Below are 115,343 nucleotides of genomic sequence, written 5' to 3' on the forward strand. Positions count from 1 at the left end.
CAGGTTTCTATCAGCCTTCGCCGCGGCGCCCGTCCCCGGTGGCAACACCCCCCGGGCCTTCGCGAGAGGCAGGGACGAAGGGCCATCCGGGGCGGGTCGGCCAGCAACCCCGCAGGGTCCGCCTCATCGTAATCCGCTTGCGGATCGAGCTGGAAAAGAAAAGACCCGGCAGAGCCAGGTCTAACTGTAATGGGGGCGCGTGCCTGGAACGCGCCCCGGGGCATGTGCGGAGCGCTTTCGAGGCGTGCCCCGAGGCATGCTTTCCCAAGCGTGCCCCGAGGCGTGCCTCCCCCCAAACGTGCCCCAAAATCGCGGCTCTGCGCTCCATGAAGGCTTCCGTGCGCGCATAATTTTGAGCACTTGCATCAAAAGAGCAGGTGGGAAAACTCTAGTGAACCAGTCTATTATTTAAGGTGCGTTTTAGAGAACGCAGGCCCGCGATTTCGTACCAAGTGGAGGCATGCCCGCTGCTAAATTGCCGTCGGCGCGTGGTCGAGGGTCGCGTCGGTCGTCCGCCAGTTGACGCAGGCCATGAACGGGCGGTTTTCCGGGGTGGGTCGGCCTGCGCTCGGATGCGCGGCGCCCCCGCACGAACCCGCTCCCCCGCACGAACCCGCTCCCCCGCACGGATCCGCTCCCTGTGCAAACCCGCGTCCCGCGCGAACCCGCTCCCATATCCGCTTCGCACGCCCGCCGCTTGCCTGCGTTCGGCGGAATCGGTTTTGCAGCGAAAGCTTCTCGCTTGGTCAAATGCTGTTTGCTAGAGGGCCTTGCGCTTGAGGAGCGCCAAATCGGAATCAAGCGACATCAAGTTGACCGGGTGCGATTTAGGCAGCTTTCTCGCAAGGCGCGCAAACCGGAATTCAGCTTGCGAAAACCCCACTCTGATATTCGACCAAGACGGCACGCGTTCTGGGCCAAACCTTCTCTCGGGTGCGGTCAAACGTATGCCAATGGGATCCAACGGCGAAGAGACGTGCTGCCAAAAAGAACAGGACCCTGGCAAGGGTCCTGTTTAAAGGCGGGGCTTCTTGGAGCGCGGATTGTCGCGGATCCGCTCAGGCTGGAATTTATGAAAACAGCCCATACAAGGAGGTGCCAACGGCAACGAATGGGTGTTTCCAACGTTCCCGCCTTACATATACTATAGTTCCTTGGCTACTGATTATCAATATATAAGAAATTGATACTTACTATATTGATAATTGATAGTATAGTTGCTTCAAGTTGATAGCAACCGGATGGAGGCGGCATGGGACGATGCGCGACTGAGGATATCGTAGAGCTTATGAACAACGAATGCTTCTATCGACTGCGCAGCGTTATCGACAGAGGGTTGCTGCTGTTCGAAGATCTCGATCAATACGAGCTCCCGGAGGGGTACACGAAAGACGAGATTTGGTTGATCTTGACTGCCATTCGCAAGCAGGTTGCCATATTCGTTCCCGACGATCCGTATCGCGAGGCCGATTGCTGGTTCATAACCACAAGCGCCATGGCCTTCGACTCGAAGATGTTGGAGATGCGGTGCATGGCGGGCTTTCCGCTGGACAAGGCGCTTGCGTCCTTGAAAGGATCTCCGTTTGTCACGCGCTACATCGAGCGCACGCTTGCTCGGGTTCTGGAAACGGAGGGCGCGCAGGTATCCGACGATCGGATACACGAGATATTCCTAGGCGGTCCGCTGCGCAGTGATCTTGACCGTGTGATCAGCAACTACTTTGAAGTGAGCAGCGACGCCGACCTGCTTGCCGAGCGCGATATCACGTACGGACTGGTCGAAACGCTGTACTATCGATTAACCGAAGGGGTCGACGTTCGCAACGTGCCGCGCAGGGGCGAAGTGTGCCCGCTCGACGAACGCATTGCGCCGCCCACCTCGGCAGCCGCGATCGACGCCGTATGCCGCCGCGCCCGGCTTGACGACGACGAGTTCCGGTTCGGTCCCGTGCTGCGCATAATCAACGTGTCCTGGTTCTTTTGGAACTTCGACGTGTTTCCCTGCCTGAACTCGCTGGTGGGCGTTTTGCTCAGGAACATCATGGCCATCAAGTGGGGCTATCCGGTGCTGAGCTGGCTTCCCGTGGGATACTACCCCTTCGGGGAGTTGAACACGCCGCGCATGAAAGCGCTGTTTACCAACTGGTCGGTCGATTACGGGTTCGGTTTCGATTTCACGTCCTATTTCTCCACGTACGTCAAGCTGTACTTAGCGGAGCTTGACAAACTGGAAGCGTCGGTCGAGCAGTTCCAGCGGCTTAGCGACCTGATCGGCCGCATGTTCGGCGCCGATTTGAATTACCGTCAGCGCTCCATTCTTGCGACCTTGTGCAAAGAACCCGACGCCCTGTTGCGCATCGGGCCTCATCAGCGTACGTTTCGTGTGGCGTATGCAACGGCTCGGGGCGATTTTCTGGAGCTTGAGCAGAAGCGGTACCTTGTACGGGAGCAGCGGGGACGAGCGTTCGTGTTCCAAGCATGCCCGGAGCTGCGTGAAAAGATCGTCAGCCTTGGCGAGGCGGCTTTCGAAGAGCCGGGGCAGCGCGGGTGATTGAGGGACGCGACTTGAGCCGAGCGCGTGCGAAGCTTTCGCTGAACAGCGCGCCTCCCAAGATGAGCGCACCGCCGACAACCTGGATGGGCGCGAGCGATTCGTGCAGCAAGGCGGCGGCTAGAATCACGGCAGAAAGCGGCTCGAGGTAGCCCAGCACCGCTACGGTTTGCGCGGAAACGCCGCCGAAAGAAGAAAAGTACAGGTAGCACCCGAGCCCTGTGTTGATCAAGCCCAACGTAAGAATCCAACCCCATTCATCGGGTGCTATGCGAAATCCCAGATCGCCTTTCCAAGCCATGAACAAAAGCACAAGAAAGAAGCTGGTCACCAGTTGAAGGGCGGAGCTTGCGACGCCGTCCACGCGGTCGGCTTTCTTGCTGAAGATCACCATGGCGGCGTGCATGATAGCCGACATCCATCCGCAGAACATGCCCCAAGCGGAACCGCCGCCGTCAAGCGTTTGCGCGTTCACCAAGACGGCTCCAACAAGCACGGTGCAGAATCCTACCACGTTGGAAAACGTAAGCCGTTCCTTGAAGAGAAACGGGGAAAGTATCATTACCATAATGGGAGCGCAGTAATAGGCGAGCGACGAGATTCCAACGCCTACCAGGCGATACGCCTCGTACAGAAAAATCCAGCTTGCACCCATGGCTGCGCCTGACGCTGCCAGGTACACAAGGTCGGCTCCTTTGGGCAAGCAGGCGGGCAAGCGTCGGGCGGCAATCAGGACGCACACCATCAAAGCGCTCCCTATAAGGGTGCGCAGCAAAACGATGGCATCGCTTGGTAGCGTGATGTGGGCGGCAATGATGCCGTTCGAGCCGAATAGGATCAGCGAGGCGATGAGTTTCACGTACGAAGATTTCATACGCGTTAGTGTGACACGACTTCATCGGATGCGAAAGCGCGCATCGCTCGCAAGCGCGTTTCGGATTGCCGCCGGAACGGTCGGACTTGTTTCAGGGCTGGTTTGGTTGCGGAAGCGAAAGCGGCGCTGTTGGAGGAAGGCTGCTTTTCGAGCGTGCGTGCAGTGCAGCCGGTTTGCACGTGAAGCTCCGCGCATCGATGACCTGCCGTTTGCGTGCGAAGACGCCTCGCGCGCATGACGTTGTGCTACTCTTGTCCGAAAACAATGCGAGACAAGGGAAGTGATGACGTCATGGTGAACGAGAGGATGTACGGGCTGGGGAACGAGCCGTCGGCGATTCGCGAGCTGTTCGCGTACGGGCTGGTGCGCAAGGCTGAAATCGGCGCCGACAACGTGTTCGACTTCAGCATTGGAAACCCGAGCGTCCCCGCGCCCGACGCGGTGAAGCAGGCTGCGCTCGAACTGCTCGATCAGCCAGCCGTGTCGCTTCATGGCTACTCGCCTGCCGCCGGCGTGCCCGAGGTGCGCGCCACCATCGCCGAGAGCATCCGCCGCCGCTTCGACGTGCCCGCTTCGGCTGAGCACATTTACATGACCGTGGGCGCGGCGGCCTCCATCGCCATATCCCTGTCGACCGTCACGCAGCCGGGTGACGAGGTTATCGTGATCAGCCCTTTCTTCCCGGAATACAAGGTGTGGATCGAAACGGCTGGCTGCACGTGCGTAGAGGTTCCCGCACACGTGCCCGATTTTCAGCTTGACATCGATGCCTTGGCGGCGGCCATCGGTCCCAAGACCAGCGCCGTTATTATCAACACGCCGAACAACCCCGTGGGCGCCGTGTACTCGCGCGCGAACCTGGAGGCGCTTGCGAAGCTCCTGACCGAAAAAGAGGCTGAACTGGGTCGCGAGCTGTTCCTGATCAGCGACGAGCCCTACCGCGAAATCGTCTACGAGGGGATCGAGGTCCCCTACGTGCCGTCTTTGTACGCGCGCACCATCGTGTGCTATTCGTACTCGAAGTCGCTTTCGCTTCCGGGCGAGCGCATCGGGTACGTGTTCGTGTCCGACGCCATGGACGACGCGGACCGCGTGTTCGCCGCCGTGGCCGGGGCGGGTCGCGCGCTCGGCTACATTTGCGCTCCGGTGCTGTTCCAGCGCGTGATTGCCGCATGCGTGGACCAGCCGAGCGACGTGGAGGCGTATGCCGAGAACCGCAAGCTTCTGACCGACGGCCTGAGCGCGCTGGGGTACGAATACGTGGAGCCGCAGGGCGCGTTCTACCTGTGGGTGCGCGCGCTGGAAGACGATGCGCAGGCGTTCAGCGACCGCGCCAAGGAGCACGAGCTGCTGATCGTGCCGTCCGACAGCTTCGGCGTGGGCGGCTGGGTGCGCATCAGCTACTGCATCGCGCGCGAAACCATCGTGAACAGCATGCCGGCGTTCAAGGCGCTCATGGAGTCGTATCGCGGCTAGGACCTGTCGTGCAGCTTGGCGAAGCTTCGGCTTGCCGGGTTTTTCGATGCTGGCGAATGCCGTCGTGTTCCGTTGGCATCGAAGCGCAGCGGCGCTTGTTTCGTCTTCCGATCTTCAGGGGGCGCTCCGGGGCGAGGATTCGTCTCGGAGCGCCCCCCTTCTTACAGCAGTTCCAGCAGCTGGTCTACGGCTTCGGGCCTGGTTGCCCAGCTGGTTGCGAAGCGAACGACGGTGCGACCGTCGGGCGTGCGCTCCCAGAATCCGAACGAGACGTCGCGTGCCAGGCGATCGCGCGTGGCGTCGTCGAGGATTACGAACTGCTGGTTCGTGGGTGAATCGATGGCTAGCTGGTAGCCCTTGCTGCGGAATCCTTGGGCGATGCGCTGCGCCAGATCGACGGCGTGGCGCCCCATCGCTTCGTAGCGAAGCTCGCCCTTGTCCTCCTCGAAGAGCGTGGCGAACTGAATGCCCAGCACGCGCCCCTTCGCCAGCAGGCCCCCGCGCTTCTTGACCAGCGTGAAGAAGCGTTCGTCCAGCGGATGCCCGAACGCGGCCAGGTTCTCCTGGGATGCCGGGCGCGAGAACACGACGGCTTCTCCAAACAGCGCTCCCACCTTGGTCCCGCCGATGTAGAACGCGTCGCACAGGCGCGCGATATCGCGCAGGGTGACGTCCGATCCAACGGCGGCCAGCCCGTAGCCCAGGCGCGCGCCGTCCAAGAACAGGCGCATGCCGAAGTCGTGGCACACGGCGGCAAGGTCTTCCAGCTCGGGCAAGGCGTACACCGTGCCGTACTCGGTGGGGTGCGATACGTACACCACGCCCGGCGCTACCATGTGCTCGTGGTTGGCGTCGTTCCAGTACGTCTCGCACAGGTTGCGCACGTCGTTGGCATGCAGCTTGCCGTTATGGTGCGGCAGCGCGAGCACCTTGTGGCCGCAGGCTTCCACGGCGCCTGCTTCATGCGTGTGGATGTGTCCGGTGTCGGCCGAGATCACGCCTTCCCAGGGGCGCAGCAGCTGGTCGAGCGCCACTGCGTTCGTCTGCGTGCCCCCAACCAGGAAGTGCACCGATGCTTCGGGTGCGTTGCAGGCGGTTCGCACCAGGTCGCGCGCCATTGCGCAGTAGTCGTCGGTGCCGTAGCCGGGCGTTTGGTCGAGGTTGGTGGCTGCAAGACGTTCGAGGATGGCCGGGTGAGCCCCCTCCATGTAATCGCTGTCGAAATGAAGCATGGCGTGCGTTCGGGTCCTTTCTTGCTGGGAGGGCGCACGGCTTTGCCCGTTCCGCGGTTCAGCGGCGGCTTGGCAGTACGCGTCTTTTCGGGACGATGATCCGATGCGGCTCGAGCGCGAACAGCTCGGTTGCCGTTAGGGTTTCCTCGCATGATAGCGCACCGTAGCGGCAAGTTTCGGCGCAGACCCCGCAATCGCGGCAAAGGGGAGCGTCGAATTCGAGCACCGTGCCGCCGCCCGCCGCCTTGCCGGCCTTGCGCAGCGCGCCGGTAGGGCAGAACTGGGCGCACAGCGTGCATCCCGAGCAGTGGTCGACGTCGATGCTCAAGCGCGGTGCAAGGCTGCGCGGTATAACGGGGTTGTTGGCGGGCAGCCCGAAGCCGTGCAGGTTGTCGAGCAACTGCCAACGTCGGCGATCGGGTTTGGGGTCCGTTGCGGTGCGGTGCGGGTTGACCAGAGATTTTACAGGGGTTGGCAGCGCTTCGGCTGCCGCATCTGCCAACGTCGAGCGCGCCTGCGAAAGCAGATCGCGCCGCGAAAGCTGCCCGGCGGGGCTCTGTGCGTCCGCCAGGCTTTCGGCTTCCTCGCATGCGCATGTTGTTAGATCGATGCCCCAGATATGGGCGATGCGCTGGGCTTCCAGGGCGGCCTGGGGAAGCCGCGCCACGGCCTGACGATGTTCGCAGGAGGCGCAAGGAGCGCTCAGAAGGAAAACGCGCTGTGCGCCAGCGCATGCGGCATGCAGAATGAGTGCAGCGTCCACCCAGGCCAAGCAAGGCAGAATCAGGGTGCGCTCGACGTCGAGCCCCAGGTTCTCTGCGCCGCGCACGCAGGCGAATCCCATCGTTGCGGGGTTTGGGGCGAACGGCGGATCGTCCGCTTCGCCGTATTCGCACGCTGCACGCTGCTCTGCTTGGGCTTGCTCGCGGGCGGCGGATCCCGCCGCTGCGCACGCTGCGAGCAGCGTGTCGTCATCGTGCGGGGAGATTGCGATCAGCGCATCAACGGGGCAGGCGGTCACGCACGCCCCGCAGTACGCACAGCTTTGCAGATCGATGCGCGGGCCGGAAGCGGCGTCTTTGCCGATGGATTCGTATTCCCTGGCACCGCAGGTTCTCGCTTCTACGCGTGCTGCTCCTGTGGGGCAAGCGTCAGCGCAGGTCGTGCAACTGGCGTGCAGGTCGCGCTCGGAAAGGCAGCGTCCGCTCGTCAGCACCGCCAGTGGCGGCCGGTCGACAATCCGCTGCGCAACATCTATAACGTTCGGCATGGCGCGTCCCCCTTGCTTGCGCGGTTTCGCAACGCCGTTGCACGGGCGCTACGACGTGTAGTGCTGCATGTAATCCAAAATCTCCTGACGAGAGTGCAGGCCCGTCTTCGCGTAGATGCGCTTGATATGCGCATGCGTTGTGCCGGGGCTGATGAAGAGCTCTTCGGCAACGCGCTTTTGCGTGAATCCTAGCGCGTACAGGGCCAGTACCTCCACCTCTCGTTCGGAGAGCATGAACTGTTTGCCTATCTCTTCGGCGTTGTGCTGCATGGACGCTTGGCGCATGTCGGCAAGCGTTTCGTGCTCGTCGAGGCCCATGATCTTCGACAGCACGCTTTGCTGCTTCTCTTTCCGCTTGTCTTCCTTCTCGTTTTCCAGTTGGGCAACGCTTAAGAACTGCGTGAGGACCACCTGGGTTGACAGCACGATGGCCGTTCCCATGACGGCGCACATGAGCATGTCGTTGGCGGACAGCTCGTAGAACTCGATCAGGGCCACGCGCGTGACGGCGCGGCACCCCCAGCACACCATCCAGCCTGCGATGGCGTAGTAGTACGGGTCGCGCCAGCCGCAGCTCATGAACGCGATGATGATGTACCAGCTGAATGCCACCATGAGCGCGTTGAGTGTGGTGGTGAAGATGGCGCCGATGTCCAGCGCATCCGGAAACGCCGCATAGCAGATCAGCGCCAGGCATGCCAGCAGTTCCATCAGCACGAAAATCCCCACGGTCATGATGCGCTGATGCCGCTTCGCAACCAGGAAAACGATAGTGCCGCTGATGCCTACGACTACCAGGAATTCGATGAACCGCGTAACGGGCGTAAACGATATGGGCTGGCCGTTGGGGTATCCGCGCAGCATGCCGTCGACTACGGCCAGGCACCCGACGCCGATAGCGGTAGCTATGAGGAATCGCTTGCTGGTCAGCATGCTCTTTGCAAATCCGAAGTAGTCGCTAGGAAGCGTAATGGAGCGGATGTCGTGAGCAAGCGCCTGCTTGCGTGCCCAGCGGATGCAGGGGTATTGCGCTAGAGCGAGGGCGCACGCCACCAGGTTTCCCAAGGCGATGGGCATGAGCGTGCACAGATAGATTTCAATTTCGCTGAGGATGAGCGCGGCGAACACGTACACGGCGGCCGTGATGGTTGCCGCCCCGCGCGCTCGCAGCAGCCAGTAGAAAATGGCCCCCGACGACGCAAGGGTGCACAAGGTGCTCATGGCGAAATGAGCTTCCCAGCTTTGCACGCCGAACATTTCGAACGCGCCCAGAGCTGCAAGGCCAACGGCTTCGAAGAAGATGCAGACGTGCACGAGCGCGTTGGTAAACGACTTCTTTACCCTTCGCTTCGTAATGGCGATGTACAAGAAGAACACGCCCAGGAAAGCGAGCGCCACCAGCATGGCTCCGTCGGTGAGCATGCCCGCATCGGTGCTGGTGTAGCTTCCGTAGCTTGCTACGATCAGGCCGGCGCGACCGAATGCCAAGCCCACGATCGAGGGCAGCAAAGGCGAGAATTTCCGAAATTCATTGCGAGCGCCGTCTTCCTGCTCGCCTTCGAGCGGTGCCGGGGCGAACAGCGACACCTCGTCATGCTGATCAGCTTCTCCTGCAGCATCGTGCAACCGATCGTCCAACCGTGCCCTCCCCCGAAGCGATCCGTTGATATTCCTGATAACAAGGCCTTTCTTGCAAATTATCCCCAAAGAGGGTACGGAAGCCTTGCGTCGAGGCTCATCATAGCACAGTGTTCTATTCAGGTTTGTAACGGGTGCTTGAGGCTAAGGAGGCGGGGTCGTGGGAGATACGAGAGACGTATACCTCGAGCCGAACGAGCGGGCGGTTATCCGCACCGCCGATGTGTACCAGACGATTATCGACGACGGGGTGTCGGGGTATTCCGATACCCTGCTTGCCGTGGTGGCGAACTTCAGCAACGGCGGCGCGCCCGAGGGTTTCAACGCGCAGAGCATGGTGGGGAAGTCCAAGCGCGGCGAGGTCGCGTTGAGGCTGTTCGCTGTGGTCGATCCGGCAACGGGAACGCTTGCGCGCGTAGGGTTCAAGACGCGCGGCTGCCTTGCCATGACGGCGTGCGCGAGCGTGGTTTGCTCTATGATCGAAGGGAAGACCTTTGACGAAGCGCTTGCCGTGTCCGCCGAGGACGTGAAGGAAGCGCTCGACGGCGTTCCGTGGGACAAGGCTCATACGCCGGTGTTCGCCGTGGAGGGCGTGCGCGCTTTGGTCGGCGACTGGCTCATCCGCCAGGGGGCGACGCTGGATCGGCTGAATCGCGAACTGCCATGCGACGAATATTCGGTCACATGCATGCTGTGCGAGCACTGCTCGCTGCGCGATTCGCGCATTGACTTGCAGGTGAGCGAGGCATTGGCGAAAGCGGGCGTGAGGGCATGAGCGAGGTGCAGGATACGCTGTCGGCGGGCGCCGATTTTCAGGATGCGCCCTGCGATTGTGAAGCGGCTGAAGAAGTTGTCGATCAAGAAGCGGTTGCGTTGGAACTTGCCGAGCGCAATGCGCTTGCGGCCGTGTTCGACGACGTGCGAGAGCAGTCGTCCGACAGCCAGTTGGTCGAACCGACGCGCTGGGTTGACCTGGAGTTGGTTCCTGCCCATATGACGGCGGACGAATTCGAGATGTTCGTGTACGAGTACCTTGAAGACCAGCAAGCTGCTGCTCAGGAGCAGGCGAGCGAGGACGAACCTGCCGTTGTGTATCGAAGCGCCACGCGCGCAGTGGGGGTTCCTCCCGCGATTGTGGCGCCCGCGCCTGTCGAGGAGCCGGACGGCGCCGCTTCCGTGGATTGCGCCTGTTCGCCGGCGTTGGATGACGCCGTGCTCGAGGTTGCCGATGCCGGCAATCTCGAGGTTGTTGATGCTGCTGTCGATCTGGACGAAGCGGCTGCTTCGGAGCCTTCTGTGCAAGACGATCGCAGCCCCTTCGCCAATTTGAACATTCCCGCAGGTTATCGGCTGGTCGAGCTTGAAGGGGAGTGGGTTTTGGTTCCGACCGACGAAGACCCGGAGCCCGTCGAGCGCGTGGTCGATTGTACCGGGATCGTGGCTTTGGTGGGAGCGCGCAGCTACTATCTGTACGACAGCGGCCGCATGACCGACACGTTTGCGCACTGGGCGTTTTTGGCGGCCGAGGACAACAACGTGGTGACGTTCGTGGATTGCGTTCGCGAGGAATCCCGCGTCTACCCGCGTCCGCTGCCTGCCTCGAGCTTGAAGAACCCGCCGTTTCGGTTGACTGACGAGGAGATTGACCGAGCATGGGACGAGGTGCGCGAATCGGGCCTCTATCCCGATGTTCAGCAGACGCGCGCATCGAACGGCGACGTGTACTACTTCTCGACCGAGTACCTTACGCCCACATACGCGGGCTCTCTTGCCGAGTGGGCTTCCGTCGAGCGCTACATGAACGTGTAGCTCGCTTTGCGGGCCGGGCCGGCGGCGATGCGCCGTTGCCCCCGCGTCTGCCGCCGACGTGAACCCGGCTGCGCGCGGCTCGGGGCGGGCCGCGGAGCCTTGCGCAGCCGGGCTCACGTCGGCCCCTTCTCATGGCCTTGCGCACGAAAAACCGCCATCGCTGGCAGGTTCTTGCGGTTTGGGGTCGTCGGAAGACTCCTTGCTTTTGGCGGTAATAGAGCGATCTCGCGTTACGCCAGGTCAAAAATCTATAGAAAATTGCTAGGTGTTCGGATGCCTCTCATCGCACTTCGACAACGACCTCAAACCGTCAAAACCTGCCAGCAAACGCGGTTTTTCGTGCGCAACGGGGCGAAGGGGGGCGCGGGGCTTGCGGATGCGTGCCCCATGCGGGATGCGGGCCCCGTGCGGGATGCGCATCCCCCCGCAGCAGCGTGGGCGCAAATCGGGGCCTGTGGCAAAAACGGAGAACCTCGAGGGCGCCCGCACGAACGGCGCGCCGGTAAAAGGCGTGGTCACATTTGAAGTGCGGATGAAAAGCGGCTTCATTCGGTTTTGCGGGCGTTCGGGATTGTCTCAGCCCCCCTCGCGCCCAACTTTTCCACCGCCCCTCATCTGCCATTCCCGCTACCCTGTTACACAGCGAGGCCCCGGAGCAATTCCGGGGCCTCGTGCTTGGAGGGAGGGGGAGAGGGGTACGGGCATCTGGCTTGCGCCAAGGTGCCCGCATGCGAAATGGCGTTACGGCAGCAAGTTCAAGCCGGCAAGTTCTTCCTTGACGTCGGCCATGCCGTAGTAGTCCAGGCAATCCTTCGTCGGGCAGCCCAGCTTTTCGTCCCAGCCGAACTTAGCGTACGTCATTTCGAGCGCCTTGTTCCAGTCGTCGCGATCCATTTTGTCGGTGCCTTCGGTGAAGGGCTGCTTGTCGGGATCCTTGGTGAACACCCACTCGGTGATGACGTCGTGGACGTTGCGCATGTCGTTGCAGCCTATCGTGCCGTCGGGGTCCATCATGCCGCGCACCGTTGCGGCACGCTGCAGCGTCATGATGCGCGCGCCCGCTTTGTACAGGTCATCCGTGGACACCTGCTCGCCGGTGACGGCGGTGAAGAACTTGGCTTCCAGATCCAGGTCGCCGCGGTAATCGCGCGTCTTCGAGGGGCTCATGGACATGGGCCACACCCAGTTGCACAGCGTAAGCGAGTCGTGCAGCACGTCGGTCACGATGCTCCACCAAGCGAAGTTCGCCTTGTGCTCGTTCATGGGGGTGTAGTTCTTGTCGGCGTCGATGGCGTCCTCGCCGCCCCAGATCTCGGCAGCTATCTGCTTCTTTAGGTCGAAGGGCAAGCCGCAGCCCTGGAAGTTGACGGCGGAGTGGATCATGTCGTCGCGGTTGAACATCATGTTGTACACGCCGCCCACCTGGCCGAAGCATTCGATGGCGTGGTGCACGGGCCAGCCGCGGTAGTTGATCAGCGCGGAAGCCGGCTTGTCGAACCATCCCATGTCGTCCCAGCGCTTGCACCACACGATGGGGCCGTGCGCGATGTAGGACATCTCGTTGTCGCCCTTGGCAATGTGCTGCAGCACCTTCACCATCAAGCTGGGATCGTTGCTCTTGAGGCCCTCCCAGTCGAACAACGCGTATTCCTCGGGCGGCAGCACGCGCTCGAAGATGCCGGTCGCGTAGCAGTGCGCGATGTCGCGGTACAGCTGCGCGTAGTTGCACCACAAGCCCAGGTCGTCGACCGTAGAGCCCATAGCCTGGTTCCAAATTACAAAATCCTCGGAGCCGTTTTCAACGGTGGTCTTGTCTCCCAAAATCTTGATCATGTACAGGAACGGGAAGTTCGGCACGCAGGTGTTGCCCGTGATCTCGAAGCCGCCGTTGTCCTTGCTGCCGGGTACGCGCAGGTCCGAGTAACAGTGGATGGGGCAGCTGTGGCAGCCGTTCATCTTGATGGTGTACTTCTCGGCTTCAGGGCCGTCGTCCTTTACGGACTTCATGCAGCGGTAGCCCACCGTGTTCAATTCGCCGGGCTTGGGCTCGCCGGTTTCGATGGGGCCGCCTTCGGCCTGCGCCCAGTACAGACCCTTGCGCGCCGTCCAGCGGGAGCCCTTGTCGTAGTACTCGGCCCATTCCTGCTGCGTGGAGGGAACCACGTGGTTGTTGTTCGATCCCACGATATCGCGCAGCATGTAGTCGGACAGCTCCGCTACCGTTTGCGGGTCGGCTACGTTCACGCTGCCGTTGCCTTCGACCACCAGAGCCTTGATCTTCTTCGATCCCATGATGGTGCCCACGCCGGCGCCTGCCGAGTGGTTGCGCGAGTTCATGAGGCATGCGTACGGAACCAGGTTCTCGCCGGCGGGGCCGATGGTGGCCACGCATGCGCTCATGCCCTCGATGCGGTTCAGCGTTTCGGTGGTGGCGCGGGTTCCCATGCCCCAGATGAAGCTGGCGTCCTTGATTTCCACCTGGTCGTCTTTGATGTGCAGGTACACGGGCTTGCTGGAAGCGCCCTCAAGCACGATGGCGTCGTAGCCGGCCAGCTTGATCTTCGCGCCGATCATGCCGCCGCAGTGCGCATCGACCGGAAGGTGGTCGGTGGTGAAGGTGGACAAGAAGCTGATGGTGGTGCGGCCGGCCAAGGGCACGCCCGATGCCGTCAGGGGGCCAACGGCGAAGACGATCTTGGACTCGGGCGCCAAAGGATCGGTTCCTGCGGGAACTTCGTCGTAGATGATCTTGTTGGCAAGGCCCATGCCGCCGATGTAAGCCTTGTAGGGGTCGGTCGGTTGCGTCGTGATCGCGCCCGTGCTGAGGTCGACGCGGAGGATCTTACCGGCCCATCCGTACGATTTTTCGTCAGCCATGTTTGCATCTCCAAATTCTTGATAGTCGGCTCTTTGTTGTGTGAGAACCCAGGGGATGCGTGCGGAACACGGTGACAGAATTCGTCGCCGCCCAGTATGCCTTGCTCTTCTGAAGTGCGCGTACCCTGTTTGAGGGTATTTCGCAAAAATGCCCGATTAAAGCCAAAAGCACCTCAAAGAGGGTAGGGACGTTTGCGTAGGGTAGGCATACTGCAATTGTTGTGTGAACCAGGAAACGCAGAAATGCAAGGATAGCGCGGGACGGGCCTCCCTGGGCGCAAAGGAAAGCGCTCGCAGGGCGGCGAAACCACTGAAACGAGACTCACCATATATGTGAGGGGGGAGTATCAGGCTATGTCAGATACCAATCTGAACAACAACACCTCCGAGGAACAGCGCGCTCAGGCCAAGGAGCCCGCAGCGGCTGGATCCGCTGCGACGCCCGCCGCGTCCGAGGAGACTCCGAAGAAGAAAAACATCACGCGCCGCGACGTGCTGGCCATGGCCGGTTGCGGTGTAGCCGGCTTGGTGGTCGGTGGCGTGCTGGCTTCGTGGGGCGTGACGTCCGCCTCGATCGCCTCGGGGCGCATCGACATTCGCACGACGCCCACCAAGATGATCGTGACCGACCGTGCCCGCTGTTCGGGCTGCCAGCGTTGCGAGATGATGTGCACGCTGAAGAACGACGGTCGCGTGTGCCAGCACATTGCTCGCGTGCGTGTGTGGGAAAACTACAACTGGGGGGCCGGCCCCGACACCGGCGACGGCGTGTTCGGCGACGGCAACGGAGCTTGCGAGTTCACGGTGGAGCATTGCAAGCAGTGCGCCGACCCGCAGTGCATGAACTACTGCCCGGTTCACGCCATCTACTGCGACGAAGAAAGCGGCGCGCGCACGGTAGACGTCAAGAAGTGCATCGGATGCGGCATGTGCCACATGGCGTGCCCGTGGAACATGCCCGTGGTGGACTCCGAAACGGGCGTCTCGACGAAGTGCATTTCGTGCGGCCGCTGCGCCGAGCAGTGCCCCAATGGCGCCATCAAGTTCATCGACTGGGAAGACATTGCTCAGAAGGTCATCGATCAGGGCGTCGTGAGGACGGCGACCCTCGTGCAGGGATAACCCCGGTTCATCTGTTGTTGATGCGCGACAAGCGCATGATTCAAGGAGAGGAGGAAAGGCGATGATGAAAGACGAGGCCATGCTTTCGGTGCTGTCGATGTGCTTTGCGCCGGTTGAGGAAGCCGAATGGAAGCAGGCGTCGACCGGTGCCGCGTGGTCGGATTTCCTTGACGCCGCGCGTTGCGCCATGCAGGACGATCGAGCCTTCGGGGAAACTCCCAGCCCTATCGCCAATGCGCGCAGGCGTTGCCCGTTGCAGGAATTTCTTTCCGTCGGCGAGGTGAACGCCTTGTTCCGTCCTCCTACGTACCAGGAAAAGCGGGCGTTCGCGGCTCGGCATTTCGTTGGCGGGCTTCCCGAGTCGGCTTTGCCCGTCGAGTCTTTGTACCGACCTTGGACCAGCGCGGCAGGATCTTCGCCGTTCTCGCGCAATACGGGTGGATTGTACTGGGGGGATTCGGCGCTGTACATGCGCGATCTCATCGAGCGCTTGGGCTTTCAGGTGCCGCCGGAGTTTTCGGCGTGTCCCGATCATCTAGCCCTTGAGCTTGATCTTGCGGCAACGCTGCTGCGTTTTGACATGCGCGACGAAGCGCGACTGTTCCTTGTGGAACGGCTTGGCTGGCTTACGGCGTATCGGTTGCGGTTGCTGTCGCTTGAAGACGATGCGAGTTTCTACATTGGCCTGATCGACGTGCTCATGGGGATATGGGCGCAGGTTTCGCCGACGGAGATGAGCGCATGACGGGTGTCGAGCACATCGAATGCACGTGCATGCATATAGAGAGGAAACAACTATGTCAGAACACGCTATAACCAGGCGAGGCTTTCTGGCTGGGAGTGCCGGGGCGGTCGCGCTTGCGACGGCGTCCGGGTTCGTGAGCTTCGACGCGTGGCAGCAGGCTCACGCTGACGAGCCGACGAACGGGGAGACGAAGACGGTCCACACGCTGTGCAATGCTTGCTCGAGCAAGTGCGGCTTCTCCGCCTACGTCGTGAACGGGCGTTTGACGAAGCTTATCGGCGACGCCGACCATCCCTACGCCAAGGGCAAGCTGTGCGCCCGCGGCTACGGCTATTCCCAGATTGCCTATTCGAAGGATCGTCTGACCGATCCGCTCAAGAAAAACGACAAGGGTGCGTTCGAGGCCATCACGTGGGATCAAGCATACAGCGAGATCGCCGAAAAGGTGAAGGGCATCATCGCCTCCGACGGCCCTCAGGCCCTGGCCATGGTCCAGGACCCGCGCCCGTCGGGCAAGTACTACACGAAGCGCTTCATGAACGCGCTGGGTTCGGCGAACGTGTACACGCACGGCGCCGCCTGCAACCTGTCGAAGGAAGCCGGCTTCACGCAGGCTATCGGCGCGGGCAATTACTCCAGCGATGTGGCGAACTCCAAGATGACCATGTTCATCGGCCGCAGCTACGCTGACGCCATTCGCCCCAGCTCGGTGGCTTCGTTGCAGAAGGCTCATGACAAGGGCGCGCATATCGTGCTGGTGGACCCGCGCTGCAACAACTCCATCAAGTTTGCCGACGAGTGGGTGCCCATCAATCCCGGCACCGACCTTGCCCTGGTGCTTGCTATGGCAAACGTGCTGGTCACGCGAGACCTGTACGACAAGAACTACGTTGCCGAGAACACCGTGGGCTTCGATCAGTGGGCGAAAGAGCTTGAAGCGTATCCGCCTTCGTGGGCCGAAAAGGTCACGGGCATCCGCGCCGAGACGATCGATCGCTTGGCGGTGGAATTCGCCCAGGCCGCTCCTGCGGCTTCCATCGAGCCCAGCTGGCGCGGCGCGTTCGGCTGCTCGTACGTGAACTCCGGTGAGACGGCGCGCGCCATTGCGCTGTTCAACACGCTATTGGGCTGCTGGAACCAGAAGGGCGGCGCGCTGTTCACTTCGAGCGTTTCCGCTGGCGACGTGGACAAGGCGCAGTTCCCCAGCGTTCCCAAGCCCGAAGGCAAGATTGCCGGCTCCGAAGAGTATCCGCTGGCGCTTTCGGGAATGGGCACGAACCTGTTTGCGGCGCAGCAGGCCAAAGAAGGCGTGTTGAAGGGCATGTTCTTCTACAACTCGAACATGGCTGCCGGGTACTCCAACACCGCGTACCTCAACGAAGCGCTGTCCAATTTGGACCTGATGGTGGTCGTGGACGTGCAGATGTCCGAAACCGCCATGCTGGCCGACTACGTGCTGCCCGACACCAGCTACCTGGAGCGCTTGGAGCTGCCCGAGTTCATCGGCGGCAAGGTTCCGGCGGTGTCGTTGCGCGATCAGGTGCTCGACAAGATTCATCCCAATACCAAGCCGGTCGATCAGATTTTCAGCGAGCTGGCCGACGCGTGCGGCGTGGGAGAGTACTTCCAGTTCAGCGTGGACGAACTGGCTGACGCGCAGCTGAAGACCGTGGGCCTTTCGCTCGACGCGCTCAAGCGAACGGGCACGGCATACTTCCCCGAAAAGGAGTTCTCGTACGGAAACGCTCCCAAGTGGAAGACCCCCTCGGGCAAGGTCCAGTTTGCCAGCGAGGCGTGCGAGAAGGCGGGGCTGTCCGCGGTTCCCGTGTGGGTGGAGCCGGCAATCATGCCGATCGGAAACGAACTGCGTCTGATTGGCGGCAAGCAGGCTATCCACAGCCACACGCAGACGGCGAACATCGAAGACCTCATGCAGATCACGAAGGACTACGATCTGACGCGCGTTTGGATCAACGCCGACGTGGCCGACAGCCTGGGCATTGCCGATGGCGACGAGGTGGAGGTTTCGAACGATCAGCACACGGGTCGCGTTCGTGCAAAGGTGACGCAGCGCATCAATCCTACGGCGCTGTACATGCCCAGCCACTACGGCTGCTCGGTGCCCGATCAGCATACGGCGTACAACGTGGGCTTGCGCCAAATGGATTTCGTGCCCTTCCACATGGAGCCCGGATATGGGTCGGCGATGACGCAGGAAGCGGTCGTCACGGTTAAGAAGGTGGGTGCGTAATGGCTCGCTACGGAATGCTCATCAACACGAAGAAGTGCATTGGCTGCTACGCCTGCCGCGTGGCCTGCCAGCGCCAGAACGATCTGTTGCCTACGCAGCACTTCATTCGCTACGAGGAACAGGAAACGGGAACGTATCCCAACGTGGGGGTGGAGACGGTGCCGTTGCAGTGCATGCACTGCGAGGACGCTCCCTGCGTGGCGGTGTGCCCGACGGGCGCTGCGTTCATCGGCGCCGACGGCGTGGTGGGCGTTGACCACGGTCGCTGCATCGGATGCAAGTACTGCATGGCGGCGTGCCCCTACCAGGTGCGTTCGTTCAACGAGGAAACGGGAACCGTTGACAAGTGCCGCTTCTGCACGGTGTCGGCCGAGGTGACGGGCACGAAGATGTGCTCGTGCGTGGAGGCGTGCCTGACGGATGCCCGCATCTTCGGCGACTTGGACGATCCCGAGTCCAAGATATCCAAGGCCATTGTCGCGGAGGGCGCTCAGCCTATTTCCGGCGACTTGACCAAAGTCAAAGTATTCTACGTGAGGTGATGAACGATGACGTTTGAACCGATTTGGGGCTCCATCATCGCATGGTACCTGTTTCTCGCCGGTCTCGGCGGCGGCGCGTTCGTCACCTCCGCCTTCTTGGGCTGGCGTCATCCCGAAGCGGTGAACATGCGCAAGATCGGCCATATCGTGGCTCCTGTTGCGGTGGTCATCGGCTTGGTCTTGCTGATGTTCGACGCCGAGGGCGGCCTGCACAATCCGCTGCGCTTCGCGCTGCTGCTTACGAACTTCGGGTCTGTTATGACCTGGGGCGTGGTGTTCCTGGCTGGCTTCACCGTGCTTGCTCTGGTGGCGCTTTTGCTGGACATCCTGAAGAAGAACGTGCCGGTGTGGCTTGACATTGCGGGAACGGTGTTCGGCGTGGCCGTAGCCATGTACACGGGTGCCCTGCTGGGCGTGTGCAAGACGTTCCCCTTGTGGAACAACGCGCTGCTGCCTGTTTTGTTCCTGGTATCGGCTTTGTCGGCCGGCGCAGCTTCCGTGCTGCTCATCAGCATTGTGAAGCATGCCGACGAGTTCAACCGCGTGGGCGTGCTGAAGAAGTTCCACTTCTGCCTGCCCATCATCGAGTTGGTTTTGGTGGCTGCGCTGCTGTTCATCACGTCGAGCAACTCGGTTGCAGGGTGGAACTCGGTGGTCAGCTTGGTGTCCGGAGGATATGCGGCGCTGTTCTGGTTCGGCTTGGTGCTGATTGGCTTGGTGATTCCTACCGCCCTGGAGACGTGGCTGCTGTTCTTCAGCCCGAAGGAGTTCGAGGAAAGCCGCAAGGCGCATTGGATCAGCTTCGGCTCCGATGCGGGCGTGCTCATAGGCGGCTTCCTGCTGCGCTACCTGGTGGTTGTTGCTGCGCTGCCCCTTACGATGGTCGTGCCTGCCCTGTAGCCCGAGGCACACGGCAAACGTGCGTGCGCGCCGCTTTCTTGGGAAGGCGGCGCGCTTTTTGTCGGGTCTGCAGGTTTGGCCCGCGCGCTGGGCGAGCGTGCGGAAGAGCTTCGGCCGACGCTGGGTCCCTTGCGTTTCGGGGGTTCTTCTCGGGATGGTTTCTCTTCGGAACCGCTTGGCACAATGTAAGGTTGGTTTTCTTGTATTGCTTTATAATGGGAACCTTCAAACGAAGGGAATGAGCATAAGCACTACGACGGCATACGAACGTGAATGGTCACCGGTGGGCCTTGCTTTGTCATGCGTGCTGGCCGCATTCGGCTTGTGCTTGCACGCCGACAACCAACTGCTTGCCGTGTACGCTCTCGAGGGCGTTGCGGGCCTGTTCGCATGCTCGTTTCTTATCGGGGTGGTGTCGCTTTGCATGGCGGTGCTGGTTTCGGCGCACGATGAAGAGCAACGACGCTGGTCGATAGGCATTGGCTTGTTCGCCAGCATTGTCGGCGTAGGGTTTGCCCTGCTGACGGGTCTGTTGCCTGCGGCGGTATGCGCTGCGGGATCGGGGCTGTTCCTGGGCTTTGGCCTTACCTGCCTGCTGCGCCAGTGGGGGCGTTATTACCGGCTGTTCACGCATCGCGGCGCGCTTCTGAACACGGCGCTTTCCTTTTTGGCGGCTGCATGTTGGTGGTTCGCGATGGAATTTGCCGGAACTCCCTTTCTGTTCTGCCTGGGTCTTCTTGTTCTGGCCGTTTGCGGAGGGCTGCCGCTTCTTGCGCGGGAGATCGTGCTTGCCGACGAGGTGCGCGCCGGTCTTCGCGACGACTACGTTGCGCCTAAGCCTATCTCCACCATGTCTCAGGCCATGCGCAACGGATGGGCTGCCGTGCTGGGCCTCATGTTCAACTTCTTCATGATCGGAGCGACGTTTTGGCCGTACGCGGGTGGATTGTCCGCAACGGGAATTTCCCCGAAGCCTTTGGCGTACCTGCTTGTGTTCGCGCTGGTGTGGTGGGTTGTTTCTCGTACGCGTGAAATTGTCGGCGGCGCTATGGAGTCGTTCTACCGTGCGGCGCTGCCGTGTTCGGCGCTGCTTCTTCTGGCGTATCCTCTGCTGAGTTCGGTTGATGTTTTGCAGGGCTCGGTCGCGCTTCAAGCGGTTTCGTATCTGGGCGTGGCCGTGTTCAATATTTTGGGCCTGGTGGTGCTGTTTTGGACCGCCAAAAGCTCTGAGGTGGGCTTTTCTCGCGTGTTCGCCATGTTCTGCACAAGCTGCGCCGCAAGCGTTGCGGCGGGGATGGTTGCGTTTCAGTTGCTGGGCGACGGCGCTCAGAAAATCGCGTTGCTCATGTTGGCTGTCTACGTGGTGGTTGTCCTTCTTGCCCAAGTTAGGGCTCGTATCGTCCGGTCTATGGCGCAGTAGGTTGCGTGCGCTCCGCCGGGCGCGAAGGTATCGGCTGGCTGCCCGGTTGCCTGGCTGGGCGCGGCGCGCGGCTTCTCGCTCGGTGGCGGGCGCGTTCGGCCTCTTTCCTTGCGCACTCTGTGAATTCGCGGCAACGCGTATGTCTTAAATGATTGATCAGCGGTATCATAAATGCAGATGAACAGGGGCGTCGCATGCGGCGCTCGCGGTTACAAAGGAGGAGTTTTTCATGGATGCTCGCGTATACGAACTGCTGAACGACCAGATCAACAAAGAGCTGTACTCGGCGTACCTGTACCTGTCTTTCGCCGACTACTACGAAGAAGAGGGTCTGGAAGGCTTCGCCAATTGGTACGAGATTCAGGCCCAGGAAGAGCGCGATCACGCGATGATCTTCCGCAACTACCTGCATGAGAACGGCCAGAGCGTGAAGCTGCTGGCTATCGACCAGCCCGACAAGGAGTTCTCGAACTACTTGGAGCCGCTGGAGGCTGCTCTCGAGCACGAGAAGTACGTGACCAGCCTTATCAACGACATCTACAGCGCTGCTGCCGATGCGAAGGACTACCGCACGATGAAGTTCCTCGATTGGTTCATCGAGGAACAGCAGGAGGAAGAGGACAACGCCGACAAGATGATCACGCGCATGAAGCTGTTCGGCTCGGATGCCAAGGCTCTCTACGACCTGGATCAGGAAAACGCCGCGCGCGTCTACACCACGCCGTCGCCGCTGGCTAACGCATAGCCGCAAGCGATCTGCCTTTGCTTGTTGGACGCCCCCGCTTCGCCGGGGGCGTTTTTTCGTTCTGCATCCCGGGTGCCGAGGGCGGGCTTCATGCGGCTTGGATGGCGGGCTCCGATCGCGTTTTCCGAGCCTTTCGCTTCTCTTCGCCGACCTTTCTGTCGAGCTCAAAAATGAATAAAATCCCCCTCTTTTTGTATATGAGTAGTAAGGTCCTCTTGATGACGGACAAGGGTCCGTTAGGTAACAATTTCGTTGTTCACCTGCACAAAAACCCTGGAAAGGGTTCGCTTTTAGGGTAAAAGAGAGTACAATCGCGGTGTCCGACAGTTGAATAGAAACGCAATACGAACGATAAGACTATCTTCGCCAAGTAAACAGTCTCGTGCGGTTATTATTGCGGACATCGTGAAAGCGATGGGCTAGTAGGAAAAGCAGCAAAAGCCAAGCGATACTGTCGGTATTCCTTTCGATGAGGCCGGGGCGCAACCCCCGGCCTCATTACGTATTCCCCTGTTTGCGGCTCTCGAAAGCAAAGCGTTACGGTTTGCTTTCCGATCGTCCAGCCCTCGGAAGCCCCACAATCGTGTGCCAAATAGGTAGAGGGGGTTTTCTGGGTATGCGGTAAGGTGTACGGTAATGGTTCTGCGAAATGATCGAAAGGAAGTACAAGTTGCAACAGGCTTTGCTTTGGGCCGCCGCCGGTACCGGATTCACGTTTCTCATGACCACGTTGGGCGCCGCTTCGGTTTTCCTGTTCCGAAAGCGCGACAGCCTGCTGTTCCAGCGCATCTTCTTGGGGTTCGCCGCGGGCGTTATGATCGCGGCTTCAGTATGGTCGCTGCTCATTCCGGCTATCGAGCGCGCTGAGGAAGCGGGCCAGATCGGATGGATCCCCGCAGCTGGCGGATTCGCTTTGGGCGTGGCGTTTCTTATGGCGCTGCATCAACTGCTGCCTCATCTGCATCCAGGAGACAGCAAGCCCGAAGGCTTGCCCAGCAAATGGAATCGACCCACGCTGCTGTTCACGGCGGTAACCTTGCATAACATTCCCGAGGGCATGAGCGTGGGCTTGCTGTTTGCCATGGCGGCGCAGAACGGCGGCGATCCTGCAATGTTCGGCATGGCTGTAGCGCTGGCTATTGGCATCGGCATCCAAAACGTGCCCGAAGGGGCGGCCGTGGCGCTGCCTATGCTGCAAGAGGGGATGAGCGCGCCGAAGGCGTTTGCGCTGGGTACGTTGTCGGGTCTGGCCGAACCCGTATTCGGCATTCTCGTGGTGCTTTTCGCGGGGCTTATCTCGCCGTACATGCCGTGGATGCTGGCGTTCTCGGCTGGCGCCATGATGTACGTTGTGGTGGAGGAACTCATACCCGAGGCGCATCTGGGCGACCACTCCAACGCCGGCACCCTTGGCGTGATGGCCGGCTTCTTGGTCATGATGGTCTTGGACGTGGCGCTGGGGTAAGGCGCTGCGAACAGGCATGAAAAAGCCCGCAAGCAAAGCGGGCTTTTTCATGTGCGAATCTCGAACAAGGTTGCGCTACTGCGCCGGAGGGGTGGGAGGCTGCTGCTGGTTTCCGGGCTGCTGTGCGTAACCGTACACGGGCTGCGCCTGGCCGTAGGGCACCATGGGCGCGCGCCTCAGCTTGTTGATGTACACGGCGGATACGATAAGCAGCACCATGGTAATAAGGTTGCCGCACAAAAACGAGAATACGGCGCCTGCGATGGCCCAGCCGAAAGCTCCGCCCAGTTTGTCCACGTTGTTGTAGTTGCGCATTCCCAGGATTGCCGCCACCAACGGAACGATGGAGCAGATTATCAACCAGCCCATGAACATGCCGAGAACGCCCAGGCTCAGCATGGCTAGGACAACGACCTCGTCGCCGCTCAGAGAGTCCGCGCTTATCCCCGAGCCGTTGTCGATCTCGATAGCAGCGGAACTCGCGACGCTTGGATCGCTGAGCGCTACGCCGCCGATGCCCAGAAAGATCATGACCAGCAAGGAGCCGGCAACGGCAAGTATGGACAGAATCAAGACGGCAATGCTCAGCCCACGAACTACTTTCGCATCAGAGTTAGGCATGGCAATTTCCTTTCGAACGGTGTACGGTACACGCGTATGTACTATGCTTGCTATTGTACGCTAGGCGGCAAGCCTGCTGCGCTCGGGGCGCGGTAACGGTTCAGTCAAAAGAAAGTTGGTCATGGTCATGGAGAACTTTGAATTCGTGTCGCCGACTCATTTCGTATTCGGCAAAGACGCAGAACTGCAGGTGGGGACAAAGTTGGCCGAACGTGGCGCCCGAAAGGTGCTGCTGCATTTCGGCGGCAAAAGCGCTTTGGCCAGCGGCTTGATCGATCGCGTCAAAGAGTCTTTGGAGGCGCACGGCATCGAGCACGTGACGTTGGGGGGCGTTCGTCCCAACCCTGAAATCACGTTGGTGCGCGAAGGCGTAGCGCTATGCAAGCAGCACGAGGTGGATTGGGTACTGGCTGTGGGCGGCGGGTCGGTTGTTGACTCGGCGAAGGCGATCGCGGTGGGCGCGCGCTACGAAGGCGACGTGTGGGATTTCTTCGAGTCGAAGCGGCCGACGAACGACGTGCTGCCCATTGCCGTGGTGCTGACCATTCCGGCGGCTGGCAGCGAGGCGTCGAAGAACACGGTGGTCTCGAACGATGCGTTGCAAATGAAAACAGGGTATGCGAACAACGCGCAGCGCCCGAAGCTTGCGTTCATGAACCCCGAGCTCACGTTCACCTTGCCGCCGTTCCAGACGGCTGCCGGCTGCACCGATATGTTCTGCCACTTGCTCGAGCGCTTCTTCGACGACGTGGGCGCGGTTCCGGTGACGGACAATCTGTGCTTGTCGCTTATGAAGACGGTGCGCGCCGAGGCTCCGCGTGTTCTGGCCGATCCCGACAATTACGATGCGCGTGCGAACGTCATGTGGGCGGGCATGCTGTGCCATCAGGGTTTGGCGGGCGTTGGTCGGCATGAGGACTGGGCAACGCACGGCTTGGAGCACGAGCTTTCCGCACTGTATCCGGAGATTACCCACGGCGCGGGCTTGGCCGTCATGTTCCCGGCTTGGATGGAATTCGTGTACGACGCGAACCCGGCTCGCTTCGCCTACTACGGGCGCGAGGTGTTCGGGCTGGCTCCCACGGGAGATGTGGCCGCCGACGCTCTGTCGGCTATCGACGAAACCCGTTCGTTCTTCGCGTCGTTGGGCATGCCGATGACCTTGGACGAGCTGGGCGTTGAAGAAGCCGATATCGATAAGCTGATTCCCACGCTCAAAGAGAACAAGGGCGAGCCGTTCGGCAGCTTCAAGAAGCTGAGCATGGACGACGCAAAGGCCGTCTATCGCATCGCTTTTGCATCGGGCGACGAATAGCATGTGATTGTCGGGGGCCGCATGCGGCCCCCGACTTACATGAAGCAGCTGGCTACGATCACGATGGCGGTTGTGAGCAGGCCCGCCACCGCGATGGCCACGCCGCTCATGGCGCCTTCGAGCTCTCCCATTTCGATAGCTTTGGTGGTGCCAACGGCGTGTGCGCAGGTTCCGATGGCCACGCCGCGTGCCACGCGGTTGCGCACGCGGAACACGCGCGTCATGAGCGGCGCGAATATGGCTCCCAGAACGCCGGTTACGATAACGGCCGCCACCGTGATGGAAGTGATGCCTCCAAGCTGCTGGGAAACGGCGATGGCGATGGGCGTGGTGACCGACTTGGGAACGAACGAAAGCGCCATGTCGTCGCCCAAACCGAGCAGTTTGCACAACCCGTACGCGCTGACCATGGAAACGATGGAACCTACCAAGCAGCCGGCGAAAATAGGTGCGAAGTGCTTCTTCAGGATCTGGCGCTGCTGGTATACCGAATATGCCAGCGCTACGGTTGCGGGTCCCAGCAAGAACGAGATCACCCGGACGCTTTCCTCGTAGGATTCCAGAGGAATGCGAAAGATGCTCAGCACGGCGATGACGAATACCACCGTGACCAGGAGGGGATTGAGAAGCGGGGAGTTAACGCGGCGGTACAGCAGGACCGAAAGCTTGAACGTCGCAACGGAAAGCACGGTGCCCACAATAAGCGTGAGAATAAGCGGCGCCATGCTCTACCTCTTTTCCCATCGATCCATCAGGCGCGATACGAACACCACGGTTCCTGACGTAGCCAAAAACACCAGCACGGTTGTTGCTACGCAGACCAGGGCAAACTTCGCCACGTTTCCTTCCAGCAGAGAAACGCACCCCATGATGGCAACTCCGGCGGGAATGAAGAACAGCGACATGTTGTCGATAAGGCACGTGCACGCATCGCCGACATGCCGCGTTTTCAGGAGGCCCGTTCCCAAAAGCGCCAGCAGCAGCACCATGCCCACGATGTTTCCAGGCAGGGTGATGGGAAGTACCGAGGCGAGCGCGCAGCCTGCGGCGTACACGCCCAGAAGCAAGACGAGTTGGGCGAGAATTTTCGCGATGCGCTTTGCGGCGGCGCCGGTTTTCGATCGCCATGATGCGGCGTTTTTCGGGGACGTAGACGCGTGTCCCGAGGCGTCGCGAGAGACGCCTTCGATGTGCTCCATGGTTCGGATCCTCACGTGATGTGCGGATCCGATGCCCGCGCGCGACGACGACGTGCGGCGCCCGCGGGCATCGGATCAATGCGAAGCGGCTAGTTCCTGTCCATCATAAAGCGAAATGCTCGGTTGTCCATGGAGGCTTTCTGGAGATAGAAAAACGATCCCTTTCGCACAAGGCGATCGGGACCGTCGGGCAGCGTCGAAAGACGCGGTGCTTGCGGGCGCTTGGCGTTCTAGTCGTCGGCTCCTACCAGGGAGTTCATGATTCCCGACACGATGCTGATCACGATGGATGCCACGAACGCGCTGCCGAAGGTGGCAATGGCGAACCCAACTTGGAAGATGCCGTTTGCAAGCCATGCGGCTACGTACAGCAAAAACGTGTTTACGATCAGATAGAAGATGCCCAGCGTGATGACGGTGATGGGAAGGCTCAGCACCTGCATGAGCGGTTTGATGCTGATGTTGACAAGCGCCAACATCAAGCCGAAGATGGCGATTCCCACCCATGCCTCGTTGCCGCCGATGATCTCGATGCCGGGAACCAGCCATACGGCCACGCCGACGGCGATAGCGGTGACCAGCCAGCGGATGATGAAGTTCATGGGAAGTCCTTTCACGTACGGTGTCTCGCAGACTACTATACCGTGCGTCGCTGAATGCTTCTTAAAAGAGTTATAGATCCGTTACCGCTTACGCTGGCGTTGTCCTTCGGTTTTGAGCGGGCTTATCTGCACGCAGGCCCGGCATGCTCATGCCGGGCCTGCGTATCAAGCGAGCGTTGGGTTAGAAGCGCAGCGACAGGCAGCTCAGGCCGCCGTCCAGCTTGCGGTACTCGGACGTGTCGACAGTCAGCGTCTGGTAGCCCGCGTCCTGCACGGCTGCCAAAACGGTCGGGTAGCCCTCGGGCACGATGACCGTGCCGTTCACCCAGATGCAGTTGGCGGCGTAGGCCTCGTCCTCGGGAATCTGGATCTTGTTGTACTGAGCGAAGTCGGGCTTCGTCACGAATTCGCCGGACACCAGCATGTTGTTGTCCTCGAGGTAGTTCACGCCCGTCTTCAGGTGCAGGACGAATTCCAGCGGCACTTCGGAGCCTTCGAGGCCCCAGCCTTCCAGGATCTCGAAGAACTGGCGGATGCCCTCTTCATTGGTGCGAGCGGAGCGTCCCACGTAGAAGTGGTCGCCCACCATCATGACGTCGCCGCCGTCCAGCGTGCCCGGGGCAACGATGTGCTTCACGTGCTCGTCATCGAAGAACTGGCGAACAGCGGGCTCGATCTCGTCTTTCTCGCCGTTGCGGCTGGCGGCGCCAGGGTTCGCGATGATGGCGCCCTTGCGCGTGATGACCGCCGGGTCCTCGACGAAGCAGGAGTCGGGGAACTGCTCGAGCGCGGGCAGGACGGTTACCTCGACGCCGCATTCCTTCAGGGCCGCAATGTAGTCGTCATGCTGCTTGCAGGCCAGCTCGTAGTCGGGCTTGCCCAGCTCGGGTGCGGAGGTGATGCCTTCGACCATCGATTTGGCGGGGCGGCGGACGATGACGTTCGTGAACTTGGTCATTGCGAATCCTTTCGCGCGGTTCGGTGCTGCCGGTATTCCTTATGGTGCAAACTGTAGCTTGGATATTGTATACAATCAAGGCGTATAAGGAAAAAGTTACCGCCCGGACACGACGCCTTGGCAACGCGCTCGGACGGCATGACGGTGCAAAGCCCGGTCGATCTTGGGGAAAGCAAGCGAGCACGCGTGAAGCGGGCGTGCGTGAAAAAGGTCGCCACCCCGGCGTTTGCGCCTGGCTGTTTTCGGGAATGTCTAAGGGCTCGTTTGCCCTGTTCTTCGCAGAGGGCAGGGTTGCGCGTATGATATATTGGTATGCAGTGCAGCAGCGTGACAGGCGGATTACATGACAAACGAGTACCGGTCGCTGAAGGGCCATGTGTACGACTACATCGTTGATCTTATTGACGGCGGTGCGCTGGCCGACGACCACAAAATCAGCGAGCAGCAGATATGCGAGGCGCTAGGCGTGAGCCGTACGCCGGTGCGCGAGGCGCTCATTCAGCTTGCCTCCGACGGTTATCTTGAAAACGTTCCGCGCAAGGGGTTTTACGTGAAAAGCGTGACCGAGGACAGCGCTCGGGAGATTGTCGAGGTCATCGGGCCTTTAGACGGGCGGGCGGCTCTGCTTGCGGTGGACCGCATGACCGACGAGGACCTTGCCCAACTGCAGTTTCTGCACGGTTCGATGGAGCTGGCCATCGAGAAGCGCCTGTATAAAAAATACGACGATCTTCAGCGCGACTTTCACGCCTGCTATATGGAGAAGTGCGGAAACGCTCGCTTGGTGGAGCTTATCCGGCAGTTGAACCGCTGCTTCATGAAGCGCGAGTACGCCCGCGTTGCCGAATCCGATTTGGACGGCCTTTTGCGGCAGGCAAACGACGAGCATGCCGAAATCGTGCGCTTGTTCGAAAGCCGCGACGGTGCCCGCCTGCAACGCTATATCCGCGATGTTCATTGGAGTGACGACAATGCAAAATTCCTCGTTTGGCAGTAAGGGCGCATGCGCAAGCGTGTTGGAAGATGCCGTGCCGCATCCCGAATGCCCCGTTGAGCGCCAGTGCGGTGCGTGCCAGCATATCAGCGTGGCGTACGCCGATCAGCTTGCTGCCAAAGATGCGCAGGTTGCGAAGCTGTTCGCGCAGGTGGCCGATCCGTCTGCGCTTCTGCCTATTTTGGGAATGGAAGACCCCTATTACTACCGCAATAAGGTGGCGTCTCCGTACGCGCCCGGTCGCAAGCTCCCTGCGCCGGGCGGCAAGGGAAAAGCCGATCGCTCGAAGGAAGGTCGAGGCAAGAGCGGCAAAGGCGGCAAGAACGGCAAGGGCGCAGCTCCCCGGCGCGAGATCTTGTGCGGCATGTATGCCGCAGGTACGCATCGCATCGTTTCCACCGATGCCTGCCTGCTGGAAAACCAGCAGGCCAAACGCATTATCCGGGCCATTCGCGATCTTATGCCGCGCTACGGCATAACGCCTTACGACGAAGACAAAGGGGTGGGGTTTTTGCGCCATGCCATTGTGCGCGTGGGGCATACAAGCGAAGAGGTGCTGGTTACGCTGGTAACGAACGGGCGGGAGTTCCCGGCGTCGCGGAATTTCTGCCGCGATTTGGTCAAGCGCTGCCCCGGCGTCACGACGGTCGTGCAGAACGTCAACGAGCGTCAGACGAATGTCATCTTGGGGCAGCGCGAGCAAACGCTCTATGGCCCCGGCTTCATATTGGATAAGCTGTGCGGACTGAGCTTCCGTATTTCTTCGCAGTCGTTTTACCAGGTCAACGCAGTTCAGACTGAAGTTTTGTACCGCCGTGCCATCGAGCTGGCCGAATTCACCGGCAGCGAGAGCGCCATCGACGCCTACTGCGGCACGGGCACCATTGGTTTGGTGGCGGCAAAGCACGGCGCCGCGCAGGTGACGGGCGTGGACAGCGTGGCTTCGGCCATTCGCGACGCGCGCGAGAACGCCCGGCACAACGGGGTGGAAAACGCCCGGTTCGTGGTGGGCGACGCGGGCGATTTCATGCGCGAGCAGGCGGCTGACGGCCAGCGCGTAGACGTGCTGCTGATGGATCCGCCGCGCGCCGGCGCGAGCGAGGAATTCTTGCACGCTGCCGTGGCGCTTGCCCCGAAACGCATGGTTTACATTTCCTGCAACCCTACAACTCAAGTGCGTGACCTGGCGTTTCTACGTGACCGAGGCTTTACGGTCAAGGTTGTTCAGCCAGTTGACATGTTCCCCCATACCGATCACATCGAGACGATTGCTCTTATCGTGGCTCCCGCAAACAGAAACCTCCCTTCCAGCTTCTGAGCCCTTGGGGAGGAGTATGATATCGCCAAGACGCTTGGCGTCCTGTTGGACTTGAAGGCCCCGTTTGGGCTTCGCCGCTTTCGAGTGGGTTCGATCGGCGGGATATGCGAGAAGGGGAGCGAACGTGAGCGAATCGAACATCCTGCGTCAGCGCATTGCTGCCGCCATTTCCGAGCGCGACTTGGCGAAGCCGGACGCCCCGGTGCTTCTTATGGTGTCGGGGGGGTCGGATTCGACGGCGCTGGCATATTTGGCTCGCGACCTGCACGACGAAGGGCTGGTGGGCCCGCTTGCCATGTTGCACGTGAATCACAAGCTCAGGGGCGAAGACGCCGATGCCGACGCGCGGTTCGTGGAAGAGCTTGCCGAGCTTCTGGCCGTGCCGCTGTTCTTGTGCGAGGTCGATATAGCGCGCGAGGCGCAGCGCACGGGCGAGAACGTGGAGGCCGTCGCGCGGCGCGAGCGCTATCTTGCCGCGAACGAAGCGCTCGAAAGCCTGTGCCTGCACGCGTCCGCGCCGCTTGCGGACGGGCGTGTTTTCACGGCTCACACAGCCGACGACCGCGTGGAGAGCTTCTACATGAGGTCCATCGTGGGTACGGGGCCGGGCGGCTTTCGCGCGATGCGGTACCGAAACGGGCCGGTGGTTCGTCCGTTGCTGGACGCGACGCGCGATGATCTTCGGGCGTATTTGGACGACCGTGCACAGGCTGGCTTGCCGGTGGCGCGCGACGATTCGGGCGCGCTGTGGCGCGAGGATGCCACGAATGCCCATACCGACCGGTTTCGCGCGTACGTGCGCCACGAGATCGTGCCGCGTGCGAAAGAGCGAAATACCCAGCTCATGGAAGTGCTGTGCCGAACCATGAACCTGATCGCCGACGAAGACGACATGCTCGAGAGCTTGGTGGACGATCTGGTTGAGCAGCATGCGTCCTGGATCGAGCATGTTCCCGGGCAGTCTCCCGATTTCGACGCCGGTTGCGTTCTGGCTCCCGAGCTGGGCGAACAGCCCGCTCCGTTGCTTCGTCGCGTGGCGGTGCGCATCTTGCATCACATGCTGGGACCCGAAGCGCGGGTGGAGACTGCTTCCGTGGACGCCGTGCTGGCCGCATGGGGCGAAGCGCGCCCAAGGGGCGGGTACGTGGTCAACGTGCAGGGCGATTTGGCCATCAGCGCCAACAAGCAGGGCGTGCGCATAGAGCCCATGGCTGCGTTTCGTGCGCGAAGGAAGCGGGTCTAGCGCCTCGCGCGCCTGCGTCCATTCGGGCTTGTTGGCGAAGTGCGCCGTTTTCTTGTGCGCTTCGCCAAGGTGGTACAATACCCGTCATGGAAAACGAACAGAACACCTCATCTCAAGAGTCCGCAAGCGCCGAGGCTCAGTCGGCTGCGCCTTCTACCCAGCCTGCACTCACCGTCGACGTCATTTTGGCCAGCGGGTCGCCGCGACGCCGCGAGCTGCTGGAACGGGAAGGCGTGGAATTCACCGTCCGCGTGTCCGAAGTTGACGAAACGTTGGAGCCCGATTTGCTTGCCGACCCGCCCGAAGCGGCTAAAAAGCTGGCAGAGCGCAAAGCCGGAGCCGTGGTTCAAGAGGTCCTGTCGGGCGATTACACGGGCATGGCCGCCGTTTTGGGCGCCGACACCATGGTGGTGTGCGAGGGCGAGATTTTCGGGAAGCCCGTGAGCCTTTCCGACGCGAAGCGCATGCTGCGTCGACTGGCCGGCACCACGCACGAAGTGATCACCGCCGTATCCGTATGGCTGGTCGCCGCGCCCGAGCCCGACCAGGTATCGCTGGGCTTCCGCACGTTCGTGGACAGCGCTGCCGTGACGTTTCACGAGCTGAGCGACGACCAGATCGTCGAGTACCTGCGCAAAGGCGAATCGTTCGACAAGGCTGGCGCGTATGCCGTCCAAGGAGCCGGAGCCGATCTTGTGAAGCACGTGCAGGGCGACCTCGACACGGTTATCGGCTTGCCGGTAAAGCGCTTGCTCGAAGAGTTCCCGGACTTGAAGACTTCGCTCGCCTAGCGCTTCAACGACGGACGGTTGCTTATAAAGCCCCAGTTCCTGCGGCACAATGTAATTATCGTGGCATGTGGGGCGGCGTTACCGTATTGTCTCCTTTTGCTTGGAGGGCAATGGTACACTAACCGAACTCATGGTAAGCGTTGACGTCCTTGCTCACGTAATGCGCATTCGCGCATGGGCGGTCAAGGATACGAATGGAAAGCGACGAAGAGGCCGAAACCGTGCATCAAGACATTGCGGAGATCCTGTTCACCGAAGACGATCTAGCCCGGCGCGTGGGCGAAATCGGGGCGGCGATCACGAACGATTACGCGAAGGTCGCCGACGAGGGCATCGTGCTCGTGTCGGTTCTGCGCGGCGCTGCAATTTTCATGGCGGATCTGGCTCGTGCGATTGAGCTGCCGCTCGAGATGGACTACATGGCCATTTCGTCGTACGGCAACGGCGCGAAAAGCTCCGGCGTGGTGCGCATCCTCAAGGACCTTTCCTCCGAAATCGAGGGGCGGCACGTTATCGTGGCCGAAGACATCCTCGATTCCGGCCTTACTTTGAAGTACCTGTTGAAGAACCTGTCGTCGCGCGGTCCTGCCTCCATCGAGGTTGCGACGTTGCTGCGCAAGCAGACGCCGGCGCAGGCGAAGATTGATTGCAAGTATATTGGCTTTGAATGTCCCGATGAGTTTATCGTAGGCTATGGGCTCGATTTCGCGGAGCGTTACCGCAACCTTCCCTACATCGGCGTTTTGAAGCCGGAGATCTACTAACCCGAAAGCAAGGCTTTATGGCACAGCAAAACAAACAATCACAGTTTCAGCAGCCGAACCCTCGGACGACCGTCATATCGGTCATCCTGTTCATGATCATTGCCTTTTTCGTAGGGCAGCAGTTCATGAACATGTCCACGTCGGGGTCTATGCCTACCGATCGCCTGATCACCTCGGAGTTCGTTCAGGCCGTCGAGCAGGACCGCATGACGAAGGTGGTGTACAACGCGGGCGACTACACGGTGTCCGGCACGTACTACCCGGCTATCACCGCGGGCTCGACTGCGGCCGACGCGTTCAACGGGGCTTTCCAGGCGCTGAACGCGAAGATGGCAACCATCAAGAATCCTGAAACGGGCAAGGCCTTGGGCGGCGTGGGAACGTCCGACTTGAGTTCCGTGACCTTGGGCAGCGAGCATAAGTTCACGTCCACGTACGCAGGCGGCTCCATCGGCGAGCTGATGGCCGCTCACCCGAACGTGCCGTACGAGGTGCAATTGCCCAGCCCGTGGGCCAGCATTCTGTCCACGCTGCTTCCCATCATCCTGATCGGCGGCCTGCTGTTCTTCTTCTTCAATTCCATGCAGAAGGCGAACAACTCCCAGATGAGCTTCGGCAAGGCTAAAACCAAGAAGAGCATCGAAGAGCGCCCCGACGTCAAATTCTCCGACGTTGCCGGCGTGGACGAGGCTGTAGAGGAGATGCAGGAAATCAAGGACTTCCTGGCGAATCCCGCCAAGTACCAGTCCATGGGCGCGAAGATTCCGCGCGGCTGCCTGCTGGTGGGCCCTCCGGGCACCGGCAAGACGCTGTTGGCGCGCGCCGTCGCTGGCGAAGCGGGCGTTCCGTTCTTCAGCATTTCCGGCTCGGACTTCGTCGAGATGTTCGTGGGCGTGGGCGCGTCCCGCGTGCGCGACCTGTTCCAGCAGGCGAAGGAAGCTTCCCCTTCCATTATCTTCATCGACGAGATCGACGCCGTGGGCCGTCAGCGCGGCACCGGTTTGGGCGGCGGTCACGATGAGCGCGAGCAAACGCTCAACCAGTTGCTGGTGGAGATGGACGGTTTCGAGGCCAATGATTCCGTGGTGCTGATCGCGGCGACCAACCGTGCCGACGTGCTCGATCCCGCCTTGCTGCGCCCCGGCCGTTTCGATCGCCAGATTGTGGTGGACGCGCCCGACGTCAAGGGTCGCGAGCGCATCCTGCAGGTTCACTCCAAGGACAAGCCTTTGGGCAGCGACGTCGACCTGGCAAAGGTGGCGAAGCTCACCCCCGGCTTTACCGGTGCGGATCTTTCCAACCTTATGAACGAGTCTGCGCTGCTGACCGCCCGCCGTGGCAAGAAGATCATCACCCAGCAGGAAGTCAGCGAGTCGATGGAGCGTGTTATCGCAGGTCCCGAGCGCAAGGGTCGCGTGTTGGACGAGCGCACGAAGCACACCATCGCGTACCACGAGAGCGGACACGCCCTGGTGGGACACCTGCTGCCCCATGCCGATCCCGTGCATAAGATATCGATCATTTCGCGCGGCCGCGCGCTGGGCTACACGTTGTCCATTCCCAAGGAGGACAAGGTGCTCAACTCGCTGGGCGAGATGCGCGACGAGCTGGCCGTGTTCATGGGCGGTCGCGTGGCGGAGGAGATCTTCTGCGACGACATCACCACGGGCGCTTCGAACGATCTTGAGCGTGCTACCAAGATGGCGCGCGCCATTGTGACGCAGTACGGCATGAGCACCGAGCTGGGCACGCAGGTGTTCGGCCAGCCCAATCACGAGGTGTTCCTGGGCCGCGACTACGGCAACACGCAGGATTACTCCGAGGAAACGGCGCGCCGCATCGACGACGAGGTTGCGCGCATCATGAAGGAAGCGCACGATCGGGCGTACGACATTCTGGTGAGCCATCGCGAGCAGATGGACCTGATGGCCAACGTGCTGCTGGAGCGCGAAACCGTGGAGGGCGAGGCGTGCTTGGCCTTGCTGGACAACACGTGGGACGAATACCTGAAGCACGAGGACGAGATCATCGCCAAGAAGGAGGCGGAGGAGCGCGCCGCGCGCGAGCGTGACGAGAAGCTTGCCGACCCCAATTGGAAGGAAGAGCCGATCGAGCCGGGCGATCAGGATCCGAACCCGCCGTTCCGCGCGCCCGCTGCGCCGGATGCGGTGGCGCCCGCTGCGCCTTCGAACGACCCCGCTGCTCCTGCGCCGTCTGACGCTTCTGCGGGTCAGCCCCAGTCCAACGATGAGAAAGGCGACGGAACCGCACGATGATGTGGCGTTGCGCTGACTATACGTTTGATACCAGGATGCCCATCGTGATGGGCATCCTCAACGTTACCCCCGACTCCTTTTCGGACGGCGGTATGCACGATGCGCCCGAGGAGGCGCTGGCTCATGCGCGACGCATGATGGACGAAGGGGCCCGCATTATCGACGTGGGCGGCGAGTCCACGCGCCCGGGCGCGCAGCCCGTGTCCGAGGCTCAGGAGATTGCCCGCGTGCTGCCCGTGGTGCGCGCGCTTGCATCCGAGGGCGTGTGCGTGAGCATCGACACGCGACATGCGGCCGTGGCTCGCGCGTGCCTGGAGGCGGGTGCGGCCATCGTCAACGACGTGTCGGGATTCACCGATCCGGCTATGGTGGAGGCCGTGAGCGAAAGCACGTGCGGGCTGGTGGTCATGCACATGCAGGGCGAACCTGCCACCATGCAGGACGACCCCACGTATCGAGATGTCGTGGTTGAGGTGCGCGACTGGCTGCGCGATCAAGCGGCCATGCTGGAGGCCAAGGGCATCGCGCGCGACCGTATATGCCTTGATCCTGGTCCCGGATTTGGGAAAACGCCGCAACAGACGCTGGAGCTGGTGCGCAATTTCCAGGAGCTGGCGCGCTTGGGCTACCCCGTGATGGTGGCGGTTTCTCGCAAGAGCTTCCTTGGATATGCGTACGGCATCGAAAACCCTGCCGATCGTGACGCCGTGTCCGCTGCTGAGGCGCTCATGGCTTGCGAGCTAGGTGCGAGCGTGGTTCGTGCGCATAACGTGAAAGCTACCGTGGAAGCGCTCAAGGACCTGCGTCCGTACGCGCTGATCGGGCTGGGCTGCAACGTGCCCTTGGTGGCAAGCCCGGGCGAGGAGCGCGAGGGCAAGATCGCCATGCTCAATCAGGCTATCACCGAGATGTGCTCGCTGCCCGACACGCAAATCATCGACATATCGAGCTTTTACGAAAGCGAGCCGGCCTACTACCTTGACCAGGACGTGTTCGTGAACGCCGTGGTGCTGCTGCGAACCGGAATTGCCCCGAAAGAACTGTTGGGCTACCTGCAGGCGATCGAGAACAGCCTGGGCCGCGTGCGCCAGATCGAGAACGGTCCGCGGACGTGCGACCTCGACATTCTGGACTATCAGTTGTACGTGGTTGATTCGGAAGTGCTCACGTTGCCCCATCCTCGTTTGCTCGAGCGCGATTTCACCGTGAAGCCGCTCCTGGAACTGCATCCCGGTCATGTGCTGGCTAACGACGTTGTGGTGACGGACGAAGGCGTAACAGTGGGGAAGGCCGCCCGGTTGTGAGCCAGCTGACGCTTCGCGTGCGCGACCTTGATCGTGTCGCTTCGACGAACGACGAGGTGAAACAGGCGCTTGAGGCGGGCGAGGGCGAAGGCCTGGTGGTGCGCGCTCGCGTGCAGACGGGCGGCTACGGTCGGCAGGGCCGTACGTGGGTCAGCCCCGAGGGCGGGCTGTACTGCTCGTGGCTGCTTCGTCCCGAGGTTCCTGCATTCACGCTGCCGACCTTGAGCCTGGTCGTGTCGATGGCCGTTCGCCGGGCGTTGGCTGGCCTTTCGCCTGACGCGGTTCAAGCTGTAGCGATCAAGTGGCCAAACGACGTGGTGCTGGTATCGACGACGGCTTCCTGCGCTAGCTCGGCGCCCTCTGCGACGCCGATCGCGATGGACCGTTCGACGTTCAAGAAACTGTGCGGCATCTCGCTGGAGGCGCATGCGGGCGGGGTGTGCGTGGGAACGGGCGTGAACGTCATTCCGCCGGTCGAGCGCGCCGAAGTGGGGGGCAAGAACGTACCCGCGTACGTTGCCGACATTGTTTCAGCGTTGGCGCACGAGGATCCCACGGATGCGCTCGACTGCGTGTTCGATGCAATCGCAATCGAGTTTTCCCTGCTCTACCAGCTATGGACGCGCGATGGATTCGAGCCGCTTGCTGGCGAGTACAACGAGCATGCGCTTCTTTCGGGCAAGCAGGTGCGCCTGGTTGATCGAGAAGGGACGCTTATCGCGGAAGGGACGGTTGCGCGGGTTGATTCTTTCGGCCGGCTCGTGTTGTGCGACGACGCCGGCCTGGAAACCCCCGTCACTTCGGGCGAAGCCCATATCGCGTAGGGTCGCCCTTGCAGCGGCGATTGCGGCGTCGCAAGCGCATTGTCGCCCGAAACGTACGCTTTCTGCTCGAAAACCGTACGTTTCGGGCGACAATATGGATGGCGCCGGGACATTGAGGCCGTTGGGTCCTTCGCGCGTTCCGCGCTTTCCGCTTCCGCATCCGATCTCCGAGCCTTCGTGGAGTATGCATACGGTTCCTCGTAATGTGCTCGAAAGGGAGTACAATAGAGCGTTCTCTTTGTACGAAATGAGCGAAAGGCAGCATCGAAGGCATGGTAGCAACGAGTGAAACGACGCCGTCCGGGTCTCTTCAGACGGCGCCTCCGCAGGGTTCCGGATCGCCCGAACGAAAGCATCCGAAAGAAGATAAAGTCACGCGCATGGGCACGGCGTCCATTCCTCGCCTGATCGTGGAATTTGCCATCCCCTCTATCCTGGGCATGTTGGTGAACGGCGCATACAACCTGATCGACTCCATTTTTCTGGGGCAGGCCATGGGCGAGATCGGTCTGGCTACGGCAACGGTTGCCATGCCTATTATGACGGTGTTCATGGCTATCGCCATGCTGGTGGGCAATGGCGGCAACGCATTGGCCGCGCTGCGCATGGGCGAAGGCAAGCGCGACGAAGCCGAGCGAAGCTTGGGCAACACCGTTTCGCTTTCTATCGTCATGTGCATCATCGTGGCCGTGATCGTGCATATTCCGATTTGCATAGACGGGTTGTTGAAGGTGTCCGGCGCAACGCCGGAAGATTGGGAATATGCGCGCTCGTTCATCCAGATTATCTCTCTGGGATTCATTTTCCAGTGCATCGGCATGGGCGTGAACAACTTTATCCGTACTGCCGGTGCTCCTAACCGTGCGCTCTCCACCATGATTATTGGCGCGGTGGCCTGCACGGTGTTCAATTACTTGTTCGTGATGGTGTTTGGCTGGGGCGTGCAGGGAAGCGCGCTCGCCACGGTGTTCGGCCAGGCAATCTCGTGCGCGTGCGTGCTGTGGTACTTCATCTTTACTAAAAACGTTCCCATGAAACTGCGCTTGCGCAGCATGCCCCTTCATGGTCGAACGGTGGGTCTTATCATGTCGCTGGGTTTGGCAAGCTTTGCGGTTCAAGCGGGCATGGCCGTGGTCAACTTCGTGTTGAACAACCTGCTGAATATGTACGGTTCCATGAGCGTTTTGGGTGCGGAAGGGGCCCTTGCATCTATCGGCGTGGTGCAACGCGTGGCCATGTTCGCCGTTCTGCCGTTGATTGGAGTTGCCATCGCGATACAGCCCCTGCTGGGCTTCAACTACGGCGCCCACCTGTTCGAGCGTGTGAAAAAGACGCTCTGGTACGGTATTTTCGGCGCTACGGGCATAGGTTTGGTGCTGTGGGCCCTCGTGCACATATTCCCGGAAGAGATCGTGGGCTTTTTCGGCATCGTGGATCCGAACTTGCAGAACTTCACGGTGTTCGCGCTGAAGGTGCAGCTTATCATGCTTCCGTTCATTGGGTTCCAGATTGTGGGATCGAACTACTTTCAGGCTACGGGTCAGCCTGCGAAGTCCATCTTCTTGTCGCTGACGCGTCAGATTCTGTTCCTGGTTCCGCTGCTTGTTTGCCTGCCGATGGTTTTGCCGGGTTGGTTCCCGCAGTTCACCAGCTTGGATGCGCTGTATTTTGCCACGCCGATCTCGGACTTCCTGTCCATTTTTGTTACGGTTGTGTTCATCGTTGTGGAAATGGGTCGACTCAAGAAGCTCGAGGCGGGCGAGATCAAAGCCAAGTTCTAAAAAGAAGCGCGGTATCGGACTGTTTGAACGATACCGCGCGTTCATGTTTGCAGCCGTGCGCTTGCTTCGGCTCGCTTTGCGCGAATCGGCGATTGTCACCCTTGCGATGACCTCTTGATTCACAATTAGGGCAACGTGCGCTAGCATAGACGCCTTGCAGTATCGAGTTGAGATGAAGGAGAGTCTTCGCATGGAAGAAGCACGCAGCAAGGTGCAGAAGAAGGGCGCGGCGTCCCGCACGCGTTCGATAGCGTTCGTCGGCCTTTCGATCGCCATCATGGCCGTTTCCGCTTGGGTGACTGTTCCGCTGGGTCCGGTTCCGTTCACGTTGCAGATGTTCGCGTTCGCGTTTGCCATTCTGGTGCTCACGCCCAAGCAATGCCTTGCCGCGATTGCCGGCTATCTGGTGCTGGGCGCTATCGGGTTGCCGGTGTTTTCCAGCATGCGCGGCGGCATCGGCGTTCTGGCGGGTCCCACGGGCGGTTACTTGTGGGGATGCCTGGTGGGCGCAGCAGTGGTGCTTCTGGTGCTGCATGCGCTGCGCGGTCGTTTTGAGGGTGACGGGAAAGTTTCCGTGGTGAAGGGGCTGGTGCTGGATGTTGCCGTTTGCCTGGTGTTTCTGTGCGTGGTGTACGTGTGCGGCTGGGCGCAGTTCATGGCGGTGACCGGGACCGATCCCATGGCTGCGTTCATGACTACGATTGCTCCGTTCGTGGTGGTCGACGTGCTGAAGATGGTGGCGGCTGCCATCTGCGCACGTGCCGTACGCACCGCCGTGCCGCAGCGATAAGCGCGACGACAGAGCGCGCGTATCCGCGATGCGGATTCGCGCATGGAACGGGGAGGGGCGAGGTCGTTGACCTCGCCCCTCCCCGTCTATCTCACGCTAGAAGCGCAATTTCCTACGCTTGGTAGACGACGGCGCCCGAGGTGAAGCCGCCGCCGAAAGCCACAAGCACCACGATGTCGCCCGGTTTGATGCGCCCGTTTTCGTATGCGTCCGCCAAAGTCATCGGCACGCATGCGGCCGATGAATTGCCGCGATGGGCAATGGAAACCTGGAAGAAGTCAAGCGGACGCCCCATTTTCTTCGCAGCGTATTTGATGATGCGCTCGTTAGCCTGGTGGGGGACGACAAGCGCCACGTCATCAAGCGTCAGGTCCGCGCGTTCCAAAGCGGAGAACACGGCGGTGGCCATGGCGTCTGCCGCGAACTTGAACACCTTCGGCCCGTCCATGCGCAGCACCTGGCGCGGTTCGCCGGCTGCAATCAGCTGTGCTATGCCCAGTTCTTCATCGATGGACGTCAGCGATCGATCGTTCGATCTCGCATCGTTGTTCACGCCGTCCGCATCGAAGGGAACCGGGGAGTCGTAGGCGGCAGGGCATGTGAGCGCATTGGAAGGATCGTCCTCGTTTGCAATGAAGCTGCTCAAAACGCCCGCACGGTTCTGATCCCATTCCACCACGGCCGCTCCGGCACCGTCGCCGAACAGCACGCACGTGTTGCGGTCATCCCAGTTGGTGATGCGCGACAAGCGCTCCGACCCTACGATGAGCGCCCGGCGAATGGGGTTGCGCCCCTTTGCGCCTGCGATGTTGGGCGCGCATGCCGCCATCATCGATTCTGCGACCGAGAGGCCGTACACGAATCCTGAGCATGCGGCGTTCAAGTCGAATGCCGCGGCGTTCGAGAGCCCCAGGCGTTTGCGCAGCAGCCCCGCGCACGAGGGGACCATCACGTCGGGCGAGATGGTGGCGAAGATGACAAGGTCGATTTCGCTGGCGTCCACGACGCGCTCCGCGTAGCCGCCTTCGCTCCAGCCGAGTGCCTGACGCGCGGCGCTTTCGCTCAGGTCGGTGCTTGTTTCGTCAGAAGCGATGCGTCGGCTTTCGATGCCGGTGCGCGACGCGATCCATTCGTCGCTTGTGTCCACCAGCGTTGCCAATGCGTTGTTGTCGACGTCTAGCGTGGGAAGCGCTTTCCCGCATCCGATGATCGTGCAGCCCATAGTGCTCCGTTCCCGGCCGCCAGGCAGCCGTGCCTGGCGAGCAAATACTTTGATAATCAAACTAAAAGCAGTATAGCATCGGCGCCGAGGTTGCATCGGGCGGTGCGGCTTGCTTTACGGAAACATCAGGCTACCTTCACAATGGGATTCGGGCAAGGTGCGCTTTGAGGCGCGCTTTGAGGAGGGGGCGGCGGCGCGCGGCTTGAGGGCGGATGCGCTTTCGGCTGCGCTCCGCGCGGGCTCCCTGCGTGCGGTTCTGCTTCGGCTTCGCGCGTCCTGTCAAAACGAGCGAGTTTTGCTGGTCCTCGAACCAGGATAAAAGCTGCTGACGGCTGCATGAACTGGGGCGATGCAAAACGCGCCCCAGAAGCTGCTCCCTCAGGGGCGGAAAATCGCCGCAAAACTCGATTGTTTTGACAGGAAGCGATCGGGCTTTCGCTGCTGGGTTTGCTCGGCGCGGTCTGGGGGCATCGCCGAGCGCCGCATGCTGCACGCCGTGGCGGCCGCAACGTGCGGCTTCGGCATGTTAGCGCTTTGCGCGTCGCACGGCCCCGATGCCATGTATCCCGCATCTCGCATCCCGCGCTTTGCGCGCCGCACGGCCCCGATGCCCGTGCATCCCGCATCCCGCATCCCGCGCTCTGCACGGACTCGGCGCGCCCGCGTTTCGTCCCGCGCGCTGATGCGCCCTAGCGCGCGGCGTCGGCGAGCGCCTGGAACAGGGGAGCGTTGTCGTCCAAGTACTCGGGGTGCCACTGAACGCCCAGGAAAAACGTGCGCGTGGGATCTTCCAAGCCTTCGATCAGCCCGTCGTCGCTGACGGCCGACACGCGAAGCGACGGTGCGACCTCGGATACCGCCTGGTGGTGCATGGAATTCACGGTGATCGTGCGTTGCGGGCCCTTGACCTGCGGATCTGCCTGAAGCGCGCGTCCTAGCGCGCTGTCGACAACAAGGCGAACGCTTTGCTGCGTCACGTCGTAAGGCGGCTTTTGCTGATGCTTTGCCGTAGTCAGGCCGCAGGCGTGCACGTCTTGGTGCAGCGTGCCACCAAGGGCTACGTTCATGACCTGCATGCCGCGGCAGATGCCCAGCGTGGGAACGTCGAGTTTGTGCGCGAGTCGGGCAAGCTCCAGCTCCAGCGCGTCGCGCGTGTCGAACATGTAAGTTGTTTCGGGAAGCTGTTCGTGGTCGCCGTATCGGGTCGGCGCGATGTCGCCTCCGCCGGCAAGCACCAGCCCGTCGATGCGTTCGATAAGCTCGCGTGCGATGCGTTCGTTGTCTTCGTCCGTGCCGTCTATCGGCGGCAGCAAAACAGGCACCGCTCCCGTGGCGGCAACGCGTCGCACGTACTCTGCCGTAACGCGTTCGACGGGAACGCGCTCGTCCTTTTGCTCTTCCACCACGAAGGTGGTCGTTATGCCGATGATCATGCGCTCGTTCCCCTTCCGGCGCGGGTTGCACCTTCTTTGCGTTCTTAGTACAGCGTTCGCCTGAGCAGCTCGAACAGCGTTTCGCAGGAAAAATCTCCCCGTTTGACGGAGGTGAGCATGCTGGCCCATACGAAAACGCACAGGGGTTCCGGCGCAAGGGGACCCTCGAGCCGTTCTTTGACGATGCGGGGATCGCGCTCGATTGCGTAGATCAGGCCTTTTCGGATGTGCGCAAAGCACGCTTCTTCGCGCAGGTGTGCGGCGGCAAGATCGTGCGTGTTGAGCGTGGATACCTCCGCCAGCCAGTCGTTGCGAAACTTCTCGAGGGCAACCGAAAGCTTGGCGGCAAGGTCTCGGCAGAGATCCACGAAGTCGCCGTTTGCAGCGGCCAACGGCATGAAACAGGAAAGCGATTCGTTCCAGAATTTTCCTACCACATCGTTGACCAGGTCGGACTTTGTGGGATAGGAGTTATAAACCGTGCCAACGGCAACGTCGCAGGATCGTGCGACCTCCCGGATGCTCAATCCCGAAAGGCCTTTCGTGCTGGCCAGCTCGAATGCTGCATCCAGTACCTGTTGCTTGGTGATGACGGGCTTATTACCCATGGAAGCCTCCCGTACGAAGGGTAGTCGGTGCGCGAACGACCCTCATTGTAGAGGAAGGATGCGAACGCGGGCGTGAAGAAACCGTGGCGATCTTCCAGACTGCTTGCCATGAGCGGGCCCTCTTTCTAATATGAACCTTGTTCATTAATGAACGAGGTTCATGTATATAGACGGGCGACAGCCCGATAACGAAAGGAGCATACAATGAGCTGGGATTTGATTGCAGCGAGCACCGCTATTACGTTTGCGCTGATCCTGTACACCATCGGCGTGTTCGGCGAGCGTCGGTCGGGGACGCTGTCGCTCCGTCACGTGGTTCTGTTCTGGGCGGGTCTGACTTGCGACACGACGGGAACCATGCTCATGAGCAACATCGCGCAGCAATCGGGCGCATCGGGCTTCGGCGTGCATGCGATCACCGGCATGCTGGCCATCGCGCTCATGTTGATTCACGCCACTTGGGCAACCGTCACCTACGTTCGTCAAAACGAGCGTTCGATGCTGCGATTCCACACGTTCAGCACGGTGGTATGGCTTGCTTGGCTGGTTCCGTACATTATTGGCATGCTGGTGGGCATCCCCGCCATTCACTTGCAGGCCGTGTGCGCTATCGGAACGAGCGTCGTGATCGTTGCCGTTCTTGCGTTCGTGCTTTTCCGTTCGACGCGCCGCCATGCCCATCACCCGGCACGCTAGCGTTTTCGCGCAGCTTACCGTCCCGGCTGGTCGGTGCGGATGTCGGCTGGGATGGACGGCAAGGCGATGATGAAGCAGGCGCCGCCGTCGGGCAGGTTGATGGCCTCGACGGTGCCGTCATGCGCTTCGACCACGGATTTCACGATGGCCAGGCCCAGCCCCGTGCCGCCCGTTCCGCGGCTTCGCGAGGCGTCGGTGCGGTAGAAGCGGTCGAACAGGAGTTTCGGATCTACGTCGCCGAAGCCGGTGCCGTCGTCTCTCACGGCGATGATGGAGTTGCCCCTCAACCCGAACAGCTCGATGGTGATATGGCCGCCCAGCTCGATGAATCGGCTTGCGTTCTCCACCAGGTTCGTGACGGCCTGCTTGAGCCTGTCGGGATTTCCCAGCACGTCGGGCGCTTCTCCCATGATCTCGGTGTGCGCCTGCCGGTCGCGTAGGATGGGCTCCAGCGCATCGACCACGCCCGAGGCAAGCTCCCGAAGGTTCACGCGCGAAAGCTCGAAGGGCATGCTGTCGTCTTCTATACGCTGAAGGGTGAGCAGATCGTGCGTCAGGCGGCTGAGGCGCTCGCTCTCGTTGATGATGATGGAACAGAACTTATCGTGCAGCTCCGCAGGAAGGTCGGGGTCTTCCAGCATTTCGGCGTTGCCGCGGATGGCGGTCAGGGGGGTCCGCAACTCGTGGGCAACGTCGCTGATGAAGGCAGCTTGGCGACGCTCTTTCAGCGCCAGATCGTGCTGCTGCGTCTTTGCCGTTTGAACAAGCGCACGGAAATCGTTTGCCAAATGGTCGGCCTCCAGCATTCTGCCATCCGCCTCGATGGACACGTCCATGCCGGATCGGTACGCGGCGGTTTTCTTGGCCAGCATGCGTAGCGGCTCTGACAGAAAATGACCGATGACCAGGCTTAAGGGAAACGTAACCAGCAGGACGGGAATCAGCAGCAAAAACGCCCTCGGCGGAGTGCCGAAGGCGAGAAGGCAAACCAGGAGAACAACTGCGCTGGCAAGCAGCGAAAGCAAGGTTGCCAGCAATGAAAAATATGTCTGTAGCCTTTTTATTGCTTGAACCTGTATCCGTATCCGCGTACCGTTTCTACCAGGCCGGGATCGTAACCGGCGGACTCAATCTTATCACGCAGACGCTTGATGTGCGTGTCCACGGTCTTGGTTTCGGTCAAGTATTCCCAACCCCAGGCGTCGCGGAGCAGATCTTCGCGCGAAACCACTTTTCCGGCGTTCTTCATCAGGCTGGCCAGTAGCTCGAATTCGCGCGGCGTAAGCTCGATTTCGCCATGCTGGCCCGATGCCGTGTGGGCGTCTTCATCCAGGGTAATACCGCTTGCGGTGACCGCATGGTTGGCTCCGGGGAAATCTCCGCCCGATCCGCGGCGCAGCAGCGCGCGCACACGTGCGATCAGCTCGCGCACGCCGAAGGGCTTGGCCAGATAGTCGTCCCCGCCAATTTCCAGGCCGACCACTTTGTCCAGCTCGGTGTCGCGCGCCGAAAGGAACAGGACGGGGACGGTGGTCTTCGAGCGCAGGCGACGGCACAGCTCGTAGCCGTCCATGCCCGGGAGCATGATGTCAAGAACGAACAGGTCGTAAGAGTTTTTCGTGGCCAGCGCCAGGGCGTCTTCGCCGTTGTCCACGACGTCGGTGTAGAAGCCCTCTTTTTTCAGAGCGTAGCTGACGAATTCGGTTATCGACGGCTCGTCGTCTACAACGAGGATGCGATGCGGGGTGTCGTTCATGTGGTGCCTTTCTATCAGATAGGTCCCGTGGCCGCTGCCTGACAGATGAGCGTAAGCGGGTTGCTATAATGACGAGAGCAACTATAAACATTTCGGGCGCCGTATAAGGAGACTGTCAGAAACATGTTACTTGCTATCGACGTGGGGAACACGCAAACGGTATTCGGCATCTACCAGGAAGGGGCTCTTCGGTTTCGGTGGCGCGTGGCCACCAACAAACGCCATACGTCGGACGAGCTCCGCGTCAAGCTGGTGCCTTTGCTGAGCTCCGAGGGGATTGCGTTCGACGACCTGGACGGCGTGGCGCTTGCTTCGGTGGTTCCGCAGCTGACGGCGGCGTGGTGCGATGCGACGAGGCGCATGATCGGCAAGCACGCGCTGGTGTGCTCGGCTGAAACCGCAGGGAATTTGTTCGAGGCTGACTATCCCAACCCGCACGAGATCGGCGCGGACCGCGTGGCCGACGCAGTGGCGGCGAAGGCGTTGTACGGCGCGCCGGTGATCGTGGTCGATTTCGGCACGGCCACCAACATGGAGGTAGTGGACGATCAGGGTCGGTTTGTGGGCGGCGTGATTGCCCCGGGCATCGAAACGTCGTCGTCGGCGCTGTTCGATCATGCGACCAAGCTGGGCGCCATCGACCTGGTCGATCCCCATACCGCCATCGGGCACAACACCGAGCAGGCCATTCAGGCGGGCATCGTTTACGGCGAGGCCGATCGTGTGGACGGGCTGGTGCGCCGTATCTTCGATCAGCTGGGCTACCAGACCACCGTGGTTGCTACGGGCGGGCTTGCTTCTCGCGTGGCCGCCCAGTCGCAGACCATTACGACGACCAATCCCGATCTGACGTTGGAAGGATTGCGCTTGGTGTACGAGGCGTCGGCGGATCAGGCGGAATGCGGATTGTGCGACCGCATTGCCCTATCCTAAGACCTTCGACCGCATGCCCGCCGTTTTATGCCGCTGCGCACGCTATACTTCATGATTCCGAAAAGTCCAGACCAAACCAAGAAAGTGAGGGCCCGACGTGTTGAGTGACATTGAAATTGCCCAAGCGACCACCCCCGAGCACATCAGCGCGATCGCCAAGAAGGCGGGCGTGCCGGAGTCGTACCTGGAGATGTACGGCACCAACAAGGCGAAAGTCGACTACAACTTGCTCGCGGACGTGGAGCACGCGCCGGGCAAGCTCATCCTGGTCACGGCCATCAACCCCACGCCGGCCGGCGAAGGCAAGACCACCACGACGGTAGGTTTGGCCGATGCGCTGGCCCTTCAGGACAAGAACGTGGTCGTGGCTCTGCGCGAGCCTTCGCTCGGTCCCGTGTTCGGCATCAAGGGCGGCGCGGCGGGCGGCGGATACGCCCAGGTCATTCCCATGGAGGACATCAACCTGCACTTCACGGGCGACTTCCATGCCATCGGCGCGGCCAACAACCTGCTGGCGGCTCTGCTGGATGCGCACATCCACAACGGCAACGAGCTGGGCATCGACGTGCGCAAGATCACGTGGAAGCGCGTGGTGGACATGAACGACCGCCAGCTGCGCAACATCGTGGACGGTTTGGGCGGCAAGGCGCATGGCGTGCCGCGCGAGGACGGCTTCGACATTACGGTGGCCTCCGAGGTCATGGCCATTTTCTGCCTGGCCACTTCCATTACCGATCTCAAGGAGCGCCTGGGCCGCATCGTGGTGGGCTACACCTACGACGACAAGCCGGTTACGGCGCACGACCTGCATGCCGAGGGCGCTATGACGGCGCTGCTGAAGGACGCCTTGAAGCCGAACCTGGTGCAGACGCTCGAAGGCACGCCGGCGTTCGTGCACGGCGGTCCCTTCGCCAACATCGCCCACGGCTGCAACTCCATCATGGCCACGCGCATGGCCATGGCGCTGGGCGATTACTGCGTGACCGAAGCCGGCTTCGGTGCCGACCTGGGTGCGGAGAAGTTCCTGGACATCAAGTGCCGCTTGGCGGGCCTCAAGCCCGACGCCGTGGTCGTGGTTGCCACGGTGCGCGCGCTCAAGAATCACGGCGGCGTGGCGAAGGCTGACCTCAATGAGGAAAACCTGGAGGCCCTGGAGGCCGGCCTGCCCAACCTGCTGCAGCACGTGGAGAACATCACGAAGGTGTACAACCTGCCGTGCGTCGTTGCCATCAACGCGTTCCCGACCGACACCAAGGCCGAGCTGGACCTGGTGGAAGCCAAGTGCCGCGAACTGGGCGTGAACGTCGCGCTGTCCGAGGTGTGGGCGAAGGGCGGCAAGGGCGGCCAGGCGCTGGCCGACGAGGTGGTGCGCCTGTGCGAAGAGGGCGACGCCGAGGGCCGCAGCGCCGAGACGTTCGAGTTCTCTTACGACGACGACCTGACGCTGGCTCAGAAGATCGAGGCCATCGCGAAGCGCATCTACCACGCCGACGGCGTGACGTTCGAGCCGGCTGCGAAGAAGGAGCTGGCGCAGCTTGAGGCGCTCGGGTTCGGCAACATGCCCGTGTGCATGGCCAAGACCCAGTACTCGTTCAGCGACGACCAGACCAAGCTGGGCGCGCCGCGCGACTTCACGGTGACCGTTCGCCAGGCGAAGGTGTCTGCAGGCGCTGGTTTCGTGGTGGCCCTGACGGGATCCATCATGACCATGCCCGGCCTGGGGAAGAGCCCGGCTGCGTTCAAGATCGACGTGGACGAAACCGGCAAGATTTCCGGACTGTTCTAATCGTGTTCCGCCGTTCTCCGAACGGCGGAACACGCCGACGCTGCGGGCTTCCACGGCACTCCATCTCGACCCTTTTTCGCTTGCCCTCACGTGCGAAGCACGCTCGGCCGCGAAACGGGCCGATCTGGGGCACCGTGGAAGCCCTCGCTGATTTACTACGCCAACCTGGGCGACCAAAGCTTCGGCGGGGCGCTCGCTCTCCGTCATCGGGCGGCCCTCTCCGCTCCCTCGCGCTCCCTCCGCCGTGGAATTCCTGCCAAACCGGCCTGTTTTTGGGCGGCAGGCGCTGTTCGGATGCGGGCTTTCTGGCACAATGACCGTTTCAAGAAAAGGCGCGTAGAGCGCGTTCGGAACGTGTTGCCGTCGCGCACCCGGTTTCCGGTCAGCTGGAATGCGCTTTGGACTTGCCTGCGAGGAGGCCCGAATGGATACGAAGTTCATCGAGGAATTGGCTAGCTCCGCTCCAACGCCGGGCGGGGGAGGGGCTTCCGCGTACGTGGGCGCGCTGGCTTCGGCCCTTGCTTCCATGGTGGGGAACCTGACCGTGGGCAAGAAAACGTACGCCGATGTGGAGGCCGACGCGTACGTGACGCTGGAAAAGCTTGCCGCCGTGCGGGAGCGTTTGATCGAGCTGGTGGACGAGGATGCGCGCGCGTTCGCGCCGCTGGCCGCTGCGTATCGCATGCCCAAGGCGACGCCCGAGGAGCAGGCGGCGAAAAACGAAGCGCTGCAAACCGCGCTTGTGGGCGCATGCGACGTCCCCCTGGAAATTATGCAGCGCATTGCGGAGGTGGTCGAGCTGACCGACTTCCTGGCGTACCACGGCAGCCGGATGGCCCTCTCCGACGCCGGCGTAGCTGCGGCGTTCGCGCGCGCCGCCGTGGACGGGGCGAGCCTCAACATATTCATCAACGCCGCTTCGATGGATGATCGCGACCGGGCCGCGCGCTATCGCGACCAGGCCAACGCCGTTGCCGATTCCGTTCGTGCTCAGTGCGACGATCTGTTCGCGCACGTCAAGCAAGCTGTTTCGTAAAGGAGCCTGATCGTATGGCCATTCAGCTGAGAGGGAAGCCCGTCGTCGATCGCATGGCGCAGGATATGAGCGTGCGCATCGAGGTTCTGCGGCGGGAGGGAATCGTTCCCACGCTCGCTCTTGTGCGCGTGGGCGCGCGTCCCGACGACCTGTCCTACGAGCGCACGGCCGTCAAGCGCGCGGAAAGCCTGGGCATCGCGGTCAAGCCGTACGTGCTGGACGAATTCGCTCCGCAGGCTGCCTTGCAGGCAACGCTCCAGTCCATCAATTACGACAAGACCGTGCACGGGTGCCTCATGTTTCGCCCCTTGCCCAGCTTCATCGACGAGAAGGCCATGTGCAACGCGCTTGCTCCGGCGAAGGACGTCGACGGCATATCGCTTGCCTCGCTGGCCTCCGTGTTCACCGATGCGAGCGACGGGTTTCCGCCGTGCACCGCTGCGGCCTGCGTTGAAATGCTCGACCATTACGACGTGCCCCTGGTGGGCAAGCACGTGGTGGTGGTCGGCCGCAGCCTGGTGGTGGGCAAGCCGGTGTCCATGATGCTGCTGCGGCGCAACGCCAGCGTGACTATCTGCCATTCCCGGACCGAGAACCTGCCGGCCATTTGCCGCGAGGCCGACATCGTTATCTGCGCGACGGGGCGCGCGCGGGCGTACGGGGCCGAGTTCTTCAGTCCTGGTCAGACGGTGCTCGACGTGGGCATCAACTTCGATACGCACGGCAAGCTGTGCGGCGACGTGAACTTCGACGAGGTGGAGCCCATCGTGGGCGCCATCACGCCGGTGCCGGGCGGCATCGGAACCGTGACCACCTCGGTGACGATGGCTCATACCGTGGCTGCCGCGGAAGCATTGCTGAGGTAGCGCGATGCGGGTTGAGATCGACGAGGCTCGCTGCATCGGGTGCAGCAGGTGCGCAGACGATTGCGTAGCCGATGACCTGCGCATTCAGAACGGAATCGCCCAGGTTTTGGGTCGGTGCATCCTGTGCGGGCATTGCGTGGCCGTGTGCCCGACGGGTGCCGTGTCCATTTCCGGCTACGATATGGCCGACGTGGAGCCCGCCGAGCCGCTTTCTCGCTTCGTCGACGCGCACGATCTGCTGCAGGCGATCAAGTCGCGGCGCAGCATTCGGAGGTATCGGCCTTGTGCGGTGGAGCGCCAGAAGATCGACCTGATCTTGCAGGCCGGACGCTACACCGCCACGGCTAAGAACGCGCAAGGGTGTCGGTTCGTGGTGGTGCAGGACGGCCTGGACGAGCTCAAGCGGCTGGTGTGGGGCGGCATCGAGGACGTGCTCGCTTCGCCTGGATCCGATCGGCCCCGATGGGCTGCGCAATGCGCTCTGTTCCTGGAGGGCGTGAAGGCGGAACCCTCGCGCGACTTTCTGTTCCGTAACGCCCCCGCGGTGGTGTTCGTGGCGGCTGATCGCGCGGACGACGCCGGTCTTGCTTCGCAGAACATGGAGCTTATGGCCGCATCGCTTGGCCTGGGCATGCTTTTCAACGGGTACTTGTGCCGTGCGGCCGAGGGGCTTCCGGCGGTGAAGTCGTGGCTGGAGGTGCAGGATCGCCCGCTTCAAACGTGCATGCTGCTGGGATATCCGGCGGTGACGTACCGTCGCACCGCTCCGCGCCTGCCCGGCGACTTCGTGGTGAAGTAGCGCTTCTGCGCGCGTTCGGGACTTTCGGGGCAGGTACGCGCGCCTTGCATGGGGATATTCCGAAACGGCTCCCGCGTCTTGCCGGGTTGTCGTATCATACGGGGTATGGCTAACGGGTTAACATACACGCGCAAGACCACGTCGTCCGAGGCGACGAAGCAGCTTGCGGTCACGCTGGCGCCGTATCTGCACGCTGGCGACGTCATCGTGCTTACGGGCGATCTGGGCGCGGGCAAGACGCAGTTCGTGCAAGGCGTGGCGGCTGGCCTGGGCGTTCGCGACCAGGTGACCAGCCCAACCTTCAATATCTTGCTCACGTATCCCGGCGGCACGCTGCCGCTCTATCATTTCGATCTGTATAGACTGGACTCCGCCGACCAACTGGAGGACACCGGCTATTACGAAACCATAGATGCCGACGGCGCGTCGTTCATCGAATGGGGCGAGAAGTTTCCCGAGTCGCTTCCGTACGGGTATCTGGAGGTGTGCATTTCGGTGGATTCCGAAGGGAACCGCTCCGTGGAGGCGCATGCGTACGGCGATCGGTCGCGCCAGCTCTTGTTTCTTTGGGCGAAGGACTCCAAGTCGCGCCTTATGAAGTCTGCGAGGTAACCAGGTGGGTGAAGCTGCTCCGCGTCCGCAGGGCGCGTCTGCGCGTGCAACGTACGTGCTTGCATTCGACACGGCTAATGAAGTGATCGCCATCGGGCTGGGCGCGCTGCATTCCGAAAGCCGTACCGTCGAATTGGTCGCGTCGGTCGAGGCGGAGGCCCGCCGCGCGTCGAATACCCAGCTGCTGCCGCGCATCGACGCGGCTTTGGCCGAAGCCGGCGTCTCGCGCAAGCAGATCGCCTGCGTGGTCGTCGGGCGCGGGCCGGGGTCGTTCACGGGCGTTCGCATTGCCATGGCAACGGCGAAAGGCGTCGCTTCGGCGCTTGAGGTTCCCCTGATTGGCGTGTCGTCGCTTGACGCGGTGGCATGGAACGCGCAGGCCGACGGCGCGCGCGGCGCCTTGGCGGTGGTGGCGGACGCCATGCGCAAAGAGGTGTATCCGGTGCGCTACACCTTGAACGACCAGGGCATCGAGCGCTTGGAAGCCGATCGCGTGGTGAAAGTCGAAGCAGCTGCGGAAGAGCTGACGGCAGCGGGCCTGTCGAATCTGCTGATTGCCGGAGATGCGCTGCGCAAGTACGCGGACCTGTTCGATCCATGCGGATCGGCGCTTGCCGAAGCGCTCTGGACGCCTACGGGGCGGGGCCTTTTGCTGGCGCTGCAAGCTGCATGGCGTGCGGGCGATGCGGATCCGTTCGACGCGGTTGCGCACGATCCGGCGTTCGCGTTGCCGGTGTACACGCGCTTGTCGGACGCGGAAGAGAACGAGCGCATTCGCCTGTCCAAGAACGATCCGCGCAATTTGACGGCTGGTGTGCAGGACGTGGCGCCTCGGCGAGACCAGCGCGCCAGCATGCACGATACGGCGATTTTGAACGCGCGTCCCGATGCGAGCGGCATTACCTACAAGCCGCTTGACGCTGCCCATGCAGCCGATGTTGCGGCTTTGGAATCGACGGTCATGGGTTCGGATGCTTGGAGCGCAGCGCTGGTTGCAGACGAGCTGCCGCGAGGCGATCGCACCTGGTGGGCGGCGTACAGCCAGGATCATTTGATCGGCTATGCCGGCGGATGGGTGGTCGACGGGCAGGTGCAGATCCTCAAAGTGGGGGTGGATCCGTCGTGGCGTCGGTGCGGCATCGCTCGCGAACTGCTTGCGCGCGTGGCGTCCGATGCGCGCGATTTGGGCGCTTCGACGTGCTCGCTTGAGGTTCGCGCGGGCAACAAGGGCGCGCATGCGTTCTACGAGGCGCTTGGCTTCCGGTCGATCGGCACGCGTCCTCGGTACTATTCCGACGGCGAAGACGCGCTCATCCTGGAGGGCCCCTTGCCGCTGGCCCAGCACGACGTTGCGGGCATGGCGCTGCACATCGACGAAGCGCGCGCTTCGTCGCCTGCGGGCGCGTCCTCTTGCGCGGAGGCTTCCGATTTCGTGCGCCCGCTCATTTTGGCCATCGAGTCGTCGTGCGACGAGACGGCAGCGGCCATCGTGGACGGCGCGGGCACGTTGGTGTCCGACGTGGTGGCTTCCCAGATAGACTTCCACGCGCGGTTCGGCGGCGTGGTTCCCGAGATCGCCAGCCGAAAGCATATCGAAGCCATTTGCGGCGTGTGCGACGAGTGCTTCGACGTTGCCGCTGATCATCTGGGCGTTTCTCGGTTGAAGTGGAGCGACCTCGACGCTGTTTCCGTGACGTACGCACCGGGGCTGGTCGGCGCGCTGGTGGTGGGCGTCGCATTCGCGAAGGGCGCTGCCTGGGCTGTCGAAAAGCCGTTCATCGGCGTGCATCACCTGGAAGGCCATCTGTATGCGAACAAGATCGGCGCGCCCGATTTCGCGCCGCCGGCTGTGGTGTCGCTTGTGTCGGGCGGCAATACGCTGCTTGTGCACATGAAGGATTGGGGCGATTATGAAACTTTGGGAGCCACGATCGACGACGCGGTGGGAGAGGCGTTCGACAAGGTAGCGAAGGCGCTTGGCCTGGGGTATCCGGGCGGCCCTGTGATCTCGCGCGAGGCGGCCAAGGGCGACCCGCGCGCTATCGCGTTTCCGCGCGCCATGATGCATTCGGGGGATTTGCGCTTCTCGCTTTCGGGGCTCAAAACCGCCGTGGTCACGTACATCAACAACGAACGCGCGGCGGGCCGCGACGTCAACGTGCCCGACGTGTGCGCCAGCTTTCAGCAGGCGGTTGTGGACGTGCAGGTGAAGAAGGCCGAAATGGCTTTGCGGCAAACGGGCGCGCGCACGTTCTGCCTGGGCGGCGGCGTGGCGGCGAATCCGGTGCTGCGCGCTGCGTACGAAAGCTTGTGCGAGCGCTTGCGCGTACGCCTGGTCATGCCGCCCTTGAGCGCGTGCGGCGACAACGCCGGCATGATCGCGCTGGTGGCGCTCGATCGCTATCGGCAGGGCAAGTTCTTCGGCTTGGACGCCGATGCCCAGGCCCACGCCAACTTGGACGAGCCGTACTAGGAAGCCTGTCCTCCAGGTTTCTCCTTTGAGGTTGCGCGTCGCTCGGGGCTTGCGGGCCTGCTGCGGGCGCGCGGCGCGCGGCGCGGAACGGTCGGAGCAACAATTGCGTGATGGCGAGACGTCTGCCGCGCCGCGCCCGGCGCGCGCCGCGGGGTCGAGGGATTTCGCTTCGCGCTTGTTGTCGGCGCTCGCCGTCGACGCCGTCGGCGGCCCGAGAACCACGCTTCGTTTGCTCGAAACGGCAGCGTACGCGCGGAAAATCGCCCTCGCTTGCCCGGGATCGGCGCCTTGCGCACGAAAAAACGCTCCCGCTGGCAGGTTTTGACGGTTTGAGGTCGTTTGAGCCGACCGGGTAAGCGCCCGCGAAAGCGCAGCACAGCAGCCCAGCGCTGTGACCAGGCATAACGAAAGGCAAGCCGAACGGCAACGGGGGCGGCGCCAATCTCGACGACCTCAAACCGTCAAAACCTGCCAGCGAAGGCGGTTTTTCGTGCGCAACCGGGTGGCGAGGGGGCGGAGGGCCGCGGCTGGCGGCATCGCGCCGCGATGGCGGCGAACCGGTTGGCCGGCCGCGCCGCACGATCGCCCCCGCGCCCCGCGTTCCGTCTCGGTGTGCCATGCTGCGCCCCGCGCCCGCCGCGCCCGCGCTGCATCGAGGGCGCGTTCCCCGTGCGTCGCCTCGCTCCGCGCAACCAGCTCGTCAGTCCTCCGGCCCGCGCCCCCCCCGCGCCCCGCGCCGCCCCGCCCGCCCGCGCCGCAACAGCGGACCAACCGCAGCTCGCTTCAGCTTTCTCGATCGTCTTTACCCCATCTTAACGTTCACGCCGACATCTTTACGCCATGCTTGCGCGCTCCCTTCTATGCTGAGTATGTGGCGGTGTCCTGGCGCGTACTGCTAGCCCCGATCGAACGGGGGTTGACCTGCCGGTTTCTGCTGTATCGCCACACGAGGGTTTCGCGCGGCACGGGTCGCTCCTCTTGGGTGCAGCACCCGCGCGGAACCTGCGCAACGTAAAGAAGAAGGAAGGACCACGATGGAATTCGTAACGGGCTTCGTTGGCGGGCTGAGTGTGCTGCTTGCGTTCTACTTGTTCTGCAAGCTGCTGAAGGGCGGCGACGGACGATGACGGGAAATCTCTTTGAATACGGCATCTACCTGGCGTTGCTGGTTGCCCTTGCCATTCCCCTGAGCCTATACATCAACAAAGTCATGGCGGGCGAGCGCACCGTGCTGTCGCGCGTGCTCGTGCCTGTCGAGAATGCGATATGCTGCTGCATCGGCATCGACAAGGCCGAAGACATGGGCTGGAAGCGCTATCTTGCCAGCGCGCTGGTGTTTTCCGCCGTCTGCTTGGTTGGGCTGTTCGCTCTTTTGCTGCTGCAAGGAGTGTTGCCCCTGAATCCCGAAAAGCTTCCTGGCCTCCCGGTTGACCTGGCATTCAATACCGCAGCAAGTTTCGTTACCAACACGAATTGGCAAGCGTACAGCGGCGAAAGCACCCTCAGCTACTTCTCGCAGGCGTTTGGCCTTACGGTTCAGAACTTCGCGACGCCAGCGGTGGGCCTGGCCGTCCTGTTCGCGCTGTTTCGCGGCTTGGTGAGCGAAGGGGGCGAAGGCCTTGGCAACTTTTTCGTCGACGTGTCGCGCGCCATCCTGTTCATCTTCATTCCGCTTGCCCTGGTTGCGACGATGATCAACGTATGGCAAGGCTCTCCCCAAAACATCGACGAGTACCAGACGGTTCAGCTTTTGGAGCCGGTTGGCGTGAACGCCGAGGGAGAGGTGGTTTCCGCTAACGACCCCAACGCGGTTGAGACGATCGATCAGGCTGTGGTGCCCATGGGGCCGCAGGCCAGCCAGGTTGCCATCAAGCAGCTGGGCACGAACGGCGGCGGGTTCAACGGCGCCAACTCTGCAAGCGCGCTTGAAAACCCGACGCCCCTCACGAATCTGGTGCAGTGTCTTTCCATGTTGCTGGTTCCTATGGCATGCGTGTTCAGCTTCGGGCGATTCGTCATGGATCGCCGGCAGGGGCGCGCGATATTCGCGGCCATGTTCATCCTGCTCATAGGGGCGCTGGCGGCAATCGCCTTTTTCGAGCAGGCGGGAACGCCCCAGCTTGCGGCGGGCGGCCAGGTGTACATGGGCTTCGACGGCCAGTCCGGCGGGAACATGGAGGGCAAGGAGACGCGCTTCGGCGTAACCGATTCTTCCTTGTGGGCTGCGTTCACCACGGCGGCTTCGAACGGCTCGGTCAACGCCATGCACGACAGCTTCACGCCACTTGGCGGCATGGTCCCCATCGTTTTGATCTCGCTGGGCGAAGTGGTGTTCGGCGGCGTGGGATGCGGACTGTACGGCATGCTGGGATTCGTGATCCTGACGGTGTTCATCGCCGGGCTGATGGTGGGCCGAACGCCCGAGTACCTGGGCAAGAAGATCGGTCCGAAAGAGATGCGCATGGCCGTGATCCTGTGCATCACTACGCCGCTGCTCATCCTGGCGGGTGCCGCCATCATGAGCCTTGATCCCGCTACGGTTGCCAGTTTGGGAAACCCCGGCGCGCACGGGTTCTCCGAGGTGCTGTACGCGGCCGTTTCCGCCGGCGGCAACAACGGATCGGCGTTTGCCGGGTTCAACGCCAACACGCCCCTGATCAACACGGTCCTTGCCCTGGAAATGCTGGCGAACCGGTTTATCCCCCTGGCGGCGGCGTGCGCGCTTGCCGGCGGGTTCGCTCGTCGGCGTACGGTGGCTGCCAGCGCTGGCACGTTGTCCACCAGCAATGGGCTGTTCGTGTTCCTGTTGGTGCTTATGGTGGTGCTGATCGGCGCGCTGACGATGCTTCCGGCGCTTGCGCTGGGCCCCGTTGCCGAGCAGTTGACGATGGCTTTGTAGGAAGGTTGGTGAAGGCAAGATGACTGCTGCACAAGGCAAGGCCGCGCTGCTAGGCTCCCGCGGCGCCAAAAGCGGTTCGCGAAAAGACGCAGCGATGCGCGAGCTTGCGAAGCGCGCCGTGGCCGATTCGTTTGCGAAGCTCAAGCCGAACGAGCAGGCGAAGAATCCCGTCATGCTCATGGTGTACCTTTCGGCCGCCCTGACGTCGGTGCTGTTCGTTCTTTCCCTGTTCGGCGTGGCGGACGCGCATTCGGCTTTTACCCTGGCGGTTTCGGCGGTCCTGTGGCTGACGGTGCTGTTCGCGAACTTCGCCGAAGCTCTCGCAGAGGGTCGCGGCAAGGCTCAGGCCGACGCTCTGCGCGCCGCCAAGCGCGACATCGACGCGCACAAGCTCAACGAGGCCATGGTGGCCAAGGGCGCGCACGTCGACGATCCCGCCGAGTACTTTCGCCTCAATGCCGACGAGGTAAGCTCGGCGCTCCTCAAGAAGAAGGACGTGTTCTTCGTGTCCGCCGGCGAGCAGATTCCCGCTGACGGGGAGATTGTCAGAGGGGCGGCTTCGGTGGACGAGAGCGCCATCACGGGCGAATCCGCCCCGGTCATCCGCGAGGCGGGCGGCGACCGCTCAGCTGTGACCGGCGGCACTACGGTGCTGTCCGATTGGCTGGTGGTGCGCGTGACCGCCGATGCGGGGCACAGTTTCCTCGACCAGATGATCGCCATGGTCGAATCGGCGGCACGCAAGAAAACGCCGAACGAGATCGCGCTCGAGATCCTGCTCATTGCGCTGACTATCGTGTTTCTGACCGTGTCGGTGGCGCTGTTCGCTTTCAGCGGGTTCGGCGCCAACCAACAGGGCATGGCGAATCCTACGTCCATCACCTCGCTCGTTGCGCTGTTCGTGTGCTTGGCTCCCACTACGATCGGCGCGCTGCTCTCGGCTATCGGCATTGCCGGCATGAGCCGCCTGAACCAGGCGAACGTGCTGGCCATGAGCGGCCGCGCCGTGGAGGCGGCGGGTGACGTGGACGTGCTGCTGCTGGACAAAACCGGCACCATCACGCTGGGCAACCGCCAGGCGGCCGAGTTCGTTGCGGTCGACGGTGCCGACGAGCGCGATCTGGCCGATGCGGCCCAGTTGGCCAGCCTGACGGACGAAACGCCGGAAGGCCGCAGCATCGTGGTGCTGGCGAAGGAGCGCTTCGGCATTCGCGCGCGGGTGCTGGAGGGATCGGGCATGGCGTCGATCCCGTTCACGGCTCAAACGCGGATGAGCGGCGTGGATTTCGACGGCCATGAGATTCGCAAGGGCGCGGCCGATGCGGTGAAGAGTTACGTGGAAGCGGGCGGCGGGCGGTACAGCGCCCAATGCGCGCTTGCCGTCGAGCGCGTTTCGCGCGCGGGCGGTACGCCGCTGCTCGTCGCGCGCGATCATCGCGTGCTGGGCGTGGTGTACCTGAAGGACATCGTGAAGCAGGGCATCAGGGAGAATTTCGCCGACCTGCGCACGATGGGCATCAAGACCGTCATGATCACGGGCGACAATCCCCTGACGGCTGCGGCTATCGCTGCCGAGGCGGGCGTGGACGACTTCATTGCCGAGGCAACGCCCGAAACGAAGCTCGCCGCCATCCGCCAGTACCAGGCCGAAGGGCACATGGTGGCCATGACGGGCGACGGCACGAACGATGCTCCCGCGCTTGCGCAGGCCGATGTGGCCGTTGCCATGAACAGCGGCACCCAGGCGGCGAAGGAGGCTGGCAACATGGTCGACCTTGATTCCAGCCCCACGAAGCTGCTCGACATCGTGCGCATCGGCAAGCAGCTGCTCATGACGCGCGGAAGCCTGACCACGTTCTCCATCGCTAACGATATGGCGAAGTACTTCGCCATCGTTCCGGCGCTGTTCGTCCCGCTGTACCCTGCCCTCGATGCGCTCAACGTCATGCACCTGACCAGCCCGACAACGGCCATTCTGGCTGCGGTCACCTATAACGCGCTGATCATCGTGGCGCTCATTCCGCTGGCGCTCAAAGGGGTGAAGTACCGCGAGGCAACGTCGCAAAGCCTGCTGACGCGCAACTTGCTGGTGTACGGCCTGGGCGGAATCGTGCTTCCGTTTGTGGCCATCAAGGTTCTTGATATGGCTATCACGGCGCTGGGCATTGCGTAGCGCAGGATCGTTAGACGAGAGGAGATCATTATGTTGCATGTGGGAAACGGAGCGAAGCTGTGGGGAAGCGCAGTGCTGTTCTTCCTGGTGGTCATGCTTTTATGCGGCGTTGCGTACACGTTTGCCTGCACGGTTTTGGCTCAGCTGGCTTTCCCTCATCAGGCTAACGGGTCTACCATCGAAGTTGACGGCACCGCGTACGGCAGCGAGCTGGTGGGCCAGCCGTTTGCGGGCGAAGACCATCTATGGGGGCGCCCTATGAGCCCCGACGCAAAGACGTTCACCGACGATCGAGGATCCAAGGTGCTGTGGTATGCTCCGTCGAACCTCAGTCCGGCTGGCGACGAGTTCGCTGAAACCGTGCAGGCGCGCATCGACGCTCTTCGCGCGGCCCATCCGGAACAGGGCAACAAGCCCATTCCGAGCGATTTGGTTACCGAGTCGGGCAGCGGTTTCGACCCGCATATCTCTCCGGCGGCGGCCGAGTATCAAGTCGAGCGCTTGGCCAGGACCACGGGCAAAAGCCCCCGCGACATTCGCGCTATCATCGAGCGTTGCACGGAGCAGCCGCAAGGGGGAATTTTGGGAGACGCGCGCGTGAACGTGCTGAAGGTGAACCTGATGCTGGACGGCATCTTGCCGGTTCGGTAACGCACGTCGCACCGGCGGCGGCAACGTAGGTATGATGAACGGTGGGGCGGGCGCGACGTGCGTCGGCTCCACCTCCGGTTGGAAGGAACGCTATGGCTGCATCGATGGGCGATTTGGAGACGCGCCGCGACCCCGATGCTATTCTGCGCCAGATCGTCGAGGGGGAAGCTGCCGAGGGCGACGCGCGCGGCAAGCTCAAGATATTCTTCGGCTATGCGGCGGGCGTCGGCAAGACGTACGCCATGCTGGAAGAGGCCCATGCGGTGCTCGACAAGGGTTTCGACGTGGTGGTGGGCTACGTGGAGCCCCATACAAGAGTGGACACCATGGCGTTGACGGAAGGCTTGGAGCAGATTTCGCCGCGCGCCGTCACGCATCGAGGCATCACCTTGCGCGAATTCGACCTGGATGCGGTGCTTTCGCGCCGCCCGCAGATTGTGCTGGTGGACGAGCTGGCTCACACGAACGCCCCCGGGTGCCGCCATCGGAAGCGCTATCAAGACGTCGAGGAGCTGCTGCGCGCGGGCATCAGCGTGTTCACGACGGTGAACGTGCAGCATCTGGAGGGCTTGAACGACAAGATCGCCGCCATCACGCACGTAAGCGTTTCCGAGCGCATTCCCGATCGCATTTTCGACCAGGCGGCTTCGGTGGAGCTGGTGGACATCGAGCCGGACGATTTGATCGATCGTTTGGAGTCGGGGAAGATCTACCTGCCCGACCGTGCGCGCACGGCGCTCGGCAACTTCTTCTCGCGCAAGAACCTGGCGGCGCTGCGCGAGATCGCGCTTCGCCGCATGGCCGATCGCTTGACGCGCAAGGCCGAGTGCGGCGAGTCGGGCGCGCGCGTGGAGGCGGGCGAGGACGTGCTGGTGTACGTGACTCCCTACGCCGGCAACGTGAAGGCCATTCGCGCCGCGGCCAACATGGCGGAGTCGTACCATGGCGCGTTCACCGCGGTGGTGGTGGAGTCGTCGCAGAGCAAGAAGCTCGACGCCGAACGGCGCGGGCGCCTGCGGGCGAACGTCGATTTGGCCGAAGAGCTGGGCGCGCATGTGGTCACGCTGTTCGGCGACGACATAGCGCAGCAGATTGCGCAGTACGCGGAAACCGCAGGGGCGACCCATATTGTGGTGGGAAACGCCATTGGCGGCTTCCGCGCGCTGGGGTGGGGGCCGGAAAGCCTGGTCAACCGGCTGATGAAGCTTGCGCACGGTGCCGTGGTGGACGTGGTGCCCACCAAGGACCTGCCCGCTCAGTACGGGCGGCTGCGCGAGGCGACGGGCTTCCATTTCACGGTTGCCGATATATGGCGGGCCCTCGCGTCGGTCGCGCTTGCCACGGCCTTGGGCCTGGTGATCTACGAGCTGGGCTTGGCGGGGTCGGTGGTTCTCATGCTGTATCTCATCGTGGCGCTGCTCATGGCCACGCGCGCCGACGGATTCTTCTACGCGCTGTTCGCCTCGCTCGGCAGCGTGTTCGCGTACAACTTCTTCTTCACCGTGCCGCGCTTCACGCTGCACGCCGTTGGGCTGAACTACCCGTTCATCTTCGCGTTTTTGCTGGTGGGGACGTTTGCTGCGTCGTCTTTGGCCATCCGCATGAAACGCCAGGCCGAAAGCACCGCGCGTCGCGCGTACCGCATGGAGGTTCTGCTTGAGTCGAGCCGCAAGCTTCAGGGCGCGTCGACCGCCGACGAGTGCTTTCGGTTCGCGGCCGAGCAGGTCATCAAGCTGCTGAACCGCCCCGTGGTGATGTACCGGATGCTCGGCGACGGAAGCCTGGCGAACCCCGAGCTCCACGATGTTCCGGGAACGATAGGCGGCGCGACGGATACGGCCGTGCTGGCTTCCCCCGCCGAGGCTGCGGTGGCGGCGTGGTCGGCGTCGAACAACGAGCGCGCGGGCGCCACAACCGACACGCTGGCCAACGCGCACTGCCTCTACCTGCCCATTCGGTCGAAAGACGTCGTGTTCGGCGTGGCTGGCGTTGCCATGGACGACATCGACGGGGAAGAGGATTTCGGTGCGTTCGAAAAGAACCTGCTGCTTGCCATTCTTGACGAATGCGGGCAGGCGACCGAGCAGATCCTGTTCGCCGACGAGCGCCGCCGCATGGAGATGCGCATGGAAAAGGAAACGTTGCGCGCGAACTTGCTGCGGACGATCTCTCATGATCTGCGCACGCCTCTCACCAGCATTTCGGGGGATGCGGACATGCTGCTGCACGATGAGGACGCACTGACAGCGCAGCAGAAGCGGCGTCTGCTGCGCGATATTCACGACGACGCGCGTTGGTTGGTCACGCTGGTCGAGAACCTGCTGTCCATCACGCGCATCGACAACGGCACCATGCAGCTGGCGGTGCAGCCCGAGCTGGTCGGCGATGTGGTGCAGGAGGCGCTTCGGCATGTCGATCGGCGCATTGCGGATCGTTGCGTGCGCGTCGATTTGGAGGACGAGCTGCTTATGGCCGAGATGGACGCGCGCCTGATCGTGCAGGTTGTGATCAACCTGGTGAACAACGCCATTGCCTATGCGCCCGAGGGAAGCTGCATCGCTGTGACCGCACGCCGCGCCGTCGAGGACGGGCTGCCGCGCGTGCGGATCGCGGTTTCGGACGAGGGTCCGGGAATCCCGGACGAGGACCGCAAGCACATCTTCGATATGTTCTACAATGGCTCTACGGGCAAGCCCGGCGGCAAGAGCGGAGATTTCAAGCGCGGCATGGGCCTGGGCCTTTCGCTGTGCCGCTCGATCGTCGAGGTTCACGGCGGGACTTTGCAAGTGCGCAACAGGAAGCCTTGCGGCAGCGAGTTCTGGTTCACGCTGCCCGCGGTGGATGCTGAAGATGTGGTCGCTCGATCGGTGGAGGCGGTACGTGGCTGAACGGTATCGGATACTGGTTGTTGAGGATGATGCGGCGGTGCGCCGTTTGGTGACGACGACGCTCGAGCTGCACGACTACGCTCATCGAGAGGCGCGCTCGGTTGCGCAGGCGCTGTTGGAGCTGTCTTCGCATCCCCCTGATCTGGTCATACTTGACCTCGGATTGCCTGATGGCGATGGGGTCGACGTCATTCGCACCTTGCGCGGATGGTCGTCGTTGCCGGTGATCGTGCTGTCGGCCCGCTTGGAGGATGCCGACAAGGTGGAGGCGCTCGACGCCGGAGCCGATGACTACCTGGTGAAGCCTTTCTCGGTTGACGAGCTGCTTGCTCGCGTGCGCGTTGCGCTGCGCCGTCTTGATCGCGAGCGCGCCATGCAGGAAGGTGCCGAGGATCCGGTGTATCGCAACGGCGGCCTTACCATCGACTACGCTTCCACCTGCGTGCAGCGCGATGGGCAGGAGGTGCACCTCACGCCGTTCGAGTACAAGCTGCTGTGCCTGCTGGCGCGCAACACGGGCAAGGTGCTCACGCACAACTTCCTGCTCAAGGAGGTGTGGGGAAGCGCTTTGGCGTCCGATCGCTCGTCGCTGCGCGTGTTCATGGCAACCCTGCGCAAGAAGATCGAGCCCGACCCGGCCAACCCCCTTTACATCCAGACCCACGTCGGCGTAGGCTACCGCATGATGCGCGTCGAGTGAGACGCTGGCTTCGTCTTCCGGCTCCGTCTCGAGCCCGTTTTCCCGCTTCGTTGCAAGCCGCCCTGCTCGGAAGGCGGTGCGCACCGGTGCGCATCAGCGCCGATTCGACAGCGAATGGTCTGCTTGCTGCACGATTCTTCCCCTAATGTTGCGTTCGAGTGCATGCCGAAGCCTTTCTGCCGACAGCGAACAACCTGCGACCAGGCGAAACGCGCGATCGCATCGAAGGTTGCCTCTTGGCAGGTCCTTCGAACGCAACATTAGGGGAAGAATCGTGCATTTGAGCGCGCAAGCGGTAGCATCGAACCGCCGTTGATGTGCAGTTGCGTTTCGGCGTCGGTCGGACTTGGTGCTCGAGCGCGTCTCGACTAGCTCAGCCTTCTTTCGATCTAAGCGTCAGCCGGCCTTTCGCAGGCTTTAGGCCTCCGGCTTCTTCGCTACGTGGACGGCGGCGATGCCCCCGGTGTAATTCTTCCAGGTCACATCCGTGAATCCGGCGCGCGTCATCATGTCGGCCAGCCCTTGTTGGTTGGGGAACGCCTTGATGGAGCGCGACAGGTACACGAAGCCCTCGCGGTCGCCGGTGATCAGGCCTCCCCAGAAGGGGATCAGGTGCTTCAAGTAGAAGTTGTACAGGGCGCGCCATACCGCGTTCGGCGGCGTGGAGAATTCCAGGCACACGAGCGACCCGCCGGGCTTCAGCACGCGGAACATTTCGGAAAGCGCCCGGTCGCGCTCGGGCATGTTGCGGATGCCGTACGCCATGGTGATGACGTCGTAGCTCGCGTTGGCGTACGGAATGCTCTGCGCGTCCACCACCTCGAAATCAACCGGCACGCCGTCGGCCTTGCCGTCGGCGTAGTGCATGCGTGCAACGTCGAGCATCTCGTCGACCAGGTCGGTGCACTGGATGTGTCGCGGATGCTTCGCCCGCGCCACGGTGAAGGTCACGTCGCCCGTGCCGCCCGCGATGTCCAACACGTCTGCGTTGGGGCTGATGGGAGCCTGGCGCATCATGCCGGACAGCCACGCCTTGTAAGCGCCGAAGCTCGAGACGGCGTTGAAGCGCTCGTACTTCTTGGCGATGGTGGAGAAGATGTCTTTCACGCGCTCGGACGAGATGTCCGCAGGCGCTTCCTTGCCGGTGGCGGTGTCGATGCTCACAGGTGATGCTCCATTGCGATCGGGAATCGTGCGAGAGCACAGTATACGCCAGCCCGCCTGCCCCTGGGTTACGGTTTCAGCAAGAAGCGTGAAGTCGCTGGGAAACGCGGGCGCAGACCCGTATAATCTCCCCTTGCACATTCGATCAAGGAGTACCGTTGCACACCGACACCACGCACCTCGAAGCATCTCCGGCGCAAGACCCCGTATTCGAAGCGGAGCAGCGCCATCTGAGCGAAACGTACGCTACGCTGCGGTCGATGGCCGCCGATCTGGTGGCGAAAATGGACAAGAACAGCAAAGACGTCGCCGCCGACAAGCTTGCCATGGTGGACGAGCTGTCGGTGAACCTGGCCAGCTACGCTGACGCCATGGAGACATACGCCGATTTCGCCACCGTGAACCGCGTGATCGACGCGTACAACATGACGCAGAGCGTCGATGCCGAAAAGCTCAACAGCATACGGCTGCTACTCGGCCAGCCCTACTTTGCGAAAGTGGTCCTTCAGTTCAAACCGGGCGAAGACCCCAAAGAACTCTACATTGGCACTGCGGGCGTGTCCGACGATTCCTACCGCCGCCTGGTGGTGGACTGGCGCTCGCCGGTGGCCGAGGTGTACTACAACCAGGATAACGGTCCCACTTCGTACCAGGCCAACGGGCGCACCATCAACGTTGACCTTAAGCTGCGTCGGCAGTTCGACGTGGACAAGGACCGCCTGAACGCGTACTTCGACACCACGGTGGCCATCCAGGATTCGCTGTTGCTGGCGTCGCTGTCCAAGCAGCGCTCCGCCAAGATGCAGTCCATCACCGCCACCATCCAAAAGGAGCAGAACCAGGTCATTCGCCATGAAGACGTGCCGGCTCTGCTGGTGAACGGCATTGCCGGCAGCGGCAAGACCTCGGTGCTCATGCAGCGCATCGCCTACCTGTTCTACCAGCAGCGCGAAAGCCTGGATCCTAGCCAGGTGTTCCTGATCACGCCCAACCCCGTGTTCCAAAGCTACATCGACAACGTGCTGCCCGATCTGGGCGAGCGCAACCCCGAATGCCTCACGTGGAACGAGTTCTTGCAGCAGCTCATGCCGCCCGATCGCACGGGCGGGCAGGTGAACGTGGCGCTCGACCGGCTTGAGCGCATCGATGCGGCGTGCGCGGGATTCGCGTTCGACCCGCACGACTTCAAAGAGGTGCACTGCAACGGGGATCGCCTGCTGTCCGTGGGGCAGATCCTTCAGGTGGCGGCTAAGTTCAAGAACATTCCGGCCGGCCCGCACCTGGTGTCGCTCATGCGCGACGAGCTGGCGCACCGTCTGGACACGCGCCTGAAGCAGATAGCGACGTCCGATCGAATTCTCGACGAGCTGTCGGCCTTGAGCCCCGACGAGCAGGTGGCGCTCTTCCGCGAAACGTTCGACGCGCAGGACGAAGACGAAGCGCGCGTTTGGGCGCAGCAGTACGTGGACGATCGTTACGCTGCCGCGCGCAAAGCCGTCGAGAACGACGACTGGCTGCGCATCGACCGCATCGGTATGCGCCTGCTCGGCGTGGAGAACCTGGTGCCCGTGGAATGGCTGTACTTGAAGATGGCGCTCACGGGGCTGGGCAATCCGGATGCCAAGTACGTGATGATCGACGAGGTGCAAGACTACACGGCGGCCCAGCTTACGGTGCTGGCGCGCTATTTCCGCCGTGCCCACTTCTTGCTCCTGGGCGACCAAAATCAGGCCATCGGTCCCGATACGGCAACGTTTGACGACGTCAAAGCCGTATTCCAGAAAGCCCGCGGCTCGGTGGAGGAATGTCGGCTCATGACCAGCTACCGGTCTTCGCCCGCCATCACCGCGCTGTTCGCCGGCCTGCTTGCGGACGAGGAGCGCCTGCGCATCTCGTCCATACGCCGCCAGGAGGAAGCCCCGGCCATCATCGAGTGCGCCACCGAAGAGGAGCGCGATCGGGAGCTGGTGCGCGTCATCGAGGCGGCGTCTGCGGACGAGGGCCTTACGGCGGTGATCCTGCCGCAGAAGCACCAGGCGAAGCAGCTGCAGAAGAAGCTGGGGGACGGCGCGCCTCCGCTCATCGACGCCGATGCGACGCTGCCTACGAGCGGCGTTGTCCTCACGTCGCTCAAGCTTGCGAAGGGCCTGGAATTCGACCACGTGATCGTGCCCGAAGCAAGCGAGCGCACGTTCCCGGACGATCCCTTGTCGCGCCGTCGGCTCTACACCACCGTGTCGCGCGCCACGGGAAGGATCACGCTGTTGGCGCAGGGGAAGCTGACGCCGCTGTTGAGCAGGGACGGGATCGGCTAGCGCGGCGCAAAGCGCCGGCGCGCCGGTCGGGCTGGCTTGTCGATGACAAAACAGGGCGCCGCGACGATTTTTGCCGCGGCGCCCAGGCGGACGATCCCGCCGTCCAACTCGCTATCGAATGCCATGCAGCGGCGGATGCGCCGTTAGCTGGCAGGGTTCTCCGTTTTGCGGTCGCGCAGCTTCTCGAGCTTGCGCGCCTCGCGCGCGCCCTTGACGCCGCCCGCGCCTTGAAGGCCGCCGGCGTCGCGCGGCACCGTACGCGCGATCTCGCCGCGCGCCAGCGCTTCCTCGCGTTCGCGCTCCTCCGCCATCATCTGCTCGAGCAGGGGGTCGTGCTCCACCGTGCGCAGTGCTTCGGCCCGGATGGCCGCATGCCGTCCCGCTTCGATGCCCGTGCCCGCACGTCCGGCTTCCAGATGCGCGTTGGCGGCATCGAACGCCTCGTTCGTGTTCTCCTGGGAAAATCCCGGCGCCACCACGCTGCCGAACGCGGCTACCTGCGCGCCCGTATCGTCCGAAAGCGCGCGTCCGTCGGCGATGCCGTCCACGGCAAGCCCCTTGAACGTGCAGTTGGCCGTTCCGTCGGCGTTCCAGGCGGGGGAGAGCACGCCGTTCTCCTGATCGGGGTAGTCGAAATCGCTTGCTGCAGGGCGCCACGTTCCGGTCAGCTTCGCCAGGGCGTTGGCGGGCTCGTTGGTGAACCAGAGCTTCGCCAGGTGCTTCGCATGCGTGGGCTTTACATCGAACGCCCAGTTCAACTCCGATTTTTCAGCAACCGTGTTCTCGGACAGGCGCTCGAACTCCTCCTTGAGCGTCGCCAGCCGCGCATCGATGCGGCCGGTGCCGTTGTACAGGACGTCGTCCAGGCGGTTCATCTGCTCGCGCGCCTCGCGGATGCGCTTGTCGGTGGCGGCGGCCATGCCCGGATCCAGGATGCCGTGCTCGCCTTTGATGCGGTTGAGGTCGAGCGCTGCGTCGTAGGTGGCGTCCACCATCTCGTCCACGGACATGTAGATGCTCTCGTAGTTCATGATGTGCTTCCACGAGGGCAGGATCATGCGCTCGCGATGCTCCTCGAACGTGCGGGCGCGCAGCTTGTAGCCGTACTTTTCCGGGTTGTCGAACGCGATGGATCCCACGTCCAAAAACGGCGCCATGGGGCTGGTCAGCACTACCAGGCGCGGATCGTAGTTCACGCGCTCGTACAAATGCTGCACGTACGCGCCTGTTTCGCGCACGCTGGCCGCCGTTTGCTTGGGGATGCCCGTCATGAAGTACAGGTCGAACCGTTCGCAGTTGGGGTGCGAAAGCGCGTCCACGATGGTTTCTTCCAACTCGGCCATCGTGTAGTGGCCCTTGCCGAACGCCGCGCGAACGTCGTCGTCGTGGCTTTCCGCCGAAATCTCCACCGACCAGTTGCCCAGGTTCTTGTCCAGTAGCTGGTAGAACTCGTCGCCGCCCGGCGGCGGGCCGAAGAACTCGAACCCGATGGGGTTGTGCACCTTGCCTTTGAGCCCCGTGATGAACTCGTGCGTGTAATCCTCGCCGGCTTGCAGGAAGTCGTTCAGCACGAAGATGGGGCCCCAGATATGGTCCTGCACGTGCTGGATGTCGCGGATCAGCAGCTTCGGATCGCGCCAGGCTACGCGCCGGCGACCGAAGTGGTTCTTGAACGCGTAGGCGCTGCCGCCGCACGTGGCGCAGTTGCGCGCGCAGCCGCGGCAGGTCAGGCTGGCGGTCACAGGGTAGCTCAGCCAGCCCTTCATGGGCAGGTAGCTGGTCATGTCGTGGTGGCGCAGCACGCCCTTCATGGGGTAGTCGTAGTCCATGGATATGGCGTTCATGTCGTCGGGAACCCAGCTCAAGGGGTTGATGTGGATGGAGCCTTCGGCATCTTTCCAGGTGAGGTTGGGAATGTCCGACAAATCGCCCAGCGGCGTGTGCGTTTTGGCTGCACGCGCCACACGCTCCACCAGCATGCGCATGGGCTCTTCGGTGGAGTCGCCGCGGAATACGAAGTCGATGCAATCGTACTCGATCAGGTCTTCGTGGAAGATCGACGACGACAGTCCGCCGAAGCTGATGGGCGTGCGCGGGTGCAGCCGCTTGAGGATTTTCGCCACTTCCACCGAGCCGTGGCAGTGCGGCATCCAGTGCAGGTCGATGCCGAACATGTGCGAGTCCAGGCGCGCGAGGTTCTTCTCCACGTCGAAGTTCTTCTTGTGCAGCATCATGGAAGCCAGGTTGTAGATGCGCGATCGCAGACCGTGTCGTTCCAGGTACTCGCACAGCGTGGTCAGCCCCAGCGGGTACATTTCGAAGATGGGCGTGGAGGGCACCATGTCGGACACCGGTCCGTACATGATGGAGCGCTCGCGAAAGTCGTAGGTTGCGGGCGCGTGGATATATGTCATGTCTAATGTTTGCATACTGCCGAGAAGTATAGCGCGCCTGCCGATCGTTACCTTGTTGAATTTTGAGGTGCACGCGGATTATTTTTCGCGCCGAATAATGGGTGCGCGAAGTTTGCCGAGTGAGTTTTGCGCGCGCATGCGTGTCGCGTTGCCGAAACGGGCGCCCGCTGTCAAAACGGACGAGTTTTGCGGGGATTTTTCGCCCTGACGGCGTGGGTTGCTGACAAGCGTTTTGCATCGTGCCTGGTCATCGAGATGCGATGTGGCTTTATCCTCATTTGAGGACCAGTAAAACTCGCTCGTTTTGACAGCGGCTGGACTTCGGAGCCCCGGACTCGGGGGATTTAAGGTTCCGAAAGCCCGAAGCTCTGGAAATCAAGGTTCGGGGACTCCAAGGTTTCGGGGGTTTGGGGATTCGGAACCCCGGACTCCGGGGATTCGGCACCAAGGCTCTAGGGGCCCAGCCCCAGCCCAGCCCCAACCCCAGCCAACCCAGCCAGTCCCAACTCCTTCGCGCACCCCGCCTGGCGCCGAGGGCGGCACCCCGCTGCGGTCCCTCCCCGAATCGCCGCGATTTCGCGTCCAGCGCAATCCTGCCTTCTGCCGCCAGGATCACGCGCCTCGCAAAGGTCCTGCACCTCGCCGATTGGCCTGTGTGCTTTCGCGGAAGAGCGGTTGGAGAATGCTATGATAGCCGTTACACGAAAATGCATGAATTACGGGAACCATGGGAGAAAGGGCGGAGCAGCTATGCTCTTGTGCGCACAGTACGTTCTTCCCATCACGTCCGAGCCGCTGCATAACGGCGCGGTGCTCGTTCGCGACGGGGCTATTCGCGACATCGGCTCGATCGACATGCTCAAGCTGCGCTACCCCGACGAGGAAGTGGTCGACTTCGGCATGGCCGCCATTATGCCGGGTCTTATCGATTTGCACACGCATCTTGAGAACGCGGTCATGCGCGGAATCGTGCATGACGTTCCCTATACCACGTGGATCATGTCCATGATGGAAAAAAGCGCGAAGATGGACGTGAGCGACTGGTACGACTCCGCTATCCTGGGCGGTTTGGAAGCGCTTTCCAGCGGCATCACGTGCGTTGCGGACATCACGGCAACGGGCGCGGCGTGCACGGCCACGCAGAAGCTGGGCATGCGCAGCGTCATCTACCGCGAGGTGGGCGCCATGGACAAGCGTCGCGTGGACTACGCGATGCGCCTGGCGGAAAACGACATCATGCACTGGCGCGAGGAAGTGGACGGCGACCGCATCACCATCGGCGTGGCTCCCACGTCCATGTACGCATGCCATCCGTCCGTGTTCGGCAAGATATCCGAGTTCGCTCGCCGCGAGAACGTCCCCGTCGCCATGCACATGGCGGGCAACCGCGAAGAGTACAACTTCATCAAGTACGGCTCCTCGCCGTTCTCGGTGCACACCATGGACCAGAAGCGCGGTTTCGTTGAGATTCCGCCGTGGCTTCCCACGGGTACCACGCCGGTTCGTTATGCGCTGAACTGGGGCGCGTTCGAATCCGACAACGTGCTGGCCATTCATTGCGTGCATGTTGACGACAAGGACATTCAGAAGCTCAAGGAATACGACGTGGGCGTGGCCGTGTGCCCGCGCTGCAACGCGCAGCTGGGCATGGGCGTTGCCCCCATCGACAAGTTCATGCGCGCCGGCTTGCGCATGGGCCTGGGCACCGATTCGCCTGCCGCAACCGACTCCACGGACATCCTCATCGAGATGCGCATCGGCATGTTGGTGCAGCGCGCTGTGAACGTGGGCACCTTCCTGGATTCGCAGACCATGCTGGAGATGACCACCATCGGCGCGGCGCGCGCGTTGAAGCTTGACGACAAGATCGGCTCGCTGGAAGTGGGCAAGCGCGCCGACATCGTGGCGCTTGACCTGTCGGGTTCGCATCAGACGCCCACAAGCGATCCGGTTTCGGCCGTCGTGAACGCGTGCAGCGGCTCGGACGTGCTCATGACCATGGTCGACGGCGTTTCGCTGTACGAGAAGAACAAGTGGAACGTGGGCGTGGAGGTTGCCAAGAACATCGCCCGCGTCATCGAGATCCGCGGTAAGTTGAGGGTATAGCACATGGGAACGAATCAAAAGCTGACGGCAAAGCAGAAGAGCGACCGCATCAAGGCCGCTCAGGAGCGCGAGCGCAAGGACAAGGAGCGCCGAGAGGCCGCCGAGAAAACCAAGAAGCTGTTCACGATCGTGATATGCGTGATCTTGGTTTTGGCGCTGGGCATCCCAACGGTGGCCCTTGCGTTTTTGGGGACCGGCTCGTAGGCGCTGGTTTCCGGGTTGTTCGGATGAAGGCGGGGCGGACGCATGTGCGTTCGCCCCGTGCGTTTTTTGGCGTTGGTGCGTGCGTACGCGCCGCAGGAGTCGGCCGGTTTCGGTTCCGGGCATGTGGCGCGTACGTTGCTTCCTGGGTGCGAGTTCCGGGCGCATCGTCGGTGCGGGCGTCCCGTGATTTCATGACTTCGATTGTTGCCGCTGCGGCGATCACGGTGCTCGTCGTGCCCGGTACGCCCCGATGCCGGGGAGTTCTCGCACACTTTTTATTGCCAAGTAGACTCCTTTGCCTTACGCGGGCGCGGTTGTGATACTATAAATCGTTGCCGCGCAGAGGCGCGGCGTTGAGAAGATGATAAGACCGCACAAAGGGGTTTGCTTTGTTTGGTATCGGTGGATTCGAGTTATTCCTCATTCTGCTGTTCGGGTTCCTTATTTTCGGGCCCGATAAGCTGCCAGCAATGGCTAAGACGTTGGGGAAGGCAATCAGCAAGTTCAGAAGCGCTCAGGAAGAGATGAACAAGGTCATCAAGACGGAAGTCTACGACCCCACCTCTGACGAGCCGTTCAAGAACCCGCTCGAGGCCCTGTCGAAGGTGTCCGAGATCGGCAAGGACGACAAGAAGGAAGAGAAGACCGAAAGCTTCTCGGAGCGCAAGGCTCGTTACGACAAGGAGCGCGCGGCCAAGAAGGCTGCCGAGGCCGAGAAGGCCGCGGAGGCGCCGGCTGCCGCTGCTGCGACGGCCGCGGCTACGACGGCCGCTGCTGCGTCTGCGACGCCGAAGCCCATCGCGAAGCCGGACGGGTCGTTCGAAACGCCGAAGCCTGTCGAGGCTGCTGCCGCGCAGCCGGCAACCGCCGACGCCGCCTCCAAGGCCAAGCCCTCGCCCGACGAGCTGTACGGCACGAAGCCCGCAGCCAAGGCGTCGACGCCCGCCGCGAAGGCCCAGCCCGCACCCGCCGCCAAGCCTGCTGCAACCGCGACGGCCGCCAAGCCCGCAGCTGCCAAGCCGGAAGCCAAGGCCCCGGCGAAGTCCGCCGCGAAGAAGCCTTCTGCCGCTAAAAAGCCCGCAGCTGCCAAGACCGATGCTGAGAAGGCCGCCGCACGTTCCGCTGCGGCGAAGAAGGCCGCCGCTACGCGCGCCGCAAACAGGAAAGCCGCTGAAGCTGCCAAAGCTGCGGCCGAGAAGAACGAGAAGGGGGAATAAGCCATGCCTATCGGACCGGCACGTATGCCCCTGTTCGACCACCTGGGCGAGCTGCGCATGCGCTTGGTGCGCATCATCGCTTGCTTGGCTATCGCGGTGGTCGTGTTCTACATGGCGACGCCCATCATGGGCCAGTTCTTGCTGCTGCCTATTTCCGAATTCTTGCCTCAAGATGCAAGCGGGTTTGCATCGTTGCAGGCCATCGACCCCTTTGAGGCGTTCTCGACGCGTTTCAAGATTTCGCTGTGGGCCTCGCTTGTTGCCTGCGCTCCGGTGATCTTGTGGCAGATCCTCGCTTTCTTCCTGCCAGCGCTGAAGCCGAGCGAGCGCAAGTGGTTCATCCCCACGTTTGCCGCCGCCGTGGCCCTGTTCATCTTCGGCACGGTGTTCTGCTACCTGATCATCCTGAACCCGGCGTTCCAGTGGCTGACGGATCAGGCGGCAGGCCTGGGCACCGTCGCGCCGCGCATGTCGTCGTACATCGACATGATCATCAAGTTCGAGCTGGGCTTCGGCGTGGCGTTCGAGCTTCCCCTGGTCGTGTTCTACCTGGTCATCTTCGACGTGGTGCCCTATAAGAAGCTGCGCGGCAGCTGGCGCATGGTCTACGTGGTGCTCATGGTTATTTCCGCCATGGCCACGCCCGATGCCTCGCCGGTCACCATGCTGCTCATGTTCGCTGCCATGATCGGCATGTACGAGGTCAGCCTGCTTATCTCGCGCATCGTTCTGAGCAAGCGCATCAAGAAGCAGAACGAGGAGATCGAGCGCGAAGAAGCCGAAGAGGCGGCGCAGGATGCCGCATTGGCCAAGACGAAAGCAAAGAAGGCCAAGAAGTAACGGTTCTCTGATACTGCGTTTGTTTATGACGGCCTGTCGCGTTTGCGGCAGGCCGTTTGCGTATTCCGAGTGGCGTTCGCGCCAAGGCTTCGCATCTTGGCTTCGCGCGCCGCGAACATTCGGATACTATGGGCGGGGACGAAAAACAAGTGCGAAGGAGCGGCATGCACGAATTAGGGATCATGACGGGCGTGATGGAAGCGGTTCAGGAATCGGCGAAGCAAGCCGGGGCCACCAGCGTGCTCAAGGTCAACCTTTCGGTTGGCGAGATGACCGAAGCCATTGAAGACGCGCTGGTGTTCGCGTTCGAGGCGCTGTCCGAGAACACCATGGTGCAGGGCGCCGAGCTTCAGATCACCATGGTCAAGCCGAAGTCGCGCTGCCTGGAATGCGGTGCTGAGTTCGAGCACGACCGGTTCCACCTGCTCTGTCCCGAGTGCAACAGCTTCACGACCAAGCTCATTGCGGGTCGCGAACTACAGATCGACAGCATAGAAGTGGATATTCCCGATGAAGGCGAAGAGGACGAAGCGGAAGGCAAGGAGTAACGTATGCAGATTGACATGAAGCAGCCCATCCTCGACAAAAACGACCAGCTGGCAGCTGACTTGCGTCGACGTTTCGCGGAGAACCACGTGTTCGTGCTCGATCTGCTTGCCAGCCCCGGATCGGGCAAGACGTCCACCATCTTGGCTACCATCGACGCCTTGCGCGACGAGTTCAACATTGCCGTCATCGAGGGCGACATCGCCAGCAACGTGGACGCCGAGAAGATAAAGGCGCAGGGCATCGCGGCCGTGCAAATCAACACGGGCGGTGCGTGCCATCTGGAAAGCGCCATGATCAAGCGCGCCGTCGACGTGCTCGATTTGGAGCGGCTCGACCTCATCATCGTGGAGAACGTGGGCAACCTGGTGTGCCCGACCGATTTCGACCTGGGCGAGAACATGAAGGCTATGATCCTGTCGGTGCCCGAAGGGGACGACAAGCCCCTCAAGTACCCGGGCGTGTTCCAAGCGGCGGAAGCGGTGGTCCTCAACAAGGTGGACACGCTGCCCGTGTTCAATTTCGACCGCGATGCGTTCGAGGCGTCCGTCAAGCAGCTGAATCCGCAGGCTCCCATCTTCCCGATTGCCGCCACGAAGGGCGACGGCGTGGAGGAATGGGCGGAATGGCTGGCGAATCGCATTCGCGCAATCCAGTAGGCCCTCTTTTCGGGATGCGCCGCCCCGGTTTGGAGGTTGGCAACACCGATGTAACAAAGGGCTTTCATACTGGGCGGACAAGCGCGGATGAAAGGGTTGCTATCATGCACATTGACGAACGGTATCGCCTTTGCGTCAAGGCTCTGAAGGAGTACGTGGAGGGCGCGGGCTTTTCCGATGTGGTTATAGGGCTGTCGGGCGGAATCGACTCGGCGCTGGTGGCCGTGATGTGCGCAGACGCGTTCGGTGCCGAGCGCGTTCACTGCGTGCTGCTGCCGGGGCCTTACTCGACGCCGCACTCTCTTGAAGACGCCCAGGAACTTGCGTCCAATCTGGGGATGGAGTCGCGCGTCGTGTCCATTTGCGAGCCGTACGAGGCTTTCGAGCGCGCGCTTGCCGAAGCCTGCGGAGGGGAGCTGCGGGGCCTTGCGGCTGAAAACACCCAGGCCCGCTGCCGCATGACGTGCTTGATGGCGCTTTCGAACGCGCATGGCTGGATGCTGGTGAACACGGGCAACAAGAGCGAGGCCATGATGGGCTATTCCACGCTGTACGGCGACATGGCCGGCGCATTCGCTCCCTTGGGCGGCCTGTACAAGACCGACGTGTACGCGGCGTCTCGTTGGCGCAACGCGCAAGCCGCGTCGAACGGTCAGGTTCCGCCTATCCCCGAGCGCGTGCTGACCAAGCCTCCCAGTGCGGAGCTGTCTCCCGATCAAGAGGACGAGAAAAGCATGGGCATCGACTACGCGACGCTCGACAAGCTGCTGCTGGCCCATGTCGAACATGGCCAGGACGCCGCCGCCCTCAAGGAGTCGGGATTTGCCGAAGGGGACGTCGACCGCGTGCTCGCCACGGTGCGCGCTACGGCGTTCAAGCGGGCGTTGGAGCCGCCGTCGCCTGCTGTTTCGTTCTACGAGTGAGCGCGAAGCCGAGCTGACGCTCGACCCGTTTTCGCGCTTTGCGAAGATTGAGTGGCGGCTGGCAAGGATGTCGCGACAAGCGAACGCGGCCTCACTATACTCGGAGGCGATTCGTGCCTTTACCTCGAAACGAAGGAGCCTGCTGCATGGAGCGCCGCGCCTTTTTCAAGCTTGCGGGCCTTTCCGCTACCGCGTTCGCCGCTGGGGGCGTGCTGGGGGCATGCTCGTCGGTCGAGCGCATATCGAACACGCTGGTGCCCTCGGCCGATTCCGATGGCGCGTCGCAGGTTTCCACGGTGGTGGCGCAGCCGCCCGTTTCCTTTTCGAACTCGGTCGACGTGCTGATCGTGGGCAGCGGCGTTTCCGGTTTGTCTGCGGCCATGGCCCCTGCCGAGGCTGGCTACAAGGTGATGGTGGTTGACAAGTTGAGCCTGCTGGGGGGCGAAAGCTACGACGCGGACGGCATCATGCACGTGGCCGGCAGCAAGCTGCAGAAGAAAGCGGGTTTCGCGCAAAGTGCCGAAGACGCGTGGCCGGCTCGCAAGAAAGAGCTTTCCGCTGCAGGCGTGGGCAATCTCGATTTCGCGAAATCGTTGTACCTAGCCGCCCCGAGATGGGTCGACCGCCTGTCCGAGAGCTACGGTGCGCAGTTCGCCGACCCGTCCACCTACGGGAAGGAGGGCGTTAACGACGCTGTCATGCTGCCGAAAAACGGTCTGGGCGACATGCAGTCCGTCATGGTTCCCCTGCGCGATGGCCTGTCAAGCAAGGGCGCGGCGTTCCAGACGGGGTACCGCGCGGTCGCGTTCATCCTGGACGAAAGCGCGGTGGTGTGCGGCATGCGCTTTTTCGTGGAGGAAAGCGGTTCGGTCGTCGACGTTCGGGCTGGAGCGGTAGTGGTTGCCACCGGCGGGTTTGCCAGCAGTCAGCCGTTGGTGAGCGCTCATGCCCCCGCGCTGCTCAGGGCGGGTTGCTTCACGTACGCTTCCATGGGAGAAGGCCAGGAGCTGTGCCGACGGGCCGGCGGGCAGCTGTCGGGCATGGACGGGACCCTGCCTTTGACCAGCGACTTGCCGCAAGTGTCGGCCTGGGGCATGTTCGCTCCCACGCTGATCGTGGATGCGCAGGGGCGTCGCTTTGCGTGCGAGGACGACGTGAACGCGCCGGCGAACGCGTGCTTCAGCCAGGATCGCGGGTACTGGTGGACGGTGTTCGACAAGCGGATAAGCGACGGGTCGCAGTCTCGCAGCGCCGCTCAGATGACCAGCAAATACGCGAAGCGCCTGGTGGGGCCCTGTGACGACGCGGCCGAGCTTGCCGCGGCAATCGGGGTTCCAGCCGACGTGCTGCAAGCTACGATGGATCGCTTCGACAAACTGGTTTCGGCTGGAAAGGACGATGATTTCGGCCGTACGGTGAATTTGAAAAGCTTGCAGGCTCCCTATTACGCGATCAAGCAGCTTCCCGTTCGCTACCGCACGCGCGGCGGTGTGCTGACTGACGAAAACGGTCGCCTGACCGGTACGTCGGGGGCTTCCATCCGCAACGTGTACTGTTGCGGGTCGGTGGCTGCGAACGGAGGAGAGGGCCTGGCCTCGAACGGTGCGTTCGGCATGCTGGTGGGCGAGGCCGTGGTGTCGGCGCTCGAGGCGGCTCGCTAAACGCCAGGGCTTCGCGCCGCACAGGGCGCGTTGAATGCGCGGCGCGCCCTGTGCGGCAGGTCTGCGCGGGCGGCGTTCGGTTTCCTCCCGTCTTGTTCGATTGAAAAGAAGGGCTCGAGCCCTTTCCGAGGGGGAGGGGTGTGAATCGGGTTATGCCTTCAGAGCCTCAACGACGGCCTTGCCGCTGATCAAGCCGCTGCCGGCGTTGGGGGACAGGTCGCTGCCGCTGTCGGCCACGGTGGAGCCGCAGCAGTACACGTTGGGGATGGGGGTGCCGTCCTTGTCCGTAAGCTGGCTGTCGGTGGTGATCTTCATGCCGCCATGGGTCTTGTAGCGGTACGGGAAGTGCTTCATGGCGTAGTACGGAGCGGAAAGCGACTGCAGGAACAGCTTCTTCTTGAAGTCCGTGTCCTCGCCGGCGGCTACCAGCTCGTCGTAACGGGCGAACGTCTCCAGCAGGTTGGCTGCGGGAACGTCCATGGCGGTGGCCAATTCCTCAAGGGTGGAGCACGGGCCCACCAGGCGATCGGCGTTGCCCTTCATGTTCATCTCGACGTTCCACTTCTGGCTGCTGTTGATGGCCTGGTCGTCGAAAATGGTCCACCAGAAGCCCAAGCCCAGCTTGGCGGCGGCGTCGGGGGAGTCGTGGCTCTGGTCCTCCTTGATGAAGCGACGGCCCTGCGGCGTCACCTGCACCTGCGGGGAGAAGTAGCCCCAAACGGTAACCTGCGCCAGGTCGCTCATGCGGTTCGCTTCCATGTCCATGTGCGTGTACACGCCGCCCAGCGCCTTGCACATCTGGTGGCCTTCGCCCATGGAGTTGACCGTCAGCGGCCCCAGGCGAGCCTGGCTGGGCAGGTAGGTGGACACCATTTCCTGGTTGCAGGAGAATCCGCCCGTAGCCACGATGATCTTCTTCGCCTTGATGTCGACGGTCTTACCGTTCTTCTCGTCGTTGAAGCGCACACCGATGGGCGCGCCCTCGCCGTCGACGATGAAGTTCGTGGCGCGCAGGTTCAGCTTGTACGTGGCGCCCTTTTTCTCCAGGCCCTTCTGCAGCGGCGTGAGCACGGCCTGCATGTCGCCGATGCCGTTGCCGGGCAGCAGCATGGACGTGGGCGCGCCCGTGCCCATGTAGTCGGTGATGGGCTGGAACACCGCGCCGTAGTCGGCGGCTACGCGGTCGGCCCACTCGGTCTGGTAGACGTAGACGTTGTGCTTGTAGTCCATGTCATCGGTCTCGCCCTTTTTCTCAAGGATGGGGAGGAACTTCTGCCAGTTCGTCTCGGGGTCAACCTCAAGGCCGGCGTCCTTCTGCATCTTCGATCCGACGACGTTCATAACGCCGCAGGCGATGAAGCTCTCGCCGCCCACGCGCTCCAGCTTGTCCACCAGCATGACCTTGTGGCCGGCTTCCACCGGATCCATGGCTGCGGACATGCCGGCAATGCCCGTGCCCAGAATGAGCACGTCGGTTTCGTCGCTGAACGAAACCGGGGCGGTTCCTACCACGTTCTCCGCGCCGGTGCTGCTGCCCGCCGTGTTGTTGCTGGCGCATCCGGCAAGCGCGCCGCCGGCGGCGATGACGGCGCCCGAGGCGATGGCCGCCTTCAAGAAATTACGACGATTCATGCTTGTTTCCATGATGGTCTCCCTCCTTGGGCCGCATCCTGCACCGAGCATGGTTTCGGTTGGCTGCGGCTCCTCCTGTTGTGCGTCGCCGTTGCTGTGCGACGGGGTTCACCATACGGATGCCGGCTTGTTCCGTCACCGTCCGTTTCGGACTATATTGCAGGAGGGTTTGAATTTCTGCTGGTGGGAAGGTTGCCCATACCGTATCATGCAGAGCATGAGGGAGAGAAGCCGGGGAAAAGAAACGCATTCGTCACGCGCGAGCGTGCGTCCTTTTGTGCTTTCTGCCGCGATTGTTTTGGGTTTCGGATTGTACCGGGGCGTGAACTCCAGCGCGTACCTTTCGGCCTTCGCGTTCGTGAAGTCGCCGTTTCTGTTCGTTCCCGACCTGTTCTTCAACGTGGTGGTGGCGTGCTCGGTGGTCGTGTGCGCGGGCATCGCCGTGCTGCTTGCTTTGACCGGTCGGCTCAAGGCGTTCTCCATGCCCTACGTGTTGCCGACGGGGCTTCTGATTGCCGCTAACGCTGCCGCCCTTGCGGGAGTGGTCCTTTCGCTTCCTGCCGACATGGCTCTGCTGATTCCGGGTGTGCTGTACGGCGCGGGATCGGTGATGCTCTCGCTGTTTTGGATCGAAGTGTTCTCAGCGGAAAAGCCGAGCGTGATCGTTACGCAGATTGCGCTGGGCATGCTGTTGAACGTGGTGGTTTCGGCCGAGCTGACGCCGCTTGATCCCGACGTGCAGATGAAGCTGAGCTGCGTGTTGCTTGTGGTAGCGGCGCTGTGCGCACGGTTCGTCCGTCGTGCGCTGCCGCACGTGTGCGCCGAGGGAGCGCCGCCCGCGGGTGCCGAGGCCGCCGCGGGCGATGCGCGTGCGTGCGAGCAGGGCGAGGGCGCTCCCGCGTGCGTCAATGCGGATGCAGGAGCAGGCGCGGGCGCAAGCGCAGGCGGCCAGGACAAGGCTTCTTTCCGCGCGCGGTTTGCCGCGTATCGCGATGCGTTTTTGGAGTTGGGCGATTCCGTAGTGGCGTTTTTCGTGCTGGAAGCCGTTATCGGGCTTTTGAACAGCTTCATGCTGACGGGATCCCTTGACTTCGAAGGCTCCGGCAAGGTGTCGTCCGGGGCCATTGTGGGCGCGATCATCGTGTTCTGCTTCGTCGTGTTCGTGATGCACCGCATGCCGAAGGTGTCGACGGTGTCGCGCGTCATCATGCCGGTGCTGGCCGCCATGCTGGTGTTCCTGCCGTTTCTCAGCGAAATGTACAACCTGGTGTTCTACATGCTCTTGCTGGGTAGCTACTACTTCGTGGCGCTTTTGATCACGTACCTGGTGGCCGAGGTCGCGCATGTGCGGCGCGTGTCTCCGTACGTGCTCATGGGCGTGACGATGGGCGTCGCGCGCGTGTTCTTGGCCGTTGCGCTGCTGGGCGGGTTCGCTGCGGCGGTTGCGGGAGGCGGGCCGAGCGACGAAGGCGAGCACACCATGCGCTTTTTGGTGATTATCGTGGTGGTGCTGTACGCGCTGTGCATGGCGCTCGTGTTCTTCTCGCGGGATCGGAAGCGCCGCCGCGAAGGGGCTGGCCAGGACGGGCCGGGCGTCGACGGCGCGCTTGCGGCTGCGCAGGCGGATGCTGCGGCGACGCAGGCCGATGCGGCGTCCGAAGGGGAGCGTGCGCTTGAATCGCGCTGTGCCGCCGTTGCTCGGGAGGGCGGCCTGACGGAGCGCGAGGCGGAGGTGCTGGTTTATCTGGCGCGGGGCCGCACGAAGGCATATATTGCCGAAGCGCTGTTCGTAACCGAAAATACCGTTCGCAGCCACGTGCGCAACATCTATTCCAAGCTGGGTATCCATACGCGCCAGCAGTTGATCGACTTGGTGGAGTCGCCTCGTCTGTAACGGTTTTGTTCCCTGCAGTACGCCTGCTGGTGTATGGCGCGCGTGTTCAAGGTCGCGTAGTATGGCACGCATGGATAACTATCTAGTACATAATCGTTCGATGACGCCTCGCGATTGGGGTATTGACGCGGCCGTCGCCTTGCTGGCGTTTTTGTTCGGAAGCGCGCAGCTCATGCTGACGGCTTCGTCGATTGTGATTCCCGATCTGGCGTTGCGCCAGTACCTGGGCATGGTGAACGTGGTGCCGAACGTGCAGGTGTTCGTGGCGCTTGCCATCACCACGTTGCCGCTGGTTTTGCGCCGGCGCTTTCCCTGGCCCGTGTTCCTGTTCTGCTTCGTGTCGTTTCTTGGATTGCAGAATGCGTTCAGCGGGTTTTCCTTGACCGTGGTGGGGCCCGTGATAGCGGTGTACACCATAGCCAACGAGCGCGGCCGTGCAGAGGCGGCGCTTGCGGCGGTTGTGGCAGTTGCGGGGTTGTTGCTGATGGACGCGCCCTCGCGCACCGCCAGCCTGACGTTTTTCACGCGGTTCCAAAACATCGCGCTGGTGCTGGCCGCCGCCCTTGCGGGCTATGCGTACCGCACGCATCGCGCGTACGTCGAAGCCACCGAGCAGCGGGCGCTCGAAGCGGAGCGCTCGCGCGAAGAGGAGGCCGCGCGTCGCGTGGAGGAGGAGCGCGTGCGCATTGCGCGCGAAGTGCACGACATCACTGCTCATTCGCTGTCGGCCGTGAGCATCCAGGCCGCTGCCGCCGAGCGCTTGATCGACGTGGATCCTGCGGCGGCGAAGGAGGCCGTCGCCACGGTGCGGGCCACGGCTAAAACGGCGCTCGACGACATCCGCAGCATGATCGGGGTGCTGCGGCACGGCGACGAGACGGCCGAAACGGCGCCGGCATCGGGGACGGATAGGCTGGAGGACTTGGCCGCGTACCTGCGCGACGCGGGGCTTTCGGTGCGCCTCGACGCTGCGGGCTACGATCGTGCCGGCGTTCCTGCGCACGTCGACATGGCCTTGTTCGGCATAGCGCGGGAAGCGGCAACCAATATAGTCAGGCATGCGGGCGCCCACGAGGTTTCGATTCGCCTTGCGATCGAGGACGGGCAGGCGCGCCTGACGGTGAAGGACGACGGACGCGGGTTCGAGCCCGCTGTCGGCGCGCTTGCGCTGCGCGACGGCCTTCCCCAGGCTGCCGACGGGGCGGGGCATGGCATTGCGGGAATGTCCGAGCGCGTTCATCTGCTGGGCGGAACGTTTTCCGCAGGCAACGCCGCGGAAGGCGGTTTCCGCGTGATGGCCAGCATTCCGGTTAAGGGAGCGGAGGCGCAGCATGGAGCGTAACGATGGAGGCAAGGTGCGCGTGCTGGTGGCCGACGACCAGGATCTTGTGCGCAGCGGGTTTCGCCTGATCCTGCTCACGTACGGCGACATCGACGTGGTGGGCGAGGCGCGCGACGGCCAGGAGGCGGTGGAGCTGGCGCAGCGCCTGCGGCCCGACGTGGTGCTCATGGACATTCGCATGCCGCACATGAACGGCATCGAAGCTACGCGCGCTATCAGCAACGATCCTCGGCTCGAGGACGTTCGCGTGCTTATCCTGACGACGTTCGATCTGGACGAGTACGTGTACGATGCCCTGGCCGCCGGTGCAAGCGGCTTTCTTCTCAAGGATGCCGAACCCGACGAGATCGCCGCTGCCGTTCGCGTGGTCGCACGGGGGGACGCCCTTATTCAGCCGTCCATTACGCGTCGTCTGATCGAGGAGTTCGTCGCGTCGCGCCCGCTTGTTCCGGGGGACGGCGCAGGGGTTCGGTCTGCTATCGGCGCGCTGACCGATCGCGAGCGCGAAATCCTGGTGCTCGTTGCGCGCGGGATGACGAACGAGCAGATAGGGGCCGATTTGTTCATTTCTCCCGCCACGGTGAAAACCCATCTGGCGCGCATCATGGCCAAGCTGGACGCGCACGATCGCGCTCAGTTGGTGGTGAAGGCATACGAAAGCGGGCTGGTTCGTCCGGGTGCCAGCTGACGCGGTTGCGGCAGGGCCTCGCTTCTTGTGCGCGGCCATTGCTTGGCGAAGGTTCCCGAATCGGGCTCGCGCCGCTTGCGCGCGGCGTACGTTGCGCGCACCGTCCGGCGGCCCAATTGTGACGATCGTTTGGCGATTCTGTCAAACCTGAAACGCATGGGCTTAGATTTCTCTGAATACTCTTGCAATCGGCGATGAGGCTGCTATGATAACGCAATGTTTAGCACTCGCTAACGATGAGTGCTAGCAGTCACCGCAATCGAGTGGTTACATAGCGAACATCAAACGTTCCGCTACGCGAGTCGGACGACGAAAGGAAGGCACGTTATGAATCTGAAACCCCTGGGTGATCGCGTCATCGTCAAGCAGGACGAGGCCGAGGAGACCACGGCGTCGGGTCTGTACCTTGCGACCGAAGCGAAGGAAAAGCCCCAGAGCGGCACCGTTCTGGCTGTGGGCGACGGCAAGCTCGATAAGGACGGCAACCTGGTTCCCGTTCCGGTGAAGGTGGGCGACAAGGTCGTCTACGGCAAGTTCGGCGGCACCGAGATTCACGTGGACGGCGAGGACGTGCTCATTCTTCGCGCGGACGATCTGTACGCTGTCTTTGCATAAGCGAATATCCCGCTAACAACAACGCAGTTGAAAGGATAAAAGCATCATGGCTAAAGAGATCAAGTTCGAGGCTGACGCCCGCAGCGCGCTTGCTGCCGGCGTCAACAAGCTGGCCGACGCCGTCAAGGTGACGCTTGGCCCCAAGGGTCGTTACGTCGCTCTGGAGAAGTCCTACGGCGCTCCGCTCATCACCAACGACGGCGTGACCGTTGCCAAGGAAGTCGAGCTGGAGGATCCCGTTGAGAACATGGGCGCCCAGCTGGTGCGCGAAGTTGCCGTGAAGACGAACGATGTCGCCGGCGACGGCACGACCACCGCTACGCTGCTGGCCGACGTCATCGTGTCCGAGGGTCTGCGCAACGTGACCGCCGGCGCCGACGCGCTGGGCATCCGCCGCGGCATCCAGAAGGCCACCGACGCCATCGTCGCGTCCATCAAGGCCGACGCCACGCCGGTTTCCACGAAGGACCAGATTGCCAACGTGGGCACCATTTCCGCAGGCGACGCCAACATCGGCGAGAAGATCGCCGAGGCCATGGAGGCCGTGGGCAAGGACGGCGCCATCTCCGTTGAGGAAAGCCAGACCTTCGGCATCGACATGGACATCGTCGAGGGCATGCAGTACGAGCGCGGCTACATCTCGCCGTACATGGCCACCGACATGGAGAAGATGGAGGCCGTGCTCAACGACCCCTACATCCTCCTGACCGACCAGAAGGTCACCAACATCCAGGACATGGTTCCCCTGCTGGAAGAGATCATGAAGTCCGGCCGCCCGCTGTTCATCGTTGCTGAGGACGTCGAGGGCGAGGCTCTGGCCACCATCCTGCTGAACAAGCTGCGCGGCACGTTCAACTGCGTCGCCATCAAGGCTCCCGGCTTCGGCGACCGCCGCAAGCGCATCCTCGAGGACATCGCCGCCGTCACCGGCGCGCAGGTCATCGACAAGGACTTCGGCATGACCATGGCGGACGCTCGCGTCGACATGCTGGGTCACTGCAAGACGGTCAAGGTCACGAAGGACACCGCCCTTATCGTGGACGGCGCTGGCGACAAGAAGGCCATCGAGGACCGCATCGGCCAGATCAAGGCCGAGCTCGAGCGTGCCGACTCCGACTTCGACCGCGAGAAGCTGCAGGAGCGCCTGGCGAAGCTGTCCGGCGGCGTGGCCGTGCTCAAGGTGGGCGCTGCAACCGAGTCCGAGCTCAAGGAGACGAAGTCCCGCATCGAGGACGCTCTGCAGGCAACCCGCGCGGCTGTCGAAGAGGGCATCGTTGCCGGCGGCGGCGTGGCTCTGGTTGACGCGCTTCCCGCGCTCGACGACGTCAAGGCTGACGACAAGGACGAGGAAGTGGGCGTTGCCATCATCCGCAAGGCTCTGGAGGCTCCGATGCGCGCCATCGCCCAGAACGCGGGCTACGAGGGCAGCGTTGTGGTTGAGCATGTCAAGAACATGGGCAAGGGCGAAGGCCTGAACTGCGCCAACGGCGAGTACGGCAACATGATCGAGATGGGCGTCAACGACCCCGTCAAGGTGACCCGCACGGCTCTGCAGTCCGCTGCTTCCGTTGCGGCCCTTATCCTCATCACCGAGGCCACCATCAACGAAATCCCGAAGGAGGGTCCGGACCTGTCCGCGCTGGCAGCAGCTGCTGGCGGCGGCGGAATGGGCGGTATGATGTAAGCCCTGCGGCCTGCATCGCACAATTTAAACTCGGAAAGAAGGGCGGCCCGCGGGTCGCCCTTCTTGTGTGTGCCCCTTGCGCCCGCATGTGGCCCGCGCCTGCGCGCGTGCGGGCCGGTTCTGTCAAAACGGACGAGTTTTGCTGGTTCTCGAATCAGGATAAATGCAACAAGCAGCCTTTTGACCAGGCATGATGAAAAACGCCCCGCAGCGTCATCTCTCTGCAAGACGAAAAACCGCCGCAAAACTCGTCCGTTTTGACAGAACCTGAAAACCTCTGCGGCAAATTGGAGCATCCGATCCCATAAATCCTGCCGACTCCGCGGATCCCATGCTCAATCCGAAAAACCTGTCGGGTTTCGAATCATGAGCACGAAAGGTGCCCCGAAGTGCTCCAGCATCTCGCTGCTCGGAGCATCGCGCAAACGTCGAGCGATCCTTGCATGACGCCCCAGGCATCCCGCGCATTGCACGATGCTCCAAACATCTCGCGCACCGCACCACGCAAAGCGGCCCGGCTCCTGGGCGCTCTGCTGTCAGGAACCGGGCCGCTCTGCGTGGTGCTTTTGGTTGCTACGCGTCTTTTTTCGAAACCAGCAGAAGAATACCGCCGATAAGGGTTACGAAAATGAGCGTGCATATACCAAATGCTGTGGTGTTGGGTTTCGTTCCCTTGTAGATGTTCCAGCAGCGGATGCTCATGGGGATCATCCAGGCCAGGGGAATGATGAGCCAGCACACCGACACCGTGGACACGATGCACAGGATGAACGCGACCAGCCTGAGCGTGCGGTCGCTGTCGTTGCTGGCCGTTTGCGGGTAGTAAGCCTGGCCGCCCGAAGCTTGCGGGTAGACGGGAGCGGGGCTTCCGTAAGTCGGCTCTTGACCTGCGGGCTGAGCGTCGGCGTAGTCGTCGGTCCACTGCTCGCCGTTCCAGTAGCGAAGTTTTGCTGCGTCTCCCGAGGGGTCTGCGTACCATCCAGCTTGTGGGTTTGTCATACTGCCTCCATGAACGAATGGAAATTGAGTCCAGTATAACTGAATCGTTTGGCTCTTATTAGGTTCCAAGCGGGTTGTTACCTGTTCTTTCGATACTTCGCCGCCCGGCTCCGTCCGGATTTTCCGCCTTCGCGCGCCTCATTCGAGGCCTGCGCCCCGCTGCGGGCGGTCTTCCGTGCCCATTTCACGACGGGCGGTTGCTCCGGTCGAGCATTGGTCTACAATAAGTTGTTATGGAAGAATTCATACATATCGCAGGGCATGTTCTGGAGCATTCCGTTTCGGACACGCTGTATCTCATCCCGTTTTTGTTCGTCACCTATTTGGCGATGGAGTGGCTCGAGCATAAAACCGGCAGTAAAGCCCAAGCCGCAGTTCAGCGCGCTGGCGCGGCGGGCCCTATCGTCGGCGCCGTTGTGGGCGTGGTTCCGCAATGCGGGTTCTCTGCTGCCGCGTCAACGTTGTGGGCCGGCCGCGTCATCACGCTGGGGACGCTGTTCGCTGTGTTCTTGTCTACGTCGGACGAGATGCTTCCCATCTTCATTGCAGAGCAGGTGCCTCTTGCGGTGATCCTGAAAATCCTGGGGGCGAAAATCGTTATCGGCATGGTGATGGGCTTTATCGTGGACGCCGGCATGCGCCTCGCGCGGCGCATCGACGCGCCGTTGCATATTCACGATCTTTGCGAGCACGACCACTGCCACTGCCATGATGGCGAGGGCGGCATCTTGAAAAGCGCCTTTAAGCACACGGTTCAGGTCGCGCTGTTCATCTTTGCCGTGACCGTTGCGCTGAACACCGTTCTTGAAGTGGTGGGAGAAGATGCTCTGGCAACGTTTCTCGGCGCTAACCAGGCTCTTTCGGTGTTAGGTTCCGCGCTGGTGGGCTTGGTGCCGAACTGCGCCGCAAGCGTGGTCATCGCGCAGCTGTACGTGGACGGCGCCTTGGGCTCGGGGGCGATGCTGGCGGGTTTGCTGGTAAGCGCGGGCGTGGGCTTGTTGGTGCTGTTCAGGGCGAACCGCAACTGGAGGCAGAACGTTGCCATTGTGGTGGGTCTGTATTGCACGGGCGTGGCGTGGGGCCTGATTGCGAACGCGCTGGGCATCGTGTTCTAGCGATTGCGCAGACGCGGCGCTTGCTTGTCGGTTCTTGGCAGCGCGGCGCTTTGCTTGCCCGACGTGCTATGCGCTATAGTGGCAAGAAGCACTCGAGATCGATGTCAAGAAGGAAGAGAGGACATCATGTCAACGCTGGAAGCCGGTATGACGCGCGACGAGGCGTTCGCGCTCCTGCAAGCGCACAACAAGGATCCGTTCCATATCGAACATGGCGAAACGGTGGAGCAGACCATGCGCTACTTCGCGCGCGAGTTCGACCCCGAAAACGAAGAATTCTGGGGTATCGTGGGGCTGCTGCACGACCTTGATTGGGAAGAGCACGATGACGAGCCGGAGAAGCACACGCTGTACGCTGCGCCTTGGATCGAGGCTGCTGGCGGCACGCCCGAGCTCATCCGCGCCATCCAGAGCCACACGTCCGATTTCAATCCGGATCTGCCCAGACCCGAGCTTCAAATGGAGAAGGTTCTGTTTGCGGCGGAGGAATTGACGGGGCTTATCGGCGCGGCTGTGGTCATGCGGCCCAGCAAAAGCGTCATGGACTTCGAAGTGAAATCGCTCAAGAAGAAGTTCAAGGACAAGCGCTTCGCCGCCGGAGTCAGCCGCGACGTCATTCGTTCCGGGGCGGAAATGCTAGGTTGGGAGCTTGACGAGCTGTTCGCCCGCACCATCGAGGCCATGCAGTCGTTCGCGCCGGACAGGGACACGTTCAAGCCTGCCGAATAACGAATTCGCATTCGAGCGCCCGCCCAAAGCGGGCGCAGGTTTTCCAGACGAGCGAGGGGGAAGGATCCTTTCGCGAAGAGTCCGAGCGTTTTGTGGGCTTGCGGGGCCTTCAAACATTTTCATTGACCGGCCTTGTCCGCACGGCTAAAATGTATTCTCGCGCATTGGAGCGACGTGGGCCGTTAGCTCAGTTGGTAGAGCAGGGGACTTTTAATCCCAAGGTCGCGGGTTCGACTCCCTCACGGCCCACCATTTTTTTCCTTCCAATCGCGATGGCAGGGGCTTCGGCTTTTGCATGCCGTTCTGAACTGGGCCATCGTCCAACGGCAGGACTCTGGTTTTTGGTACCAGCTATCCAGGTTCGAATCCTGGTGGCCCAGCCACTTCACACCGCTCATGTCGTTCGCATCAGTGCATCGCGCACCGCATTTTGCTTCGCCGCTCCGCTTGGGCGGCGTTTTTATTCCAGCAGTTCGAAGGGGATGTCGCTTCCTATCCCGGATGTTGCCAGCACATCGCCCTCGTTCGTTACCAGCACGGCTTCCAACGACGGATGGCTCTCCGCAAACGCAAGCGCGCGATCGGCGCCCATGATGACGAGCGCTGTGGTGAATCCGTCCGCGTCAAGCGAAGCGCGCGAAACCACGGTGGCGCTCAGCAGGTCGGTCTGCGCGGGAAAGCCGGTGCGCGGATCCAGAATGTGGTGGTACAGCGTGCCGTCGCGCTCGAACGCGCGCTCGTATATGCCGCTCGTCACCACCGATCCGTCGCGAACGCTTACGCAGGCGAACGAATCCCGCATCGGCAGGGCGCTTGAAGGAAAGGGCTTTCGGATGCCCACCCGCCACGGCGTTCCGTCGGGTTTGCCTCCCATAACCGCCACATTGCCTCCCAGGTTGACCAATGCGCGCTCGACGCCGCCCTCGCGCAACAGCGCAAGGATACCGTCGGCGATGTATCCTTTCGCGATGCCGCCCAAGTCAACGCAGGCCAGCGGGTCGTGCAGCGTCACGGTCGAGCCCGTCACGGCAACGTTTCGGTAGTCCACGTGGCGCAGCGCTGCGGCCAGATCGTTGGGGTTGGGGATCGTTTGCCGCTTGAAGTCCCAGAGTTGCGTTGCGCTTCCCATGGTGATGTCGAACAGCCCGTCGGTGGCGCGGCAGTATGCCAACGCCGTGTCGATGAACGTTGCCAGCTCGGGATCGACGTCGGTCGGAACACCGCGCGCATGGTTGAGCCGAAACAGCTCGCTTGCGGGATCAACCCGCGAGAGCAAAAGCTCGCAGCGGTCGCACCATGCCACGGCTCGGTCGATGATGCTTGCATCGTCGGTCTCCGCACTGATGGTGTTGGTGGTGTTGAACCGAAAGAACTCCCGAGAAACCATACCGTTCCCTTCAACGTGAAGCGCCATACGCTACTGGAACAGTATACTTTCTTTGGAGCCGTGCTGCAGGTGCGGCATGCGACGCGGGTGAGCGGCGTCGGCCGATGCCACGGCGAACGAGCGGTGGAAGGAGAAACGCAATGCAGCCTGAAAAGCGAGGCCTCATCCCGCAGTTCGATGCGTTCGACACGGTTGCTCTTCTTTCCTTCTGCATGAGCGTTCCCCTGCTTTTGCCCGTTCTCGAGTTTTGGCAGCGCGCGACGACCCCAGCCCTTGGCGCGGGTTCGTTTTTGCCGGCCGTTTCGTTCTCGACGGCGCTCTCGCTTGCCGCCATGTTCACGTCGCTCGCGTTCCTGTTTGTCTGTTTGCTCAAAACGGCGCATGCTCGGCTGAACCGCACGGTCGTGCTATTGGCCTTAGGTTGTTACGCGCTTGGATATGCACTGCTCGATCTGTGGAGCTTCGGGGTTGTCGATGGATCCCTTGTTGAGGCGGGATGCGGCCTTATGATGGGGTTCGGAGCGGCCGTCATGAGCCTTGTTTGGGTGAGCCGGCTGCGCGTGCTCGCGTTTCGACGCGCGTTGGCGGTGGTTTGGGCTTCCGCGCTCGGCCTGTTTGCCAGCAGCGCTTTGTTGCCGATGCTCAACGTTGATGCGGCGCGCGTAGCGCTTACGTGCGCGGCGGCTCTTTCCCTTGCGGGATGCGCTCGGCTGTTCTTTCGCTCGCAGCGTGAGGACGATCGCTTGGCGCAATCGGGCGCGAACTGGTGGGACGTGTTCGGCCATCTGGACGTTTCCGTAGTGGAAGGGACCGGGGATTTCAAGACGCCGCTTTCCCGGGCACTGTTCTTCGCGGTCATGCCGTTTTCCATGTTGCTGCTGTTCGTTGCCGACAGCAGCTTGGCGCAGACGATGGAGTGGGGGATGGCGCCGTTGGCATGGGCTGGCTTGCTCGCCGAAGCCGCTATGGTGCTCCTTGCGTTTCTGAAGACGGACCAAGCCCTGATCAACTTTTCCTATCGCTTCTTCTTGCCGCTGATGGCTTTCGCGACGTTTGCCGCAACCGCGTTTGTCGATCCGCCGCTTCAGCGTTCGGCGATGGTGGTGGGCTCTCTTGCGTTCTGCACGGTCTACGCGCTCATTATGTCGGCAATGCTCGTTTCCATGGCGGGTCGCATGCGCTCTCTCGCGTTGCCCGCTGGCGGCATCATGATTATATTCAGCTGTCTGGTGTGCCTGCTTTCGGACGCCAGCGCCAACGCGGGCGTCCTGGGCGCGTATCGCTACCAGATCCTCATCGTACTGTTCGTGATCATGGCCGTTGTCCTCATGGTCACGCCCAGCTCGCGGCTGTGGCGCGTCATGCTTGAAGGCATCGATGCTGCGGAGTCGGCTTTGCCTGACGCGCGGGAAGATTACCTGCGTCGTTGCGCCCAGCTGGCGGAAAAGCATCGTCTGACTGCTCGAGAAGCCGAGATCTTGCTGCTTTTGGGCCGCGGGCACACGTCGATTTTCGTTGCCGAAGAACTGACGGTGGCCGAATCCACGGTGCGCAGCCATCGCAAGAACATCTATCGCAAGCTTGGCGTGTCGTCGCGCGAAGAGCTGTTCAAGCTGCTCGATGACCAGGCTGACGAAGGCGTTTGAGCAATCTCCCCCTTTTCGTTTAGAAAGAACATGCCAGGTGGGGAGCAAGTCCCCTCGTTTTGACGATAGATTCCCCTTGCTTCGGCTCGTATGGTGGCCTCGTTGTTTGAAGATACTTCAAGGGAGGCTACCATGGAACTGCAAGTCACTCGTCGTGATTTTCTCAAGGGGAGCATTGTCGTAGCGCTGGGCGCGGCAGGCGCTTCCATGCTGGGTTCGTGCGCGCCAAGCGGCGCCGCTGCAACATCCGAAGGCGCGACGCCCGCAGTCGGTTCGGGCGGCTCCTCGAACGCGGTTACCCTTCATCGCGGCTACGGCGCGGCTCACGGTGACAAATGCTTCACAAGCGTGGTCGTCGCTACGGCAGATGACGGCTCGATCCTTGCCGTGAGCGTGGACGATTACCAATTCATGCCGGCCGGTTCGACGGGCATCACGCCGGTTCCGAATTCCGATGCCGGGCTTGCGGCCGGCTACGCAACGGGTCAGGTGCTCATGTCGAAAACCGTGAACACCGACGCGTATTCCGCAATGATGAAGGAAAAGGCGCAGGCCACGCAGCCTTGGCTCACGTCCATGCGCGCTATCGAAGACTACTGCGTTGGCAAGAAGCCTTCGGAGCTGAAGAAGGCCAGCATCGATACGGTGTCGGGGGCTACGCTCGTCGACGCTCCCAACTATCTTAAGCTGGTGTCCGAAGTTGCTCAAAGCGACGCCATCACCTCGTCGGGCACGTATTCGGGTGATGGATCGAACCTCAAGCTAGGGCGCGTCAACGCCGCTGCGCATGGCGACAAGGCGTTTGCCGAAGCCGTTTCGCTCGTGCAAGACGACGTGCTGGTTGCAACGAGCATCGACGAGTTCCAGTTCGTCGCCACGTCTTCCGAAGGCTTCGTTCCCGTACCGAATTCCGATGCAGCGTTTGCCGCCGGTTACGCCGAGGGCCAGATGCTCATGTCCAAGTCGGTGAACTCCGAAGCGTATTCCGCGATGATGAAGGAGAAGGCCCAGGCCACTACGCCATGGATTGAGTCCATGGAGGCCATCGAATCGTTTGTGGCCGGCCAGAAGATCTCCGACGTGAAGGCGAAGGGCCCTGACGCCGTTTCCGGTGCGACGCTTGTGGACACCGCCGGCTATGTGAAGGCGGCGGTAGAGGCTGCCAAGGCTGCTTAGATCCGCTGTTCCGTTCCCCTTGCGAAGCGAGCCGATTGTCGTACGCGTCGGATCGCTTCGCCGTTGCTTGCCGAGCGCATTATAATAGGCGGAAAGCCGGATAGGAGACTCTATGGACGCATTGCCGTACGAGCGACGTAACCGATCTCCCAAGCAGGGTGCCGCCATCGGCCTGCTTGTCTTGATGGCGATGGTCCTCAGCTTTGTCGAGCTTCCAGTGGTCCCGGGCGCCGAATGGCTGAAGTACGATCCCTCCGGTGCGGTGTCGTTGCTGGCCACCGTGCTGTACGGCTCTTGGATAGGGGTCGGCGTGGCGGTTGCTTCGTGGATACCCCATTTGATTACCGACCCCTTGGGCGCGTTCATGAACATCATGGCAACCGTCTCCCTTGTTATGGTGGTGGGGGCGGTGTATCGTCGCAAGCCATGCTTGCTGTATGTGGTATTGGGCTGCGCGGCTGGCGTGGCCGCGTCTACGGCCGTTTCCGTCTGTTTGAATTTCGTGGTGATGCCGCTGTACGTTGAGGCGACGTATCAGCAGGTTGCCGCGCTCGTGTTTCCCGCGCTGCTGCCGTTCAACGTGCTCAAGGCGTTGGCGAACTCGGTTTTGGCCATTGTCTCGTACCGGAAGCTGGCGGCTTTGCTGGGGGAGTCGGATCTTGGCTCGTCTTCTTCACATTAAATACCCTTGACCTTGCAGGCAAAATGCCTATACTTATTTCTCTGACGGAGCGTCCACCCTTAAAACGCGCCCGACCCCGTCGAAGCCGACAAGGCGGCTGCGCATCGCGCGAGTACCTGGCGGTCCTGCTCCTTATGCGGACTGCGCGGTTCCGAACCGCACGCCTGACATGCAGGCATATTCGAACCAACGGTTTGTTGGCTTTCTGTGCCCAAAAAATTCTCTTGCTCAATCTACACTTTATTTGGTAGAATCTATCGTTGCTGCTTATAACGACCTGCTTTGAAGGAGCACTTTTGAGCAAAGAAGATGTAATCGAGCTTGAGGGAACTGTCCTAGAAGCGTTGCCGAACGCTATGTTTAGGGTTGAGCTCGAAAACGGACACAAGATATTGGCCCATATCTCTGGCAAGATGCGTATGCACTACATCAAGATCCTGCCGGGAGACAAGGTGACGGTTGAGCTTTCCGTCTACGACCTGAATCGCGGCCGTATCACGTATCGTTTCAAGTAGGCGCAGTTTTTTGCGTCAAGCGCGTTAATCAGTTAAGAAAATTCTCACCTGCGGCTGGGTGTGGAGTATAGACGGGAACGCATAACCGAAAGGAAATGATTATGAAGGTACGTCCTTCGGTCAAGAAAATGTGCGACAAGTGCAAAATCATCCGACGCCATGGCAAGGTCCTCGTTATCTGCGAGAACCCGCGCCATAAGCAGCGTCAGGGCTAGGAAGAAAGAGGAGATATAACCTATGGCACGTCTTGTTGGTGTCGACCTTCCTCGCGACAAGCGCATTGAAGTCGGCTTGACCTACATCTACGGCATTGGCCTGACCACTTCCAAGCAGATCCTCGCCGAGACCGGCGTTGATCCGAGCGTCCGCGTGAAGGACCTCACGGAAGATGATCTGCAGAAGCTGCGCGACTACATCCAGGGCAACATCAAGGTGGAGGGCGACCTGCACCGCGAGGTTTCTCAGAACGTCAAGCGCCTCATGGAGATCGGTTGCTATCGTGGACTCCGCCATCGTCGCGGCCTGCCCGTTCGCGGACAGCGCACGCACACGAACGCGCGCACGCGCAAGGGTCCTCGTAAGCAAATCGGCGGAAAGAAAAAGTGAGGTAGCTAGAAGTGGCAGCTAAGAAAAACGTGCGCACGCGCATTAAGCGCTCCGAGCGTAAGAACATCGCCGTTGGCGCTGCGCATATCAAGTCTACGTTCAACAACACGATCGTGAGCATCACCGATCCTCAGGGCAATGTGATCTCGTGGCAGTCCGCCGGCACGGTGGGCTTCAAGGGCTCGCGCAAGTCCACTCCGTTCGCTGCTCAGATGGCCGCCGAGGCCGCTGCGAAGACGGCGATGGAGCATGGCCTGCGCAAGGTGTCCGTGTTCGTCAAGGGCCCGGGTTCGGGTCGCGAGACGGCCATCCGCTCTCTGCAGGCCGCCGGCCTGGAGATTGCCAGCATTCAGGATTGCACACCCATCCCGCACAACGGTTGCCGTCCGCGCAAGCGTCGTCGCGTGTAGCTGAAAGGATCTAAGTATTATGGCTCGTTATACTGGAGCGGACTGCCGTTTGTGCCGTCGTGAAGGTGCGAAGCTCTTCCTGAAGGGCGACCGCTGCTACACGGAGAAGTGCGCAATCGAGCGCCGTAACTACGCGCCGGGCGAAGCCGGCAAAAAGCGCATCAAGGAAAGCGAATATCGCACTCAGCTGCGCGAGAAGCAGAAGACCAAGCGTATCTATGGCGTTCTGGAGAAGCAGTTCCGTCATTACTACGATATGGCCAACCGTCAGCAGGGCGTTACGGGTGAGAACCTGCTTCGCATCCTGGAAAGCCGTCTGGACAACGTCGTCTACCGCCTGGGCTTTGCGAAGTCTCGCGCGGAGGCTCGCCAGCAGGTGCGTCACGGTCACATCGTTGTCAACGGTCGTCGCGTCGACATCCCGTCGTTCCGCGTTCGTCCGGGCGACGTGGTTGCCGTTGCTCCCAAGGCTCAGGACATGTTGGTCATCAAGAGCGCGCTGATCTCCAACGAGCGCGTGCAGGTGCCGGCATGGCTTGAGGTTGACATCGAGAAACTTCAGGGCAGCGTTCTCGCGCTTCCGCAACGCGACCAGATCGATCTGGATATTCGCGAGCAGCTCATCGTCGAGCTCTACTCGAAATAATCGCGGCATAGTAAGGAGGCTTACCCCACATGACAGAGTTCATGAGGCCTACTGTAACAACGGAAGAAGTCAACGATACTGTCGCGCGTTTCATCGTCGAACCGCTCGAGCGCGGTTACGGCTACACGCTGGGCAACTGCATGCGTCGCGTGCTGCTCTCGTCCCTGGATGGCGCAAAGGCTACGGCCATCCAGATCGAGGGTGTGCAGCATGAGTTCACGACGGCCGAGGGTGTCATCGAGGACATCACGGACATCGTTTTGAATGTCAAGGGACTCGTGTTCTCTGCACTGAACGACGACATCGAAGAGGCCACGGCGCATGTGTCGGTGGAGGGTCCTTGCACGGTTACGGGCGCGGACCTCGACATCCCGACCGAGTTTACCCTGGTCAACCCGGAGCACGTCATTGCGACGGTTTCCGATGGCGGCCAGTTGGACATGACGGTTCGCATCGGCGTCGGCCGCGGCTACGTGTCTGCCGAGCGCAACAAGCGCACGGAGGATCCCATCGGGGTCATCCATGTTGACTCGTTGTTCTCGCCGGTCCGTCGCTGCACGCTCAACGTGACCGACACCCGCGTGGGCCAGCGTACTGACTACGACAAGCTCGTGCTGGAGGTGGAAACGGACGGCAGCATCACGCCGACCGAGGCCATCTGCCGCGCGTCCAACATCGTGAACCAGTACATGGGCGCGTTCTTGAGCCTGTCCGATATGGCCGACGAGGAGGAGGGCGAAGTTCCGTCCATCTTCGCGCCGGAGGGCCAGGAGTCCAACGCCGAGCTGGACAAGCAGATCGAGGATCTCGACCTGTCCGTTCGCTCGTACAACTGCCTGAAGCGCGCCGGTATCCATTCGGTTCGCCAGCTGGTCGAGTTCTCCGAAAACGACCTGCTGAACATTAGGAACTTTGGTGCGAAGTCCATCGAGGAAGTGAAGGACAAGCTCATTTCCATGGACCTCAATTTGAAGCTATAGGAGATACGTATCATGCGACACAATTACAAGGGCCGCAAGCTGGGCACCGACTTCAGCCACACCAAGGCCATGAAGAAGAGCCTGGTGAACGCCCTGTTCCTGAACGACCGCATCAAGACGGTCGAGTCGCGCGCCAAGGAGATCCGTCCTGACGTCGACAAGATCATCACCTGGGCGAAGCGCGGCGACCTGCATGCTCGTCGTCTGGCCATCGCGGCTCTGGGCGACAAGGAACTCGTGCGCGAGATCTTCGAGAAGGTCGAGCAGGGCATGTTCCAGGACCGTCAGGGCGGCTACACCCGCATCATGAAGCTGGGTCCCCGCAAGGGCGACAACGCCCCCATGGTCATCATGGAGCTTGTGACCGAGCCCGTGAAGAAGAAGGACGAGGAGAAGCCGGCCGCCAAGAAGGCTGCGAAGAAGGTTGCTCCCAAGAAGGTCGAGAAGGTCGAGGAGGCTGCTGAGGCTCAGGCTGAGGAAGCCGCCGTCGAGGCTGCCGACAAGGCTGAAGAGGCTGCTGCTGAGAACGTGGAAGCCGTCGAGGCCGAGGTTGTGGAGAAGGAGAAGGCTGAATAGCTTTCGCTTCGCTTCATACTGATATGGGAAAGGGATCCGCATGCGCGGGTCCCTTTTTTTGAGTGTTCGGCGAGCATGATCGTCGAACTGCGGGCGTGACGTGCGCCTTGCGGTTCGCGCTCGCGTTAGCGTTGGCTTCGTGCAGTTCGTGCGCGCATCCTCCGATTGTGGCATACTGCCTGCATGCGAATCAACGTAAGCTCTTATATTCCCGGCGCCTCGCCGGTGCATGCGTGCGACGCACGGGTTAAGCTCGTGCTGCTTGCTGCATATTCCGCTACGTTGTTTTTGGTGCATACGTGGATTGGCCTGGGGTTGTGCGCGTTGCTGTTCGCTGCTGTTGCGATGGCGTCGACGGTGCCCGCTCGAAGGCTGTTCGGTTTGATGCTGCCGGTGTACGTGATCGTTGCGTTCACGGTGGTGTTCAATGCGTTTTCGTTCGATGTGGCCCAGGCGGCTGCTGCAGGCGCCCCTTCGGGGTTGGGCGACGTGTCGGCGGGTTTTTTGGGCGCATGGTCCCCGATTGCTTTGTTTGGCACGTTCGGATTCGTGCCTGCGGGATTTGCGCGCGGCTGCTTCTTCGCCGTGCGGATCATCTTGCTTGTGGTGGGCAGCCTGGTGGTTACCTACACTACTACGTCGACTGAGTTGACCAATGCGTTAAGCAGTTTTCTTCGCCCCTTGCGACGTCTTGGCGTTCCGGTGGACGATATAGCCATGGTGTTCTCGCTCGCGTTGCGCTTCATTCCCGTTACCGCCGAAGAGCTGGCGCGCGTGCACGATGCGCAGCAAGCGCGCGGCGCATCGTTCGACGCAGGCGGGTTGTGGCAGCGTTTGCGGGCTTGGCAGACGGTGCTCATCCCCTTGTTCGTGGGGTTGTTTCGCCGTGCCGACTCGCTGGCTGTGGCCATGGATGCGCGCTGCTACGGCGCCCCCGACGTGGAACGCACCTCGCTTGCGCCACGCGCGTTCTCGTTGGCGAGCGGCGTGGTGCTGGCGGCAGGGTTGGCGGTGTGCGCGGTATTGTCGATTTTGCTGTGAACCTGCATTCGAGGCTGTACGTTTCTTAGCGCCTGGGTAGCTCCTTTCTTGCCGTTCTTCGATCCTGCGGGCTGCCGTTCGTCGCTGCGGTTATGGGAAACGCGCAGGGTTGCCGTCTCCCGGTTTCCGACGTGCTATGATTGCTCTTGATGTAAATCGTCATCATCCTACGAGGAGGCATTCATGAGCGTCATCATCGATGTGTTCGGTCGCGAGATTCTCGACTCGCGCGGCAATCCGACCGTGGAAGTTGAGGTCGTGCTGGAGGACGGTTCGTTCGGCCGCGCGGCTGTGCCGTCGGGTGCTTCGACTGGCGCGTTCGAGGCTGTTGAGCTGCGAGATTGCGATAAGGGTCGCTATTTGGGCAAGGGGACGCTCGATGCGGTTGCTCATGTGAACGGCGAAATCGCCGACGCCCTGATTGGCGTGGAAGCCGACGACCAGCGCTTCGTCGACGACATTATGCTGGAAATCGACGGCACCGACAACAAGGGCGCGCTGGGCGCGAACGCCATCCTGGGCGCGTCCCTGGCCGTGGCGAAGGCTGCTGCAGAGTCCGCCGAACTTCCTCTGTACAAGTACGTCGGCGGTGTGAACGCGCATCTGCTTCCCACGCCCATGATGAACATTCTGAACGGCGGCGCGCATGCCGACAACAACGTGGACTTCCAGGAGTTCATGATCATGCCGGTCGGCGCCGACTCGTTTGCCGAAGCGCTGCGCTGGTGCGCTGAGATCTACCACACGCTGAAGAAGGTTCTGCACGATGCCGGCCTTGGCGGCGGCGTGGGCGATGAAGGCGGTTTCGCTCCGAACTTCAAGACGAACGAAGAGCCGCTCGAGTACGTGATGAAGGCATGCGAGGCTGCTGGCTACAAGCCCGGTTCCGACATCATGTTCGCTATGGACCCGGCTTCGACCGAGTTTTACGATGCCGAGAAGCAGAAGTACGTGCTGGCCGGCGAAGGCCGCGAGCTGACGAGCGCCGAAATGGTCGACTACTGGGAGGCTTTGGTCAACAAGTACCCCATCATCTCCATCGAAGACGGCATGGCCGAAGAGGACTGGGACGGCTGGAAGCAGCTGACCGAGCGCATCGGCGATCGCGTGCAGCTGGTGGGCGACGACCTGTTCGTCACGAATTCCAAGCGTCTTGCCAAGGGCATCGAGATGGGCTGCGCGAACGCCATTCTTATCAAGGTGAACCAGATTGGCAGCTTGACCGAGACGCTTGAGGCCATCGAAATGGCGAAGCAGGCCGGCTATGCGTGCGTCATGAGCCACCGCTCGGGCGAGACCGAGGACACCACCATCGCCGACCTGTCCGTGGCCTGCAACACCGGCCAGATCAAGACGGGCGCGCCGTGCCGCAGCGACCGCGTGGCGAAGTACAACCAGCTGCTTCGCATCGAGGAAGAGCTTGACGCTCAGTCGACGTATGCCGGTATGGCTGCGTTCTACAACATCAAGCGCTAGAGTTATCTGCAAAATCGAGAGGCGTGCGAAATTCATGCCTTTCGGCGGAAGAAGCCGCCAGCCTCCTTGGGGGGCTGGCGGCTTCGTTCTTGTGGTACGACTGTCTTTTTAGGCGGTTTTCATTGCCTCGATTGCTTGGATGAGTCGTTTCGAGTCGGTTACGTTGCCGAACACGCCTCCCTGCATCTTGATGGATTTAATGGCGGCTTCATGGTTGCCCGGGTCGGTGGCCCCTGTGCCGTCTTTCATGAGAATGCACCAGTATCCGTAATCGTTGGCTTCGCGCATGATGGTATGTACGCATACGTCGGTGGTGATTCCGCAGATGACGATATGCGTGATACCGAGATTTTTCAGTACCATATGGATGGTGCTTGAGCCGAACGCCCCTTTTCCTGCTTTATCCACTATGAATTCTCCTGGTATGGGCTTCACGCGTTCGTGCAGATTCCAATTCTCCTGACCGCGTACGAGTAGGCGTCCCATGCCCTGCTCTGGTTTATCGCCGATTCCTACGCCGTTGCCGATGATTTTGCTGCGTAGGATTTTATTGAACGGCGCATCGGATAGGTCGGGCAAGTGGCCTTCTCTTGTGTGGATAACGTTCATGTCGGTTGTGCGAACGGCGGCCAAGGCACGCTCGATAGGGCCTAGCGCTGATGCCGTCTGCTGAAGGTCGTAGCCCATTACGTCGACATAACCGTTCTTGCCGCAGAAATCGATTTGCATGTCAACGCAGATGAACGCCGTTCGCGCTGAGTCCATCTCGACATAGGCGGTGTCCCCGAAGTTCGGGCAGTCCTCCACGGGCAAGGTCACAAGGGTCCCGATCGGGTTGCCGTAGAGCCACGAGGGATAGTGAAACGTTCGGGTTTCGAGGAAGTCCTCGTAAGCTTCGTCCACCCGTTTCAGCATGGTGCCCCTGGCTTCGTCGTGGATTTTTGGCGCGTCGATCATATCTGTCTCCTTTTATGTTGTCGGACGACTACTTTGTTTCGTCGGTCGAGTTGGTGATACGGGGTGGGTTTTCGGCGTACGCCGTGCTGGTCGTATCGGCTGCGTAGCGACACTGCGGCTTTCTCATAACGAGTTGTTCCATGATTACCGTCAGGATGATCACCATGATTACGGGGTTCTTGAGCAGGGTGGAAACAAGGCGCGGGGTTTCGGAGAAGAAGGAATCGGGCAGAAACGATGTGCCGAGCGCAAGGAAGACCGAGAATCCGACGATGAATATTTCGCGCGTATTGAACGCGCCCGCTTGAACCATGGTGCGTGCACCAATCCCGATGAGCGTGCAAGCCACCCCTATGAGCACGGCTCCGGCTACAGATTCGGGCATGGCGGCCATCACTCCTCCGATGGTGCCGAAAAAACTCATGACAATGCATGCGATGCTTGCACATATCAAGAAGAACCTGGAGGCTACGCGGGTTAGCAGCACGAATCCTAAGTTCTCTCCGTATGGTGCGGTCGGCGGGGCTCCCAAGGTGCCTGTTAGGCAATGCTCGATCAAGCCGAATATCGTGAACGTGCGTCGGTGTTCTCGTTCGGTTTGTTTTGCGTCGACGATTTCCGAATACCCTTCAACGTTGCCGTACGCGTTCGCCGATGCGAATATCGTCACTACGGTCATGGTGACGATGAGATCGATCGGCGGAAGCGATATGCCGTAAGGGAACAGTTGGGGAATGGTGAAAACCGGCATGGAAGCTACGAGACCCCAGTCAAATTTACCCAAGGCTATAAACGCAAGGTAGCCTATAACGATGGTTATGAGCACGGGGACGGTGGCAATCAGGCCGCGTCCTTTGATGGACAGCCATCCGCAGAACAACGCCAGCCCGATGCCCAGAGCGAAGGGCATCGAAAACCCGTCCGATGCCACCAAGCTGACGCCGGTGGTGCTGGTGGAGAGGCCCACCATGAGTATCATGGCTCCTGAAACAAGCGGGGTCCATACGCTGCCGATCTTATCCATGATGCCAAGCGCACTCAAAATGGCTACGATGATGCCCGCTATGATGAAGGCGTTGAAAGACTCCAGGGCGTAATCTGCCCCTCCGACGGAACAGGCGGCCACAATGGCCAGCGAGGGGATGATGTTGGGACCCGAAATCATGGCAAGTCGATGCCCAAAGAGGGCTTGCAGCAAGGTTGATGCACCGATGACGAACACTACCCGCGTCATGTATAGGCAGAGATCCTGCCCTTCGAACCCAAGGCCTTTCCCAACGATGGAGTACCCCCAGACCACGGGATAGAACATGATCATAATCCATTGAGCCGAATACAGTATGGCGTCGCGCTTTGTCCGAGGCGTATCGTCCGGGCCATATACGAGCTTGTTGGCAGAGTTGGAGGACATGGGGCATTCCCTCCTTTCGACCATGCGTCCGAGCATGGCGAGCGGCTGAACAATGCTGGCGAGGAGGATGCGCGTCCTTGTGTAGACAATCTTACAGAATTGATGCATCGGGGTCTTTGTCAGTTGTTGCCAAAGACCCCGATGGTAATTTGGCAGCAGAAAATCATGTCTTTCCACTAGGATAAATAGTGCGCTTCCGTGTGCGATGGCAAAGGGGGCTTCATGCACAAAACAGTCAGGGATATGTTTGGTCTTGAAAGTTTCGAGGGCGCTAAGGTTGTCGCAGGGGAAAGCGGCTTGTCGAACACCGTTGTAGGGGCATCCCTTATGGAGGTTCCCGACGTGTTCCCTTATTTGGAACGGGATACGCTTCTGCTGACCACGCTGTTTCCCATTGCCGACGATGCCGAGCGCATGGATGACTTCATAGCCCGGGTATACGAGTGCGGCGTGGCCGGCGTGTGTATAAAGCCCTTGCGCTATATTGGGAAAATACCGGAACGTATGCTCCAGCAGGCTGATGAGCTGGGAGTCCCCGTGCTCGAACTGCCGCCTGACGCCAATCTTTCAAACATGGCCAACCAGATACTCTCCCTATCGTTGAACGAATACATCGCGCAGCTTCAATTCCGCAGCCATGTGCACAATGTGCTGGCTGAGCTTTTACTGAACGATTCGGATGTGCAGGCGCTCGTAGAGTGCTTGGGCGTGCTTGTGGAAAGGGATGTTTGCGTGCTGGACAAGGACATGAAGATCATGTGCGCCGCGTCGGCTGCCGGCCAGCTTTTCGAAGAGGGCGCGCTTGCCGATCGGGTTGATCCTCGGAGTATGCTGGAGCGCAGACGCAAATTATTGATCGACCACAGCTTGTATCCTATTGTCGCCGGCAAGCATCGATTCGGGTATGTTTACGTTTTAGACTATCCAGCCGATTCGAATGACCGCATCAGCATCGATATAGCTGTGGAGCAGTCTGCTATTTTGCTTGCAGCGCTGTTTCTTAAAACGGATGCGGTGTTTAAGAATCAGAAGAACTTTCGCGATGTGTTCATTCGAGACCTGTTGCAGGGCAAAGTGAAGTCACCTATCGAGATCGAGAATAAGACGAAGGCGTTCGGCATGTCCCTTGTGTTCCCGCAGCCGGTCATTTGCTTGAAGGCATTCACGGAGGATGAAATTGCCCGCAAGGAGTTCTATGACAGGGCGATCAACACCGGTCTTTTCGATGAATGGTACGCTAAGCTGGGGGATCGTTTGATCCAGCGGGTGTACCTGGTGTATTTCAATGACGCCATCGTGGTGCTGGGAGGCGTTGCCGACGAGGATCGATTAGTGGCTTTGTTCCGGAGCATCATGCCCGATCTTATTGCGTTGGCTCGTGCCAAAAGCGTGAAGATAGGAGTGGGAATATCAGACTCATGCGACCATATTCAGGCGCTCGATATGGCGTACGCGCAGGCTATGAGCGTGCTTAAAACGGGAGGGGCTCTGAACAAGCAGTCATTCGTCGACACGTACTCCAAGCATCGGGTGTTCTCTATTATCGAAAACGTAAGCAACGTTGACACGCTGAAGCAGTTTGTTCGCGACAAGATAGGGGTGCTTATTGATTACGATCATAAAAACGGCACCGATCTCATGGAGACGCTCGGACTTCTGATAGAAGGGGACCTGAACTACAAACGCGTGGCAGAGCGATCGTTCATTCATTACAACACCGTACGGTATCGCGTGAGCAAGATCGAGCAGTTGGGGGTTGGGTTGAAGCCTGGCCGCGATTTTGCGGAAGTGGTGGTCGCTCACGATTGTTGGGTGTGGCTTCGTGCGCTTGAGGATATGGAGTAGTTCCGTATAGCCGGTCCTTTCATAGGTGTTGGTTCGAATTGACAATGATCATCGCGATCCTTTGGTGACGAACGACAATGACAGGTAAAAATCGCGTCCATACAATGGGTGCATAGGGATAAGCCCATTGGCCAATGGTTCTGCCCAGTCACTTCAACCAGGAGGATGCTGTATGAAAAAGATCGATGTTCACAAGATCGAAATGTCCAGTCCTGATGACACACGTGGCTTGAAGAGCCTTATAGACGAAGGCGTCGTGGATCCGAAAACGATTATTGCCGTGCTCGGTAAAACCGAAGGCAACGGTTGCGTGAACGACTTCACGCGAGGTCTTTCGACCATCGCGTTCAAATTGCTCATTGCTAAGGAAACCGGCTGGTCTGAAGAGGATATTGCGAAGAAGGTCGCTTTCGTGATGTCCGGTGGCACTGAAGGCGTGTTAGCTCCTCATGCTTCCGTATTCTGCCGTATCGAGGCGGAGGGCGAGCCTACGTCTGCAAAGACGCTGGCCGCAAGCTCTGGCTTCACTCGAGAGTTTCTACCTGAAGAGCAGGGAACCATGGCGGTGGTGGAGGAATGCAAGCGCGTGACGCTGGAGCTTATGGAGCAGGCTGGCATCACGTCTGCAGAAGACGTGCATTTTGTGCAGATAAAATGTCCGTTGCTTACGTCTGAGCGGATTCTTGATGCGCAGGAACGTGGTCATGATGTTGTAGTTCATGACACATACGAATCTATGGGATACAACCGCGGAGCTTCTGCATTGGGCGTCGCGCTTGCGCTTGGGGAGGCTGCCGAGGGGTCCGTCACCGGCGATGCCATTTGCAGCGATTGGTCGCTGTACTCGAAAGTGGCATCGACGTCGGCTGGTGTTGAACTGCTGAATTGCGAAATCATCTTGATGGGCAATTCTGTCGAATACGATAGCGCCTATACCATTGGGCACAGCGTCATGAAGGACGCCATTGACCTCGAGGCTGTGTTGGAGGCCATCGAGAATGCCGGCATGGAGCTCGATGGGCTGCCTACGGCGCAGCAGAAGGCAAAGATCGTCAATGCGCTTGCGAAGGCAGAGGCCGACTCGACAGGTTATGTTCGCGGTCGTCGCAATACTATGCATACTGATTCCGATATAAACCATACGCGTCATGCGCGCGGTGCCGTAGGCGGTGTGATAGCTGCTGCTGTAGGGGATCCGATGATCTACGTATCGGGCGGTGCCGAGCATCAGGGTCCGGACGGCGGCGGCCCGATTGCCGTCATCGTTGAACGATAGTCGAATGCCCCATGCCCCGATCAGATGGGCATGGGGCTCCTTCTAAAACCGAAGTCTGCACCTCATAACCATTCCAGAGAGAGGATGGGAAGATGCAATTTGTCTTGAGTCTTGTTCCGCTCGCTGTCATCATCGTGCTTCTGGTCATGAAAAAGCACATGCTGTTCGCGGGCCTTGTCGGGGGCTTCGCCGCTATGATAATCGGCGGGATTTCCTTCGGCGATTTGGGCGGTGCCATGACCAAGGGTTTGGGAACCATGTTCGGCAATGTCGCGCCCATTCTGTACGCTGCGGCAGCGGCTATGGCCGGCAAAGGCGGTTGCTTTAAATCGCTGGTCAATCTCTGCGAAAAACTGCTAAAGGGTAAGTTTGCCGTGCTCGCCGCCGTGTTGGTTGTCGTGCAGGCTTGCGCTACGTACATGGCCGGTTTGTCTGCAGGGAATACCATGGTTATCGCACCTCTGGTGTTTGCCGCCATCGGCGCGGTCCCTGAAGTGGTTGCGGGCATGGCTATTGCGGGCGCCGTGTGCTTCATCACCTCCCCTGCGGGCGCGCAGGGCGTGGTCACGGCTGAGAATATTGGGATTGATGTAGTCGAGTTCGCCAATATCATGACGCCGTTCACTATCGTGTTGGTGTTGCTGGCAGCCGCCCTTGCCTTCTATGGGGTGTACCGTCGCGGCACCATGGTGGCCGATCGCGCGGCTAAGGCATCTGAGGGGGTTGTGGAGGAATCCGTCAGCAATGCGAAGCTGTTCGTGCAATCCATTCCCGTTATCGTGTTGCTGCTTATGGTGGTTCTTGGCGGTTGGGTCAACGGCTTGGTGGGCTCGCATGTTATCGTTCCCGCCGTCACCGTATGCGTCGTCTGCATTCTCATCGTCATGTGCACGCCGCTCGACATCGAGGGAACCTGCAATGCGCTTATCGACGGATCTCAGTTCATTCTGACGACCATGTTCTCGGTAGGCATCTTCTTGGGATTCATCAACCTTATGGAGCAGATTGGCGCATTTTCCAATATTGCTTCTATTGCGAGCGCGGTGCCGACGTTCATTATGCTTCCGGTGGCTATGATCATCGGTTTCTTGATCGCCATACCTTCGGGCGCGTATTGCGCCGGTGTGCTCACGCTGATTCTGCCTACCATGGCGCTTATGGGGTTTTCTCCTATCGCCATGGGCCTTATTGCGTTGGCTACCGGCTTGGGAACCCAAATCAGCCCTGTTCAGATCAATGTCGTTGCGCTTTCGAATGGATTTGACAAGAGCATAATGGATATCGTGAAGAACAACATGAAGTACATGGTTGGCATGCTTGTCCTGCTGATCGCGGTTTCGTTCTTCTTCGCATAAGGGTACGGTTGGGGGCGTTCATGCTCACGCTGCAAGCGCATGCGTGCGACGAGGAGTTTCGAAAGGCCATGGAAAGCCGAACGCCTCTTGAAACGATGCAGGTGTTCGACCATGCGGTGAACTTCCTGCTTGGGTCCAGCGTGTACTCTCTGGTTTCCCATCGCAGCTATGCGGCTCCGTGCACTGCAACAGTGGAAGATGGATTCTCGTTCCGCTCGCATCCGATTGTTGCTGGATGTACGGCGGTATGGGAGCGGGGCGACCTTGTGCTTGCTCCTTCGCTGCGGGTTGGTTTTTCGGCATGCGAGATTTCGGACGTGCGATGTTCGGCTCTTCCTTGGAGCAGCGAAAAGGCGATTGCGGGTCTAAGTGCATTCGATGAGCATCTGGTTTCTTGGGATTTCGATTGCGGCTGTCTTGCAGGGTACCGCATCCGTCGATTCAAGGAGAGCAGGCAGATGGACCCGATGACCGCCTGTGTCGAATGGCGGGCGATGCGCCTGCTGCGCACGGCGATGCAAGGAGACGCCGTTGGTGGGGCCGTTCGAGGATTGGTGGGAGCGGGTATCGGCTTGACTCCTTCGGGCGATGATTATATCGATGGATTCTTGTGCATGCTTGGCAGTATCGATCATCCCGATGCTGCGGCCGTTCGCGCACGTATCGTAAAGGATTTGCTGGAGCCGGGAGTGCTGCAGGCTACGACGGCGGTAAGCCGCCAGATGCTCATATGCGAATGCGCCTTTCGCTCTGCTTTGCCTCACTTGCGCTTGGTGAACGCCTTGCTCCGGGATGCGCAGGATATGCGTCCAGCTCTTTCCGAGCTTCTTGCAATCGGCCATACATCTGGAGCCGATTTTGCCTCCGGAGCCGCAAGCGCGCTCTGGGAGTTTGTATCCAACCATTAAAACTGAGGAAAGGACGCGATAATGCATTGCGTAACAATCGTTCAGAAGAATTCGTACTTCGATTCGGTGACCCTGATGTCCATTGGCAGTGAGATCAAGGGACAAGGCAGGGTGGAACAAGCTGTTGTAGCCATGGCTACCGAGCTGAACAAGGAGATACTCGAGAACGTTGGGCTTGCCACCGAGGAAGTCCGGGCTGCCGGTTCGAATGATTTCATCATTGCCGTGATGGCCGAAACTGAAGAGGAGTGCGAGCAGGCCGTTGCGTCGGTGCGCGAGAAGCTAAACAGAAAAAACGATGCTTCCAAGCAAGAGCAGGTCGAGGAGTATCGAACGGTGCGCCAAGTGGCTGCAAAGGGCATGGGTGACATCGCCGTCATATCGGTCCCGGGTCGGTATGCGGCTCGAGAGGCCATGCTGGCGTTGCGGCAGGGGCTCCATGTCATGATGTTCAGCGACAACGTGCCTGTTGAAGATGAACTTCGCTTGAAAAAGTACGCAGCCGCTCGCGGACTGCTTGTTATGGGTCCCGATTGCGGAACGGCGGCCCTCAATGGTGTGGGCCTATGCTTCTCTAACAGCGTCCGTCGCGGGTCGATCGGTCTTGTTGCTGCGTCGGGCACGGGGTTGCAGGAGGTCATGGTGCAGATCGATCGCATGGGAGGCGGCGTTTCTCAAGCTGTCGGCACTGGTGGGCGCGACTTGAGTGAAGCCGTAGGCGGCATCATGATGCTCGAGGGCATCAAGGCGCTTGATACAGATGGCGATACGAAGGTGATCGTGCTCGTATCGAAGCCTCCCGCGAAAACTGTGATGTTGAAGATCCTTGATCTGCTGGAGACGGTGGATTGTCCGGTGGTTGCATGCTTTCTCGAGGGCGACACGGGTCTTGCCGTCGCACCGCATATCCATTTGTGCGACAACTTGTACGACACAGCCGTCTTGGCGGTGGCGCTGGCCAACGGAAACGTTGCTTCCAGAGAAGATTTTGGTGAACCGGATGCGTGGGCGAATGCGATGGCCTCGCGCGTGGAAGGGCGCTTCCTGCCCGACCAGAAATTCGCTCGAGGTTTCTTTTGCGGCGGCACTTTGTGCGCCGAGTCCGTGTCTATCTTGCGCTCGCGCCTGGGCTCGCTGAAAAGCAACGTATCCCATCGGCCCGGCGAGGAGATGCATGGGTCGGATGGGTGCGTGGGCAACGTGCTGCTGGACATGGGCGATGACGAGTTCACGAACGGGCGGCCTCATCCCATGATCGAGCCTTCGCTGCGCAACGACAAGATCGTCGAGCAAGCGCACGATCCAAGCGTGGGCGTCATTCTTCTGGATTTCGAGCTGGGGTTCGGTTCGCACGAAGATCCGGTGGGCAAAACCATTTCTGCTATTCGCGAGGCACGTGCGGTTGCTGCGGCGCAAGGGCGCGAGCTGCTCTTCATCGGTTACGTATGCGGAACCGCCTCTGACAAGCAGGACCTGGCAGCCCAATGCGCGCTGCTCGAGCAAGAAGGCGTATTGGTCGCTGACAGCAATAAGGCTGCATCGCTCCTGGCCGCCGAAGTACTGTAAACGGAAGGTGACACCATGAACGCAATCAATGATCTGTTCGGCACCGCTCTGAAATTTGTGAACATTGGGGCTCCCAACTTTGCGGAAGACCTCAAGCTGCAGGGGCAATCGGTCATTCAGCTGGCATGGCAGCCTCCTGCTATGGATGCGTCGTTGCTCGAGGTGCTCGATGAGCTGATGGACGACGATGCCGTGCAGGCTGCGAATGAGGAAGCCGTGCGCCGAATCATGTCGTCTCAGACGAGACTGGTGGGTCTTGCGCGCGCGCTCGATGTGATTCCCGGTATGACAAACGATACCATCTTGCATGCCGGCCCACCCATTGCATGGCGGGACATGTGCGGCACTATGCAAGGCGCCATCGTGGGCGCGCTCCTGTACGAAGGCCGGTGTGCAACCGAGGACGAAGCGCGCGGGTTGGCGGCAAGCGGCGTCATAACGTTCTCTCCATGCCATGAGCACAATGCCGTGGGGCCTATGGCAGGCATCATATCCCCTTCGATGCCTGTTCATATCATAGAAAACGAACCATACGGAACGAAGGCTTATTGCACGGTCAACGAAGGATTGGGAAAGGTTCTGCGTTTCGGGGCGTTCGACGCTTCGGTGCTGGATCGTCTTTCTTGGATAGAAAAGGAGTTCGCTCCCGTGATGGACGCTGCCGTCCAAGCGCTCGGCGGCATAGACACCAAGGCAATTATCGCGCAGGCCGTGCAGATGGGCGATGAGTGCCATAATCGAAACAAGGCTGCTACCAGTCTACTGATTAAGGAGCTGGCGCCCGTGTTGATGGATTGCGGCGTGCCTGTTGGCGTGGCTCAACGAGTACTGCGGTTCATCGTGGCGAACGAGCATTACTTTCTCAACCTGTCGATGCCTTCGTGCAAGTGCTCGCTCGATGCGGCGATGGGCATCGAGCATTCCACCGTGGTTACGGCCATGGCTCGCAATGGTGTGGAATTCGGTATCAAGGTAAGCGGTTTGGGGAACGCTTGGTTTACGGCGCCCGCCCAAATGGTAGAGGGCTTGCTGTTTCCTGGTTTTTCAGCCGAGGATGCCAATCCTGATCTAGGGGACAGCGCCATCACCGAAACAATGGGGATTGGCGGATTTGCCATGGGCGCGTCTCCAGCCATCGTTAAATTCGTTGGAGGATCCGTTGGCGACGCGATACGCTACACCGAGAGCATGGGGGACATCACCGTGGCTGAAAATCCTGGCTTCTCGTTACCGTCGCTTGATTTTAAGGGAACGGCGACGGGTATTGATGTGTTGAAGGTGCTGGAGAGTGGCGTGCTCCCGGTTATCAACACGGGCATTGCCCATCGAGTTCCGGGCGTGGGTCAAGTGGGTGCAGGCATCGTGCATCCGCCGATCGAATGTTTTGAGGGGGCTTTGGCTGCGTTTGCGAAGACCCGTATGAACTGAAGTTTGGTTCAGGCGGTGCTGTGCCGCAGCTGCGTACGATCTCGCTGAAGGGAGGCGCCCGGCCAAGACACGGGATGAGGTTCGCGCTTTTTGGCGACGGGCCTTACCTGGCCAGGCGCCTTGTGCTTTTGGTGGCGGGATCTGTCATTTCGGCGTATGGCATCGCGCTTGCCATCGAAGCGGGTTTCGGAAATGTCGCGCTTGTCGTGTTGCGGCAGAGCGTGTCCCGAACGTTCGGCATCGCCATGGGACAGGCTTCTCTTGCAACATCCCTGATCATGATAGGTTTTGCATTCTTGTGCGATAGACGGCCGAGCCGAATGGGCACTCTGGTGCATCAGGTAGTTTGCAACGTGTTCGTAGATGCGTTTTCAAGGGTGCATAGCTACGGTGGATTCGTTCCAATTAATTCTTTTTTTGTCGATGATCGTGAGCATTTTGCTGTTTGCGATAGGGGCGGGAGCGTATGCCGCCACCGATACGAGCAGGGATTCGTGCGAAGCGGCGACGTTTGCGCTGACGGATAAAAACAGATGGTCCATCGGCGTTGACCGGATGATTGAAGACGCCGTTGTGGTTGCAAGGGGCCGTCCTTCGGGGCGGCCTTTGTCGTGCGCGCATGTCGAGTAGGGGTCGGACTGTCGATTGCAATTGCTTAAAGATTGGTCATCGAACCGGAATCGCGCCGCTTTTCTATATCCTCTAAGCGCTATAATATGCGTTAGTGAATAAGCGGTTGCGCCGAGCTTGTGCGCGAGGGGTTGCGCGTGCAAGCTCGACTCGCCTGGTAGGGAGGATGCTCATGCTTGAAATGGTTTCGGTCGAAGAAGCTCGTGATCTGGTTCTTTCCCATGTTGAGACGTTGCCGGCCGAAACGGTGCCTGTTTTGGACGCCGCCGGGCGGGTTGCCGCAGCTAATTTGAAAAGCGACATCGACATTTCCCCGTTCGCGCATTCTGCTATGGACGGCTTCGCGGTTCGGGCCGCCGAACTTGTCGATGCGAGCCCGGAATCTCCGATGGAGCTTGACGTCATCGCCGAAGTGGCGGCGGGCGACACGTTCGACGGTCCCATTCGGGATGGGCAGTGCGTGCGCATCATGACTGGCGCCCCCATCCCCGATGCGGTGGACTCCGTGGTGAAGTACGAGATCGTGAAGGTGGTTACGGGCGATGGCAAGCCAAGCAGCCGGGTTGCTTTCGTCGAGCCGACCAAGCTTCGATCGAACGTGCGCGAAGCGGGCGAGGAGGCTAAAGCCAACGAGGTGGTGGTTGAGCGCGGCGAGGTTATCAACCCTGCTGGCGTAGGCTTTCTTGCGGGATGCGGCGTGGTTGAGGCGCCGGTGCATCAGCGTCCTCGCGTGGCCATCATCTCCATCGGGTCCGAGCTGGTCGATCCTTCGGAGGTCCCCGCAGCGGGCAAGATTCGCAACTCGAACAGCTACGCCTTGGCCGCCTCGGCGCGCGCGGCTGGTGCAAAGCCCGTTGTACTGCCCATCGTCGAAGACACGCAGGAGGCTTTGGCGGCGGCGATCAACGCGGCGGTGCGCGACTTCGATTTCGTGGTGACCAGCGGCGGCGCGTCGAATGGCGACTTCGATTTCATCAAGCCGGTGGTGGAAGAACTAGGCGACCTGTTGATGACCACGGTGAACATGCGCCCGGGAAAAGCGCAGACGTTCGGCGTGGTGAACGGCACGCCCGTGTTCGGCCTGCCGGGGAATCCGGCGGCTGCTTACGTGGGCTTCGAGATGCTCATCCGTCCCGCACTGCGCAAAATGCAGGGCTATACGTGCTTCGAGCGCCCGTCCGTGATGGCCAAGTTGGCGCGCGACGCCAAAAAGCGCGACCCTCGTCGCATCTTCTTGCGTTCCACCCTGTCCAAGAACGAATCGGGGGAGTACGTGGTCGAGCCTGCTCGCAACCAGAGCTCCGGTTTGTTCGGCCCCCTTCAGAAAAGCAACTGCATGGTCGTGCTGCCCGAGGGCCTGGAGGGGCGTACGGAAGGCTCGCTGGTCAGGTGCATTCTGCTGGACGTCAACGAGGAAGTTTGCCTGTAAGGTTCCGCCGTTCTGCCGAACGGCGGAACGGCTCGACGCTGCGAGGGACCGGTGCACACCGAATTCGCGCGATCCCGGAAGCTCGCGTACCCAAGGTACGCTTCGCCTCCGCGATCCCGCGAATTCGGCGCACCCCAGCCCCTCTCGCTGACTGACTACGCCAACCGGTGAGAAAGGTTTACCATGGATCGAAACATCACCTTCGCTATTATCACGTGCTCCGATACGCGCAGCTTGAAGCAAGACACGGCCGGCGCGGCCCTCGAAGCGCTCATCGCCGATAACGGCTGGGAGTGCAAAAGCCACGTCGTGGTGAAGGACGAGCGTGCGGACATTTCGGCCGCCATCGTGCATGCGTGCGACGAGCTTGATGCTGACATCGTTTTGACCTGCGGCGGAAGCGGCCTTTCTTTGCGCGATGTGACGCCGGAGGCCACGATGGACGTGTGCGAGCGCAATGTTCCGGGCATTGCCGAAGCTATGCGCGCGCACAGCTTGGCCATCACGCCGTATGCGATGCTGTCCCGCGCGCTGTGCATGCAGCGGGGCCGTCATTTGGTGATCAATCTGCCTGGCAGCGAAAAGGCAGCTCGCGAGAATTGGGACGGCATCGCGGCCGCTCTTCCGCATGCGGCCAAGATGATGGCGGGCGGCGGGCACTAGACTCGACTGGCTCTGCCTAAGCGGGCGTCGGCGATGCTTCGGTATTGCCGACGCCCGCTGTTTTCTAAAACCCTACCGTCATGTGTAGGTTGTAGAACACGATGCGCGTGACAAGCACGGCGGCCAGCACCAGGGCGCTTGCCGCAATGCGCAAAATGAACGTGAGACGTTCCGCCTGCCCGCGGCGAAGCGAGAAGCCGGCGGCCGCTACGCCCGCAACGCCAAGCACAAGGTGGGTTGCTATAGCCGCCGGATATCGTGGAGCCAGGGAAGTGGCGGCAATTTCGTTGTTCGCTATAAGCGATAGGCTGGCATCGTGCATGATCAGTACCGCAGTACCGGCGATCAAAGCCAGGCAGGCCGCAGCGAACAAGCCGATTTCCAGGCCGAAGGGCCGTGCGTGGGCCATTTCCAGGAACAGCATTCCCAGCACGGGCCCAGCCAGCAGGGCGGAAAGAACCAGGTTCGCCGGCGAGTACGGCGTGTCCCAGGTGGGAACCGTGTGCACGGAATACGCGGTGGACGTTGCCGCGATCAGCACGATGCCCGCGATGCACGAAAGCACGAGCCACGGCTTTGCCACGGCATCGGGAAAGCGCTGCTTGAACGCCGTCATCCAGTACGATCCCACAAGAAACAAAAACGCCACAGCCGAGAGCACTTCGTTCGACAGCGGCGATCTTCCGATGCCGAAAAACACGTGCAGCGCGTTTGCCGGCGTTCCCAGGTGCGTTGCCGAAGCGATGAACCCGATCAACGCCACGGAGAACGGAAGCGCGATCACGCGATCGATGCGCACGGCGGCTTCGTGGTTGCGGACGCCCAGTCGCGCGCAAGCCAGTACGATGAACGCCACGACGCCTGCCGGAGCAAGCGAGGTGAACAAAGCGAGCGAGAACGAATCGAATCCGCTGTTCATGCGATGCTCGCTTCTTGGCGGTTGGCGATGCGTCCGCCGCCGTCCGTCGCGCGCTCGGCGGCGGGCGACGGGAGTATGAACAGGTTGGGGTCGGTCGCATCCTCGGAAGGAAGCGGCATGATGGAGCGTACCGCGGTGGGGTACCGCTCGGCCAGCGTGCCCGCCGCTGCGAAGTCGAGCGCGCGCACGGGGCATGCTTCCACGCAGATGGGGGCCTGCTCGTTCGCGACGCGCGTGCGGCATCCGTCGCACTTGCTCGATCGCTTCAGCTCTTGATCGATGCGGGGGGCATGGTAGGGGCAGGCCATGGTGCAGTAGCCGCATCCGATGCACTTGCGTACGTCCGGCCACACCAAATCCAGATCGTCTTTGTGCATGGCGCCGGTGGGGCATACCTGCGTGCATACCGGGCTGTTGCAGTGGTTGCAGGCGATGGAGATGTGATATGCGTAGGCATCTTGGTAAAGCGTGCTGTCGTTGGTGCGCGTCCAGCCGCCGCCTTCGTAGTCAAGAACCATGCGAAATGCCAGCTCGGAGCCATGGTCGTGGTAGTCCTTGCACGCAAGGACGCAGGTTCTGCATCCCGTGCATCTTGTGTTGTCGAAGAAAAATCCCCGTGGCATGGCATCGCTTCCCGTACGGCCGGCTGGTTGTCGGCTCCCTCTCGTCTGGGCCTATTATAACGGTAAGCCGGCGCGCTGCTTGAGTGCAGCGCGCCGGCCGGGGAGGGGTGCTTGGTTCGTCGGTCTATGCCAGCGTTACTTCCTTTTCGTTGGCGATGGCGCCGGTCTTGTCGCCGGGCTCTTTCGCCGCCGGGCAAGGCAGAATGGCGATAGAGGGGTTCGTCGTGTCGGGCGAGGGCATGGGCGCAATGCCGGCCACGGTGCCCTGGTGCTTCGCGCGCAGCTCTTCAATGTCGCCGAACTCAAGCGCGCGCAGCGGGCATGCCTCCACGCAGATGGGGCTCTTGCCCTCGGCCACGCGGTCGGCGCAGCCGTCGCACTTTACGCCGCGGCCGATCTCCTTGTTGACGATGGGCACGTTGTAAGGGCACGTCTCCACGCAGGCCCCCACGCCGGTGCACTTCTCGTCGTCGATATGCACCAAGCCGTTTTCGGGGTCTTTCACGATGGCGCCCTGCGGGCACTTCGCCATGCAAGCGGGCTTTTCGCAATGCTGGCAGCCCAGCGACACGTGGTATGCGTACGTGTCGGAGGTGAACGTGCCGTCGCCCGCGTCCGTCCAGGAGCCGCCTTCGTAGTCGTATACGCGGCGGTACGCTATGTTGACGGGCAGATCCTTGTAGTCCTTGCACGCCATTTCGCAGGTGCGGCAACCCGTGCAGCGCGTGCTATCGAAGTAAAATCCATACTGAGTCATGTCGTCTTCCCCCCTTTATGCCTTGGTGACTTGAGCGATGATGGAGTGCGCGGGGCCGTTGCCCTTTGCCAGCGGCGTGGGCTTGTACGTGGTCAGCGTATTGACGCATGCGCCTTCGTCCACGCGGTCACCGCTCATGTTGGCCTTGTGCCAAGCGCCCTGCGGAATGCCGATGGTGCCGGGCACGATACGCGGCGTCACCTTGGCTTCGATGCGGATCTCGCCTGCCGGGCTCTTCACGGCCACCTTGTCGCCGTCTTTGATGCCGCGCGGATCGGCGTCCATCGGGTTGATCCACAGCTGTTGACGGGCCACGGCTTCAAGCTCGGGGATGAACCCGAACGAGGAGTGCGTGCGGCTCTTGTGATGGAATCCCGAGCAGTACAGCGGGTACTCGTCGGTGACGGATCCGTATCCCTGGAAGCCAGGCGTGAATACGGGGATGGGGTTGATGACCTCG

At 61.3% G+C, this 115,343-nt stretch carries 99 protein-coding genes and 2 tRNA genes (1 of these 101 running past the window's edge); 75 read left to right on the forward strand and 26 right to left on the reverse strand.

Annotated features, from left to right (window positions below):
* The first annotated feature begins 1,252 nt into the window (after positions 1-1,252).
* Positions 1,253-2,551: a hypothetical protein gene (locus LQE90_RS07625; protein ID WP_114567303.1), complete on the forward strand. Its 1,299-nt coding sequence runs from the start codon at positions 1,253-1,255 to the stop codon at positions 2,549-2,551.
* Here the strand turns inward: LQE90_RS07625 and LQE90_RS07630 are convergent.
* Positions 2,505-3,410, reverse strand: coding sequence for a DMT family transporter (locus LQE90_RS07630; RefSeq protein WP_216529341.1), 906 nt, complete (start codon positions 3,408-3,410; stop codon positions 2,505-2,507). The genes LQE90_RS07625 and LQE90_RS07630 overlap by 47 nt on opposite strands.
* A 306-nt stretch (positions 3,411-3,716) precedes the next feature.
* Between LQE90_RS07630 and LQE90_RS07635 the strand changes: the two genes are divergently transcribed.
* Positions 3,717-4,901, forward strand: coding sequence for a pyridoxal phosphate-dependent aminotransferase (locus tag LQE90_RS07635; RefSeq protein ID WP_216529342.1), 1,185 nt, complete (start codon positions 3,717-3,719; stop codon positions 4,899-4,901).
* 161 nt (positions 4,902-5,062) lie between these two features.
* Here the strand turns inward: LQE90_RS07635 and LQE90_RS07640 are convergent, their stop codons facing one another.
* From LQE90_RS07640 to LQE90_RS07650, 3 genes are read right to left on the reverse strand one after another with little or no spacing between them, the layout of a single operon-like run.
* Positions 5,063-6,133, reverse strand: coding sequence for a threonine aldolase family protein (locus tag LQE90_RS07640; RefSeq protein WP_216529343.1), 1,071 nt, complete (start codon positions 6,131-6,133; stop codon positions 5,063-5,065).
* A 58-nt stretch (positions 6,134-6,191) separates the two neighbouring features.
* On the reverse strand, positions 6,192-7,403 hold the full coding sequence (locus LQE90_RS07645) for a 4Fe-4S binding protein (protein ID WP_216529344.1): 1,212 nt from the start codon (positions 7,401-7,403) through the stop codon (positions 6,192-6,194).
* Positions 7,404-7,451: 48 nt separating this feature from the next.
* Complete coding sequence (locus LQE90_RS07650) at positions 7,452-9,041, reverse strand: response regulator transcription factor (protein ID WP_231088252.1); 1,590 nt, start codon at positions 9,039-9,041, stop codon at positions 7,452-7,454.
* A 160-nt stretch (positions 9,042-9,201) separates the two neighbouring features.
* Between LQE90_RS07650 and LQE90_RS07655 the strand changes: the two genes are divergently transcribed.
* Together LQE90_RS07655 and LQE90_RS07660 are read left to right on the forward strand one after the other, a co-directional pair.
* Positions 9,202-9,816, forward strand: a complete 615-nt coding sequence (locus LQE90_RS07655) for an iron-sulfur cluster assembly scaffold protein (protein ID WP_225749733.1) — start codon at positions 9,202-9,204, stop codon at positions 9,814-9,816.
* Entirely contained in the window at positions 9,813-10,850 is a 1,038-nt protein-coding gene (locus LQE90_RS07660; protein WP_114567298.1) for a YdhW C-terminal domain-containing protein, read from the forward strand. The genes LQE90_RS07655 and LQE90_RS07660 overlap by 4 nt, the downstream gene beginning before the upstream one ends.
* 741 nt (positions 10,851-11,591) lie before the next feature.
* Here the strand turns inward: LQE90_RS07660 and LQE90_RS07665 are convergent.
* Positions 11,592-13,727 (reverse strand): aldehyde ferredoxin oxidoreductase, encoded by a 2,136-nt coding sequence (locus LQE90_RS07665; RefSeq protein WP_114567297.1) that lies wholly within the window; start codon positions 13,725-13,727, stop codon positions 11,592-11,594.
* 354 nt (positions 13,728-14,081) lie between these two features.
* Here LQE90_RS07665 and LQE90_RS07670 point away from each other — a divergent pair, with 354 nt between their 5' ends.
* The 8 genes from LQE90_RS07670 to LQE90_RS07705 all read left to right on the forward strand — a co-directional run bounded on the left by LQE90_RS07670 (position 14,082) and on the right by LQE90_RS07705 (position 22,917).
* On the forward strand, positions 14,082-14,849 hold the full coding sequence (locus tag LQE90_RS07670; protein ID WP_114567296.1) for a 4Fe-4S binding protein: 768 nt from the start codon (positions 14,082-14,084) through the stop codon (positions 14,847-14,849).
* Positions 14,850-14,910: 61 nt separating this feature from the next.
* On the forward strand, positions 14,911-15,594 hold the full coding sequence (locus LQE90_RS07675) for a molecular chaperone TorD family protein (RefSeq protein ID WP_231088253.1): 684 nt from the start codon (positions 14,911-14,913) through the stop codon (positions 15,592-15,594).
* Between the two features lie 52 nt (positions 15,595-15,646).
* Positions 15,647-17,845: a molybdopterin-containing oxidoreductase family protein gene (locus LQE90_RS07680; RefSeq protein WP_216529345.1), complete on the forward strand. Its 2,199-nt coding sequence runs from the start codon at positions 15,647-15,649 to the stop codon at positions 17,843-17,845.
* Positions 17,845-18,387: a 4Fe-4S dicluster domain-containing protein gene (locus LQE90_RS07685; protein ID WP_114567294.1), complete on the forward strand. Its 543-nt coding sequence runs from the start codon at positions 17,845-17,847 to the stop codon at positions 18,385-18,387. The genes LQE90_RS07680 and LQE90_RS07685 overlap by 1 nt, the downstream gene beginning before the upstream one ends.
* Before the next feature lie 6 nt (positions 18,388-18,393).
* On the forward strand, positions 18,394-19,287 hold the full coding sequence (gene nrfD, locus LQE90_RS07690) for an NrfD/PsrC family molybdoenzyme membrane anchor subunit (protein WP_216529346.1): 894 nt from the start codon (positions 18,394-18,396) through the stop codon (positions 19,285-19,287).
* A 238-nt stretch (positions 19,288-19,525) separates the two neighbouring features.
* Complete coding sequence (locus tag LQE90_RS07695; protein WP_216529347.1) at positions 19,526-20,707, forward strand: hypothetical protein; 1,182 nt, start codon at positions 19,526-19,528, stop codon at positions 20,705-20,707.
* A gap of 229 nt (positions 20,708-20,936) precedes the next feature.
* Complete coding sequence (locus LQE90_RS07700; RefSeq protein WP_114567291.1) at positions 20,937-21,452, forward strand: ferritin; 516 nt, start codon at positions 20,937-20,939, stop codon at positions 21,450-21,452.
* 670 nt (positions 21,453-22,122) lie between these two features.
* A complete protein-coding gene (locus tag LQE90_RS07705) occupies positions 22,123-22,917 on the forward strand; it encodes a ZIP family metal transporter (protein ID WP_114567334.1) in 795 nt (264 codons plus the stop codon).
* A 75-nt stretch (positions 22,918-22,992) separates the two neighbouring features.
* Here the strand turns inward: LQE90_RS07705 and LQE90_RS07710 are convergent, their stop codons facing one another.
* The gene (locus LQE90_RS07710) at positions 22,993-23,538 is read right to left on the reverse strand and encodes a hypothetical protein (protein ID WP_114567290.1); all 546 of its coding nucleotides are present in this window, start codon (positions 23,536-23,538) and stop codon (positions 22,993-22,995) included.
* Positions 23,539-23,665: 127 nt separating this feature from the next.
* On the opposite strand from LQE90_RS07710, the gene LQE90_RS07715 reads away from it, so the two are divergent.
* Positions 23,666-24,853, forward strand: a complete 1,188-nt coding sequence (locus LQE90_RS07715) for an iron-containing alcohol dehydrogenase (protein ID WP_216529415.1) — start codon at positions 23,666-23,668, stop codon at positions 24,851-24,853.
* Positions 24,854-24,888: 35 nt separating this feature from the next.
* Here the strand turns inward: LQE90_RS07715 and LQE90_RS07720 are convergent, their stop codons facing one another.
* The 4 genes from LQE90_RS07720 to LQE90_RS07735 all read right to left on the reverse strand — a co-directional run bounded on the left by LQE90_RS07720 (position 24,889) and on the right by LQE90_RS07735 (position 27,612).
* A complete protein-coding gene (locus tag LQE90_RS07720; protein ID WP_216529348.1) occupies positions 24,889-25,578 on the reverse strand; it encodes an LrgB family protein in 690 nt (229 codons plus the stop codon).
* Positions 25,579-25,581: 3 nt separating this feature from the next.
* Positions 25,582-26,052 (reverse strand): CidA/LrgA family protein, encoded by a 471-nt coding sequence (locus tag LQE90_RS07725; RefSeq protein WP_114567288.1) that lies wholly within the window; start codon positions 26,050-26,052, stop codon positions 25,582-25,584.
* 230 nt (positions 26,053-26,282) lie between these two features.
* Positions 26,283-26,654: a phage holin family protein gene (locus LQE90_RS07730; protein WP_114567287.1), complete on the reverse strand. Its 372-nt coding sequence runs from the start codon at positions 26,652-26,654 to the stop codon at positions 26,283-26,285.
* Between the two features lie 181 nt (positions 26,655-26,835).
* On the reverse strand, positions 26,836-27,612 hold the full coding sequence (locus LQE90_RS07735) for a dimethylarginine dimethylaminohydrolase family protein (RefSeq protein WP_114567286.1): 777 nt from the start codon (positions 27,610-27,612) through the stop codon (positions 26,836-26,838).
* Positions 27,613-27,955: 343 nt separating this feature from the next.
* Between LQE90_RS07735 and LQE90_RS07740 the strand changes: the two genes are divergently transcribed.
* From LQE90_RS07740 to LQE90_RS07785, 10 genes are all read left to right on the forward strand, one after another.
* On the forward strand, positions 27,956-28,609 hold the full coding sequence (locus tag LQE90_RS07740; protein WP_216529349.1) for a GntR family transcriptional regulator: 654 nt from the start codon (positions 27,956-27,958) through the stop codon (positions 28,607-28,609).
* Positions 28,610-28,625: 16 nt separating this feature from the next.
* The gene (gene rlmD, locus LQE90_RS07745) at positions 28,626-29,924 is read left to right on the forward strand and encodes a 23S rRNA (uracil(1939)-C(5))-methyltransferase RlmD (RefSeq protein ID WP_225749738.1); all 1,299 of its coding nucleotides are present in this window, start codon (positions 28,626-28,628) and stop codon (positions 29,922-29,924) included.
* A gap of 124 nt (positions 29,925-30,048) precedes the next feature.
* Entirely contained in the window at positions 30,049-31,167 is a 1,119-nt protein-coding gene (gene tilS, locus LQE90_RS07750) for a tRNA lysidine(34) synthetase TilS (RefSeq protein ID WP_231088254.1), read from the forward strand.
* Positions 31,168-31,253: 86 nt separating this feature from the next.
* On the forward strand, positions 31,254-31,958 hold the full coding sequence (locus LQE90_RS07755; protein WP_216529351.1) for a Maf family protein: 705 nt from the start codon (positions 31,254-31,256) through the stop codon (positions 31,956-31,958).
* A gap of 221 nt (positions 31,959-32,179) precedes the next feature.
* Positions 32,180-32,722 carry a hypoxanthine phosphoribosyltransferase gene (hpt, locus tag LQE90_RS07760; protein ID WP_114567332.1) on the forward strand — a complete coding sequence of 181 codons (543 nt, stop codon included), beginning with the start codon at positions 32,180-32,182 and terminating at the stop codon, positions 32,720-32,722.
* A gap of 17 nt (positions 32,723-32,739) precedes the next feature.
* Positions 32,740-34,998: an ATP-dependent zinc metalloprotease FtsH gene (gene ftsH, locus LQE90_RS07765; RefSeq protein WP_114567280.1), complete on the forward strand. Its 2,259-nt coding sequence runs from the start codon at positions 32,740-32,742 to the stop codon at positions 34,996-34,998.
* On the forward strand, positions 34,995-36,302 hold the full coding sequence (gene folP / locus LQE90_RS07770) for a dihydropteroate synthase (RefSeq protein WP_216529352.1): 1,308 nt from the start codon (positions 34,995-34,997) through the stop codon (positions 36,300-36,302). The genes ftsH and folP overlap by 4 nt, the downstream gene beginning before the upstream one ends.
* Positions 36,299-37,126 carry a biotin--[acetyl-CoA-carboxylase] ligase gene (locus tag LQE90_RS07775; RefSeq protein WP_216529353.1) on the forward strand — a complete coding sequence of 276 codons (828 nt, stop codon included), beginning with the start codon at positions 36,299-36,301 and terminating at the stop codon, positions 37,124-37,126. Before folP ends, LQE90_RS07775 begins: the two co-directional genes overlap by 4 nt.
* Positions 37,127-37,506: 380 nt before the next feature.
* On the forward strand, positions 37,507-38,907 hold the full coding sequence (locus LQE90_RS07780; protein ID WP_181792592.1) for an MATE family efflux transporter: 1,401 nt from the start codon (positions 37,507-37,509) through the stop codon (positions 38,905-38,907).
* Between the two features lie 190 nt (positions 38,908-39,097).
* Positions 39,098-39,697, forward strand: a complete 600-nt coding sequence (locus LQE90_RS07785) for a biotin transporter BioY (RefSeq protein WP_123192761.1) — start codon at positions 39,098-39,100, stop codon at positions 39,695-39,697.
* A gap of 112 nt (positions 39,698-39,809) precedes the next feature.
* Here the strand turns inward: LQE90_RS07785 and LQE90_RS07790 are convergent, their stop codons facing one another.
* The 3 genes from LQE90_RS07790 to LQE90_RS07800 form a co-directional block, all read right to left on the reverse strand.
* Entirely contained in the window at positions 39,810-40,919 is a 1,110-nt protein-coding gene (locus tag LQE90_RS07790) for a 3-oxoacyl-ACP synthase III family protein (protein ID WP_216529354.1), read from the reverse strand.
* Positions 40,920-41,608: 689 nt separating this feature from the next.
* Positions 41,609-42,352, reverse strand: a complete 744-nt coding sequence (locus LQE90_RS07795) for a gamma-glutamyl-gamma-aminobutyrate hydrolase family protein (protein WP_216529355.1) — start codon at positions 42,350-42,352, stop codon at positions 41,609-41,611.
* A gap of 44 nt (positions 42,353-42,396) precedes the next feature.
* Complete coding sequence (locus LQE90_RS07800; RefSeq protein WP_114567272.1) at positions 42,397-42,960, reverse strand: TetR/AcrR family transcriptional regulator; 564 nt, start codon at positions 42,958-42,960, stop codon at positions 42,397-42,399.
* A 204-nt stretch (positions 42,961-43,164) separates the two neighbouring features.
* On the opposite strand from LQE90_RS07800, the gene LQE90_RS07805 reads away from it, so the two are divergent.
* A complete protein-coding gene (locus LQE90_RS07805) occupies positions 43,165-43,656 on the forward strand; it encodes an HsmA family protein (RefSeq protein WP_114567271.1) in 492 nt (163 codons plus the stop codon).
* Positions 43,657-43,670: 14 nt separating this feature from the next.
* Here the strand turns inward: LQE90_RS07805 and LQE90_RS07810 are convergent, their stop codons facing one another.
* Positions 43,671-44,606 (reverse strand): sensor histidine kinase, encoded by a 936-nt coding sequence (locus LQE90_RS07810; RefSeq protein WP_216529356.1) that lies wholly within the window; start codon positions 44,604-44,606, stop codon positions 43,671-43,673.
* A gap of 110 nt (positions 44,607-44,716) precedes the next feature.
* On the reverse strand, positions 44,717-45,412 hold the full coding sequence (locus tag LQE90_RS07815; RefSeq protein ID WP_123192755.1) for a response regulator transcription factor: 696 nt from the start codon (positions 45,410-45,412) through the stop codon (positions 44,717-44,719).
* 123 nt (positions 45,413-45,535) lie between these two features.
* Here LQE90_RS07815 and LQE90_RS07820 point away from each other — a divergent pair, with 123 nt between their 5' ends.
* From LQE90_RS07820 to LQE90_RS07875, 12 genes are all read left to right on the forward strand, one after another.
* Entirely contained in the window at positions 45,536-46,345 is an 810-nt protein-coding gene (locus tag LQE90_RS07820) for a type III pantothenate kinase (protein ID WP_216529357.1), read from the forward strand.
* A gap of 97 nt (positions 46,346-46,442) precedes the next feature.
* A complete protein-coding gene (locus LQE90_RS07825; protein WP_114567268.1) occupies positions 46,443-48,131 on the forward strand; it encodes a formate--tetrahydrofolate ligase in 1,689 nt (562 codons plus the stop codon).
* 424 nt (positions 48,132-48,555) lie between these two features.
* Entirely contained in the window at positions 48,556-49,167 is a 612-nt protein-coding gene (locus tag LQE90_RS07830) for a cyclodeaminase/cyclohydrolase family protein (RefSeq protein ID WP_114567267.1), read from the forward strand.
* Positions 49,168-49,181: 14 nt separating this feature from the next.
* Complete coding sequence (locus LQE90_RS07835) at positions 49,182-50,033, forward strand: bifunctional 5,10-methylenetetrahydrofolate dehydrogenase/5,10-methenyltetrahydrofolate cyclohydrolase (protein ID WP_216529358.1); 852 nt, start codon at positions 49,182-49,184, stop codon at positions 50,031-50,033.
* A gap of 4 nt (positions 50,034-50,037) precedes the next feature.
* Positions 50,038-50,832, forward strand: coding sequence for a nitroreductase family protein (locus LQE90_RS07840; protein WP_216529359.1), 795 nt, complete (start codon positions 50,038-50,040; stop codon positions 50,830-50,832).
* 105 nt (positions 50,833-50,937) lie between these two features.
* The gene (gene tsaE / locus LQE90_RS07845; protein WP_114567264.1) at positions 50,938-51,444 is read left to right on the forward strand and encodes a tRNA (adenosine(37)-N6)-threonylcarbamoyltransferase complex ATPase subunit type 1 TsaE; all 507 of its coding nucleotides are present in this window, start codon (positions 50,938-50,940) and stop codon (positions 51,442-51,444) included.
* Between the two features lie 4 nt (positions 51,445-51,448).
* Positions 51,449-53,917 (forward strand): tRNA (adenosine(37)-N6)-threonylcarbamoyltransferase complex transferase subunit TsaD, encoded by a 2,469-nt coding sequence (gene tsaD, locus LQE90_RS07850; RefSeq protein ID WP_216529360.1) that lies wholly within the window; start codon positions 51,449-51,451, stop codon positions 53,915-53,917.
* Between the two features lie 1,123 nt (positions 53,918-55,040).
* Positions 55,041-56,816 carry a potassium-transporting ATPase subunit KdpA gene (gene kdpA / locus LQE90_RS07855; RefSeq protein WP_216529361.1) on the forward strand — a complete coding sequence of 592 codons (1,776 nt, stop codon included), beginning with the start codon at positions 55,041-55,043 and terminating at the stop codon, positions 56,814-56,816.
* A gap of 94 nt (positions 56,817-56,910) precedes the next feature.
* On the forward strand, positions 56,911-58,989 hold the full coding sequence (kdpB, locus tag LQE90_RS07860; RefSeq protein ID WP_216529417.1) for a potassium-transporting ATPase subunit KdpB: 2,079 nt from the start codon (positions 56,911-56,913) through the stop codon (positions 58,987-58,989).
* Between the two features lie 30 nt (positions 58,990-59,019).
* The gene (locus tag LQE90_RS07865) at positions 59,020-59,640 is read left to right on the forward strand and encodes a potassium-transporting ATPase subunit C (protein WP_225749749.1); all 621 of its coding nucleotides are present in this window, start codon (positions 59,020-59,022) and stop codon (positions 59,638-59,640) included.
* Between the two features lie 92 nt (positions 59,641-59,732).
* Complete coding sequence (locus LQE90_RS07870; RefSeq protein WP_231088255.1) at positions 59,733-62,528, forward strand: ATP-binding protein; 2,796 nt, start codon at positions 59,733-59,735, stop codon at positions 62,526-62,528.
* A complete protein-coding gene (locus LQE90_RS07875) occupies positions 62,521-63,228 on the forward strand; it encodes a response regulator (RefSeq protein ID WP_114567259.1) in 708 nt (235 codons plus the stop codon). Before LQE90_RS07870 ends, LQE90_RS07875 begins: the two co-directional genes overlap by 8 nt.
* 417 nt (positions 63,229-63,645) lie before the next feature.
* On the opposite strand, the gene LQE90_RS07880 is transcribed toward LQE90_RS07875, so the two are convergent.
* Positions 63,646-64,392: a ubiquinone/menaquinone biosynthesis methyltransferase gene (locus LQE90_RS07880; protein ID WP_216529362.1), complete on the reverse strand. Its 747-nt coding sequence runs from the start codon at positions 64,390-64,392 to the stop codon at positions 63,646-63,648.
* Between the two features lie 158 nt (positions 64,393-64,550).
* On the opposite strand from LQE90_RS07880, the gene LQE90_RS07885 reads away from it, so the two are divergent.
* Positions 64,551-66,707: a HelD family protein gene (locus LQE90_RS07885; protein ID WP_231088256.1), complete on the forward strand. Its 2,157-nt coding sequence runs from the start codon at positions 64,551-64,553 to the stop codon at positions 66,705-66,707.
* A gap of 143 nt (positions 66,708-66,850) precedes the next feature.
* Here the strand turns inward: LQE90_RS07885 and LQE90_RS07890 are convergent, their stop codons facing one another.
* Complete coding sequence (locus LQE90_RS07890) at positions 66,851-69,121, reverse strand: TIGR04190 family B12-binding domain/radical SAM domain protein (protein ID WP_216529363.1); 2,271 nt, start codon at positions 69,119-69,121, stop codon at positions 66,851-66,853.
* A 750-nt stretch (positions 69,122-69,871) separates the two neighbouring features.
* Between LQE90_RS07890 and LQE90_RS07895 the strand changes: the two genes are divergently transcribed.
* The 8 genes from LQE90_RS07895 to LQE90_RS07930 all read left to right on the forward strand — a co-directional run bounded on the left by LQE90_RS07895 (position 69,872) and on the right by LQE90_RS07930 (position 77,277).
* Positions 69,872-71,227 carry an amidohydrolase family protein gene (locus LQE90_RS07895; RefSeq protein ID WP_114567256.1) on the forward strand — a complete coding sequence of 452 codons (1,356 nt, stop codon included), beginning with the start codon at positions 69,872-69,874 and terminating at the stop codon, positions 71,225-71,227.
* A 3-nt stretch (positions 71,228-71,230) separates the two neighbouring features.
* The gene (locus LQE90_RS07900; protein WP_114567255.1) at positions 71,231-71,431 is read left to right on the forward strand and encodes a CASC3 protein CASC3; all 201 of its coding nucleotides are present in this window, start codon (positions 71,231-71,233) and stop codon (positions 71,429-71,431) included.
* A gap of 389 nt (positions 71,432-71,820) precedes the next feature.
* A complete protein-coding gene (locus LQE90_RS07905) occupies positions 71,821-72,648 on the forward strand; it encodes a twin-arginine translocase TatA/TatE family subunit (protein WP_114567254.1) in 828 nt (275 codons plus the stop codon).
* Between the two features lie 3 nt (positions 72,649-72,651).
* On the forward strand, positions 72,652-73,488 hold the full coding sequence (gene tatC, locus LQE90_RS07910; RefSeq protein ID WP_114567253.1) for a twin-arginine translocase subunit TatC: 837 nt from the start codon (positions 72,652-72,654) through the stop codon (positions 73,486-73,488).
* A gap of 164 nt (positions 73,489-73,652) precedes the next feature.
* Positions 73,653-74,036, forward strand: a complete 384-nt coding sequence (gene hypA / locus LQE90_RS07915) for a hydrogenase maturation nickel metallochaperone HypA (protein WP_114567252.1) — start codon at positions 73,653-73,655, stop codon at positions 74,034-74,036.
* Between the two features lie 3 nt (positions 74,037-74,039).
* Positions 74,040-74,693, forward strand: coding sequence for a hydrogenase nickel incorporation protein HypB (hypB, locus tag LQE90_RS07920; protein WP_114567251.1), 654 nt, complete (start codon positions 74,040-74,042; stop codon positions 74,691-74,693).
* 104 nt (positions 74,694-74,797) lie between these two features.
* Positions 74,798-75,616: an NAD(+) synthase gene (gene nadE / locus LQE90_RS07925; protein WP_114567250.1), complete on the forward strand. Its 819-nt coding sequence runs from the start codon at positions 74,798-74,800 to the stop codon at positions 75,614-75,616.
* 146 nt (positions 75,617-75,762) lie between these two features.
* Positions 75,763-77,277 (forward strand): FAD-dependent oxidoreductase, encoded by a 1,515-nt coding sequence (locus LQE90_RS07930; RefSeq protein ID WP_114567249.1) that lies wholly within the window; start codon positions 75,763-75,765, stop codon positions 77,275-77,277.
* Positions 77,278-77,427: 150 nt separating this feature from the next.
* Here LQE90_RS07930 and LQE90_RS07935 read toward each other — a convergent pair whose 3' ends face one another.
* Positions 77,428-78,921 (reverse strand): FAD-dependent oxidoreductase, encoded by a 1,494-nt coding sequence (locus tag LQE90_RS07935; RefSeq protein ID WP_114567248.1) that lies wholly within the window; start codon positions 78,919-78,921, stop codon positions 77,428-77,430.
* Positions 78,922-79,126: 205 nt separating this feature from the next.
* Between LQE90_RS07935 and LQE90_RS07940 the strand changes: the two genes are divergently transcribed.
* The 5 genes from LQE90_RS07940 (at position 79,127) to groL (ending at position 85,132) form a co-directional block, all read left to right on the forward strand.
* On the forward strand, positions 79,127-80,803 hold the full coding sequence (locus LQE90_RS07940) for a LuxR C-terminal-related transcriptional regulator (RefSeq protein ID WP_114567328.1): 1,677 nt from the start codon (positions 79,127-79,129) through the stop codon (positions 80,801-80,803).
* A 61-nt stretch (positions 80,804-80,864) separates the two neighbouring features.
* Positions 80,865-82,145, forward strand: coding sequence for a sensor histidine kinase (locus LQE90_RS07945; protein ID WP_231088258.1), 1,281 nt, complete (start codon positions 80,865-80,867; stop codon positions 82,143-82,145).
* Positions 82,135-82,833 carry a response regulator transcription factor gene (locus LQE90_RS07950; protein WP_114567247.1) on the forward strand — a complete coding sequence of 233 codons (699 nt, stop codon included), beginning with the start codon at positions 82,135-82,137 and terminating at the stop codon, positions 82,831-82,833. Before LQE90_RS07945 ends, LQE90_RS07950 begins: the two co-directional genes overlap by 11 nt.
* A 327-nt stretch (positions 82,834-83,160) precedes the next feature.
* Positions 83,161-83,448 (forward strand): co-chaperone GroES, encoded by a 288-nt coding sequence (locus tag LQE90_RS07955; protein ID WP_114567246.1) that lies wholly within the window; start codon positions 83,161-83,163, stop codon positions 83,446-83,448.
* A 46-nt stretch (positions 83,449-83,494) separates the two neighbouring features.
* Positions 83,495-85,132, forward strand: coding sequence for a chaperonin GroEL (gene groL, locus LQE90_RS07960; RefSeq protein ID WP_114567245.1), 1,638 nt, complete (start codon positions 83,495-83,497; stop codon positions 85,130-85,132).
* Positions 85,133-85,705: 573 nt separating this feature from the next.
* On the opposite strand, the gene LQE90_RS07965 is transcribed toward groL, so the two are convergent.
* Positions 85,706-86,131, reverse strand: coding sequence for a DUF2510 domain-containing protein (locus LQE90_RS07965; protein ID WP_216529364.1), 426 nt, complete (start codon positions 86,129-86,131; stop codon positions 85,706-85,708).
* 233 nt (positions 86,132-86,364) lie between these two features.
* Here LQE90_RS07965 and LQE90_RS07970 point away from each other — a divergent pair, with 233 nt between their 5' ends.
* From LQE90_RS07970 to LQE90_RS07985, 4 genes are all read left to right on the forward strand, one after another.
* Complete coding sequence (locus LQE90_RS07970; RefSeq protein WP_216529365.1) at positions 86,365-87,246, forward strand: arsenic efflux protein; 882 nt, start codon at positions 86,365-86,367, stop codon at positions 87,244-87,246.
* A gap of 126 nt (positions 87,247-87,372) precedes the next feature.
* Positions 87,373-87,975 carry an HD family phosphohydrolase gene (locus LQE90_RS07975; protein WP_216529366.1) on the forward strand — a complete coding sequence of 201 codons (603 nt, stop codon included), beginning with the start codon at positions 87,373-87,375 and terminating at the stop codon, positions 87,973-87,975.
* Between the two features lie 176 nt (positions 87,976-88,151).
* A tRNA-Lys gene (locus LQE90_RS07980) sits at positions 88,152-88,227 on the forward strand.
* Between the two features lie 57 nt (positions 88,228-88,284).
* Positions 88,285-88,358, forward strand: a tRNA-Gln gene (locus tag LQE90_RS07985).
* A gap of 77 nt (positions 88,359-88,435) precedes the next feature.
* Here the strand turns inward: LQE90_RS07985 and LQE90_RS07990 are convergent.
* Positions 88,436-89,362: an FAD:protein FMN transferase gene (locus LQE90_RS07990; protein WP_216529367.1), complete on the reverse strand. Its 927-nt coding sequence runs from the start codon at positions 89,360-89,362 to the stop codon at positions 88,436-88,438.
* Between the two features lie 140 nt (positions 89,363-89,502).
* Between LQE90_RS07990 and LQE90_RS07995 the strand changes: the two genes are divergently transcribed.
* The 12 genes from LQE90_RS07995 to eno all read left to right on the forward strand — a co-directional run bounded on the left by LQE90_RS07995 (position 89,503) and on the right by eno (position 99,116).
* The gene (locus LQE90_RS07995) at positions 89,503-91,008 is read left to right on the forward strand and encodes a helix-turn-helix transcriptional regulator (protein ID WP_231088259.1); all 1,506 of its coding nucleotides are present in this window, start codon (positions 89,503-89,505) and stop codon (positions 91,006-91,008) included.
* A gap of 132 nt (positions 91,009-91,140) precedes the next feature.
* Positions 91,141-92,184 carry a twin-arginine translocation signal domain-containing protein gene (locus LQE90_RS08000; protein WP_216529369.1) on the forward strand — a complete coding sequence of 348 codons (1,044 nt, stop codon included), beginning with the start codon at positions 91,141-91,143 and terminating at the stop codon, positions 92,182-92,184.
* A gap of 112 nt (positions 92,185-92,296) precedes the next feature.
* On the forward strand, positions 92,297-92,866 hold the full coding sequence (locus LQE90_RS08005) for an ECF transporter S component (protein ID WP_114567403.1): 570 nt from the start codon (positions 92,297-92,299) through the stop codon (positions 92,864-92,866).
* Between the two features lie 296 nt (positions 92,867-93,162).
* Complete coding sequence (infA, locus tag LQE90_RS08010; RefSeq protein ID WP_114567402.1) at positions 93,163-93,381, forward strand: translation initiation factor IF-1; 219 nt, start codon at positions 93,163-93,165, stop codon at positions 93,379-93,381.
* A 101-nt stretch (positions 93,382-93,482) separates the two neighbouring features.
* Positions 93,483-93,596: a 50S ribosomal protein L36 gene (rpmJ, locus tag LQE90_RS08015; RefSeq protein WP_006363204.1), complete on the forward strand. Its 114-nt coding sequence runs from the start codon at positions 93,483-93,485 to the stop codon at positions 93,594-93,596.
* A gap of 22 nt (positions 93,597-93,618) precedes the next feature.
* Complete coding sequence (gene rpsM / locus LQE90_RS08020) at positions 93,619-93,987, forward strand: 30S ribosomal protein S13 (protein WP_114567401.1); 369 nt, start codon at positions 93,619-93,621, stop codon at positions 93,985-93,987.
* Positions 93,988-93,998: 11 nt separating this feature from the next.
* On the forward strand, positions 93,999-94,397 hold the full coding sequence (gene rpsK / locus LQE90_RS08025; RefSeq protein ID WP_009306916.1) for a 30S ribosomal protein S11: 399 nt from the start codon (positions 93,999-94,001) through the stop codon (positions 94,395-94,397).
* Between the two features lie 19 nt (positions 94,398-94,416).
* A complete protein-coding gene (gene rpsD, locus LQE90_RS08030) occupies positions 94,417-95,043 on the forward strand; it encodes a 30S ribosomal protein S4 (protein WP_114567400.1) in 627 nt (208 codons plus the stop codon).
* A gap of 29 nt (positions 95,044-95,072) precedes the next feature.
* On the forward strand, positions 95,073-96,023 hold the full coding sequence (locus LQE90_RS08035) for a DNA-directed RNA polymerase subunit alpha (protein WP_114567399.1): 951 nt from the start codon (positions 95,073-95,075) through the stop codon (positions 96,021-96,023).
* A gap of 12 nt (positions 96,024-96,035) precedes the next feature.
* Positions 96,036-96,599, forward strand: coding sequence for a 50S ribosomal protein L17 (gene rplQ, locus LQE90_RS08040; protein ID WP_114567398.1), 564 nt, complete (start codon positions 96,036-96,038; stop codon positions 96,597-96,599).
* A gap of 183 nt (positions 96,600-96,782) precedes the next feature.
* Positions 96,783-97,640, forward strand: a complete 858-nt coding sequence (locus LQE90_RS08045; protein ID WP_216529370.1) for an energy-coupling factor transporter transmembrane component T family protein — start codon at positions 96,783-96,785, stop codon at positions 97,638-97,640.
* 183 nt (positions 97,641-97,823) lie between these two features.
* Complete coding sequence (gene eno, locus LQE90_RS08050; protein ID WP_216529371.1) at positions 97,824-99,116, forward strand: phosphopyruvate hydratase; 1,293 nt, start codon at positions 97,824-97,826, stop codon at positions 99,114-99,116.
* Between the two features lie 108 nt (positions 99,117-99,224).
* Here the strand turns inward: eno and LQE90_RS08055 are convergent, their stop codons facing one another.
* Positions 99,225-100,073 (reverse strand): cysteine hydrolase family protein, encoded by an 849-nt coding sequence (locus LQE90_RS08055; RefSeq protein ID WP_216529372.1) that lies wholly within the window; start codon positions 100,071-100,073, stop codon positions 99,225-99,227.
* 28 nt (positions 100,074-100,101) lie between these two features.
* On the reverse strand, positions 100,102-101,484 hold the full coding sequence (locus LQE90_RS08060) for a uracil-xanthine permease family protein (protein ID WP_216529373.1): 1,383 nt from the start codon (positions 101,482-101,484) through the stop codon (positions 100,102-100,104).
* 222 nt (positions 101,485-101,706) lie between these two features.
* Here LQE90_RS08060 and LQE90_RS08065 point away from each other — a divergent pair, with 222 nt between their 5' ends.
* The 9 genes from LQE90_RS08065 (at position 101,707) to LQE90_RS08100 (ending at position 112,584) form a co-directional block, all read left to right on the forward strand.
* The gene (locus LQE90_RS08065; RefSeq protein WP_216529374.1) at positions 101,707-103,329 is read left to right on the forward strand and encodes a PucR family transcriptional regulator; all 1,623 of its coding nucleotides are present in this window, start codon (positions 101,707-101,709) and stop codon (positions 103,327-103,329) included.
* A 172-nt stretch (positions 103,330-103,501) separates the two neighbouring features.
* Complete coding sequence (atzD, locus tag LQE90_RS08070; protein ID WP_216529375.1) at positions 103,502-104,605, forward strand: cyanuric acid amidohydrolase; 1,104 nt, start codon at positions 103,502-103,504, stop codon at positions 104,603-104,605.
* A 92-nt stretch (positions 104,606-104,697) separates the two neighbouring features.
* Positions 104,698-105,960 (forward strand): hypothetical protein, encoded by a 1,263-nt coding sequence (locus tag LQE90_RS08075; protein ID WP_216529376.1) that lies wholly within the window; start codon positions 104,698-104,700, stop codon positions 105,958-105,960.
* Between the two features lie 20 nt (positions 105,961-105,980).
* The gene (locus LQE90_RS08080) at positions 105,981-106,868 is read left to right on the forward strand and encodes an oxamate carbamoyltransferase subunit AllH family protein (protein WP_216529377.1); all 888 of its coding nucleotides are present in this window, start codon (positions 105,981-105,983) and stop codon (positions 106,866-106,868) included.
* Between the two features lie 21 nt (positions 106,869-106,889).
* Positions 106,890-108,434 (forward strand): acyl-CoA synthetase FdrA, encoded by a 1,545-nt coding sequence (gene fdrA / locus LQE90_RS08085; RefSeq protein ID WP_216529378.1) that lies wholly within the window; start codon positions 106,890-106,892, stop codon positions 108,432-108,434.
* Between the two features lie 15 nt (positions 108,435-108,449).
* Positions 108,450-109,862 (forward strand): YlbE family protein, encoded by a 1,413-nt coding sequence (locus LQE90_RS08090; protein ID WP_216529379.1) that lies wholly within the window; start codon positions 108,450-108,452, stop codon positions 109,860-109,862.
* Between the two features lie 74 nt (positions 109,863-109,936).
* Positions 109,937-110,389: a DUF6198 family protein gene (locus LQE90_RS12575; RefSeq protein ID WP_500797189.1), complete on the forward strand. Its 453-nt coding sequence runs from the start codon at positions 109,937-109,939 to the stop codon at positions 110,387-110,389.
* A 275-nt stretch (positions 110,390-110,664) separates the two neighbouring features.
* Positions 110,665-111,921, forward strand: a complete 1,257-nt coding sequence (locus LQE90_RS08095) for a molybdopterin molybdotransferase MoeA (protein WP_216529380.1) — start codon at positions 110,665-110,667, stop codon at positions 111,919-111,921.
* 183 nt (positions 111,922-112,104) lie between these two features.
* Complete coding sequence (locus tag LQE90_RS08100) at positions 112,105-112,584, forward strand: MogA/MoaB family molybdenum cofactor biosynthesis protein (RefSeq protein ID WP_114567392.1); 480 nt, start codon at positions 112,105-112,107, stop codon at positions 112,582-112,584.
* A gap of 64 nt (positions 112,585-112,648) precedes the next feature.
* Here LQE90_RS08100 and LQE90_RS08105 read toward each other — a convergent pair whose 3' ends face one another.
* From LQE90_RS08105 to LQE90_RS08120, 4 genes are all read right to left on the reverse strand, one after another.
* Positions 112,649-113,503: a dimethyl sulfoxide reductase anchor subunit family protein gene (locus tag LQE90_RS08105; protein WP_216529381.1), complete on the reverse strand. Its 855-nt coding sequence runs from the start codon at positions 113,501-113,503 to the stop codon at positions 112,649-112,651.
* Complete coding sequence (locus LQE90_RS08110; RefSeq protein ID WP_216529382.1) at positions 113,500-114,126, reverse strand: 4Fe-4S dicluster domain-containing protein; 627 nt, start codon at positions 114,124-114,126, stop codon at positions 113,500-113,502. The genes LQE90_RS08105 and LQE90_RS08110 overlap by 4 nt, the downstream gene beginning before the upstream one ends.
* A 124-nt stretch (positions 114,127-114,250) precedes the next feature.
* Entirely contained in the window at positions 114,251-114,883 is a 633-nt protein-coding gene (locus LQE90_RS08115; RefSeq protein ID WP_114567389.1) for a DMSO/selenate family reductase complex B subunit, read from the reverse strand.
* 15 nt (positions 114,884-114,898) lie between these two features.
* Positions 114,899-115,343, reverse strand: the final stretch of a protein-coding gene (locus LQE90_RS08120) for a DMSO/selenate family reductase complex A subunit (protein ID WP_216529383.1). Its footprint extends 2,003 nt past the window's final position; the window shows 445 of its 2,448 coding nt (coding positions 2,004-2,448); the start codon falls outside the window, past its right edge; the stop codon is at positions 114,899-114,901.

Origin of the sequence: Paraeggerthella hominis (assembly GCF_021044775.1) — a bacterium.
Taxonomy (GTDB): domain Bacteria; phylum Actinomycetota; class Coriobacteriia; order Coriobacteriales; family Eggerthellaceae; genus Paraeggerthella; species Paraeggerthella hominis.

Coding starts and splice junctions, on each gene's coding strand:
- LQE90_RS07625 (WP_114567303.1), top strand. CDS start 1,253: ATGGGACGATGCGCGACTGAGGATATCGTAGAGCTTATGAACAACGAA.
- LQE90_RS07635 (WP_216529342.1), top strand. CDS start 3,717: ATGGTGAACGAGAGGATGTACGGGCTGGGGAACGAGCCGTCGGCGATT.
- LQE90_RS07640 (WP_216529343.1), bottom strand. CDS start 6,133: ATGCTTCATTTCGACAGCGATTACATGGAGGGGGCTCACCCGGCCATC.
- LQE90_RS07645 (WP_216529344.1), bottom strand. CDS start 7,403: ATGCCGAACGTTATAGATGTTGCGCAGCGGATTGTCGACCGGCCGCCA.
- LQE90_RS07660 (WP_114567298.1), top strand. CDS start 9,813: ATGAGCGAGGTGCAGGATACGCTGTCGGCGGGCGCCGATTTTCAGGAT.
- LQE90_RS07665 (WP_114567297.1), bottom strand. CDS start 13,727: ATGGCTGACGAAAAATCGTACGGATGGGCCGGTAAGATCCTCCGCGTC.
- LQE90_RS07670 (WP_114567296.1), top strand. CDS start 14,082: ATGTCAGATACCAATCTGAACAACAACACCTCCGAGGAACAGCGCGCT.
- LQE90_RS07675 (WP_231088253.1), top strand. CDS start 14,911: ATGATGAAAGACGAGGCCATGCTTTCGGTGCTGTCGATGTGCTTTGCG.
- LQE90_RS07680 (WP_216529345.1), top strand. CDS start 15,647: ATGTCAGAACACGCTATAACCAGGCGAGGCTTTCTGGCTGGGAGTGCC.
- LQE90_RS07685 (WP_114567294.1), top strand. CDS start 17,845: ATGGCTCGCTACGGAATGCTCATCAACACGAAGAAGTGCATTGGCTGC.
- nrfD (WP_216529346.1), top strand. CDS start 18,394: ATGACGTTTGAACCGATTTGGGGCTCCATCATCGCATGGTACCTGTTT.
- LQE90_RS07695 (WP_216529347.1), top strand. CDS start 19,526: ATGAGCATAAGCACTACGACGGCATACGAACGTGAATGGTCACCGGTG.
- LQE90_RS07700 (WP_114567291.1), top strand. CDS start 20,937: ATGGATGCTCGCGTATACGAACTGCTGAACGACCAGATCAACAAAGAG.
- LQE90_RS07710 (WP_114567290.1), bottom strand. CDS start 23,538: ATGCCTAACTCTGATGCGAAAGTAGTTCGTGGGCTGAGCATTGCCGTC.
- LQE90_RS07715 (WP_216529415.1), top strand. CDS start 23,666: ATGGAGAACTTTGAATTCGTGTCGCCGACTCATTTCGTATTCGGCAAA.
- LQE90_RS07720 (WP_216529348.1), bottom strand. CDS start 25,578: ATGGCGCCGCTTATTCTCACGCTTATTGTGGGCACCGTGCTTTCCGTT.
- LQE90_RS07725 (WP_114567288.1), bottom strand. CDS start 26,052: ATGGAGCACATCGAAGGCGTCTCTCGCGACGCCTCGGGACACGCGTCT.
- LQE90_RS07730 (WP_114567287.1), bottom strand. CDS start 26,654: ATGAACTTCATCATCCGCTGGCTGGTCACCGCTATCGCCGTCGGCGTG.
- LQE90_RS07735 (WP_114567286.1), bottom strand. CDS start 27,612: ATGACCAAGTTCACGAACGTCATCGTCCGCCGCCCCGCCAAATCGATG.
- LQE90_RS07740 (WP_216529349.1), top strand. CDS start 27,956: ATGACAAACGAGTACCGGTCGCTGAAGGGCCATGTGTACGACTACATC.
- LQE90_RS07755 (WP_216529351.1), top strand. CDS start 31,254: ATGGAAAACGAACAGAACACCTCATCTCAAGAGTCCGCAAGCGCCGAG.
- ftsH (WP_114567280.1), top strand. CDS start 32,740: ATGGCACAGCAAAACAAACAATCACAGTTTCAGCAGCCGAACCCTCGG.
- folP (WP_216529352.1), top strand. CDS start 34,995: ATGATGTGGCGTTGCGCTGACTATACGTTTGATACCAGGATGCCCATC.
- LQE90_RS07780 (WP_181792592.1), top strand. CDS start 37,507: ATGGGCACGGCGTCCATTCCTCGCCTGATCGTGGAATTTGCCATCCCC.
- LQE90_RS07785 (WP_123192761.1), top strand. CDS start 39,098: ATGGAAGAAGCACGCAGCAAGGTGCAGAAGAAGGGCGCGGCGTCCCGC.
- LQE90_RS07790 (WP_216529354.1), bottom strand. CDS start 40,919: ATGGGCTGCACGATCATCGGATGCGGGAAAGCGCTTCCCACGCTAGAC.
- LQE90_RS07795 (WP_216529355.1), bottom strand. CDS start 42,352: ATGATCATCGGCATAACGACCACCTTCGTGGTGGAAGAGCAAAAGGAC.
- LQE90_RS07800 (WP_114567272.1), bottom strand. CDS start 42,960: ATGGGTAATAAGCCCGTCATCACCAAGCAACAGGTACTGGATGCAGCA.
- LQE90_RS07805 (WP_114567271.1), top strand. CDS start 43,165: ATGAGCTGGGATTTGATTGCAGCGAGCACCGCTATTACGTTTGCGCTG.
- LQE90_RS07815 (WP_123192755.1), bottom strand. CDS start 45,412: ATGAACGACACCCCGCATCGCATCCTCGTTGTAGACGACGAGCCGTCG.
- LQE90_RS07820 (WP_216529357.1), top strand. CDS start 45,536: ATGTTACTTGCTATCGACGTGGGGAACACGCAAACGGTATTCGGCATC.
- LQE90_RS07830 (WP_114567267.1), top strand. CDS start 48,556: ATGGATACGAAGTTCATCGAGGAATTGGCTAGCTCCGCTCCAACGCCG.
- LQE90_RS07835 (WP_216529358.1), top strand. CDS start 49,182: ATGGCCATTCAGCTGAGAGGGAAGCCCGTCGTCGATCGCATGGCGCAG.
- LQE90_RS07840 (WP_216529359.1), top strand. CDS start 50,038: ATGCGGGTTGAGATCGACGAGGCTCGCTGCATCGGGTGCAGCAGGTGC.
- tsaE (WP_114567264.1), top strand. CDS start 50,938: ATGGCTAACGGGTTAACATACACGCGCAAGACCACGTCGTCCGAGGCG.
- kdpA (WP_216529361.1), top strand. CDS start 55,041: ATGACGGGAAATCTCTTTGAATACGGCATCTACCTGGCGTTGCTGGTT.
- kdpB (WP_216529417.1), top strand. CDS start 56,911: ATGCGCGAGCTTGCGAAGCGCGCCGTGGCCGATTCGTTTGCGAAGCTC.
- LQE90_RS07865 (WP_225749749.1), top strand. CDS start 59,020: ATGTTGCATGTGGGAAACGGAGCGAAGCTGTGGGGAAGCGCAGTGCTG.
- LQE90_RS07870 (WP_231088255.1), top strand. CDS start 59,733: ATGGCTGCATCGATGGGCGATTTGGAGACGCGCCGCGACCCCGATGCT.
- LQE90_RS07890 (WP_216529363.1), bottom strand. CDS start 69,121: ATGACATATATCCACGCGCCCGCAACCTACGACTTTCGCGAGCGCTCC.
- LQE90_RS07895 (WP_114567256.1), top strand. CDS start 69,872: ATGCTCTTGTGCGCACAGTACGTTCTTCCCATCACGTCCGAGCCGCTG.
- LQE90_RS07900 (WP_114567255.1), top strand. CDS start 71,231: ATGGGAACGAATCAAAAGCTGACGGCAAAGCAGAAGAGCGACCGCATC.
- tatC (WP_114567253.1), top strand. CDS start 72,652: ATGCCTATCGGACCGGCACGTATGCCCCTGTTCGACCACCTGGGCGAG.
- hypA (WP_114567252.1), top strand. CDS start 73,653: ATGCACGAATTAGGGATCATGACGGGCGTGATGGAAGCGGTTCAGGAA.
- hypB (WP_114567251.1), top strand. CDS start 74,040: ATGCAGATTGACATGAAGCAGCCCATCCTCGACAAAAACGACCAGCTG.
- nadE (WP_114567250.1), top strand. CDS start 74,798: ATGCACATTGACGAACGGTATCGCCTTTGCGTCAAGGCTCTGAAGGAG.
- LQE90_RS07930 (WP_114567249.1), top strand. CDS start 75,763: ATGGAGCGCCGCGCCTTTTTCAAGCTTGCGGGCCTTTCCGCTACCGCG.
- LQE90_RS07935 (WP_114567248.1), bottom strand. CDS start 78,921: ATGGAAACAAGCATGAATCGTCGTAATTTCTTGAAGGCGGCCATCGCC.
- LQE90_RS07940 (WP_114567328.1), top strand. CDS start 79,127: ATGAGGGAGAGAAGCCGGGGAAAAGAAACGCATTCGTCACGCGCGAGC.
- LQE90_RS07945 (WP_231088258.1), top strand. CDS start 80,865: ATGGCACGCATGGATAACTATCTAGTACATAATCGTTCGATGACGCCT.
- LQE90_RS07950 (WP_114567247.1), top strand. CDS start 82,135: ATGGAGCGTAACGATGGAGGCAAGGTGCGCGTGCTGGTGGCCGACGAC.
- LQE90_RS07955 (WP_114567246.1), top strand. CDS start 83,161: ATGAATCTGAAACCCCTGGGTGATCGCGTCATCGTCAAGCAGGACGAG.
- groL (WP_114567245.1), top strand. CDS start 83,495: ATGGCTAAAGAGATCAAGTTCGAGGCTGACGCCCGCAGCGCGCTTGCT.
- LQE90_RS07965 (WP_216529364.1), bottom strand. CDS start 86,131: ATGACAAACCCACAAGCTGGATGGTACGCAGACCCCTCGGGAGACGCA.
- LQE90_RS07970 (WP_216529365.1), top strand. CDS start 86,365: ATGGAAGAATTCATACATATCGCAGGGCATGTTCTGGAGCATTCCGTT.
- LQE90_RS07975 (WP_216529366.1), top strand. CDS start 87,373: ATGTCAACGCTGGAAGCCGGTATGACGCGCGACGAGGCGTTCGCGCTC.
- LQE90_RS07990 (WP_216529367.1), bottom strand. CDS start 89,362: ATGGTTTCTCGGGAGTTCTTTCGGTTCAACACCACCAACACCATCAGT.
- LQE90_RS07995 (WP_231088259.1), top strand. CDS start 89,503: ATGCAGCCTGAAAAGCGAGGCCTCATCCCGCAGTTCGATGCGTTCGAC.
- LQE90_RS08000 (WP_216529369.1), top strand. CDS start 91,141: ATGGAACTGCAAGTCACTCGTCGTGATTTTCTCAAGGGGAGCATTGTC.
- LQE90_RS08005 (WP_114567403.1), top strand. CDS start 92,297: ATGGACGCATTGCCGTACGAGCGACGTAACCGATCTCCCAAGCAGGGT.
- rpmJ (WP_006363204.1), top strand. CDS start 93,483: ATGAAGGTACGTCCTTCGGTCAAGAAAATGTGCGACAAGTGCAAAATC.
- rpsM (WP_114567401.1), top strand. CDS start 93,619: ATGGCACGTCTTGTTGGTGTCGACCTTCCTCGCGACAAGCGCATTGAA.
- rpsD (WP_114567400.1), top strand. CDS start 94,417: ATGGCTCGTTATACTGGAGCGGACTGCCGTTTGTGCCGTCGTGAAGGT.
- LQE90_RS08035 (WP_114567399.1), top strand. CDS start 95,073: ATGACAGAGTTCATGAGGCCTACTGTAACAACGGAAGAAGTCAACGAT.
- rplQ (WP_114567398.1), top strand. CDS start 96,036: ATGCGACACAATTACAAGGGCCGCAAGCTGGGCACCGACTTCAGCCAC.
- LQE90_RS08045 (WP_216529370.1), top strand. CDS start 96,783: ATGCGAATCAACGTAAGCTCTTATATTCCCGGCGCCTCGCCGGTGCAT.
- eno (WP_216529371.1), top strand. CDS start 97,824: ATGAGCGTCATCATCGATGTGTTCGGTCGCGAGATTCTCGACTCGCGC.
- LQE90_RS08055 (WP_216529372.1), bottom strand. CDS start 100,073: ATGATCGACGCGCCAAAAATCCACGACGAAGCCAGGGGCACCATGCTG.
- LQE90_RS08060 (WP_216529373.1), bottom strand. CDS start 101,484: ATGTCCTCCAACTCTGCCAACAAGCTCGTATATGGCCCGGACGATACG.
- LQE90_RS08065 (WP_216529374.1), top strand. CDS start 101,707: ATGCACAAAACAGTCAGGGATATGTTTGGTCTTGAAAGTTTCGAGGGC.
- atzD (WP_216529375.1), top strand. CDS start 103,502: ATGAAAAAGATCGATGTTCACAAGATCGAAATGTCCAGTCCTGATGAC.
- LQE90_RS08075 (WP_216529376.1), top strand. CDS start 104,698: ATGCAATTTGTCTTGAGTCTTGTTCCGCTCGCTGTCATCATCGTGCTT.
- LQE90_RS08080 (WP_216529377.1), top strand. CDS start 105,981: ATGCTCACGCTGCAAGCGCATGCGTGCGACGAGGAGTTTCGAAAGGCC.
- fdrA (WP_216529378.1), top strand. CDS start 106,890: ATGCATTGCGTAACAATCGTTCAGAAGAATTCGTACTTCGATTCGGTG.
- LQE90_RS08090 (WP_216529379.1), top strand. CDS start 108,450: ATGAACGCAATCAATGATCTGTTCGGCACCGCTCTGAAATTTGTGAAC.
- LQE90_RS12575 (WP_500797189.1), top strand. CDS start 109,937: ATGAGGTTCGCGCTTTTTGGCGACGGGCCTTACCTGGCCAGGCGCCTT.
- LQE90_RS08095 (WP_216529380.1), top strand. CDS start 110,665: ATGCTTGAAATGGTTTCGGTCGAAGAAGCTCGTGATCTGGTTCTTTCC.
- LQE90_RS08100 (WP_114567392.1), top strand. CDS start 112,105: ATGGATCGAAACATCACCTTCGCTATTATCACGTGCTCCGATACGCGC.
- LQE90_RS08105 (WP_216529381.1), bottom strand. CDS start 113,503: ATGAACAGCGGATTCGATTCGTTCTCGCTCGCTTTGTTCACCTCGCTT.
- LQE90_RS08110 (WP_216529382.1), bottom strand. CDS start 114,126: ATGCCACGGGGATTTTTCTTCGACAACACAAGATGCACGGGATGCAGA.
- LQE90_RS08115 (WP_114567389.1), bottom strand. CDS start 114,883: ATGACTCAGTATGGATTTTACTTCGATAGCACGCGCTGCACGGGTTGC.